The sequence below is a fragment of the Halobacillus sp. 12SKB genome (genome assembly GCF_052941655.1).
Genome location: NZ_JBRFWR010000001.1, coordinates 1,459,117 through 1,574,459 on the forward strand (window position 1 = coordinate 1,459,117; position 115,343 = coordinate 1,574,459).

97 protein-coding genes, 2 pseudogenes and 1 riboswitch (1 of these 100 running past the window's edge) are annotated in these 115,343 nt (G+C 44.6%); of the genes and pseudogenes, 72 read left to right on the plus strand and 27 right to left on the minus strand.

The annotated features are described in order from the left end of the window. Positions 1-35: 35 nt before the first annotated feature. The 3 genes from ACQ4XT_RS07160 to ACQ4XT_RS07170 form a co-directional block, all read right to left on the minus strand. Entirely contained in the window at positions 36-758 is a 723-nt protein-coding gene (locus ACQ4XT_RS07160) for an ABC transporter ATP-binding protein (RefSeq protein ID WP_446853078.1), read from the minus strand. A 1-nt stretch (position 759) separates the two neighbouring features. Next, complete coding sequence (locus tag ACQ4XT_RS07165; RefSeq protein ID WP_446855612.1) at positions 760-2,370, minus strand: ABC transporter permease; 1,611 nt, start codon at positions 2,368-2,370, stop codon at positions 760-762. 191 nt (positions 2,371-2,561) lie between these two features. Further along, positions 2,562-3,677, minus strand: a complete 1,116-nt coding sequence (locus tag ACQ4XT_RS07170; RefSeq protein ID WP_446853079.1) for a Fe(3+) ABC transporter substrate-binding protein — start codon at positions 3,675-3,677, stop codon at positions 2,562-2,564. A gap of 1,119 nt (positions 3,678-4,796) precedes the next feature. Between ACQ4XT_RS07170 and ACQ4XT_RS07175 the strand changes: the two genes are divergently transcribed. From ACQ4XT_RS07175 to ACQ4XT_RS07190, 4 genes are all read left to right on the plus strand, one after another. After that, complete coding sequence (locus tag ACQ4XT_RS07175; protein ID WP_446853080.1) at positions 4,797-6,218, plus strand: alanine/glycine:cation symporter family protein; 1,422 nt, start codon at positions 4,797-4,799, stop codon at positions 6,216-6,218. A 74-nt stretch (positions 6,219-6,292) separates the two neighbouring features. Beyond that, positions 6,293-6,526, plus strand: a complete 234-nt coding sequence (locus ACQ4XT_RS07180) for a hypothetical protein (protein WP_446853081.1) — start codon at positions 6,293-6,295, stop codon at positions 6,524-6,526. Positions 6,527-6,540: 14 nt separating this feature from the next. After that, positions 6,541-8,436: an ABC-F family ATP-binding cassette domain-containing protein gene (locus tag ACQ4XT_RS07185; RefSeq protein WP_446853082.1), complete on the plus strand. Its 1,896-nt coding sequence runs from the start codon at positions 6,541-6,543 to the stop codon at positions 8,434-8,436. 132 nt (positions 8,437-8,568) lie between these two features. Beyond that, positions 8,569-9,816 carry an aminopeptidase gene (locus ACQ4XT_RS07190; protein WP_446853083.1) on the plus strand — a complete coding sequence of 416 codons (1,248 nt, stop codon included), beginning with the start codon at positions 8,569-8,571 and terminating at the stop codon, positions 9,814-9,816. A gap of 41 nt (positions 9,817-9,857) precedes the next feature. Here the strand turns inward: ACQ4XT_RS07190 and asnB are convergent, their stop codons facing one another. The 3 genes from asnB to ACQ4XT_RS07205 form a co-directional block, all read right to left on the minus strand. Then, complete coding sequence (asnB, locus tag ACQ4XT_RS07195) at positions 9,858-11,741, minus strand: asparagine synthase (glutamine-hydrolyzing) (protein ID WP_446853084.1); 1,884 nt, start codon at positions 11,739-11,741, stop codon at positions 9,858-9,860. A 106-nt stretch (positions 11,742-11,847) separates the two neighbouring features. Then, positions 11,848-12,996: a hypothetical protein gene (locus tag ACQ4XT_RS07200; RefSeq protein WP_446853085.1), complete on the minus strand. Its 1,149-nt coding sequence runs from the start codon at positions 12,994-12,996 to the stop codon at positions 11,848-11,850. Beyond that, the gene (locus ACQ4XT_RS07205) at positions 12,978-13,526 is read right to left on the minus strand and encodes a sigma-70 family RNA polymerase sigma factor (protein WP_446853086.1); all 549 of its coding nucleotides are present in this window, start codon (positions 13,524-13,526) and stop codon (positions 12,978-12,980) included. Before ACQ4XT_RS07205 ends, ACQ4XT_RS07200 begins: the two co-directional genes overlap by 19 nt. Before the next feature lie 808 nt (positions 13,527-14,334). Here ACQ4XT_RS07205 and ACQ4XT_RS07210 point away from each other — a divergent pair. The 3 genes from ACQ4XT_RS07210 (at position 14,335) to ACQ4XT_RS07220 (ending at position 17,737) form a co-directional block, all read left to right on the plus strand. Then, a complete protein-coding gene (locus ACQ4XT_RS07210; protein WP_446853087.1) occupies positions 14,335-15,813 on the plus strand; it encodes a phytoene desaturase family protein in 1,479 nt (492 codons plus the stop codon). A gap of 62 nt (positions 15,814-15,875) precedes the next feature. Further along, the gene (locus ACQ4XT_RS07215) at positions 15,876-16,049 is read left to right on the plus strand and encodes a hypothetical protein (protein WP_446853088.1); all 174 of its coding nucleotides are present in this window, start codon (positions 15,876-15,878) and stop codon (positions 16,047-16,049) included. Positions 16,050-16,207: 158 nt separating this feature from the next. After that, positions 16,208-17,737 carry a BCCT family transporter gene (locus ACQ4XT_RS07220; protein ID WP_446853089.1) on the plus strand — a complete coding sequence of 510 codons (1,530 nt, stop codon included), beginning with the start codon at positions 16,208-16,210 and terminating at the stop codon, positions 17,735-17,737. Between the two features lie 129 nt (positions 17,738-17,866). Here the strand turns inward: ACQ4XT_RS07220 and kynB are convergent, their stop codons facing one another. Genes kynB through recQ form a run of 3 tightly spaced genes read right to left on the minus strand, consistent with a single transcriptional unit; the run spans position 17,867 to position 21,949 of the window. Then, positions 17,867-18,496: an arylformamidase gene (kynB, locus tag ACQ4XT_RS07225; protein ID WP_446853090.1), complete on the minus strand. Its 630-nt coding sequence runs from the start codon at positions 18,494-18,496 to the stop codon at positions 17,867-17,869. Between the two features lie 14 nt (positions 18,497-18,510). Next, positions 18,511-19,788, minus strand: a complete 1,278-nt coding sequence (gene kynU / locus ACQ4XT_RS07230; RefSeq protein WP_446853091.1) for a kynureninase — start codon at positions 19,786-19,788, stop codon at positions 18,511-18,513. Positions 19,789-19,807: 19 nt separating this feature from the next. Continuing rightward, positions 19,808-21,949 carry a DNA helicase RecQ gene (gene recQ / locus ACQ4XT_RS07235; protein WP_446853092.1) on the minus strand — a complete coding sequence of 714 codons (2,142 nt, stop codon included), beginning with the start codon at positions 21,947-21,949 and terminating at the stop codon, positions 19,808-19,810. Between the two features lie 113 nt (positions 21,950-22,062). Between recQ and ACQ4XT_RS07240 the strand changes: the two genes are divergently transcribed. From ACQ4XT_RS07240 to ACQ4XT_RS07255, 4 genes are all read left to right on the plus strand, one after another. Next, entirely contained in the window at positions 22,063-22,998 is a 936-nt protein-coding gene (locus tag ACQ4XT_RS07240) for an NADP-dependent oxidoreductase (RefSeq protein WP_446853093.1), read from the plus strand. Between the two features lie 676 nt (positions 22,999-23,674). After that, on the plus strand, positions 23,675-25,135 hold the full coding sequence (locus ACQ4XT_RS07245) for a circularly permuted type 2 ATP-grasp protein (RefSeq protein WP_446853094.1): 1,461 nt from the start codon (positions 23,675-23,677) through the stop codon (positions 25,133-25,135). Then, positions 25,128-26,090: an alpha-E domain-containing protein gene (locus ACQ4XT_RS07250; protein WP_446853095.1), complete on the plus strand. Its 963-nt coding sequence runs from the start codon at positions 25,128-25,130 to the stop codon at positions 26,088-26,090. Before ACQ4XT_RS07245 ends, ACQ4XT_RS07250 begins: the two co-directional genes overlap by 8 nt. Positions 26,091-26,113: 23 nt before the next feature. Beyond that, the gene (locus tag ACQ4XT_RS07255; protein WP_446853096.1) at positions 26,114-26,965 is read left to right on the plus strand and encodes a transglutaminase family protein; all 852 of its coding nucleotides are present in this window, start codon (positions 26,114-26,116) and stop codon (positions 26,963-26,965) included. A gap of 38 nt (positions 26,966-27,003) precedes the next feature. Here the strand turns inward: ACQ4XT_RS07255 and brnQ are convergent, their stop codons facing one another. Beyond that, positions 27,004-28,323, minus strand: coding sequence for a branched-chain amino acid transport system II carrier protein (brnQ, locus tag ACQ4XT_RS07260; protein WP_446853097.1), 1,320 nt, complete (start codon positions 28,321-28,323; stop codon positions 27,004-27,006). A gap of 1,018 nt (positions 28,324-29,341) precedes the next feature. Here brnQ and ACQ4XT_RS07265 point away from each other — a divergent pair. Then, on the plus strand, positions 29,342-31,198 hold the full coding sequence (locus ACQ4XT_RS07265; protein ID WP_446853098.1) for a cation:proton antiporter: 1,857 nt from the start codon (positions 29,342-29,344) through the stop codon (positions 31,196-31,198). 40 nt (positions 31,199-31,238) lie between these two features. Here ACQ4XT_RS07265 and ACQ4XT_RS07270 read toward each other — a convergent pair whose 3' ends face one another. After that, positions 31,239-31,421 carry an SE1832 family protein gene (locus tag ACQ4XT_RS07270; RefSeq protein ID WP_446853099.1) on the minus strand — a complete coding sequence of 61 codons (183 nt, stop codon included), beginning with the start codon at positions 31,419-31,421 and terminating at the stop codon, positions 31,239-31,241. A 127-nt stretch (positions 31,422-31,548) separates the two neighbouring features. On the opposite strand from ACQ4XT_RS07270, the gene ACQ4XT_RS07275 reads away from it, so the two are divergent. From ACQ4XT_RS07275 to ACQ4XT_RS07290, 4 genes are all read left to right on the plus strand, one after another. Next, on the plus strand, positions 31,549-32,394 hold the full coding sequence (locus ACQ4XT_RS07275; protein WP_446853100.1) for a GNAT family N-acetyltransferase: 846 nt from the start codon (positions 31,549-31,551) through the stop codon (positions 32,392-32,394). Between the two features lie 219 nt (positions 32,395-32,613). Beyond that, on the plus strand, positions 32,614-33,168 hold the full coding sequence (locus ACQ4XT_RS07280) for a TRAP transporter small permease (protein ID WP_446853101.1): 555 nt from the start codon (positions 32,614-32,616) through the stop codon (positions 33,166-33,168). 29 nt (positions 33,169-33,197) lie between these two features. Further along, positions 33,198-34,463, plus strand: a complete 1,266-nt coding sequence (locus ACQ4XT_RS07285; protein ID WP_446853102.1) for a TRAP transporter large permease — start codon at positions 33,198-33,200, stop codon at positions 34,461-34,463. A 74-nt stretch (positions 34,464-34,537) separates the two neighbouring features. After that, entirely contained in the window at positions 34,538-35,572 is a 1,035-nt protein-coding gene (locus tag ACQ4XT_RS07290; RefSeq protein ID WP_446853103.1) for a DctP family TRAP transporter solute-binding subunit, read from the plus strand. 806 nt (positions 35,573-36,378) lie between these two features. Here the strand turns inward: ACQ4XT_RS07290 and ACQ4XT_RS07295 are convergent. Continuing rightward, on the minus strand, positions 36,379-37,563 hold the full coding sequence (locus tag ACQ4XT_RS07295) for an MFS transporter (protein WP_446853104.1): 1,185 nt from the start codon (positions 37,561-37,563) through the stop codon (positions 36,379-36,381). A 79-nt stretch (positions 37,564-37,642) separates the two neighbouring features. Next, positions 37,643-38,719 carry an AI-2E family transporter gene (locus tag ACQ4XT_RS07300; RefSeq protein WP_446853105.1) on the minus strand — a complete coding sequence of 359 codons (1,077 nt, stop codon included), beginning with the start codon at positions 38,717-38,719 and terminating at the stop codon, positions 37,643-37,645. 137 nt (positions 38,720-38,856) lie between these two features. Between ACQ4XT_RS07300 and pepT the strand changes: the two genes are divergently transcribed. The 5 genes from pepT (at position 38,857) to ACQ4XT_RS07325 (ending at position 42,402) form a co-directional block, all read left to right on the plus strand. Then, positions 38,857-40,089 carry a peptidase T gene (pepT, locus tag ACQ4XT_RS07305; RefSeq protein WP_446853106.1) on the plus strand — a complete coding sequence of 411 codons (1,233 nt, stop codon included), beginning with the start codon at positions 38,857-38,859 and terminating at the stop codon, positions 40,087-40,089. Between the two features lie 315 nt (positions 40,090-40,404). Beyond that, positions 40,405-41,181 (plus strand): MeeY/MeeF family manganese export membrane protein, encoded by a 777-nt coding sequence (locus ACQ4XT_RS07310; protein WP_446853107.1) that lies wholly within the window; start codon positions 40,405-40,407, stop codon positions 41,179-41,181. 107 nt (positions 41,182-41,288) lie between these two features. Beyond that, entirely contained in the window at positions 41,289-41,483 is a 195-nt protein-coding gene (locus ACQ4XT_RS07315; protein ID WP_446853108.1) for an SE1561 family protein, read from the plus strand. Next, positions 41,480-41,935 (plus strand): GNAT family N-acetyltransferase, encoded by a 456-nt coding sequence (locus ACQ4XT_RS07320; protein WP_446853109.1) that lies wholly within the window; start codon positions 41,480-41,482, stop codon positions 41,933-41,935. The genes ACQ4XT_RS07315 and ACQ4XT_RS07320 overlap by 4 nt, the downstream gene beginning before the upstream one ends. Before the next feature lie 17 nt (positions 41,936-41,952). Beyond that, on the plus strand, positions 41,953-42,402 hold the full coding sequence (locus ACQ4XT_RS07325) for an OsmC family protein (protein WP_446853110.1): 450 nt from the start codon (positions 41,953-41,955) through the stop codon (positions 42,400-42,402). A gap of 71 nt (positions 42,403-42,473) precedes the next feature. On the opposite strand, the gene ACQ4XT_RS07330 is transcribed toward ACQ4XT_RS07325, so the two are convergent. After that, positions 42,474-44,135, minus strand: a complete 1,662-nt coding sequence (locus ACQ4XT_RS07330) for a glycoside hydrolase family 13 protein (RefSeq protein WP_446853111.1) — start codon at positions 44,133-44,135, stop codon at positions 42,474-42,476. 295 nt (positions 44,136-44,430) lie between these two features. Beyond that, positions 44,431-44,580, plus strand: a riboswitch (FMN riboswitch). A 171-nt stretch (positions 44,581-44,751) separates the two neighbouring features. Here ACQ4XT_RS07330 and ribD point away from each other — a divergent pair. The 9 genes from ribD (at position 44,752) to ACQ4XT_RS07375 (ending at position 53,856) form a co-directional block, all read left to right on the plus strand. Beyond that, a complete protein-coding gene (gene ribD / locus ACQ4XT_RS07335; RefSeq protein WP_446853112.1) occupies positions 44,752-45,828 on the plus strand; it encodes a bifunctional diaminohydroxyphosphoribosylaminopyrimidine deaminase/5-amino-6-(5-phosphoribosylamino)uracil reductase RibD in 1,077 nt (358 codons plus the stop codon). After that, positions 45,828-46,478, plus strand: coding sequence for a riboflavin synthase (ribE, locus tag ACQ4XT_RS07340; RefSeq protein WP_446853113.1), 651 nt, complete (start codon positions 45,828-45,830; stop codon positions 46,476-46,478). Before ribD ends, ribE begins: the two co-directional genes overlap by 1 nt. Positions 46,479-46,490: 12 nt before the next feature. Continuing rightward, positions 46,491-47,684: a bifunctional 3,4-dihydroxy-2-butanone-4-phosphate synthase/GTP cyclohydrolase II gene (locus ACQ4XT_RS07345; RefSeq protein WP_446853114.1), complete on the plus strand. Its 1,194-nt coding sequence runs from the start codon at positions 46,491-46,493 to the stop codon at positions 47,682-47,684. A 16-nt stretch (positions 47,685-47,700) separates the two neighbouring features. After that, positions 47,701-48,168, plus strand: a complete 468-nt coding sequence (ribH, locus tag ACQ4XT_RS07350) for a 6,7-dimethyl-8-ribityllumazine synthase (protein WP_146815208.1) — start codon at positions 47,701-47,703, stop codon at positions 48,166-48,168. A 172-nt stretch (positions 48,169-48,340) separates the two neighbouring features. Then, positions 48,341-49,765, plus strand: coding sequence for a cryptochrome/photolyase family protein (locus ACQ4XT_RS07355; protein ID WP_446853115.1), 1,425 nt, complete (start codon positions 48,341-48,343; stop codon positions 49,763-49,765). A 74-nt stretch (positions 49,766-49,839) separates the two neighbouring features. After that, positions 49,840-51,081 carry an aminopeptidase gene (locus ACQ4XT_RS07360; RefSeq protein ID WP_446853116.1) on the plus strand — a complete coding sequence of 414 codons (1,242 nt, stop codon included), beginning with the start codon at positions 49,840-49,842 and terminating at the stop codon, positions 51,079-51,081. Between the two features lie 170 nt (positions 51,082-51,251). Beyond that, a complete protein-coding gene (locus tag ACQ4XT_RS07365) occupies positions 51,252-52,268 on the plus strand; it encodes an acyltransferase family protein (RefSeq protein ID WP_446853117.1) in 1,017 nt (338 codons plus the stop codon). Between the two features lie 55 nt (positions 52,269-52,323). After that, complete coding sequence (locus ACQ4XT_RS07370; RefSeq protein WP_446853118.1) at positions 52,324-53,133, plus strand: GNAT family N-acetyltransferase; 810 nt, start codon at positions 52,324-52,326, stop codon at positions 53,131-53,133. Positions 53,134-53,190: 57 nt separating this feature from the next. Further along, positions 53,191-53,856: a type 1 glutamine amidotransferase domain-containing protein gene (locus ACQ4XT_RS07375; protein WP_446853119.1), complete on the plus strand. Its 666-nt coding sequence runs from the start codon at positions 53,191-53,193 to the stop codon at positions 53,854-53,856. A gap of 659 nt (positions 53,857-54,515) precedes the next feature. On the opposite strand, the gene ACQ4XT_RS07380 is transcribed toward ACQ4XT_RS07375, so the two are convergent. Further along, the gene (locus ACQ4XT_RS07380) at positions 54,516-55,868 is read right to left on the minus strand and encodes a YjiH family protein (protein ID WP_446853120.1); all 1,353 of its coding nucleotides are present in this window, start codon (positions 55,866-55,868) and stop codon (positions 54,516-54,518) included. Positions 55,869-56,064: 196 nt separating this feature from the next. Here ACQ4XT_RS07380 and ACQ4XT_RS07385 point away from each other — a divergent pair, with 196 nt between their 5' ends. After that, positions 56,065-57,033 (plus strand): YbgA family protein, encoded by a 969-nt coding sequence (locus tag ACQ4XT_RS07385; RefSeq protein ID WP_446853121.1) that lies wholly within the window; start codon positions 56,065-56,067, stop codon positions 57,031-57,033. A 1-nt stretch (position 57,034) separates the two neighbouring features. On the opposite strand, the gene ACQ4XT_RS07390 is transcribed toward ACQ4XT_RS07385, so the two are convergent. Further along, positions 57,035-57,901, minus strand: coding sequence for a fructosamine kinase family protein (locus ACQ4XT_RS07390; protein WP_446853122.1), 867 nt, complete (start codon positions 57,899-57,901; stop codon positions 57,035-57,037). 13 nt (positions 57,902-57,914) lie between these two features. Continuing rightward, positions 57,915-58,814, minus strand: coding sequence for a GNAT family N-acetyltransferase (locus ACQ4XT_RS07395; protein WP_446853123.1), 900 nt, complete (start codon positions 58,812-58,814; stop codon positions 57,915-57,917). Between the two features lie 259 nt (positions 58,815-59,073). Between ACQ4XT_RS07395 and ACQ4XT_RS07400 the strand changes: the two genes are divergently transcribed. Next, positions 59,074-60,738 (plus strand): ABC1 kinase family protein, encoded by a 1,665-nt coding sequence (locus ACQ4XT_RS07400; protein ID WP_446853124.1) that lies wholly within the window; start codon positions 59,074-59,076, stop codon positions 60,736-60,738. Further along, positions 60,735-61,043, plus strand: coding sequence for a phasin family protein (locus ACQ4XT_RS07405; RefSeq protein WP_089653560.1), 309 nt, complete (start codon positions 60,735-60,737; stop codon positions 61,041-61,043). The genes ACQ4XT_RS07400 and ACQ4XT_RS07405 overlap by 4 nt, the downstream gene beginning before the upstream one ends. Positions 61,044-61,719: 676 nt before the next feature. On the opposite strand, the gene ACQ4XT_RS07410 is transcribed toward ACQ4XT_RS07405, so the two are convergent. Next, entirely contained in the window at positions 61,720-62,436 is a 717-nt protein-coding gene (locus ACQ4XT_RS07410) for a YwaF family protein (protein WP_446853125.1), read from the minus strand. Positions 62,437-62,470: 34 nt separating this feature from the next. On the opposite strand from ACQ4XT_RS07410, the gene ACQ4XT_RS07415 reads away from it, so the two are divergent. The 5 genes from ACQ4XT_RS07415 to ACQ4XT_RS07435 all read left to right on the plus strand — a co-directional run bounded on the left by ACQ4XT_RS07415 (position 62,471) and on the right by ACQ4XT_RS07435 (position 67,543). After that, positions 62,471-62,728 carry a hypothetical protein gene (locus tag ACQ4XT_RS07415; RefSeq protein WP_446853126.1) on the plus strand — a complete coding sequence of 86 codons (258 nt, stop codon included), beginning with the start codon at positions 62,471-62,473 and terminating at the stop codon, positions 62,726-62,728. Positions 62,729-62,854: 126 nt separating this feature from the next. After that, a complete protein-coding gene (locus ACQ4XT_RS07420) occupies positions 62,855-64,198 on the plus strand; it encodes a sodium-dependent transporter (RefSeq protein WP_446853127.1) in 1,344 nt (447 codons plus the stop codon). An 802-nt stretch (positions 64,199-65,000) separates the two neighbouring features. Continuing rightward, the gene (locus tag ACQ4XT_RS07425) at positions 65,001-66,113 is read left to right on the plus strand and encodes an IS110 family RNA-guided transposase (protein WP_446852965.1); all 1,113 of its coding nucleotides are present in this window, start codon (positions 65,001-65,003) and stop codon (positions 66,111-66,113) included. Between the two features lie 746 nt (positions 66,114-66,859). Beyond that, entirely contained in the window at positions 66,860-67,162 is a 303-nt protein-coding gene (locus tag ACQ4XT_RS07430) for a YwdI family protein (RefSeq protein ID WP_446853128.1), read from the plus strand. Positions 67,163-67,174: 12 nt separating this feature from the next. Further along, positions 67,175-67,543: a DUF423 domain-containing protein gene (locus ACQ4XT_RS07435; protein WP_446853129.1), complete on the plus strand. Its 369-nt coding sequence runs from the start codon at positions 67,175-67,177 to the stop codon at positions 67,541-67,543. 2 nt (positions 67,544-67,545) lie between these two features. Here the strand turns inward: ACQ4XT_RS07435 and ACQ4XT_RS07440 are convergent, their stop codons facing one another. From ACQ4XT_RS07440 to hemQ, 5 genes and pseudogenes are all read right to left on the minus strand, one after another. After that, entirely contained in the window at positions 67,546-67,794 is a 249-nt protein-coding gene (locus tag ACQ4XT_RS07440) for a hypothetical protein (RefSeq protein WP_226592858.1), read from the minus strand. A gap of 89 nt (positions 67,795-67,883) precedes the next feature. Next, positions 67,884-68,390 (minus strand): spore coat protein GerQ, encoded by a 507-nt coding sequence (gene gerQ, locus ACQ4XT_RS07445; RefSeq protein WP_446853130.1) that lies wholly within the window; start codon positions 68,388-68,390, stop codon positions 67,884-67,886. A gap of 21 nt (positions 68,391-68,411) precedes the next feature. Beyond that, a pseudogene (locus ACQ4XT_RS07450) lies at positions 68,412-68,777 on the minus strand (cell wall hydrolase). 342 nt (positions 68,778-69,119) lie between these two features. Beyond that, a protein-coding gene (locus ACQ4XT_RS07455) for an IS3 family transposase (RefSeq protein WP_446853131.1) occupies positions 69,120-70,468 on the minus strand; the annotation gives its coding sequence in 2 pieces (ribosomal slippage) (positions 69,120-69,977 and positions 69,980-70,468; 1,347 coding nt in all). 592 nt (positions 70,469-71,060) lie between these two features. Further along, positions 71,061-71,798, minus strand: coding sequence for a hydrogen peroxide-dependent heme synthase (gene hemQ, locus ACQ4XT_RS07460; protein ID WP_446855615.1), 738 nt, complete (start codon positions 71,796-71,798; stop codon positions 71,061-71,063). A gap of 256 nt (positions 71,799-72,054) precedes the next feature. Between hemQ and pta the strand changes: the two genes are divergently transcribed. Then, positions 72,055-73,026, plus strand: coding sequence for a phosphate acetyltransferase (gene pta, locus ACQ4XT_RS07465; protein ID WP_446853132.1), 972 nt, complete (start codon positions 72,055-72,057; stop codon positions 73,024-73,026). Between the two features lie 104 nt (positions 73,027-73,130). On the opposite strand, the gene lipL is transcribed toward pta, so the two are convergent. Beyond that, positions 73,131-73,973, minus strand: a complete 843-nt coding sequence (gene lipL, locus ACQ4XT_RS07470) for an octanoyl-[GcvH]:protein N-octanoyltransferase (protein WP_446853133.1) — start codon at positions 73,971-73,973, stop codon at positions 73,131-73,133. A gap of 233 nt (positions 73,974-74,206) precedes the next feature. Here lipL and ACQ4XT_RS07475 point away from each other — a divergent pair, with 233 nt between their 5' ends. From ACQ4XT_RS07475 to ACQ4XT_RS07505, 7 genes are all read left to right on the plus strand, one after another. Further along, positions 74,207-75,502, plus strand: coding sequence for an HD domain-containing protein (locus tag ACQ4XT_RS07475; protein ID WP_446855617.1), 1,296 nt, complete (start codon positions 74,207-74,209; stop codon positions 75,500-75,502). A gap of 13 nt (positions 75,503-75,515) precedes the next feature. Further along, positions 75,516-76,016, plus strand: a complete 501-nt coding sequence (locus ACQ4XT_RS07480; RefSeq protein ID WP_446853134.1) for a YwgA family protein — start codon at positions 75,516-75,518, stop codon at positions 76,014-76,016. Positions 76,017-76,117: 101 nt separating this feature from the next. Next, complete coding sequence (locus ACQ4XT_RS07485; protein WP_446853135.1) at positions 76,118-78,142, plus strand: ABC transporter permease family protein; 2,025 nt, start codon at positions 76,118-76,120, stop codon at positions 78,140-78,142. Then, positions 78,139-78,723, plus strand: a complete 585-nt coding sequence (locus tag ACQ4XT_RS07490) for a GNAT family N-acetyltransferase (RefSeq protein WP_446853136.1) — start codon at positions 78,139-78,141, stop codon at positions 78,721-78,723. The genes ACQ4XT_RS07485 and ACQ4XT_RS07490 overlap by 4 nt, the downstream gene beginning before the upstream one ends. Before the next feature lie 65 nt (positions 78,724-78,788). Then, complete coding sequence (locus tag ACQ4XT_RS07495) at positions 78,789-79,331, plus strand: YwhD family protein (protein ID WP_446853137.1); 543 nt, start codon at positions 78,789-78,791, stop codon at positions 79,329-79,331. Between the two features lie 101 nt (positions 79,332-79,432). Further along, positions 79,433-79,660 carry a hypothetical protein gene (locus tag ACQ4XT_RS07500; protein ID WP_446853138.1) on the plus strand — a complete coding sequence of 76 codons (228 nt, stop codon included), beginning with the start codon at positions 79,433-79,435 and terminating at the stop codon, positions 79,658-79,660. 137 nt (positions 79,661-79,797) lie between these two features. Then, complete coding sequence (locus tag ACQ4XT_RS07505) at positions 79,798-80,142, plus strand: YolD-like family protein (protein ID WP_446853139.1); 345 nt, start codon at positions 79,798-79,800, stop codon at positions 80,140-80,142. Between the two features lie 372 nt (positions 80,143-80,514). Here ACQ4XT_RS07505 and ACQ4XT_RS07510 read toward each other — a convergent pair whose 3' ends face one another. Next, the gene (locus ACQ4XT_RS07510) at positions 80,515-82,566 is read right to left on the minus strand and encodes a transglycosylase domain-containing protein (RefSeq protein ID WP_446853140.1); all 2,052 of its coding nucleotides are present in this window, start codon (positions 82,564-82,566) and stop codon (positions 80,515-80,517) included. A 139-nt stretch (positions 82,567-82,705) separates the two neighbouring features. Between ACQ4XT_RS07510 and speE the strand changes: the two genes are divergently transcribed. The 6 genes from speE to ACQ4XT_RS07540 all read left to right on the plus strand — a co-directional run bounded on the left by speE (position 82,706) and on the right by ACQ4XT_RS07540 (position 88,094). Beyond that, a complete protein-coding gene (gene speE / locus ACQ4XT_RS07515; RefSeq protein WP_446853141.1) occupies positions 82,706-83,536 on the plus strand; it encodes a spermidine synthase in 831 nt (276 codons plus the stop codon). Positions 83,537-83,541: 5 nt separating this feature from the next. Next, entirely contained in the window at positions 83,542-84,414 is an 873-nt protein-coding gene (gene speB / locus ACQ4XT_RS07520; protein WP_446853142.1) for an agmatinase, read from the plus strand. A gap of 98 nt (positions 84,415-84,512) precedes the next feature. Beyond that, complete coding sequence (locus tag ACQ4XT_RS07525; protein ID WP_446853143.1) at positions 84,513-84,959, plus strand: hypothetical protein; 447 nt, start codon at positions 84,513-84,515, stop codon at positions 84,957-84,959. Between the two features lie 84 nt (positions 84,960-85,043). Next, positions 85,044-85,484, plus strand: a complete 441-nt coding sequence (locus ACQ4XT_RS07530; RefSeq protein WP_446853144.1) for a YwiB family protein — start codon at positions 85,044-85,046, stop codon at positions 85,482-85,484. Beyond that, positions 85,481-87,148 (plus strand): arginine--tRNA ligase, encoded by a 1,668-nt coding sequence (gene argS / locus ACQ4XT_RS07535; protein ID WP_446853145.1) that lies wholly within the window; start codon positions 85,481-85,483, stop codon positions 87,146-87,148. Before ACQ4XT_RS07530 ends, argS begins: the two co-directional genes overlap by 4 nt. A 766-nt stretch (positions 87,149-87,914) precedes the next feature. Further along, positions 87,915-88,094, plus strand: coding sequence for a XapX domain-containing protein (locus ACQ4XT_RS07540; RefSeq protein WP_089654841.1), 180 nt, complete (start codon positions 87,915-87,917; stop codon positions 88,092-88,094). 6 nt (positions 88,095-88,100) lie between these two features. Here the strand turns inward: ACQ4XT_RS07540 and cls are convergent, their stop codons facing one another. Beyond that, positions 88,101-89,285, minus strand: a complete 1,185-nt coding sequence (cls, locus tag ACQ4XT_RS07545; protein WP_446853146.1) for a cardiolipin synthase — start codon at positions 89,283-89,285, stop codon at positions 88,101-88,103. A 212-nt stretch (positions 89,286-89,497) separates the two neighbouring features. On the opposite strand from cls, the gene ACQ4XT_RS07550 reads away from it, so the two are divergent. From ACQ4XT_RS07550 to icmF, 8 genes are all read left to right on the plus strand, one after another. Further along, positions 89,498-91,630: a heterodisulfide reductase-related iron-sulfur binding cluster gene (locus ACQ4XT_RS07550; RefSeq protein ID WP_446853147.1), complete on the plus strand. Its 2,133-nt coding sequence runs from the start codon at positions 89,498-89,500 to the stop codon at positions 91,628-91,630. A gap of 171 nt (positions 91,631-91,801) precedes the next feature. Then, the gene (gene mmgA / locus ACQ4XT_RS07555) at positions 91,802-92,989 is read left to right on the plus strand and encodes an acetyl-CoA C-acetyltransferase (RefSeq protein WP_446853148.1); all 1,188 of its coding nucleotides are present in this window, start codon (positions 91,802-91,804) and stop codon (positions 92,987-92,989) included. Between the two features lie 13 nt (positions 92,990-93,002). After that, positions 93,003-93,854 (plus strand): 3-hydroxybutyryl-CoA dehydrogenase, encoded by an 852-nt coding sequence (locus ACQ4XT_RS07560; RefSeq protein WP_446853149.1) that lies wholly within the window; start codon positions 93,003-93,005, stop codon positions 93,852-93,854. A gap of 21 nt (positions 93,855-93,875) precedes the next feature. Then, positions 93,876-95,021 carry an acyl-CoA dehydrogenase gene (locus ACQ4XT_RS07565; protein ID WP_446853150.1) on the plus strand — a complete coding sequence of 382 codons (1,146 nt, stop codon included), beginning with the start codon at positions 93,876-93,878 and terminating at the stop codon, positions 95,019-95,021. A 12-nt stretch (positions 95,022-95,033) separates the two neighbouring features. Then, positions 95,034-96,173 (plus strand): acyl-CoA dehydrogenase, encoded by a 1,140-nt coding sequence (locus ACQ4XT_RS07570; protein WP_446853151.1) that lies wholly within the window; start codon positions 95,034-95,036, stop codon positions 96,171-96,173. A gap of 12 nt (positions 96,174-96,185) precedes the next feature. Further along, on the plus strand, positions 96,186-97,124 hold the full coding sequence (gene meaB, locus ACQ4XT_RS07575) for a methylmalonyl Co-A mutase-associated GTPase MeaB (protein WP_446853152.1): 939 nt from the start codon (positions 96,186-96,188) through the stop codon (positions 97,122-97,124). Positions 97,125-97,126: 2 nt separating this feature from the next. Continuing rightward, positions 97,127-97,753, plus strand: coding sequence for a TetR/AcrR family transcriptional regulator (locus ACQ4XT_RS07580; protein WP_446853153.1), 627 nt, complete (start codon positions 97,127-97,129; stop codon positions 97,751-97,753). A 15-nt stretch (positions 97,754-97,768) separates the two neighbouring features. Beyond that, complete coding sequence (gene icmF / locus ACQ4XT_RS07585; protein ID WP_446853154.1) at positions 97,769-101,014, plus strand: fused isobutyryl-CoA mutase/GTPase IcmF; 3,246 nt, start codon at positions 97,769-97,771, stop codon at positions 101,012-101,014. Positions 101,015-101,169: 155 nt separating this feature from the next. Here the strand turns inward: icmF and ACQ4XT_RS07590 are convergent, their stop codons facing one another. Beyond that, positions 101,170-101,484, minus strand: a complete 315-nt coding sequence (locus tag ACQ4XT_RS07590; protein WP_446853155.1) for a hypothetical protein — start codon at positions 101,482-101,484, stop codon at positions 101,170-101,172. Between the two features lie 251 nt (positions 101,485-101,735). On the opposite strand from ACQ4XT_RS07590, the gene rpoE reads away from it, so the two are divergent. The 12 genes and pseudogenes from rpoE to ACQ4XT_RS07650 form a co-directional block, all read left to right on the plus strand. Further along, entirely contained in the window at positions 101,736-102,278 is a 543-nt protein-coding gene (rpoE, locus tag ACQ4XT_RS07595; protein ID WP_446853156.1) for a DNA-directed RNA polymerase subunit delta, read from the plus strand. A gap of 311 nt (positions 102,279-102,589) precedes the next feature. Further along, positions 102,590-104,194 (plus strand): CTP synthase, encoded by a 1,605-nt coding sequence (gene pyrG / locus ACQ4XT_RS07600; protein WP_446853157.1) that lies wholly within the window; start codon positions 102,590-102,592, stop codon positions 104,192-104,194. 633 nt (positions 104,195-104,827) lie between these two features. After that, positions 104,828-105,940: an IS110 family RNA-guided transposase gene (locus ACQ4XT_RS07605; RefSeq protein ID WP_446852965.1), complete on the plus strand. Its 1,113-nt coding sequence runs from the start codon at positions 104,828-104,830 to the stop codon at positions 105,938-105,940. 740 nt (positions 105,941-106,680) lie between these two features. After that, positions 106,681-107,052, plus strand: coding sequence for a response regulator (locus ACQ4XT_RS07610; protein ID WP_446853158.1), 372 nt, complete (start codon positions 106,681-106,683; stop codon positions 107,050-107,052). A gap of 158 nt (positions 107,053-107,210) precedes the next feature. Beyond that, entirely contained in the window at positions 107,211-108,074 is an 864-nt protein-coding gene (fba, locus tag ACQ4XT_RS07615) for a class II fructose-1,6-bisphosphate aldolase (protein WP_146817642.1), read from the plus strand. A gap of 121 nt (positions 108,075-108,195) precedes the next feature. Then, a complete protein-coding gene (fsa, locus tag ACQ4XT_RS07620) occupies positions 108,196-108,837 on the plus strand; it encodes a fructose-6-phosphate aldolase (RefSeq protein WP_446853159.1) in 642 nt (213 codons plus the stop codon). A gap of 67 nt (positions 108,838-108,904) precedes the next feature. Continuing rightward, the gene (gene murA / locus ACQ4XT_RS07625) at positions 108,905-110,191 is read left to right on the plus strand and encodes a UDP-N-acetylglucosamine 1-carboxyvinyltransferase (RefSeq protein WP_446853160.1); all 1,287 of its coding nucleotides are present in this window, start codon (positions 108,905-108,907) and stop codon (positions 110,189-110,191) included. Positions 110,192-110,248: 57 nt separating this feature from the next. Next, positions 110,249-111,217: a class II fructose-bisphosphatase gene (gene glpX / locus ACQ4XT_RS07630; protein ID WP_089654857.1), complete on the plus strand. Its 969-nt coding sequence runs from the start codon at positions 110,249-110,251 to the stop codon at positions 111,215-111,217. A gap of 462 nt (positions 111,218-111,679) precedes the next feature. Then, positions 111,680-112,965: pseudogene (gene rho, locus ACQ4XT_RS07635) on the plus strand (transcription termination factor Rho). Positions 112,966-113,126: 161 nt separating this feature from the next. Beyond that, positions 113,127-113,372 carry a type B 50S ribosomal protein L31 gene (locus ACQ4XT_RS07640; protein ID WP_008632303.1) on the plus strand — a complete coding sequence of 82 codons (246 nt, stop codon included), beginning with the start codon at positions 113,127-113,129 and terminating at the stop codon, positions 113,370-113,372. Positions 113,373-113,664: 292 nt separating this feature from the next. Next, complete coding sequence (locus ACQ4XT_RS07645; RefSeq protein ID WP_446855618.1) at positions 113,665-114,288, plus strand: thymidine kinase; 624 nt, start codon at positions 113,665-113,667, stop codon at positions 114,286-114,288. A gap of 723 nt (positions 114,289-115,011) precedes the next feature. Further along, a protein-coding gene (locus ACQ4XT_RS07650; protein WP_446853161.1) for a Na-translocating system protein MpsC family protein crosses the window boundary here: on the plus strand, positions 115,012-115,343 show its 5' end (the start). Its footprint extends 355 nt past the window's final position; 332 of the gene's 687 nt are visible here — the first part of the coding sequence; its start codon is at positions 115,012-115,014; its stop codon lies beyond the right edge, outside the window.

Consider the following 115,343-nt stretch of genomic DNA (forward strand, 5'->3'; position numbering starts at 1 on the left):
AGCTTGGCTGCCGTTATAGGCAGCCAAGCTTTTCTTTATTTGAGCCGAACGAGCTCAGGTTGGCGCATCTCTTCTTCAGCACGCGTCGTCGTACAGAGGGAGTCCCAATCGTGGGCTGCTCCGTCTCTCATTGTAATGATACGATCAGCAATGGCTCTAGAGTCTTCACGGTCGTGAGTGACGAAAATAGAGGTCGTACCTGTTTGTTTAATGATTTCTTTCAATTCACTTCTAATTTTGATTTGAAGGTCTGCATCCAAATTACTGAACGGTTCATCCAAAAGCAGAAGGGAAGGCTCAGGTGCAAGGGAACGGGCAAGAGCGATTCGCTGCTGCTGGCCGCCACTTAATTCGTGAGGGTATCTCTTGGCATAGCTGCTCATGTTCACCAATTCAAGCACTTCGTGTACGCGGTTCTTTCTATCTTTTCTCTTCCAATGCTTTAATCCAAATTGAACATTTTCGTAAACCGTCATGTGGGGGAACAGGGCATAATCTTGAAAGACCATGCCAATCCCTCTTTTTTCAGGAAGGACAAAAGTCCGTTCATCAGTCATGGTCTCGCTTCCGATTTTTATGGTTCCCTTGGAGGGCGTCTCAAGACCACACAAAAGGCGAAGCACGGTACTTTTTCCACTGCCACTTTCACCAAGAATGGAGATGATTTCTCCTTGTTCAATATCCAGGTTGAAATGGTGGATCGTCAAATTTTTAGCGTTTTTATAACCGAAACAGAGATCTTTGATTTGAACGTACATATCAATTCGACTCCTTTTCTAAAACTTGATGAAAAACAAAAACGGCAATGGCGCTGATGACAACGATAATGATGGAGGCGAGAGCAGCCTCATGAATTTGTTCATCACTCGCGTATTTAAAGGCATTCGTGGAAAGTGTTCCAAAGTTAAAAGGCCTTAATATTAAGGTGAGCGGCAATTCTTTAATGATTTCAATAAAAGCGAGCAGAAACCCGCTGATGAGCGGGGCTTTGATCATTTTTAAATCGACTTTGAAAAAGGTACGCGTCATGTTCATGCCGAGCATCCTTGAAGCTTCCGTGTACTTATTTCCGATTTTATCAAAACCTGATTCGATGGAATTGTACCCGATCGCAAGGAAGCGGATGATGTAGGCAGATATTAAGATGACCAAACTCGTACTCAGGAATAGGCGGCTTTCCAAACCAGTAGATTCGTAAAAGCTTGAAAGACCACTATCCAAACCAATAAAGACGGTACTGATTCCGACCGCGATAACCGCTCCCGGAATGGAATATCCTAAGATCGTCACTTTTGCTGCCGACTTTGATAAAGCGCTCTGATGCATCCTGGAAAAGTTAGCGATGATCACAGCAAACAAGACAATCAGTAAGGCACCAACGAAAGAGACAAGAAGTGAATTCCATATGAGTGTTGTAAATTCGGGTGATGCGATTTTTTCAAAAGTCAATAACATCCAGTCGACGAGTTGCACGAATGGAATGAGGAATCCTAATAAGAAAATAAACAAACAGTATCCAAAAGCTCCCCATGCCTTCCAACCTCGTAGCTGGGTAGGGTGGAGGGGGCGGGCTTTAGCCGTTGTCGATGCATATTTTTTACGTCCACGGAGCACCTTTTCCAAAGTAAGAATGGCAAACACAATAAACATAAGCGTCGCCGATAGTTTGATGGCTGAATTGAGATCATTCATCCCGAACCATGTTTGAAAGATCGCTGTACTGAACGTCGGTACACCGAAATATTGAACCACTCCATAGTCATTTAACACTTCCAAAAGCACAAGACTCACACCTCCGACAATCGCTCCACGCGATATAGGGAGGACCACTCTGAAAAAGATATCTACCGGAGAGCGGCCGAGGAGCCTGGCATTTTCAATGAGTGATGCGGACTGGTTAGCTAGAAATGCTCTTGTAATCGTGTATACATAGGGAAAGAGAAAGAGCGTGAATATAAAGACGGCCCCCGGCAAGTTGAGAATATTGAAATAGACTTGATCCACCTCAATGTCCCAGTTGTTCCTTAATGTCGTTTGAATGACGCCTGTATAGTTCAAAATCCCATTGTATGTGTATCCCGCAATATAAGGGGGGATGGCCAGTGGCAGAATCAGCCCCCATTTAAAGAACTTTTTCATAGGAAACTCATAGGCTGACACGATCCATGCTAAACTCGTACCGATGATGATGGTTAAAAATCCTGTGAAAACAATAAGCAATCCGGTATTTTTTAATAAATCCGGCAAGATGTATTCCTGGATGTGATTCCAGTTTTCAGCCTTTTGTGTAAAGAAGTTGAAGAGGATCGTCATGTTAGGAATGAGAATCAAAATGACAATCGCCAGGCTGAGGATCGACCAAATATTCATGTACCCAGGAAGCTTACGTAACAAATTCAAGCGTGACACGTCCTTTATCCTACCAATCGCTCAGCCTTGAATGAAAAAAGCCGGAAAACTTTCTTCATTCAAGGTTGAGTCCGCTTTAATGATAACAGTTCTCAACTGTTTTGTATAGAAAAAACCGCATCATGGAAGGCATGATGCGGTGAGAGGGCTTATTATTTCCAGCCGACTTCATTCATGATTTGAATCGCACGATCGTTGTTCTCGCCAAGTTCATTCAGACGAATGTCCTGCTCTTTGAACTCACCCCAGCTTTGCAGAAGCTCAGAAGGCTCTACATTAGGGTTGACCGGGTATTCATAGTTTGCTTCAGCAAATTGTTTTTGTGCTTCCTCTTTAGAAAGGAACTCAATGAACTTCTTCGCGTTTTCCGTGTTTTGGCTACTTGCTGTCACACCAACACCACTGATGTTTACGTGAGTACCTGTTGTATCCTGGTTCGGGAACATGATTTCTAGCTGTTCCGCAACTTTAACTTCTTCTTCATCTTCAGAATTCAACATTTTACCCATGTAGTAGGTATTCATAACGGCTACATCACCTTCACCGGCAGCTACAGCTTTTGCCTGGTCGCGGTCTCCGCCTTGGGGGTCACGGGCCATGTTGTCCACAATGCCTTGTGCCCATTCTTTCGCAGCTTCTTCACCTTCAGTAGCAATCATAGAAGCGACAAGGGACTGGTTGTAAATGTTGGAAGATGAACGGATCAAGACTTTGTCCTGGAACTCATCTTTTGTTAGATCCATATAAGTTTGAACGTCTTCTTCATTTACACGTTCTTTGTGATAAGCAATGACACGAGCGCGTTTCGTCAAACCGAACCAGTTATTGTCTTCATCACGGAATTTCTCCGGAATGTTTTCACTTAGTACATCACTTTCAATCGGCTGCAGAAGCTCTTGGGATTTCGCACGGTGCAGACGACCAGCATCCGCTGTAATCAGAAGGTCAGCTTCAGAAGCTTCGCCCTCACGGTCAAGACGTGCAATCAACTCATCGTCTTTTCCTTCAATGACGTTGACTTTGATTCCTGTTTCTTCCTCGAACTTGTCGTAAAGCTCTTGGTCAGTGTCATAGTGACGGCCTGTGTAAAGGTTAACCTCTCCACCCGTTTCTTCTGACGCGTTTTCTTCGCTGTTTTCTTCTGTGTTCGTTGTTTCTTCTTCATTTGATTCCGTTGTTTCTTCCTGATCGTCTCCGCCGCAAGCTGCGAGAACGAACATAGAAAGGATAAGGATGAAGCTCATTAAAAACCATTTGTTGTTTCTCATGTTCTTTCCACCTCTTATGTATAATTTTATCAACCATTGATAATGATTTTCATTCCAGATTCAATTTTAATAGATTCAGCATAGAAGTCAAGTGAATATTGAGAATTTTTTTCATTTAGGTTATTAAGTGGTTCTAATTCTCTATTACACTATATGGCAGGATTGTTGCAGACTCAGTTTCGAGATATTTGCGGGGTTCGTTGCTGTGTTGAGCGTCGGGGGTGGCTGGGAAGCTACTCGCTTTCCTGTGGGGGAGTGCCGAGCTTCCTCGGGCTACGCCCTTCGGGATCTCGCCGATTTCCTTTCTCCCACGGGAGTCTCGCAGCTTCCCAACCACCCCATTCGATGAAGGGGATAACGAACTCCTTTGCCAAGTTGGATGACCTTACACTATTTCACTGTTAGAGTTAAAGCGCTCTGGATCAAGCTTTTACGTGCTGTGGAGGTGTTCTAATTATCCACTTTCCATAATCATACGACCTAACCTTTTAAGCGTGGTTTCGAGAATCTTCGATGGCAAAGGGGCGGAGGGAAACGGTGAGACTCCTATTTTTAAGTGTGGAGGCGCCTTGGTTAGCGGCGTATGGACTGGACTGAGCTGGCGGAGATAAAGGAAACACGGAGAGCGTAGCGATTCGATGTTGACTTATCGTACAGAAGCGAGGGAAGTCTCACTAGCCGCTAGGCGTCGGAACCGGATAACTAAAAGGACGTGTGGGACAGGTGAGACCCCGGAAGGCGTAGCCTGAGGAGGCTCACCGCCCGCCCCATGGAAAGTGTTCAAATGCGGAATCGTCCTGGTAGACACGACTGGCATAAGCAGAGCAGCAACGGAATGTGTTTTTCATTCCTTTGCTGTTCTGCTTATGACGCGAGTGTCTGGACGATAGAGCAAGACGAACCTTTTCCCGCAGCCCCTAAGCTCCCACGAACTTCTCGAAACTGAGGCTTCAACTAAAGGGAGCGTTAGCGAAGTAGGGGATTGCATGATATAGGAAGTAGAGGGCAGAGGAGCACATGTGGTAAAATAGTCGAGTTCTTGTAGTTGTGTGTTTGTTTGTAAACAATTATGGGAAGATGTCTTAAAATGGAAAATATTACTTAAAAGAGGTGAAGGTTATGGTAGAAGATCTACTTACTTTTCTGAACGATTGGATGTGGGGAACCATTCTCGTTGCCGCCCTGCTCGGCTTAGGGTTATGGTTTTCGATTAAACTGAATTTTGCCCAGTTCACGTACATACCAGAAATGTTCCGCGTTCTTTTTGATAAGCGCTCGATTTCTGCAGAGGGCAAAAAGGGAACCTCTCCCTTCCAGGCTTTTGCCATCAGTACCGCATCCCGTGTCGGTACGGGAAACTTGGCAGGGGTAGCCGCTGCCATTACGGTCGGTGGTCCAGGCGCTGTTTTCTGGATGTGGATTGTAGCTATTCTCGGCGGAGCCTCAAGCTTTATCGAAAGTACGCTTGCACAAATCTACAAAGTTCCTGAAGAAAATCAATATCGAGGCGGCCCGGCCTATTATATTGAAAAAGGGTTGAAGAACAGAGGACTGGGAATTGTTTTTGCAATAACCATTACATTTACGTATGGGTTGGTTTTCAGCTCCGTGCAATCCAATACCATCCGTCTAGCTTTTGAAAATTCCTTTAATATGGATAAGTGGTTGCTTGGTGGAATTCTCACTTTTATTGTAGCTCTTATTATTTTTGGTGGGTTAAAACGAATTGCCCAAGTAACCCAGTTTATCATTCCGATCATGGCTATTTTCTATATCATCCTTGCAGCCTACGTATTGGTTGTGAATATCGGACAGGTGCCAACGATGTTTGGACAAATCTTCGCTGGTGCTTTCGGTTTTCGTGAAGTTGCTGGAGGTACTTTCGGTGGCATGATTCTAATTGGAATTAAACGTGGGTTGTTTTCCAATGAAGCAGGTATGGGTAGTGCACCAAACGCAGCCGCTACATCTGAAGTCACTCACCCGGTTAAACAAGGTTTGATTCAGACATTGGGTGTATTCACGGATACGTTGCTTATTTGTAGTGCGACTGCCGTCATTATTCTCTTTGCCGGCGATTATGTAGGCACAGACCTTAATGGGATCCAACTGACTCAGGAAGCCTTTGAATCCGAACTTGGCGCATGGGCGGCCGTTTTCATTGCGGTAGCGATCTTTCTTTTCGCATTCAGTTCGATCGTTGGGAACTATTACTATGGAGAGACGAACATCGAATTCATCAAAACAAGCAAACCAGCGATCTTTATTTACCGAATAGCTGTGTTGTTTATGGTTATGTTCGGTGCGATTGCTGAGTTTGGTCTTGTATGGTCACTGGCCGATTTGACAATGGGAATCATGGCATTGATCAACTTATATGCAATTTTCCGGTTGTCATCCGTAGCTTATGCGGCGTTGCAAGACTATCGTAAGCAGAAAAAAGCAGGAAAAGATCCCGTATTTTATCAGGATCATCTCCCGGGTGTCGACGGGATGGAATACTGGAGAAGAGATCAATCCTCAGAAAAAGAACAAGGATAACAAACATAAGCAGCCTCTGGATTTCGTTCCAGAGGCTGTTTTTATTATTGAGCGAACAGGCATCCATTTATAGGATGCCTGTTCGCGCCAAACGAGGTACGGAACGCGCCAAACGAGGTACGGAACGCGCCAAACGAGGTACGGAACGCGCCAAACGAGGTACGGAACGCGCCAAACGAGGTACGGAACGCGCCAAACGAGGTACGGAACGCGCCAAACGAGGTACGGAACGCGCCAAACGAGGACCGGAATGCTACATCGCTCTACACACGCTCAGGTGTGATATGATGGAAAGAGATATTCAGTAAAAGGAATGAGCGGAATGAGTTTACTATCAGTCAATCAATTGAGTAAAAGTTATGGAGATAAAGATCTTTTTGATGATCTTACTTTCACGATATCCAATCAACAGCGAATCGGTCTTATTGGAGTGAATGGTACGGGCAAATCCACACTTATGAAGATTCTCGCAGGCTTAGAGAGTGGAGATTCAGGAGAAATGGATCATGCGAAGGACTTTACCGTGGAATATTTGCCCCAGGAACCGGAATTAGACGAGAACAATACTGTTCTTGAACAAATCTATCATGGGGATGCAGAGATTATGGTCGTCATGAGAGCCTATGAAAAAGTTCTACTGGAGTTAGCCGCTCATCCCGAGGATCCGCTTGTCCAAGAACGTATGCTGGACCTTCAGCAAAAGATGGATGAGAAGGGGGCCTGGGAAGCCAACACGGTGGCCAAAACGGTTCTGTCCAAGTTGGGGATCGAGTTTTTTGATAAGAAGGTCAGCGAACTTTCCGGGGGGCAGAAAAAAAGGGTCGCTATTGCGAAAGCTCTAATTCAACCAGCTGATTTGCTTTTGCTCGATGAGCCTACAAACCATCTTGATAATGAAACCATCGAGTGGCTGGAAGAGTATCTGGCTTCCTATAGAGGATCACTCGTCATCGTCACCCACGACAGGTACTTCCTGAATCGTGTGACGAACTTGATCTATGAGCTGGATAAAAGCGGCTTGTATATTTATGAAGGAAACTATGAAACATTCCTTGAGAAAAAAGCGGAAAGAGAAGAGTGGGAGCGTCAGGCAGAACAAAAACACCAAAATACACTCCGTAGAGAGCTTGCCTGGTTGAAAGCTGGTGTGAAAGCGAGAACCACAAAGCAAAAGGCCCGTAAACAACGCGTGGAGGCCATGAAGGAAGAAACCTTTGATACGAAGAAGGAAAACGTGGATATGGCGATTGGTTCCACGAGATTAGGAAATCAGGTCATAGAGTTAGAGGGAATCACCCACAGCTTTGGGAGTAAACCGCTCATCGATAATCTGGATTACCTTGTCGTACCGGGAGAAAGACTTGGAATCATCGGTCCTAATGGGTCTGGGAAAACGACATTGCTTAATATCATGGCTGAGCGAATCCAACCGGATACCGGGAGTGTCCATATTGGTTCGACCGTGAAAATAGGCTATTATACACAGGATCACGGAGAGCTTGATGAAAGTCTGAAAGTCATTGAATATATCAAAGAAGTAGCGGAAGTCATCACGACAGCCGATGGGGATGAAATTACAGCAGAACAGATGCTTGAGCGTTTCTTATTCCCACGCCCGCAGCAGTGGACGTATATTAAGCGTCTTTCTGGAGGAGAGCGACGTCGTTTGTATTTGCTTAGAGTTCTGATGAGCGAACCGAATGTTCTGTTCTTAGACGAACCGACCAACGACCTCGACACGGAAACGCTGAGTGTGTTGGAAGACTATTTGGAACAGTTCCCTGGTGTTGTCATTACGGTTTCACACGACCGTTATTTCCTGGATCGTGTCGTTGACCGCCTTTTAGCTTTTGAAGTAGATGGCGGCGTCCGGAAGTTTTACGGCAATTACACGGAATATCTTGAACAGAGAAAAGATGAGAAGAAGGTGGCACAGGTAAACAAAAAGCCTTCTACACAGGAAGATACACGCCGAGCGAATCGAAAGCGTAAGTTATCCTATCGAGAAAAACAGGAATGGGAAACGATTGAAGACGAAATCGCTGCTTTGGAGGAGAAGGTTGAGCTTCTTGATGAAAAGCTCGCGGCAGAATCGACGAACTATGATCGTGTCCAGGAACTTTCAAAGGAAAAAGATGAAACTGAATCTGAATTGGAAGCGAAAATGCAACGGTGGGAAGAGCTTTCCTTGATTGTTGAAGGAGTAGAGGATGAATGACTGAATGGAGAGTGGAGAACCTTTGTCCTCCGCTCTCTCTTTTTTATCATGATGTTGGGCTTATTTTTGTAGTTCTGTGCGTTTTATGGAATAATGAATACGGATACAAGCATTGACAGGAGGAGTGTAATCATGAAAATGCCAAGCAAAGAAAACTTGGAAAAATATGCGGAGTTAGCCTTGCGCACAGGTGTCAATTTGCAAAAGGATCAATTGCTTATGATTAATTCTACGATTGCAGGAGCGGACTTCACACGCATCGTCGCACGCAAAGCTTTCGAAATGGGAGCGAAAGATGTACATATTAACTGGGGTGACGATGAACTGACGCGTATGAAATATGAACATGCCGACAAGGAGACGTTGTCAGACGTTCCAGAATGGCAGAAGCAGCAATACACGTACTTTGCGGAGCAGGGAGCGGCCATACTTTCCATTCGCTCTACAGACCCTGATCTCCTTAAAGGGATTGACGCGAGCAAAGTGGCAGCTGCTACAAAAGCGAGATCAGAAGCGATGTCCAAGTTCCGTGACTATACGATGAATGACCGTATTCAATGGTCGATCGTCAGTATTCCAATTCCTAAGTGGGCACAGAAGATTTTCCCTGGAGAAGACGAAGATACAGCTGTGGAGAAGCTTTGGGAGCAAATCTTCAGCATTGTTCGTGTCGACCGTGAAGATCCGGTAGCTGCATGGGAAGAGCATAACCAAACCTTGATTAAGGCTCGTGAATACTTGAATAAAAAACAGTACCAGAAGTTGATTTACAAAGCACCCGGTACGGATCTTGAAGTAGCTCTGCCTGAAGGACACATCTGGAAGGGTGGACCTTCGAAGACGGTGGAAGGCAAAGTCCAATTCAATCCGAACATGCCGACAGAAGAAGTATTTACAGCTCCTCATAAGTATGGAGTAGATGGGAAAGTTTCCAGTACGAAACCTCTGAACTATGGTGGTAACGTCATCGACAACTTCACTCTGACGTTCAAAGAGGGGAAAGTCGTGGACTTCACAGCGGAAGAAGGCGAAGAAACACTCAAGCACCTTCTGGAAACCGATGAAGGTTCACGCAGACTTGGAGAACTGGCGCTTGTGCCGCATGAATCACCGATTTCTCAATCTGGTCTGATTTTCTATAACACCCTTTATGATGAGAATGCTTCTTGTCACCTTGCCCTCGGAAAAGCTTATCCGAACAACATGACAGGCGGATCAGATATGGGTGCAGAAGAACTTGATCAGAATGGTGTGAATGATAGTTTATCTCACGTTGATTTTATGATGGGATCCGGCGAGCTTGACATTGATGGTGTACGAGCAGACGGAACGACAGAACCCGTCATGCGAAAAGGAAGCTGGGCCATTTCATTTGAATAATACAACGGAAACCGGCAGCGTATGAGAAGCTGCCGGTTTTGTTATGCATAAGCGAGGTGGGTTTCTTCTTCTTGAAGGTGTACCTCTTCTCCAAAGTAGACCTCATACCATTGAATGAACACATAGACGGTCCAAATATAACGATGGTGATTTCCTTTCCCTTCATAATGTTCGTCCAAATACTGGACCAAAGCAGGTGTGTGGAAAAATTCCTGAGCGGTTTCAGACGTTAAAGAAGTTTTCACTAATTCATAGTATTCTTTTTGTCTCAGCCAATCACGGATAGGGACTGGGAAGCCGACTTTTTTACGGTTCGCCCATTCTTCAGGGAGCACAGCCTTAGCCGCTTCACGTAAGGCATACTTTGTGTCCTTGCCATTCGCTCTTAAGGAAGGAGCGAGAGAAGAAGCGACTTCCATTACTTTTGGATCTAAAAAAGGAACGCGTAACTCAAGAGAGTGTGCGGAGCTCATTTTATCTGCCTTTTGTAGAATATCACCAGGGAGCCAATGATGAAGGTCGGCATATTGCATTTTCGTAGAATCATTCGCACCGGAAACTCTGGCATAGGTCTTTGATAGAAGATCGGATGGTTTGCGATTCTGTCGATATGCGGGTTTAAGGACTTTGTGAGCGTCCTCTGGCCGGAATACTTTCGCATGTCCGATGAATTTGTCTTCAATCTTCTCTCCACCACTCGTCAAAAATGAGGTGACCTTATTCTGCGGAAGTTTAGAAGAAAATGTGGCAATAGATTTGCGAATCGCAAACGGCACTTTTTCATAGATCTTCTGTTCTGGACTAATTTTATACCAATCATATCCCCCGAAAAGTTCATCAGCTCCTTCTCCTGAGAGAACGACCGTCACATGTTCTTTAGCCAATTCACTTAAGAAGAAAAGAGGGACGGAAGAAAGATTCGCGTGAGGTTCATCCATATGATACTGAATGGTAGGAACAGCCTCGAAAAAATCATCGGCTGATATTAACCGTTTATGGTTTTCGACTTCTATTTTTTGTGATAACTCCTCTGCGAGTGCGGTTTCATTAAACATGCCTTGATAATCTTCAAAGCCGATCGAAAACGTTTTATTCGGTTTCAATAAACTCGTTACATAGCTTGAGTCAATACCTCCGGAAAGGAAGGACCCTACTTCGACATCACTGATTTTGTGATGCCGGACTGAATCATCCATCGCCTCCTGGATTTTCTCAATGGCTTCGTTTAAATCCGCTGTCTGCTCAGAATAAGAAGGTTCCCAGTATGTTTGAATGTCAAAATCCTTCCCATCATGAATCATATAATGGCCTGGGGGGAGTTTGTACACGCCTTCGAAAAATGTTTCCTCCATAGCCGAATATTGAAAGGTAAGATAGGGCTGTAGGGCTTCAGGATTGAAAGATTTGCGAAAGCCCGGGTGAGGGAGAAACGATTTGATTTCCGATCCAAACAAGAAGGAACCATCTGTCGTTTCCTGTGTATAGTAAAGCGGTTTGATTCCGAAAGGGTCCCTGGCAAGAAAGAGGCGTTCTTCTACTTTGTCCCAAACGGCAAAAGCAAACATGCCCCGTAACTTTTTTAGGATCTCAGGGCCGTATTCTTCATACCCATGCAGGACAACTTCACTATCCGCCTGACTTTGAAACGTATGCCCCTTTAAAAGTAAATCCTTTTTTAAGCTCTGAAAATTATAAATCTCCCCGTTGAAAACCATCACATAACGGTCATGTTCACTGAACATCGGTTGATTTCCATTTTCAGAAACGTCGATAATCGTCAGTCTCTGAAATCCTAAACTGATTTTTTTGTTTGTATATGAACCTTGATTGTCTGGTCCACGGTGGTGAATTTTGTCCATCATGCCCTGTATGAGTACATGTTTTGCAACGCCTTTTTTATTGAAAACTCCAACAATTCCACACATAGAAAAGCCTCCTTTTTAAAATCCTATACCTAGTAATAAGTAGGGGAGAATGAAGCTCGCCTCCGGAAGGAAGCGAGGCCCCGTACTCTTTTATGTTTTTTGTTTATTACCACCGAACGTCCATTCCTTCAAATTGTAAATCTTCGTAATTAGGAACGACGGTCGGATCGACCCTGACGATGTTCAAAGATTTCAGTTCAAGAATGTCTTCAGCCGTACCTCTAAAGGAGGAATTAATCAAATTCAAGTACGTAATGGTCTGCAGGCCTTCTTTGACTCGACTCAAATCGTCGACGGTAGGACCGATGAAAGTCGCCTGATCCAAGTAAGGAACTTCTTTTAATAACTCGCCTGGGATGATGGCTTGATTCAGCTTAAGCACGAAAAGGGACTGCATGGCTTTAAAATATTCAATGTCTTCGTCCACTTCATAGATGCCACTCAAATGAGACGCGTTAATCGTCAACTCTTCTAAATATAATAGATCGCGTTTCGTGATCGAATCAGGCTCCTTATCCACGGACCTTGCAATGGAGCGAAGGATTAAGTCGTCCATGACGACGGGTTCATTCGGATTTTTAACCTTGATGAAATTTCGTTCGCGCTGGTATGCTTTGTAGTTTTCTTCGATCAGATCTCCTTTTTCTGATAGGTAAAGGATTGTCGCTTCATTTAGTAAAACCCGCTCTCCCCCCTCTACCCAGTTAAGTTTCATAGATATTTCTATCTCACCATTTTCAAAGGCCTCTTTTGGGGGAGGCAGAGGGCCGTCATAAGCAGTTTGATTTCCTGATTCAAATGCATAATAATTCTCAAATAATTTATACTCGTTTCCATTTGCATTCTCTGTATCTGCTAGTTTGGATTCAACTTCGGTTCCTTCAAATTGGTCAATGGCGACTTTCATCTTACTTTTGCTCGGTATGGAAGTAATGACTTCCTTGAGCTTTTCAACCTTCACATGGGTGGGTTCTTCTGGATTCGGATCGGGAGCAGGTGGCGTTTCTTCCATTGGATCTGATTCCTCTTCCGTAGGTGAAGAAGATTGATCGAACAAGTCTGTACTTACAAAGGTATAAAAGGATCCGCTCAAAACAATGAAAGCAAGAAGGACCGTAACAATTTTCGGAGCAGCAGGGAAACGTGGCCGTCGTTTCGGCTTGTTTTTATAAAAGCGTTCTTTATCTTTATCTGTGAATAAAGGATCCTCCCCAATTTGACGGTTGATGGCTTCTTTTATTCGTTGATGATCCACGGGTCTATCCCTCCTTCATCTGCTTTTTCTCTAAGCAGTTGACGTGCACGCTGCATCCTTGTTTTGATCGTGCTCAAAGGTGTGCCGGTCGCTTGAGCAATCTGTTTCTGTGTCATATCTTGCTGGAAAGTCAGGATCATAACTTCCCGGTATTTGACAGGAAGATGAAGGATGGCTTCCGCTATTTCATCCCACTGTTCCTTTTGGACGACTTTTTGCTCCGTATAGTTCGGGTCTTTTTGTTCGCGCCATTTATCTGTAGCGATTTTAATGCGGTGAATAGGGGAACGCAAATAATCTTTGCACCGGTTGATGGCGATTCTCATCGCCCATGTCTTCAATTGGGAATGTCCGTTGAACCTGTCCCACTTCCGATAAATCTGCAGGAGAACATCCTGAAAAATATCATCTGTGGTATGGTGATTCTTCACATATGTAAAAATGGTTCTTTTCAACGATTCTCCGTATTGGTCCATAATGTACTCAACCGCTTCTTCGCGTGTGTAATGAGTTTGTGTATGTACGGACACCAGGCTTTCCTCTCCTTTCCTTTTCATTAGACGAGTTTCTCATCCAAAAGGTCTGCAAAAATACAAATTTCTTCAATAAATTCATGAATCTCCTCCACTAAAGCTCCCGTTTGTGGAAGACTCAGTTCCGAGACTTTTGTTGAGTGGATGGGGGCTACGGGGAATAGCTCGCTTTCCGCGGGAGCGCGGTGAGCCTCCTCGGACTGCGTCCTGTGGGGTCTCACCCTGCACTTTTTTGCTCTACGATATCCGGTTCCGGCGCCTAGCGGCTAGTGAGACTTCCCTCGCTTCTGTACGATAAGTCAACATCGAATCACTCCGTTCTTCGTGTTTCCTTTATCTCCGCCAGCTCAGTCCAGTCCATACGCCGCTGATCAAGGCGCCTGCACACTTAAGTTAGGAGTCTCGCCATTCCCCTCCGTCCACTTGCCGGAAGAAATTCTCGAAACTACCTTTCAGCAATAGAAGCTTTTATGGTTGAGAAGCCTATGTCAACGCGGTTTATGCAGGATTTAAAAGAGTTTTAGGCAGGGTACTATAAGAGGGATTTCGAGAACCTCATATGGTAAAGGGGCGGAGGGAAACGGTGAGACTCCTGTGGGAAGTGCGTGGTAGATGAGACCCCGCAGAGCGTTAGCTCGAGGAGGCTCATCACTCGCCCACGGAAAGCGAACCTTTTCCCGGAGCCCCTAAATCCACACAAACATCTCGAAATCAAGTCTTCCACAATCCTGCCATTTACTTCAAGAACATTCGTGACGCCTAAAAAGGGGGAGATGGGGGAAAAGAAGGGGAGGGAGGTGTGCGGATGATTTATGATGTTGGAGTTGTTGGTGCGGGTTTTGGTGGGCTCGCAGCTGCTGCTTCTCTCGCCAAAAGAGGAATGAAGGTTGCCGTCTTTGAAGCCTCCAACGAACTTGGAGGTAGTGCGGGCAAATTTGAACGATATGGATACCGTTTTCAGTCAGGGGCTACCCTCGGAATGGGATTTGAAGAAGGAGGAGTTCTACGTCGACTCTTTGATCAGTTGGAAATCCACCCTCCTTCTATGACTTTGCTGGATACCATCATGGATATCCACATGCCGGATCGGACCATCCATTATTTTCGTGAGCGAAGCCGCTGGTATGAAGAAATTCAACGAGTCTTTCCGACACAATCCGCTGCTATACAATCGTTCTATGATGAAGTGTATCGAGTGGGGGCGATTGTAGATGGTTTAACGGAAGAACTTCCTGTATTTCCTCCACGAACCGTAAAAGATTTCATGGATGTCGCCCCTTTAGTGAACAAAGATGCTTTGAAGCTTTTCCCTTTCATGAACCAGACGGTAGAAGACCGGCTGAAAAAGTTTGGCCTTCACAACGATCGTCTTTTCCGCGTGTTTTTGAATGGCGAGTTAATGGATAGTGTACAGACCAGTGTTGAATATTGCCCTGCGTTCCTAGGGTATGCGGCGTTACAAACATTCCATAAAGGCGCCTACGCTGTACATGGGGGTCTTGCAGCGGTTGCCGAACGTTTGGCATCTTTCATTAAGGATTCAGGAAGTGACCTTTATATGCGGCATCCTATTCATAAAGTAGAGAAAAGCGGCCGGCATTTCGAGTTTCATACGAAACGGGATCGAGTCTTTCGAGCTCAAAAGGTTCTGCTGAACAATTCTGTTCACAACTTCCATGATACGGTATCAAAAGATATGGGTAAACAATCCTATATTAAAGCGTTAAAAGAAGAAAAAAGAGATTCATGGGGAGCGTTTATCATTCATGGAGGAGTAGACGCGGCAGTTTTTGAGGGGGAATCCGCTGTGTATCATCAGTTTATTGACCCGAAAAAACCGGATGACCTCCATGATGGGGGGCAGTTTTTACTGTCATTATCTGACCCTCATGATGCGACGATGGCGCCAGCGGGAAAGCGTTCATTGACGATTTCTACCCACACATCCATTTCAAAGTGGTGGGATGCGGAAGAATATGAAGCGGATAAGGAACATATGAAGAACCGACTTCTGAATACAGTGGACTTTTACTTCCCAAGCTTTAAAGAAAGTTTAGACATCGTTCTTCCCGGAACGCCGATTACTTTTCAAAAATGGTTGAGAAGGCAAAAGGGAAAAGTGGGTGGCTATACTCCAACGGGAAAATACAGCTGGCTCAACAGTTACTCCATTCGGACAGGGATTCCGGACGTTTATCAGTGTGGGGATACGGTTTTTCCTGGAGCTGGAACACTTGGGGTAACATTGTCAGGAATGACCGCCGCAAAGGAAATCATGCGATGATTAACGAAAAGCGAATAGGGAATAAGAAAAGAAAAGGTGAAACACAAAGGAGCTGAACTTGTATGTATAACGATGGAAGTAATGAAATGCCAGGGTTCCAAGCAAATCCGAATAACTATGATGAATGCCAGCGTTGTGGCAAACCGCTTCAGATAAAAGAAGAGAGAGAAATCAACCTCTGTAAGGAATGTCAAAACAGGCAGGAAGATCATAAGGTTGAGTCCACAGAAGATTAATGAGAAGCGATCTCTAGCAGGGGATCGCCTTTTTCATGCTATTCTGTATAAAAATCACTCCTCATTAGGATAAAGGATATAGCTTTACACCATAATAATAAGAGTGATAAAGTTGTACATTGTGCATTCCAACACATTATGAATTAAAGGAGACAACTATGGAAAATAAGAACACAGGCCGTATTGACTGGCCGGTATTTGTAATAAGTGGAGGATTATTAGTCCTTTTCGTTATTCTTGCACTCATTAATATTGATTTGGTTGAAATGATCGTTAGCGATAGTTTCGCATGGTCAGCTAAGTACTTCGGTGCTTTTTGGCAAGTGCTTATGCTTGCTACATTCTTTGTTGGGTTATATTTAGCTTTTTCACGATATGGAAAAATCAGAATGGGAGATATGGAGAAGCCTGAAATAGGATTATACAAATGGTTATCCATTATTATGGCAACCCTATTGGCCGGCGGAGGTGTTTTCTGGGCAGCCGCTGAACCAATGTGGCATTTCTTGACTGTGCCTCCATCACAGTCTGGTGGAATTGAAGCTGGAACAGAAGCAGCGATTAATCCGGCATTGGCACAGAGCTTTATGCACTGGGGATTCCTAGCATGGGCCATTCTTGGTACGATCAGTGCGGTCGTTATGATGTATGGTCACTATCATAAAGGGATGCCAATGAAACCTAGAACGTTGCTTTATCCGATTTTTGGTGAAAAATTACGCCACAGCTGGTTAGGTACGATTATTGATGCCTTCTCCGTCATTGCTGTAGCGGCAGGAACAATCGGTCCAATCGGTTTCCTAGGTCTGCAGGCGAGTTACGGTCTTCAGGAAATCTTCGGTATTCCTAATCAGTTCAGCACACAGTTTTCCATTATATTTGCCGTTGTTATCATTTCGACGATTTCAGCAGTTACTGGCTTATATAAAGGTATCCAGTTTTTAAGTAGCTTCAACGTCCGTATGGCCATTGCTTTAATGGCATTCATCGTCATTTTTGGACCAGGTGGTTTTATCATTGATCACTTCTTAGCAGGCTTCGGGTATTATGTGGATCAATTCATTCCGATGAGTACGTATCGAGGAGATGAAGGTTGGCTGTCTCTATGGACCGTATTCTTCTGGGGATGGTTCATCGGGTATGGACCAATGATGGCAATCCTCGTCAGCCGTATTTCAAGGGGCCGGACAATCAGGGAGATCATCATTGCTGTATCTGTCTTTGCTCCTGTTATTTCTACGTTTTGGTTTACGGTGCTTGGAGGATCAGGAATCTTCTTTGAATTGAACAATCCTGGATCTGTGTCCAACGCACTGAATGAAGCGGGGAACCCGGCAGCCATGTTCGCTATAACTGAACAGTTCCCGTTAGCAAGCATCATTTCTCCGTTGTTCTTGTTATTGACGATTCTCTTCGTCGTAACTACGAGTGACTCCATGTCCTACACGATTGCCATGGCGGTTACAGGAGAAGGAAATCCACAAAGCTGGGTTAGAGTATTCTGGGCCGTATTGATGGGCGCGATCGCGGTAATCCTGTTAATCACAGGAGACAGCGGGATTACTCAGTTGCAAAACTTTATTGTTGTCACAGCCGTTCCAGTATCCATCCTTCTGCTGCCAATGATTTGGCTGGCACCGAAAGTAGCGAAGAAGATGGCTATTGACCAACGAATCACAAAAAAATAAAAAACTCATAAAAATGCCCAGGATAGCCTCCTGGGCATTTTTTTTATATTATCCTGTCACTTTCCTGATAACTACGTCGTTATCAGTAGTTTCAACCATACATTAGGGAAACGATTTGGCTGAAGCTGGCTAGGATATTTCATTGCTGCGTAAGACGGCACGGACGGGGCTGCCGTCGGCTTGTTCCATTTTTAGTGGAAATGCAAAAAGCTCATAAATTCCTTGAGGTACTTGAGAGAGATCAATTCCTTCAAGAATTAAGATATCATTCTGATACAAGGTGTGGTGTCCTTTTAACTCTTTGCTCGTTTCAGGATCAACAGAAGGAGTATCGATGCCGATGAGGTCGATGCCCTGCTGTTTTAAAAATGGACCTACGTCATCACCGATGACCGTGTATGGATCAGGGAAGCGGGTACGGTCTTTCCAACTGTCCGTATGGAATAAAATTTTACTTACCTTACTCAAATCTACGTCTTCCAAAAGCTTTTTAGTGATGACCGGTTCATCTTTTACGGACACGATTAGAGCCTGGCCGGAAAATCGATCGACGGGAAGGTCTGCGATTTTTAATCCGGCGGAATCATAGTGGTAAGGGGCATCTACGTGGGTCCCGATGTGATTGCTCCCTTTGAATTGGCCGACATTGACTGATCCCGTATCCTCCATGGACCACGTCAGTTTGTATTCAAATGGCTCGTCTCCCGGCCAGGGAGGCGTATCATTGTTCAGTTTCATCGTAATATCAATGAATTTCATCATTATAGACCTCCTTAAGCGATGGTGTCTCTTTCATTTGTGAACTGCTTTTGTTTTTCATTCTCCATGATGTCTTTCAAGCGTAATACGACGTCATACACATCTTCATAAGACGTATAAAAAGCGATCGGGGCAAGGCGGATGACGTTCGGTGAACGGAAGTCGGGAATGATGTCTTCTTGTTTTAGAGCTTTACAGATGCTTGCGGCCTCGTCATGGATAAGACAGACATGGCCTCCGCGGCGTTCATCATTCAAAGGGTTGCCGATTTTGAATCCGTACCCAGATAATTCCTGGTGGATGAGATCCATCAGTAAACGAGTGAGCTTCAATGATTTGCTTCTAATTCGTTGAATGCCTGCTTCTTCAAAAAGTTCGAGTGACCCTATGAGAGGCGCTGAACTGAGCACATGAGGGGTTCCGATTTGAAAAGCTCCTGCGGATTCTGCAGGAGTTAGTTCGTGACTCATGTCGAACTGCTTGTCTTTATCTGAACTGAACCAACCCGCAAGTCCCGGGCTTTTCCCGAGGTGCTTTTCATTCACATACAGTCCTCCAACCCCGCCAGGCCCACTGTTCAAATACTTATACGTACACCAGACAGCAAAGTCGACGCGCCATTCGTTCAAGTGGTGGGGGAGGGCTCCGATCGAGTGGGCAAGATCAAAGCCGACGATGATTCCACATTCATGAGCTGCCTTTGTTATTTTTTCAATATCGAGCAGTTGACCACTACGATACAAAACGGAAGGCAGGAGAAGAACAGCAATGTCTTCGTCCATTTCTTTTATAATGGTATCTTCAGATAACGTATAGCCATCCTCACTTTGGACACGAATCAAGTGTTCTTCCGGAGCTAACCCGTGCCATTTGATTTGGCTCTTCATGGCGTGTATGTCAGACGGAAAGTTCAGTTCATCAGCCAGGATTTTTGTCCGTTTTCCTTCCGGCTTATAAAAGGTCGCCAGTAACTGATGAATATTCGATGTAATGGAACCTGTATTGATGACTTCTTCCGGTTTTGCACCGATAAGAGGCGCGGTCAGGGCCCCGATCTTCTCTGACATGTAAAACCATGGTTCTTCACCTTCCGTCCATCCCCCGATGGCATGTTTCTTCCAATCATTTAGTGAGGTGGAGAGAGTTACTTCAGAACGGTTCGAAAGCAAACCAAGGGAATTCCCATCCATATAACAAAAACCTTCCTGGTAAAATTCACGTTTAAATGATTTTAGCGGGTCCTGTTGGTCCCATGCTTTTACATCTTCTCTTGAAATGACAGGTTTAGTCATGAACCTTCCTCCTCAACGATCATTCATCAATCAAGTTATGCTTCACAAGGACAGCCTTGATCATAGAGTAGGAATACCCCTCAGGCAGAGACTCTTTCAAGGGCTTTAATTTTCGATCCTCCATTTGATCATAGGCTTGCAAAATGTGACGTTCTTGTTCCTCATCAAACCATCGGTCCCAATCAATCTCATGACCTTCTTTTCCTGCTCGGAAAATATGGTTCTCAATCGTTTGTTTGCCTATACCTCTTTCTTTTGCGATCTCTTTCACATCATTTCCCTGTTCCCAAAGCTCGTATGAAATGATGTGACTGGGACGATCATCAAACGGATCTTTCTTTTGAACAGAAGGTTCCGTCGAGCGAGTCGGGGTGGATTTCGTCTCTGTCGCTTCACCCCACGGGCGCGTTTTCTCTAGGAACTGCTCTCCATACTTCTCGAACTTTTGCTCCCCGATTCCTTTGATGTTCATCATCTCTTCTTTGCTTTCCGGGAGATAGATGCTCAAGTCTTTAAGGGTGGCATCAGAGAAGATGACGTAAGGAGGGAGGTTGCTTTCATCTGCAATCGACTTACGTAACTGTCGCAACTCTTCGAAGTATTCTTCATTGTATTCTGTTTTCTGTTTCTTTGTTGTGGATTCAACAAGCATAAGGACAGGTTGATTTCCTTTGATGACAGAGACAGCTTCATTTGTCAGTTTCAATGAAGGGTAACGTCCTTCACCGGTTGATAGATAGCCTTCCGCCGTTAAAAACTGAATGAATCGAGTCAGTTCTTTTTCTGTGTAATTCGGCATGATGCCATAGGTCGATAACTGTTGGAAGCGGAACTGCTTTACTTTTTGGTCGGAAGAACCTTTGAGAACTTTTGCTGTCAGGCCTGCTCCGAACCTTTCGCCCATGCGCTTCACACAGGAAAGTACCATTTGCGCTTCTTTGGTCATATCCTGTTCTTCACCATCGTGGGTGCAATTCGTACACTTACCACACGGCTCAGAGTCTGTCGGATCATCAAAGTAGTCGAGAATGTATTGCTGTAAGCAGGAATGGGTATGACAGTAATTCACCATGGCCTGAAGTTTCGTGTACTCGTCCTTTTTCTTTTCTTCATTGGGTGACTGGTCGATCAAAAAACGCTGCAGGTTGATATCCTGGCTGGAGAAAAGCAATACACAATCCCCAGGCTCACCATCACGTCCGGCACGGCCGGCTTCCTGATAATAAGATTCAATATTCATCGGCATGGAATAATGAATGACATACCGGACGTTTGATTTATCGATACCCATCCCGAAAGCATTGGTTGCAATCATTGTGGTCACTTCATCTTGAACGAAATCCATCTGTGCTTGCTTTCTTTGATGTTCTGTCATCCCGGCGTGATATTTTCCAGCGGCAAATCCTTTTTTCGTTAAAAGGTAATGTAGCTGGTCCGCATCTTTTCGTGTGGCCGTATAGATGATACCGGATTCATTAGGAATCTGAGTCAGGTACTCGCTGATGAATTCACGTTTGTCACGGCCTTTGATAATACGGAAGGATAAGTTGTCCCTGGCGAACCCTGTATTGATTACATTCGTATCCTCGACATCAATTAACTCTTTGATGTCTTTGATTACTTCCTGTGTTGCTGTAGCTGTTAGTGCCATAAGGACAGGAAGGTTTGCGACCTTTTTCAAAGTAGGGACAATGGATCGGTAGCTTGGGCGGAAGTCGTGTCCCCATTGGGAAATACAGTGCGCTTCATCAAAGGCAATCAATGAAAGGGAAATGCTGTTGATAGCATCCAAAAAGTTGGGGGAGTCAAACCGCTCAGGAGCGACGTACACAAAGGAGTAGCGGCCTTTTTCCATATCCCTGAGCCTCTGCTGCTGTTCTGTATGAGAAAGGGAACTGTTTATGTAAGTAGCAGCTACCCCATAAGAATGGAGAGCATCCACTTGGTCTTTCATCAAAGAGATCAATGGAGATATGATGATCGCAGTTCCTTGCAAAGTGAGTCCGGGGATTTGATAGCAGAGGGATTTCCCGCCTCCTGTCGGCATGACGGCCAAAGTGTTTTTTTGATTTAAAACATGAGTGATGGCCTCTTTTTGTCCAGGGCGGAACGAGGAATAACCGTAGTATTGGTGGAGAATTTTCTCGGCCTGTTGAATCATCGTGATCATCCTTTTATACATAATCTTCTTTCTCCCACATCTTATCATGTTTCACGTGAAAACTGTGGGGAAAACTATAGAAGTCATACCTCGAAAAAGGAGCGATTGTAAATATGAAGGCCATTGTCATTGAGCAATATGGAGATAAAGAGCAATTAAAGGAAAAAGACGTGGAGCGCCCGGTTCCAAGTGAAAACCAGGTTATCGTGGAATTGCACGCCACATCCATCAACCCGATTGACTGGAAGCTTCGTGAAGGTTACTTGAAAGAGATGCTGGACTTTAAATTTCCTATCATTTTAGGTTGGGATGCTGCAGGGATCGTTGCGGAGGTTGGTTCCTCCGTAGATAACTTTAAGGTAGGCGATCGTGTTTTCGCTCGTCCGGATACAACGCGAAACGGAACGTATGCAGAATATACAGCAGTGGATGAACATCTTCTAGCCCATCTTCCTGAGAATGTCTCTTTTGAAGAAGCGGCAGCGGTGCCATTGGCCGGTCTTACCGCTTGGCAATGCTTAGTGGATTTTGGTGAGATTCAAGAGGGAGACCATGTACTTATTCACGCAGGATCAGGAGGCGTCGGCCACTATGCCATTCAAATTGCGAAGCAAAAAGGGGCTTATGTAGCAGCGACAGCAAGCGGAAAAAATCAGGAGTGGGTAGAAAAATTAGGTGTGGATCGTTTTATTAATTATAAAGAAGAGGACTTCTCAGAATTATTGAGTGATTACGATATCGTCCTCGATACCCTCGGTGGAGAAATTCAGGAAAAAAGCTTTTCTGTCCTGAAAGAAGGAGGCCGGCTCCCATCCATTGTCCAGCCGCCTGATGAAGACCTCGCTTCTAAACATGGAGTGAAAGCAGGATTTGTCTGGCTTGAGCCGAGCGGAGAAAAATTGGCCAAGCTTGCTTCCATGATGGAAGAGGGAAATTTAGTATCCGTCATCGGCCACCGCTTTGACCTTAGTGAGGAAGGGTTGAAAGAAGCTCATAGCGTCAGCGAAACTCACCATGCCAAAGGTAAAATTGTCATCAACATTAAATAGGGTCTACCCCTTCACACCGGACCAGGTCATCCCAAACACGGATGACCTGGTCCGGTTTTTCATTCAAATAAGAACTTCGCATAAGCTCCCGATTGTGGAAGACTCAGTTTCGAGACTTTTGTTGAGTGGATGGGGCTGCGGGGAATAACTCGCTTTCCGCGGGAGCGCGGTGAGCCTCCTCGGACTGCGTCCTGTGGGGTCTCACCATGCACTTTTTTCCCGCAGGAGTCTCCCCATTCCCCTCCGCCCACTTGCCGGAAGAAATTCTCGAAACTACCTTCCAGCAATAGGAGCTTTTATGGTTGAGAATCCTATATCAACGCGGTTTAAGCAGGATTTATAACAGTTTTAAGCAAGGTAATATAAGAGGGATTTCGAGAACCTCATATGGTCAAGGGGCGGAGGGAAACGGTGAGACTCCTGTGGGAAGTGCGTGGTAGATGAGACCCCGCAGAGCGTTAGCTCGAGGAGGCTCATCACTCGCCCACGGAAAGCGAACCTTTTCCCGGAGCCCCTAAATCCACACAAACATCTCGAAATCAAGTCTTCCACAATCCTGCCATTTACTTTAAGAACTCGAAACGACAATTGTTGTGTAAATTTTCTTACAATTTACGAGTGAGTAGAGTAAACTAAGGGTAAAGGATTTGTAGTAAGTAGAAATGGAGGAGATGTCGTGCTCACTAATTATCAAACGGGAGTTTATTTTGATGAAATGATGAAACAGGATGGTGCACCAAAAAAGCATTACCAATGGTTTTATCAACTGGTCAATCAATTTACAGAACGCGATTTGATGAACAAGCATGAAACAGCTCAGCTTAACTTTCTTAGACAAGGCATTACATTTACCGTGTATAACCACACGGGAGGCACAGAAAGAACGATGCCGTTCGACTTTGTTCCGATTATCATTCCGAGACAAGATTGGGAAGAGATTGAAAAAGGGATGAAGCAGCGGATGACCGCGCTCAATCATTTTTTGGAAGATATTTATCATGATCAGGAAATTATAGAAGCGGGAGTCATTCCGAGAGAGTTGATTGAGAACAATCCATATTACTACAACAAGCAAGTCAGTGGCATAGATATCCCTTTAAGGAACCATATATTCCTTGCTGGAGTAGATTTAATTAGAGATGAGAAGGGGCAGTACCGGGTATTGGAAGATAATTTGCGGAACCCTTCAGGGATGTCTTATGTTTTCCAAAATCGTTATGTCATGAGACAAGTCTACCCTGAATTGTTCTTTCAACATTCCATTGAAACATTGGAGCATCAGTTATCAGAACTACACCAGGCGGTAACAAGCCATTTACCTGCCAATGCGAATCCTAATAAAGCGCCGACTGCCGTTTTATTAACGCCGGGCATATACAATTCTGCATACTATGATCATGTCTTTCTTGCTCAACAGATGGGAATTGAACTGGTAGAAGGTAGAGATATGATTGTCAAAGATGATGTTGTCTACATGAAAACCATCAAAGGTTTGAAACGTGTGGATATTATTTATAGAAGAATCGACGATGATTTCCTTGATCCGGAAGCGTTCCGGCCTGACTCTGCTCTCGGAGTTTCAGGATTGCTCAGAGCTTATCAAAAAGGGAATGTATCGATACTTAACGGGATAGGTAATGGCGTTGCGGATGATAAAGCGATGTATGTTTATGTTCCGGATATGATTCGCTTCTACCTCGGGGAAGATCCGATTATCCCCAATGTGGAAACTTACTTCCTCAGTGATCCTGAACGCCTGGATTATGTTCTGGACCACATCCATGAACTGGTTGTGAAAAATGTAGGGGCTTCAGGCGGGTATGACATGTTGATTGGTCCACAGTCGGAAGAAAGTGAACGTGAAGAATTCAAGAAGAAAATTATTGAAAATCCTCATCAGTACATCGCCCAACCGACCATTAAATTATCAAGGGCTCCTGCGTATCAGGAAGGTAGGTTTTATCCATGTCATGTAGATTTACGCGTGTTTGTCATGAATGGGGAAAAGACGAATGTACTTCCTGGAGGGTTATCACGAGTAGCTCTCAAAGAAGGATCTCTCGTTGTGAACTCCTCTCAAGGTGGGGGAGGAAAAGATACGTGGATTTTGACAGAAAGTGGTGATCAACATGCTTAGTCGTGTAGCCGATTCTCTATACTGGATGTCGCGAAACATCGAACGATCTGAAAACAATGCCAGGGTACTCAGTGTACAGCTCATTCATATGCTGGAGGCACAAAATCAGGAGGCCTCAGATCGGGACTGGGAAGAAATTGTGGAAGTCTGTGCTTCCGCGAAAGATTATTACAGTCTGTATGATCGTTTAGACAGGGAAACGTTGATCCAGTACTTGACCATCAGTCCATTTAACGTCAATTCTCTTATGAATAGTATGAATTATGCCCGGGAGAATGCTCGTTCAACAAGGGATATCCTTCCTGAAGAGCTTTGGGAAGTTTTAAACGCCTTCCATTTAGACCAAAAAGATTGGCAGGAGCTCCCGAATACGAGACAGCATACCCAGGATTATCTGGATCGTGTGATTAAAACTTCCATGACATCACAAGGTGTTATTGAGTCCAGTATGAGCCGTGGCACTCCTTATACTTTTATTAAAGTAGGGAAATGGCTGGAGCGCGCAGAAAAAACGGCAAGAATATTGAATGTGACCTGTGAAAAGAACAGAAAAGAAGCCGATGTTCCGACGGACCACTACTATTACTGGCTGACAGCTCTGCAGTTTTTGAATGGTTATGATGCGTATATTAAAGAACATCCACCGACAATGGAGTCGAAGCACGTCCTTAGTTTTTTAATTAAAGAAGGGACGTTCCCAAGATCGATCCGCTACTGTATGGATCATGTCCTCGAAGCGGTTAATAAGCTTGAAGGCGGGAAAATCTCTCATTATTCAGAGGACCTTTTTCAAATGCTCGAGCTCATTCAAGATGAGATTACCAGGACAGACATAGAGGAAATGGATATGAATGAGCTGATGTCATTTCTTGATCATTTCCAGGATCGGTGCATGACGCTCAGTCGAATGTTCTCACAAACCTATTATTTAATTGAACCCGTTCACGTCAAGTAAAGGCTATCCAGGAGGAATACACAGTGAAGTTCCAAATTGAGCATACGAACACCTTTTATTATGATAATTTTGTCGATCAGAGCATGAATCATATCCGCTTGAAGCCAAGGACGGATGAATGTCAGAGGCTTTTGGCTTACCGGACTGAAATCACTCCAGGTTCGATGACGAAGGAACATATTGACCTCTGGGGGAACCACGTGGAAACATTCTTTATTCCCGAGAAGCATGAACACTTAACGTTGAAGACGACATCAACGGTCAGTATCCAAAAAAGCCCGTTCATCCGAATGATTGAATGTTCGAATGAGATGCAGACTATTTTTCATTCAGAGCTTTTTCGTCATCACTATCTGGCTTACTTAAACGAAACACCTTATACTTTCCTGTATAAAGAACAACACGAAGAGATTATCAATGAAGTCGGAGACGCAAAGGATCCTATACGCTTTTCTCTGCGGTTGATGGAGTATATCAATCAATTGATCCGATATGATACAACAACGACCCAGGTTAATACCAAGGCCTATGAATCATGGCCATTAAGGTCTGGGGTGTGCCAGGATTTTGCTCACATTATGATTGGTGTCTTAAGGGCCCAGGGTGTACCTGCCCGTTATGTAAGTGGGTATCTGTATGTTGGAGAAGATTCAGCACTCGTGGGTGATGCGGCTACACATGCTTGGGTAGAAGTAATGGTTCCAGGAATCGGCTGGGTGGGTCTTGACCCTACCAATAACGTCGAAGCATTAGAACAGCATATTAGAATTGGTACCGGAAGAGATTATGCTGACGTCAGTCCACTTCAGGGAGTATATCGTGGAGGCGGACAAAATCTTGATGTGAAAGTCAGCGTAACGCTTCTCGATCAATAAAAAAATCCCTCTCCATCATGGAGAGGGATTTTCATACGTCATCCGTTCTGAAAGCTTTCTTTATGGCGTGGTTGTCCTTTGAAGTAATCGATCATTAATCCGATGATTCCACCAACAATCGCCGGGAAGATCCAACTCAGGTTTAATTCAAACAATGGCAGTTGACTGATCAATGGTTCGATGGCTGATACATCTGCGCCAAAAGCTACGAGCCCATCGTAAACCCCAATGACCGCAGTCAATAGAATGGCTCCTCTGTACACATAAGGTGAGTGATGGAAGAGGGGGCTCATGAATGTTAGGGCGACCAGAACGATGGTAATCGGATAGACGAACACAAGAACTGGAACAGAATAAGCGATGATTTGGTTTAATCCGATATTCGATATCGCTAAACTAATCAAAGTTACTCCGATAATCACATGGTGATAAGTCAGTCCAGGAACACGCTTTGAAAAGAACTGGCCACAGGCAACCGTTAGACCGATGCATGTTGTCAAACAGGCTAGTCCTACAATGACACCAAGCAATAGTGTCCCTACATCGCCATACATGATTTGTGCAGCACCAGCAAGGATGGCACTTCCATTATCAAAGGAGCCTTCTGTAGCCATTCTAGCTCCAATCCAACCAATGGCCACATAGACAGTGGTTAGTCCGATGGCTGTTACTAAACCAGCTTTCAATGTCCGGCGGGTTAATACTTTCGGATCGGTAACTCCGCGATCACGGAAGGAAGAAACAACGATAATACCAAAAGCAAGAGAAGCGATCGCATCCATGGTCAAATAACCTTCAATAAAGCCAGTGAAGAAAGGTTGGGCCTGATATTTCTCACCCGCTGGTTGGATCTGTCCATCCAACATGAAAAAGCTTCCAATGACGAGGCCGAGGATAGCTAAAAATAATGTAGGAGTTAAGATTTGTCCCACGCGATCCACTAGTTTAGATGGATTGCGACTGAGCCAATAAACAATGACAAAGAATAAGACCGTAAAAATGAATAACGTCAACGATTTACCGTTAGTAAAGGGAACGATACCTGTTTCGAATGCGACGTTTGCAGCCCTTGGAATGGCAAAGAAAGGTCCAATCACAAGATAGACCATCGCCGTAAATAATAACCCGAACAACGGGTGTACACGTCCAGCTAATTGTACCGCGCCGTTACGTACAAGCGATATAGCCGCTACCGTTATAATAGGTAATCCTACACCCGTAATGACAAAACCGAAAATAGCCGGAAAATAGGATGTCCCTGATTCAATACCGAGGGAAACAGGATAGATCAAGTTTCCAGCACCGAAAAACAAAGCGAACAACGTAAACCCAATAAAAATTGTGTCTCTTGCTTTCATACTGGCTCCTCCTCATAGATGTCTGTATATTTTGCGTAAAAAAAGCGCTCTTATCCAAAAGATGAGCGGCAATAATCAAGGCTTCTACATGATTTTCATTATTAAAAAAGTGAATGAGATTAACGCACCGCCGTAATACTATCAATGTCACACCTTTCTGTCAATTATTTTTTTAGAAAATTTAAAAGGTTATGATTACCATACCAATTTTTGTGTGATACCCTTACAAATTAAGGGTTTATTCAACAATATGGCAGGATTGTGGAAGACTTGATTTCGAGATGTTTGTGTGGATTTAGGGGCTCCGGGAAAAGGTTCGCTTTCCGTGGGCGAGTGATGAGCCTCCTCGAGCTAACGCTCTGCGGGGTCTCATCTACCACGCACTTCCCACAGGAGTCTCACCGTTTCCCTCCGCCCCTTTGCCATATGAGGTTCTCGAAATCCCTCTTATATCTCCTTGCCTAAAACTGTTATAAATCCTGCTTAAACCGCGTTGACATAGGCTTCTCAACCATAAAAGCTCCTATTGCTGGAAGGTAGTTTCGAGAATTTCTTCCGGCAAGTGGGCGGAGGGGAATGGCGAGACTCCTAATATAAGTGTGCAGGCGCCTCGATCAGCGGCGTATGGACTGGACTGAGCTGGCGGAGATAAAGGAAACACGGAGAACGAAGTGATTCGATGTTGACTTATCGTACAGAAGCGAGGGAAGTCTCACTAGCCGCTAGGCGCCGGAACCGGATATCGTAGAGGAAAAAATGCAGGGTGAGACCCCACAGGACGCAGTCCGAGGAGGCTCACCGCGTTCCCGCGGAAAGCGAGTTATTCCCCGCAGCCCCATCCACTCAACAAAAGTCTCGAAACTGAGTCTTCCACAATCGGGAGCTATATCGGAAGAAGGTTTGATGGGAAAGGGAAGTTTTTTACAGACAATTTAGTTTACAGATGAGGGAGAGGCATATAGAATATGTCTATATTACTTGAGGGTCGTACATACACCTTACAGAAGGAGACTGTTTAATGATAGATTCGTTACTATTACAACTGATGTTAGTGGGGTTTCTCGGCGTAGGTTCACAATGGGTGGCCTGGCGGTTTCGGTTGCCTGCTATTGTAGTCATGTCCATCGCCGGTCTCTTAGCCGGTCCTGTACTAGGCCTCATGAACCCTGAGCAGGACTTCGGAGAACTTTATAAACCAATCATATCCTTGGCTGTCGCCGTTATCCTTTTCGAAGGAAGCTTGAACCTTGATATGAAGGAAGTGAAAGGTTTAGGTCGCCCTGTGTTCAGGATCGTAACATTCGGTGCGTTTCTAAGCTGGATATTAGGTTCATTAGCAGCTCATTATGTGGCTGGTTTGTCCTGGGCGGTCGCCTTTACGATCGGAGGCTTATTCATTGTTACGGGACCGACTGTAATCCTTCCTTTATTACGTCAGGCAAAGTTAAAGCCTCGGCCAGCTAAAATCCTGAAATGGGAAGGTATCATCGTTGATCCAATCGGCGCTTTATTAGCAGTATTTGCGTTCGAAATTATTCTGTTTCTGACCAACAATGATCCTTCTGCGTTACTGATGTTCTTTGCTGCTTCCGCCTTTGCAGTCTTTCTTGGCTGGGTTTGCGGGAAAGGTGTCGGCTGGATGTTCGAAACAGGGTATATCCCTGAATTTCTTAAATCCCCGGCCGTCTTTGCAGTCGTTATTGCTTGTTTTACGATTGCTGATGAAATCATGCATGAAACGGGTCTATTGTCTGTAACAGCTATGGGGATGACTCTTGCGAATATGCACATCTCCTCAATCGCAGATATGCGACACTTTAAAGAAAATATATCCTTATTATTAATCTCTACCATCTTCGTCATGCTGACCGCTTCCCTGACGGTCGATACTTTGGTGGAAATCTTCAACATACAAATTATCGGGTTCGTAGCATTAATGTTGTTTATCGTCCGTCCGCTGTCGATTTTTATATCCACTATGGGGACGGATTTATCTAAATCAGAGAAGCTTCTGGTCGGCTGGATTGCACCGAGAGGGATTGTCGCCCTGACTGTTGCCAGTTATTTTGCGAGTGTGCTTTTGGAGGAAGGATTTGAGGATGCTTCGATTCTCATCTCACTGACCTTCGCGCTCGTATTCACCACCGTTGTAGCTCATGGTTTCTCTATTGGCTGGCTGGCGAAAAAGTTAGGACTATCCATGGAGGGGCCGCCGGGAGTACTCATCGCAGGAGGAAGTGCATTTACGACAGGTCTTGCCAAGACGTTGGAGGATCTTAAAATCCCCGTTCTTCTTACGGACTCTTCTTGGGAAAGACTTTCCCGTGCACGTTCGCGAGGGATTGAATCCTATCATGGAGAAATTTTATCTGAGCAGACTGAGTATTATTTAGATATGACACCATATGAGTATCTCGTGGCCGCTACAGAATTGGATTCTTACAATGCCCTCGTTTGTACGACCTTCGTACCAGAGTTCGGTCGTAACAACTCTTTCCAACTTAGTTTAAGTAATAAGGAGGGGGATGATTTAGAAGATCTTGTGCATACGATCGGAGGGAGAGTCCTGTTTGAAGAAGGGGCTTCCTGGGAAGAATTGAATGCTCGAGTGGAGAACGGCTACGTATTCCGCAAAACGACGATCACAGAACAATATACATTCAAAGACTATATGAAGAACATGGATCAGCACGCCATGCTTCTATTTGCGAAAAGAGCCTCAGGAAAAGTTGAGTTCTTTACCCCGGATATGGAGTATAAGGCAGAGAACGGTGATGTCATCGTTTCCTTAATGCCTCCGAGTAAAGAGTTTGAAAAAATCCAGGAAAAACTTGAGGGGCAGCGAAAAGATAAAGAAAATCAAAAGAAATCCTAAACATGAAAAGACGGAGGGAATCAGTTTCCTCCGTCTTTTATTATTGCTCCGTCTTAGCTAACTGCTTATTTAGTTCTTTTAACTCTTCTTCCATCCGTGCCAGTTGCTTTTCGGCATTTTGAATATTACCTCCGGCGGCTTCAAGCTTATCTAAATCCCCTTGAATACGAATATAATCAGCTTTTAAGAAAGTAATTTGATCCTGGATCTCTTTTTTTGTCATGGTTTATTCTTCCTTTCTTAATATTGTTCTCCATGTCATTGAGACGTATAATGGAAAGAAAAATTCATCTTATTCAGAATTTTATCAAAAAAATGGTTTGAAGCAAAAAGAAAAGGGGTACTCCTAGATGACTATAATTTATGAGCGTGATCCAATCAAGTTCTATGAACGAGTAGAACCATTGCTGCTGGATAAGGAAGCGGAAAATAATCTGCCTTTGGGTATTTTAGAACGTCTGAAGAATTCTCAAAGTAAAGAAGCTTGTCATTTAATAAGCTTCCAGGAAAATGGGGAAGCTGCGTTCATGGCAATGAGAACACCCCCTCATTTATGGATTGTTCCTTCGTTTGATCATTGGGATGCCGATCATATTCGTGCATTTATCCAATATTTGATTAAGGAAGGTTTTGATGTTCCCGGGGTACTTGGGGAACGGAAAGTGGTGGAATTTTTCTTGGAAGAATGGATAAACCATACAGGGCAGAAAGCAGAGGTGCATATGGAGCAAGGAATATTCAGACTGAATCAATTGAAAACGATTCGAAACCAAAAAGGGCAGTTAATTGAAGCGGATGCTTCCCATCAATTCCTGGTCGAGAATTGGTTGGAACAGTATGGAAAGGAAACAGGAGAGGATCATGTAGCTGGACGTTCAAAGGAATTGGCTGAAAGTCTGATTAAGGATCAGCGCCTTCATTTATGGATCGTGGAAGGAACTGCCGTTTCCATGGCAAGTCGGGCACGAACAACGAAAAATGGAGCGACAATCAATGCTGTGTACACACCGGATCAATATAAAAGAAAAGGATATGCCACTCAAGCGGTTTGGCATTTAACAGATAAATTGCTCAAGAGTGGTTACTCTTTCTGCTCTCTATACACAGACCTTGCCAATCCTACATCGAACGCGATCTATAAAAAAATTGGATATGAAAGAATTGGTGATTCAATCGTTTACTATTTTACAAAATAAGGAATTCGTAATGGTGAAATTGGAGCATTTAGCATCTATGATGAGCAATGTGGAAGATATAAGCATCCAACAATTACAAGTTCCTTATAAGGTAAAATTTACATAAAATAGACGAAAAATTCTGTTTAAACTGATTTGAGTGAAAGACCACTATTTCGGTATTATGTTTAGTAATTGACCCAAAAACTACTACACCAATCATTTAGGGGGATTACATAGTTGAATGTATTAAAGGTAGTAGACAAAATCATTCTGAAGATCGAAGAATTCATATTAAGTTATGCTGTTATCATTATTGCTTTGATGGTGGTAGGTAAGGCGCTAAGCAGGGCGCTGTTCAGCTATTCGCCGCCCTTTGCAGACGAAGTGAGTCAAATAGCGATTGTTGTAGCCACATTCATGGGGATTAGTTACGCAGCAAGGAAAGGGCGACATATAAGCATGTCTGCCTTTTATGACCTGGCTCCTTTCAAAGTAAGGAAGGTATTATCTGTAGTCATTCCTATAGGGACCGCTGCTGTATTATTTGTCCTTGCCTATTATTCAGGGTTTTACGTCCTCGATGTCTATGAATCTGGAAGAGTGACATCCGCATTGGAGATGCCTGCGTATTATTTGTATCTTTTCATCCCCATCGGATTTTTACTTGGGGGCATTCAGTTTCTGAGAAATGCATGGATCAATATTAAGCACCGGGACGAAGTGTACTTAGGAACGGATGCAAAGGATTATAACGATGAAAAAACAAATGAACTAGAAGGAACGCACTTGTAAAAAAATTATGATGAAGAAAGGGTAACGATATGATAGCGACAATGCTCATAATTATGGTGATCCTTCTTTTATTGAACTTCCCAATGATGATTCCATTGATGGTGGCACCATTGGTCATAATGTTCATACACTTTCCGAATTTGGATCCTATGATTTTAATGCAACAGTTTTCTACAGGTATAGAACCTTATGTACTTCTTGCTGTACCGTTGTTCATTTTTGCAGCGGATATTATGACGACAGGAAAAACATCAAATCGATTGTTAGATTTTATCGGATCTTTTATTGGCCATATACGAGGAGGTTATGCAGTTACAACTGCAGCTGCATGTACCCTGTTCGGTGCAATATCCGGATCTACGCAGGCGACTGTCGTAGCCATCGGTAAACCGATGAGAGAGCGTTTGTTGAAGATCGGCTACAAAGACCCGACAGCGATGGCCTTGATCATCAATTCCAGTGATGTAGCTTTACTAGTCCCGCCAAGTATAGGGATGATCATATACGGGTTGGTATCTGGAACATCCGTAGGTGATTTGTTTATCGCAGGAATTATTCCAGGCGTTATTGTCTTCCTGTGCTTTTCCATCTACAGCGTCATCTACGCAAAAATGGCGGACATTCCATTAGCCAATAAAGCGTCATGGAAAGAAAGACTGCAGATGACTAAAAAAGCCCTGCTACCATTGGGATTCCCGGTTTTAATTATTGGGGGAATTTACACTGGGCTGTTTAGTCCTACGGAGGCAGCAGGTATGTCTGTGCTTTATGCATTTGTTCTGGAAGTGCTGGTTTACCGGTCTGTACATATTAAAGAACTTCCGAAAATTGCACGGTCTACAGGGTTAGTGACATCTGCCGTCTTCGTTCTTGTGGCTGGTGGACAAGCATTCACATGGGTCATATCATTCGCTCGAATACCGCAGATGATTACAGAAACCGTTCTTGGCTCAGACCCTAGTGCCGTTTATGTGCTCTTGATGGTGACGATCTTTTTCTTCATTGGATGTATGTTTGTGGATCCAATCGTGGTTATCTTGATATTAACTCCGATTTTCTATCCTGCAGCGATGAGCGCAGGAGTAGACCCTATCCATTTAGGTGTTGTGATTACATTCCAAGCGGCCTTAGGCTCAGCTACGCCTCCATTCGGAGTCGATATCTTTACCGCCAGTGCGGTATTCAACAAGCCGTATCTAGAGGTCATCAAAGGAACACCGCCATATATTCTGATGATGTTTGCCATTTCAGTTTTACTAATATTCTTTGAGGAACTTTCACTCATTCTTCTTTGATCCAGAGTGGAAGCTGATATACAAAATATGGGGAGGTCATTGTTATCTTTAGAAAAAATAGTTTATTAACATTCATGTCGTTGGTCATGCTCAGCATGGTTCTTGCTGCCTGTGGGGGAAGTGACGACGGCGGCAATGCCAGTGGTGATGGTGGAGAAACCTACAATTGGAAGTTCGTAACGGAAGAAGTGGATGGACAGGTCCAATATGAATACGCAGAAGAATTCGCTAAACGGATGAACGAAAAATCTGATGGTGCTGTAAATATTGATGTATATGAATTTGGTGGACTCGGAAGTGAAACAGACCAAGTAGAGCAGCTTCAAAACGGAACTGTACAGATGGCAATCATGTCTCCTGGTTTTACGGGGAACATGGTAAAAGAGGGACAAATCTTTGCTTTGCATTTCCTTTTCCCTGATAGTGTAGAAAAGACACAACAAATCTTAAATGATAGTGAAGCATTGAATACAGATCTACGCGAATTGTATGAAGAACACAGTATTTCTCCATTAGCTTACTGGACAGAAGGTGCGATGCAGTGGACATCCAGCAAGCCTATTGAAAAACCTGCCGACTTTGAAAACTTTAAAATGCGTACACAGACGTCTCCATTGATTCTAAAATCATATGAGGCGTACGGAGCAGACCCTACTCCAATGAGTTGGTCAGAGCTTTATACAGCATTGGATAGAGGTACAGTGGAAGGGCAGGAGAATCCAATCTTCTTCATTGGAGACGCTTCTTTCAATGAAGTACAGGATTACATGACACTATCCAACCACAACAACTATGTAGCCATGACGACAGTCAACTCAGACTGGTATGCAGATCTTGACGATGAAATGAAGACAATGGTTGATGAAACCGTTAAAGAAATGCAGGACTGGGTATTCGAAGAGCAGAAGAAGCAGAATGAAGAGTATCTAGAAACGATTAAAAACGATACAGAAAACCCAACAGAAATTATCGAATTGACAGAGGAACAACGGAAAGCTTTCAAAGAAAAAGCGCTTCCTGTCCGTGATTTTTACCGTAGTGATGTATCTACCGTAGACGGACAAGTCCTCGATAAACTTCTTGAAGAAATTGAAGCATCAGGAGAATAAAGAACATAAAAAATGTCCAGAGCCTAGCGCTCTGGACATTTTTTATGCTCTTAATCACTCTACTCCAACTATAGCTCCCGTCTGTGGAAGACTCAGTTTCGAGATGTTTCAGGGTTCGTTGCTGGGGTTGAGCGTTAGGGGTGGCTGGGAAGCTACTCGCTTTCCTGTGGGGGAGTGGCGAGCTTCCTCGGCAAACGCCCTGCGGGATCTCGCCTATCTCCTTTCTCCCACGGGAGTCTCGCAGCTTCCCAACCACCCCATTCAATGTATGTGGGAAACGAACCCCTTTACCAAGTTGGATTGTCTTCCGCTATCTCGATTGTTAAAAGCATAGAACGCTCTGTATTAAGCTCTCAGAGTGCAAATACCTGGGCGCGGGGATTTTATCCTTATACTCCCATTAATCTGAATAGCTGATTATTCGGGGAGTGGTTTCGAGACACTGATATAGCAAAGGGGCGGAGGGGAATGGCGAGACTCCTATCTTAAGTGTGCAGGCGCCTCGATCAGCGGCGTATGGACTGGACTGAGCTGGCGGAGATAAAGGAAACACGAAGAACGGAGTGATTCGATGTTGACTTATCGTACAGAAGTGAGGGAAGTCTCACTAGCCGCTAGGCGCGGAACCGGATATCGAAGAGGAAAAGAGTGCTAGGTGAGACCCCGCAAGGCGTCAGCCTGAGGAGGCTCATCGCGCTCCCGCGGAAAGCGAGTTATTCCCCGCAGCCCCAATTCACTCAACAAAAGTATCGAAATCAAGTCTTCCACGATCCTGCCATATTGTTTAATAAACGTTGGGGAAAACGTTATTCAGGAGCAATCCAGGGTTCGGTTTGTTTTCTGTAGTCCAAAATCGTGAGCAGTAGGACGAGTAGGAAGAGGAAGCTGGACAGTTTGAATAGTGTAGCCGTTTCAACGAACTGATATATAAACCCAAGAATGAATGCACTTGATCCGATCCCTAGATCAATCGATGAATAGTACATCCCATTAGCAATCCCGCTTCGCTCTGTCGTCGTTTTAGAGATGACCCATGCTTGAAGAGCAGGCATCATGGACCCGAACCCAATCCCGAAAATAGCTCCCGCAATGATTAAGTGGACATTTGAACTAGCTAAAGCGAGCACCCACATGGCGCTAAACGAAAGAATGGAGCATATCATGATTAATTTCCACGGGCCGTTTTTATCAAAGTAGCGACCTGTGATTGGTCTCGTTATGGTCGCAAATACAGCATTAAAAAAATAAAAGAGAAAAGTCCCGGAAAGCCCTTGTTCATTGCCGAAAATCACGATATAGGTAACGACAGAGCCGTAGCCGAAGGTATTCAAAATTGTAACGAGTGCCGGATACCAGCTTCTTTTTTCAATGAGGGAGCCAGTAAAAGAAAAGCGTGGAGGATCTTCTTGATTCTTATATACCTGCTCGGGTGTTACAAATCCGGTAACAGAGAAAAGAACAATGGCAATGATACCTAAGGCAACAGCAATACCAACGAGTAGGTCGAAGGAATAATTCTGGTAAAGGTAGATACCCAGGCTCGGCGCCATGATCATCCCTACCGTTACGGAAAGGCCGAAATACCCCATGCCTTCTCCTACGCGCCTTCTTGGAACAAGATCGACAGCAGCGGTCCCGTTTACCGTTGTAGACCATCCCCAGGCGATCCCGTGAATGAAACGAATGATTAAAAGAATCACAACCACTTGAGTAATTGGGTAAAGGGCGGTCATGACTAGTAGGGAGATGGCTCCGATCAAAACAAGGATTTTACGTGGCCGCGTCATCAGCAGGTGTCCGATGAAAGGGCGAATGATGATTGCAGCAAAGGCGAACGTCGTTGTGATCAGTCCTACTTGTAAACTCGAGCCTCCAATGGATTCGATATAGGGAGGCAGATTTGGAAGAAGCATTTGAAAGCTCATGAATGTGAATAGGTTGGCTAAGATTAAAAATATGAACGGCCATGTCCAAAGTTTAGGTTGTGACATTTCTTTTCCTCGCTTTCCGTGATGTTCGTCTTGCTTGCAAAAAATGAAACCCACTATAAATAGCGGGCTTCAGCAGATATTATTCTGGATTCGTTGTTTCTCTTCTTTCCAGCCATTCTTCGTAAAAATGACTGATGATGGCTTTCAGTACCGCGTAGGTCGGGATTGCGAACAACAATCCCAGGAATCCGGCGAGACTTCCTGCTGCCAGAATCAAGGTAATGATGGTCAGTGGATGGATACTGAGCGCTTTCCCCATGACGTTCGGGGATACAAAGTTTCCTTCCAGCTGTTGGGCAATTATTGTAATAACGGCCACCCAGACAGCAAGAATCGGATCCTGGAAAAGTCCAACAAGTAAGGCTGGAATCACAGCTAAAAATGGACCGACAAAAGGAATGACATTCATAACCATGGCAAACAAGGCCAGAGTAAGGGCGTACCTTAAATCTATGATCATGTATCCGATTAAAAGCAGCAGGCCAACGACGATACTTACCGTCATTTGACCCAGGATGAAAGCATTCAGCGTGTAATCCACAGAACGGGCCAGTTTCTCGAAACTCTTAGCAGCACGATCACTTAAAAACTGCTTAATGAAGGGTACAAGCTTATCTCCATCTTTCAACATAAAGAATAGGAAGAAAGGGATAAGCACGAGGGCGAAGACAAATCCGATCAGCTGACTGACGACGTTGATAATGACCGTCGGTGCTCCCTGTAAATAGGTTTCTAAGTTATCGACTACATTATCAATGGTACTGTTGAATTCACTTGGTATAATATCCTGGTTTTGCTGCCAGTACGTAACGGTTTCACTTAGCATATCAGCCATATCAGGAATATTGTCCACAAGTTTTGTGAATTGCTCCTGGGCGATGGGAGCAATGAAACGGGTGATCAGGAATCCTATGAATATGTAGAAAAGAAAGATGATCAGAATCCCTAGTATACGTGGGACCCGGTATTTTTCTAATAGCTGCAGCATCGGACGGGAAATATAAAAAAGAATCCCTCCGCCAATAAGAGGAACAGCGATGGCTGCAATATAGGTTAGGATCGGTTCAAAGAAAAAATGGATTTGGTTTAATAATAAAACCAAGAGGGAGAGAAGGATAGCGGTAACAATGACTTGGAACCAACGTTTATGAATCAAAAGCGGACACACCTTTTTATAAGAGTTTAATCACTATGTTAAGAATACCAAAGTTTGCCGGTGAAGCAATACATTTACTTTTAATCTTAGTAAGAATAAACTGAAAAAAGAAGCATGAATTTGGAGGAGGAACTTGAATGAAGAATGAATTACTGGAACGCTTTACTTCTTACGTGAAAATTGACACACAATCGGATGAAAACAGCCCGACTACTCCTTCGACTGAAAAACAATGGGAGCTCGCCGATAAACTGGTGAATGAACTGAAGGAGATGGGGATGGAGGAGGTCACAGTAGATGACCACGCCTATGTGATGGCGACCCTTCCAGCCAATACGGAGAAAGAAGTTCCTGTGATCGGTTTTCTTGCACACATCGATACAGCGACAGACTTTACCGGGGCAGGGGTGAACCCGCAAGTGGTAGAGGATTATGACGGCAATGCTATTCCATTGAACAAGGATATTGTGCTGTCACCAGAAGAATTTCCGGAACTTCCTACATATAAAGGGCAGACATTGATTACGACAGATGGTACCACACTTCTCGGAGCAGACAACAAAGCGGGAATTACGGAAATTATGACAGCCCTCCATCATTTAATTAAGAACCCGGATATCAAACATGGAAAGATTCGGGTAGCTTTCACTCCGGATGAGGAGATTGGAAGAGGTCCGCATAAATTTGACGTGGAGCGGTTCGGTGCGTCTTATGCTTATACGGTCGACGGTGGCCCGCTGGGTGAACTCCAATATGAGAGCTTCAATGCGGCAACAGCTAAAGTGGTTTTCCATGGTCATAGTGTGCACCCCGGCACAGCCAAGAATAAAATGGTGAACGCGGCGAAGTTGGCGGTGATGTTTCAAGAATTGTTACCTGAACAGGAAGCTCCTGAGCATACAGAAGAGTATGAGGGCTTTTTTCACCTTCACTCGATTCAGGGAGACGTAGAGAAAGCCGAATTGACTTATTTGATTCGGGATCATGATAAGGCTGCGTTTCAACAGAAAAAAGAGAAGATGAAGCAAATGGCGGAAACCATCCGTGAAAACTACGGCATGAAACGAGTGGAACTAACGATAGAAGATCAATATTACAACATGGGAGATAAAATCGAACCTGTGAAACACATTGTAGATATCGCACATCAGGCCATGCTGAATGAAAAGGTAGAGCCGCTTGTGAAACCGATCAGGGGAGGAACGGACGGCTCTCAACTTTCCTACATGGGACTGCCAACTCCGAACCTATTCACAGGTGGAGAGAACTTCCACGGGAAGTACGAATACATTTCGCTTGAAAGTATGGAAAAAGCCACCCAGGTCATTGTCGAGATTGCCCGGTTATTCGAAGAAAAGTCAGAAAAGTAACAGAAGATGCGAATAGCTCAAACGTTCGTTCAATGTTGCATAAGGAAACCTTCCTGTCCCCATACTAGAATTATTCTATAATGTGGGCAGGAAGTCGTTGACAAAACATCGTTGCATGCTATGATGAAGGTTAGATGTAGCATTCCTAAAGGGGAGTAGCTGGGACAATAAAGTCGTCATTTCGGGAAACATTCCCCGGCTTTATTGGCAACGGAAGTTGTTAGCGAGACCTTTACCCACTGTGGTAAAGGTCTATTGTTTTGGTCCTTACCATAGTGGTGGGGACCATTTTTTATGGAAAAGGAGAGAATAGAATTGGATGCTCAATTATTGATTGAATACGGTTGGGTGTTGATCGTGCTTGTCGGCCTTGAAGGAATTCTTGCCGCAGACAACGCGCTTGTACTAGCCATCATGGTTAAACACCTGCCGGAAGAAAAAAGAAAAAAGGCGTTATTTTACGGTTTAGCGGGTGCATTTATACTTAGATTCGGATCTCTGTTTATCATTTCCTTCCTTGTAGACGTGTGGCAGGTTCAAGCATTGGGAGCCGCTTACTTACTATTCATTTCAGGAAAACACCTCTTTGACCGGTGGCGGACCAAAGGGGATGACTATGAAGAAGAAATGGAAGAAGATGCAGGGAATCAGAGAGGAAAAAGCTTTTGGGCTACTGTCCTTAAAGTAGAGCTTGCCGACTTGGCTTTCGCAGTGGATTCTATATTAGCTGCCGTTGCTCTTGCTGTCGCCTTGCCTGAAACAGATTTACCGGAAGTCGGAAGCTTGGATGGTGCACAATTCGCCGTCATTTTAGCCGGTGGTATGATCGGAATTATCATCATGCGTTTTGCTGCAGGTTATTTTGTTAAACTATTGAAATCCCGTCCAGGGTTAGAAGTAGCAGCCTTTGTCATTGTAGGCTGGGTCGGTGTGAAATTGGTTGTATCTACACTTGCGCATCCAAATGTACAAATCCTGGATGAGCACTTTGCTCATTCAGCCTTATGGAAAATCATCTTCTATTCGGTCCTTGTCCTTATCGCAGCACTAGGATGGTTTTTATCAGAGAAAAAAGAAATAGAAGAAGAATAACAAAAAAGCTGTGGCCTTTGCCACAGCTTTTCATATGGGCAAAATCTTTTACTTTCCTTATGAGGAAGTTAAGATAAAAGGAGAGGAAATTAAAGGAGGGCTTACAAATGGGCAAGGCAGCTCAACATCCTTCACAACAGTTTCATTATATAAAGAATAGAATTCAAATGCTCAATCAAGTCGTGTCCAGCATGGATGCAGAAGATGTGGATATCAAAGATTTCAATCGTGTTTTGGAAATGATTGAACAGCTGCAGGTGAAAATGTCCCGCTTTAAAAAAGATTGGGAGCAGGACTCTTGAAGATTCAATGGACACCAACGACTCAACAGGAAGCAGAAGTCATAGCAGGCTGGAAGTATCCTGCTCCCTATGATTTTTATGACATGACAGCTGACGAAGAAGATTTGGAGTTATTCATAAATCCAGAGAAACGGAGTCCCCATACGTACAGTGCACACCAAGATGGGGAGCTGATCGGCTTTTTGGCCGTGGGTGTGAAGGGTCAAAAAGCCGTGGATCTTGGGTTAGGGATGCACCCGGATGAAGCAGGTAAAGGGCAGGGGGAGAGTTTCGTACACTCGTGTCTCTGTTTTGTGAAAGAAAGGTACCAAGCAGATGCTTTTACGCTTTCCGTTGCTACTTTCAATAAGCGTGCAATTGCTGTTTACGAGCGTGCAGGCTTCAAAAAGAAGCACACGTTTTTACAGGCAACAAATGGGGGACATTATGAGTTCCTATCTATGGAAAAATAAAGAAGGAGAGTGACACCATGGCTTTGCATCATTTTCACTTAAAAGCCAACTGGCCAGGCGGAAGAAATGAAGTCGGCTACATTGAATCAGAAAAACTGAAAACAAAAATATCGATTCCGAAAGAGATGGATGGCCCGGACGTAGGGACCAATCCAGACGAAATGCTTCTTGGAGCGGCGGCCACCTGTTATATCATCAGCCTCGCAGCTATGGTTGAAAGGGCGGAATTGCCGTTGGAAGAAATGGACATGCAGTCAGAAGGAATGGTGGATGTTACCGATGGCGTCTTCACCTATCAAAAAATCATTCACAAACCGAGAGTAGTCCTACGCGCAGAAGCGGACGAAAAAGATTTATCCAAACTGAACCGGCTCATTGAAAAGGCGGAAAAGAGCTGTATGATCTCAAAAGCCATTCAGGGTAACGTTGAACTTGAAATGGAAGCAGACACAAGCATTGCTGAATGACAAAAAAAGGACGGCCCTCCTAAGGTGGCCGTCCTTTTTTAGTTCACAAATAGGTGGTAAAAAGGTGATGATTATTGGTTCAGCAAATAAACACGTGCTTCAAACGGTTTAAGTGTGAAACTTGTTTCATCCACATGTTTGTCTACAATGAGGTTTGACAGAATTAAATCCTTCGAGTTCAGATCATAAGAGGACTCGAATGCAGCTGTATTTTTCGTCAAGTTTGCCATCACTAAAGCGGTTTTACCATCAAGTGTTCTTGTATAAGCATAAATCTGATTGTCGTCCGGAAGAATTAACTCATACGTCCCATATGTGAACAGATCATGCTGCTTCTTCAACCGAATCATTTCTTTATAATGATTCAGAATCGAATGAGGATCATCCTGCTGATCTGCGACATTGATGGCCTTGTAGTTCGGGTTGATTTTCATCCATGGCGTACCGCTTGTGAATCCGGCGTTTTCTTCGTGGCTCCATTGCATAGGTGTACGGCTGTTATCCCTGGAAGTATTCCAAAGAATCTCCATGATTTTCTCATGGGACATGCCTTGTTCTTTTTTCGTCTTATATAAATTCTTCGCCGCGACATCATCATAATCTTCAATAGAAGGGAAAGCCACATTTGTCATGCCGATTTCCTGTCCCTGATAGATGTATGGAGTTCCCTGCATGAAGAAATACATCGTGGCAATGGATGTTGCACTTTCGCGCCAGTAGACATCGTCGTCGCCCCACGTAGATACAACACGGGCTTTATCGTGGTTTTCTACGAATAGAGCATTCCATCCGTCACCTTCCAAAGCTTTCTGCCAGCGTGTGAGGACTTTTTTCAATCCTGGGATATCCAGTTGCTGCTCTGCATCTTGATCCCAGAGATCCAGGTGCTCAAATTGGAAAATCATGTCCATTTTTCCGTTATCGCCGACCCAGAGGTCCGCCTCATCTGCACTGACACCATTGGCTTCGCCGACGGTCATGACGTCATAATTGCTGTACGTTTCGTCTTTGAATTCTTGTAAAAATTTATGGATGCCTTCCTGATTCATATGCATATCGAAGGAAGAAACGTATTTCTCTTTCTTCGGATTTGGCATATCAGGGAAGTCCGGACGTTTTTTTATGTGACTGATGGCATCAATGCGGAAGCCATCAATCCCTTTTTCCAACCACCAGTTGACCGTATCATATAACGCTTCACGAACTTCAGGGTTTTCCCAGTTCAGATCCGGCTGTTTGGTGGAGAACACGTGCAAATAATATTGCTCTGTTTTTTCATCGTACTGCCAGGCAGAGCCATCAAAGATACTTTCCCAGTTGTTTGGCTCGGCCCCATTTTTCCCGTCCCGCCAAATATACCAGTCACGCTTCGGGTTGGTTTTAGAGCTTCTTGATTCAATGAACCATGGGTGTTCATCACTTGTATGGTTGAGAACTAGGTCAATGATCAGTTTCATGCCACGATTGTGTACCTCTTGAAGCAATCGATCGAAATCTTCCATCGTTCCGAATTCTTCTAAAATGTCCTGGTAATCGGAAATATCATAGCCATTGTCGTCTTTAGGAGACTTGTACATTGGACAGATCCAAATAAAGTCAATGCCCATTTCTTTTAGATAATCAAGTCTGTCGATCATTCCTTGCAAATCCCCGATTCCGTCACCGTTCGAATCTTGAAAACTGCGAGGATAGACTTGATATCCAACCGCTTCCTTCCACCATACACGTTCCATAGTATTCCCCTCATTTCATTACAGTTATAGTTACCTAGTCCAGTTATATGCAACCGATTGCGCATTTTGTGAAAAAATAAAAACCTGATTAAATTCCAAGCTTTTATTAAATAGATGTTTTTATAAATTCTTCTAAGTTCTGTGCAAACGTTTTCCTGATGTAATCTATCTTAGCCGATTTTATCTGGTTTTACAATAGGGGTTGGGGTGAAAAGTGAAAATAGAGGAGTTCATTTGAATTGCACTTCCTAAACAAATCCGATATGATTTATAGTGTAACGAACAACTGAATAACGTAAACCTTCGGGGTCGGGTGAAAATCCCAGCCGGCGGTAATGAGCATGTGCTCCGAGCCCGCGACGGAGAATCAGTGTTAGGCACGGTTCTCCCTGATTTGGTGAAACTCCAAAGCCGACAGTTAAAGTCTGGATGGGAGAAGGTTGTAGAAACGTAAAGGTACAAAAATTAGAGCATTACGTGTACCCTTTTTTAAGTGTATGCGATTTACGTTCAATGACCCTGGGGAAGTCTGTCTTCTTCAGGGTTTTTTTATTTTTTTAGCCATGCATGCTAATTGGAAAAGGTGGTGAAGGTCTTGGATCGGGATGAAAGATACATGAGAATTGCTATAGACATGGCGCGGGAAACGGTAGGCCAAACAAGCCCCAATCCTTCAGTCGCTGCCATTGTCGTTAACCATAATCAGATCGTGGGAGTAGGGGTTCACGTCAAGGCAGGCGAACCTCATGCCGAAGTCCATGCGCTTCGTATGGCAGGGGAGAAGGCGAAAGGGGCAGAGATTTATGTCACGCTCGAACCGTGCAGTCACCATGGGCAGACCCCCCCATGTGCAGAAGCCGTCATTGAAGCTGGCATTCAAAGAGTAGTAATTGCATCCAATGACCCTAACCCTAAAGTGTCGGGCAGAGGAATTCGAATGATGAGAGAACGTGGTCTTGATGTGAGGACAGAGGTGCTGAAGAAAGAAGCAGACGAAATCAACCCTTCCTTTTTTCACTTCATCCAAAAGAAAGAACCGTATGTCCGATTGAAGTCAGCTATGAGCCTGGATGGGAAAATTGCCACTTCTACAGGGGAAAGTCAGTGGATAACGGGTGAAGAAGCGCGCCTGGATGGTCACTATTATAGACATCTTTCCGATGCGATCTTAGTCGGAATCAATACAGTACTGATGGATAACCCTAAGCTGACAACACGAATAGAGGGGGGAGGACGGCACCCGATCAGGGTGGTCCTCGATACACACCTCAGAATACCGCGTTCCTCTCAGTTAATTCAGGATGACTCGGCACCAACATGGATTTTCGCAGGGAATCATGTGAAGAAAGAACATATGGACCGATATGAAAACCATGAGCATGTCACCATCATCCCGCTTCAAGGGGAACAGGTTTCCATAGAAGAAGTTCTCCGATATTTAGGAGAACAAAAAGTCACTTCTTTGCTTGTTGAAGGAGGAGCGACGATTGCCGATGCTTTTGTACGCGCTGGAAAAGTGGATGAAACGATAACGTATATGGCGCCGAAGTTAATCGGAGGAAAAGAAGCTTTGACGCCTGTGGGCGGTAAAGGAATAGAGCAATTAAAGAATGTAAGCTCCTTTGAAATCGTCTCGACTGAAAAAATAGGGGAAGACATTAAAATTGTTTCCGTTAGAAAAGGAGAATCTTAATGTTTACTGGGATTGTAGAAGAAATAGGAACATTAAAGTCTGTGAAAAATAAAACAGAAGCACTCGAAGTGAATATTTCAGCCAAAGAAATAGTAACAGACGTTAAATTAGGAGACAGTATTTCCGTTAATGGCGTGTGTTTGACTGTAACAGACTTTACGGAGCAGACCGTCTCTTTTGACGTTATGCCTGAAACTTACAGAGCTACGAACATTCATGAACTGCAGCAAGGGGATCCGGTTAACTTAGAACGTGCGATGGCTGCAGGCGGGCGTTTCGGCGGGCATTTAGTTTCCGGCCATATTGATGGAACAGGAAAAATTGTTTCAAAAAAGCCTGAATCCAATGCTGTTTATTATGAAATTGAACTATCTGAAGAACTTATCCATTATTTCGTTTATAAAGGATCCATTGCTGTGGACGGCACATCCTTGACGGTGTTTGGTGTCGATGACTCCAGAGTGACGATTTCTCTTATTCCTCATACGATGGAGCACACGGTGCTCGGCGGAAAAGGACCTGGAGACAGTGTTAATATTGAGTGCGACATGATCGGGAAATACGTAGCTCACTTTTTGAGCGGACAAAATAAAGAAGAGCCGAAGGCAAGACTGTCTAAACAGTTTCTTTCTGACAACGGCTTTGCATAAGAGGGTGAAATGATGTTTGATTCAGTTGAAAAAGCGATTGAAGATTTAAAGCAGGGGAAACTTGTCATTGTTTGTGATGACGAAGATCGTGAAAATGAAGGAGATTTAATAGGGATTGCGGAGTATGCTTCTTCTGAAATGATCAATTTCATGATTAAACATGGTCGTGGACTTGTCTGTGCACCAATTACCAATGACCTCGCTCAGGACTTAGAATTAGTACCTATGGTCGATAACAATTCAGACCCCAACCAGACGGCCTTTACTGTAAGTATCGATCATAAAGAAACAACGACGGGAATTTCTGCAGATGAACGCGCTTTGACGATCAAGGAGATGTTGAATCCAGAAACAACGGCAGCGGACTTCCAGAAGCCTGGACATATCTTTCCTTTAATTGCGAAAGAAGGCGGTGTCCTGCGTCGAGCGGGGCATACGGAAGCGTCTGTAGACCTTGCCAAGCTTGCTGGCGCACGTCCGGCCGGGGTCATTTGTGAGATCATTAAAGACGATGGAACTATGGCACGTGTGCCTGACCTTAGAAAAATGGCGGATGAGTTTGATCTTCCAATGATCACGATTGCAGATCTTATCCAATACCGTCATAAAAAAGAGAACCATGTCAAACGCGAAGTGGAAGTGAAAATGCCGACAGAATACGGGGATTTCCGTGCCATCGGTTTTTCCAACGATATTGATTTCAAAGATCACATCGCGCTGGTTAAAGGCGAAATCAATCCGGAAGAGCCAACGCTTGTCCGTGTCCACTCTGAATGTTTGACAGGAGACGTGTTCGGTTCCTACCGCTGTGACTGTGGTCCACAGCTGCACAATGCACTCAGGCAGATCTCAGAAAACGGAAGCGGCGTCCTTTTATATATGAGACAGGAAGGACGCGGTATTGGACTAATGAATAAACTCCAGGCTTATAAACTTCAAGAAGAAGGTTTGGATACGGTAGAAGCGAATGAGAAGCTGGGGTTCGGCCCGGATTTAAGAGATTATGGTGTCGGTGCACAAATTCTCAAAGATCTCGGAATTACAAAGCTTCGACTTCTTACGAACAATCCGAAAAAGATTTCAGGCCTCGGAGGTTTCGGATTGGAAGTTGTGGACCGCGTTCCCATCCAAATGGAATCCAGGGAAGAAAATGAAAGATATCTAAAAACGAAGCAATCGAAAATGGGACACTTATTTCACTATTAGAAGGGATGAAGGAAATATGGTAAAAACGATAGAAGGTAACCTCGTAGGCACAGGATTAAAAGTTGGGATCGTTGTCGGTCGTTTCAACGATTTCATTACAGGAAAGTTATATGAAGGCGCGGTTGATGCGTTCAAGCGGCATGGGGTTGAATTGAATGATGTGGAAGTTGCTTATGTACCAGGCGCTTTCGAAATCCCACTGGTAGCAAGCAAAATGGCGAACTCAGGAAAATACGATGCTGTCGTTACACTTGGAGCGGTGATCCGTGGCTCTACCCCGCACTTCGATTATGTATGTAATGAAGCGGCTAAAGGTGTATCCCAGGCCTCACAGCAAAGTGGCATTCCGGTCATCTTCGGAGTCATCACGACAGATACCATCGAGCAAGCGATCGAGCGCGCGGGTACGAAGGCAGGAAATAAGGGCTGGGAAGCTGCTACTGCAGCTATTGAAATGGCAACCCTGCTCAAAAACTTCGAATAATGATAAGGAGCTGACCAGAGGCAGGTCAGCTCTTTTTTTATTAGTGGACGATGAAAATTCCTTGATTAAAGGAAAAACTAGTATTAAAAACTGTCCACATGTGGATAAGTGGCTTTCCTTAGTTTATATCCACAAGTAAAAAGGAAGGGTAAAGAAGGAAGGAGGGGGAAGGATGACAAGAAGAGCTGTATGGTTTAGACGAGATTTAAGGTTGAACGACCACACCGCTTTAGCCAAAGCGTTAGAACATACAAAAGACGACGATCAAATTGTTCTGTTTTTTCATATCCATCCATCATTAAATGAATCATTTACTCCAAGGCATGATTACTTTTTCCAAACTTTGAAGAATGTCGTAGACAGGGCCGATGAACAAAAGGCTCCGTTTCATTTCATTTACGGGGAAACGGAAAAAGCGTTCCAACACCTCATCAAGGATTTGAATGTGGAGATGGTTTATTTCAATAGGGATGAAGTCGGATTTGGGAGAGAGCGCGATGAGTCAATTACCCAATACTTAAGTGAGAATGATGTGGAAGTCTATGCTTACAATGATCATCATCTTCACGGAGCCGATGAAGTGAAGAAAAACGATGGAGGTTTTTACAAAGTTTTCTCTCCTTATCTTAAAAAGTGGAAGCAGCTTCAGAAGCCTGCCATCCAAAAAGTTGATCTGGATCAGTTATCTTCTTCCGCTCTGGATGAGAGGGAGGCATTTTCTGAAGGCCGGCGTGCATATGATGATTTGATCAAAAAAACAGGGGGCGCGTATGAGGGCGTCGGAGAAGAAGATGCGCTGGAACGACTCGAACATTTTCTGGAGGAGGACATTTACGACTATGATGAGCGGCGGGACTTTCCTGCTCTCGATGGGACGAGTCTAATGTCTCGTTTTCTTCGTACCGGGGCGATATCCATCAGGACCATCTACCATAAAATCGAAGAGGATGTAGATTTCAGAAAAAACACATCCGGGGTCGATACGTACATTTCCGAGCTTGCCTGGCGGGATTTTTATAACATGATCTACCATTCCTATCCTGATGCTAATTCTAAAGAAATGGTGGAAAAATACAGAGGGATACCGTGGAATAATGATGATGAACTGCTTGAAAAATGGAAAGAAGGTCAGACAGGATTTCCGCTTATTGATGCAGCGATGCGTCAATTGAATGAAATAGGCTGGATGCATAACCGTTTGCGTATGGCTGTCGCTTCATTTTTGACGAAAGACCTTCTCATGGATTGGCGTGAAGGGGAGCGATACTTTTCTGAGCGTCTGGTCGATTATGATCCTGCTTCGAATATAGGGGGATGGCAATGGGCTGCCTCTACAGGCACAGATCCTGTACCGTACTTTCGTGTCTTCAATCCCACACGGCAATCCGAGCGATTCGATCCTCATGGCCGCTTCATAAAAGAGTGGCTGCCTGAACTTGAAAACGTGAAAAAGAAACAGATCCATCAACCATCTAAAATGACAAAAGAAGAGCAGAAGGAAGCGGGATGTATCATTGGGGAAGACTATCCAGCACCGATCGTCGACCATAAAACGATGAGAGAACGAGCGATAGAAATGTTCAAAGATAAAACATAAAGGCGTTCGTTCTAGGAAACAAGGCAGGGATATGAAATAATAGACAGAGAATGAAGAAGTTGGAGGGTTAGATATTGAGTAATCATCAGAAACAATTAGAAAAGTATGCAGATCTTGCTTTGAAAAAAGGTGTGAACCTACAAAGAGGACAAGGATTGATCATCAATGCTCCAATCGAAGCTGCTGAGCTCGTCCGTACGATTTCAGCGAAAGCTTATGGCAGGGGCGCGAAGAATGTTCACTTGGAATGGAATGATGAAGTTCTCAGTTACATGAAGATGAAGAATGCCCCGATGGATGTGCTCGAGAATTTCCCTAAATGGAAAGCGGAAGGCTTGGAAGAGATGGTTAAGGACGGATATGCGCTTTTATCCATTTACGGACCTAATCCTGATTTATTCAAGGGCATCGATTCGGAAAGGATCGCCAAGGCGAATAAAGCAAGCGGCGAAGCTCTCACCAAATATAGAGACTATATAATGAATGATAAAACCACATGGTCGATTATTGCCTATCCTCAGGAAGCCTGGGCTCAAAAGGTATTCCCGGACGATTCCCCTGAGAAAGCACAGGACAAGTTGTGGGAACAAATTTTCCAAATTACACGAATCGATCAGGAAGATCCGATTCAAGCATGGGAAGAGCATAACGAAAAGCTTCGTCAGGCTCGTGAGTATTTGAATCAAAAGCAATACAAAAAGCTTCACTACAAGGGACCTGGCACTGAGTTGTCCATCGAGCTCGTCCAGAACCACATTTGGCATGGCGGTTCAACGACTTCAGAGAAAGGGACGGAATTCAACCCGAACATTCCTACAGAAGAAGTGTTCACTATGCCTCACAAAACAGGGGTGCAAGGCAAAGTCACAAGTACGAAACCTCTCAATTATGGAGGGAATCTGATTGAAAACTTTACGCTGACGTTCGAGAATGGAAAAGTTGTCGACTATAAAGCGGAATCTGGAGAAGAAACATTAAAACATCTGCTTGAGAGTGATGATGGAGCCAAACGTCTTGGCGAGGTTGCTCTTGTTCCGAACGAATCTCCAATTTCTAAGTCAGGTCACATTTTCTACAACACGCTTTATGATGAAAATGCTTCCTGTCATCTGGCTTTAGGAAAAGCTTACCCGACCAATATCCGCGGAGGGTCATCTTTCAATAAAGAACAAATGGATTCGCATGGGGTGAATGATAGTTTGATTCATGAAGATTTCATGATGGGTTCTGACGATTTGGACATTGACGGTGAAACCAAAGAAGGTGAATTTGAAGCGATTTTCCGTAAAGGTTCATGGGCCATCGATTTCGAATGATTCCAGTGAGGCATCCGTAGAGGGTGTCTCTTTTTTAGACGTAACAATTCATAACAGAAGATAACAATTGGTTTACATATGGTTTAAAAATGAATAAAAGTGCCTTAAAAAGCACAGGAATGTGGTAAACAAGAGGTAGAGGATTAATCGATAATGAAGGGTGAGACAACATGAAACGTGATGCCTTTTTTGATAACGCCAAACTCGTTCTAATTTTTCTCGTCGTCTTTGGTCATATCATTCAGCCGTTTACAGACGGATCAAGGCCGATGTACACATTATATACATGGATTTATACGTTCCACATGCCTGCATTCATTTTTCTTGCCGGGTTCTTTGCCAAAGGATCAGGGGAAAAAGACTACATCTTACAATTAGCTAAAAAATTGATCTTGCCTTATCTCATTTTCCAACTTGTGTACACAGGATACTATTTCTTCATTGGAAAAGGAGCGACCTTAAGTGGGATCTTCTATCCTCACTGGTCTCTATGGTTCCTGTTCAGTTTGTTCTGCTGGCACATCCTGCTTTATTGGTTCAAAAAGATTCCTCCATTTCTTGGAGTGGCCATTGCTGTGCAAATCGGGGTGCTTGTTGGGTACTTCAGTGACATCGGGCATCATTTCAGCTTGTCCCGGACGTTCGTTTTCTTCCCTTTCTTCCTTGTAGGGTATTGGATGACGAAAGAACATGTCCACAAATGGAGAACTCGCCGGGTAAAAGAAGTAAGCCTAGTCGTGATGGGCGTTGTTGCCTCCGTCATCGCATTATTTCCGGAATTCAGCTCAGGCTGGCTGCTCGGCTCTAAATCGTATGAAGTGCTGGGAAGCCCCGAAATGGGTGGCTTATTCCGCTTAGGTGTCTATGTGCTTGCTGCTGTCATGACTATCAGTGTCTTTGCGTGGGTCCCAAATACGCAGTACCGTCTGACTTACCTCGGTGGAAGGACGTTATACGTTTACCTGCTGCATGGATTCTTCATTCAATTTTTCCGTCAGGCCGATTGGTTCAAAGTTGACCACGTGTTTGACGTCTTAGGTCTTGCGATCGTAGCTGCTGCCATTGTGTACGTGTTATCAAGTGGAATTATCCGCACGCTGACACAGCCATTTATAGAAGGCCGCATACAGCTCTTGAAAAAATGGTGGCACAGGGTCAATCATAAAGATTCTTCCTTCCAGTCCTAAGAAGGGATTTCCCCCTTTGTAGAGAATGTTATGAAAGATAAGGGAGGGAATGGTAATGAAAATTGTGCCCATGAAGGACTGTTCGTTCAAGGATGCCTTAACATCTTTAAACGAAGGTTTTCAAGATTATCAAGTCCAGATGCAGTTTGATTTGGATGGTTTGATTCAGATGATGAGTTCAAAACGGTTATCTCCTGCTTTTTCATTTCTCGCTTATGATGGGGAGAAACCTGTAGGGATCGTTTTAAATGGTATTCAAGAAATAGACGGAATAAAAACAGCCTATAACGGAGGGACGGCTGTACACCCTTCGTATCGAAAAAGAGGAGTGGGACGCTTGCTGGTCCACTCCTCTTTATCTATGTATGAAAAAGAAAAGGCCTCTGTAGCTACATTGGAAGCGATCTCCACAAACCAGGCCGCGATTGCCTTATATGAAGCCTATGGATATCAAATCGTTGATCGATTACATATTATGAAATCTACAAAAAAGGAAAAGACAGAAAAAGTCCAAGGGCGTTTAGAATTCGTAGATGAGGTTACTTGGACAGAACAGTCCTTCAGAGAGGAATATCCATGGCAGAACCAGTCCTTTTCAAATGACAAAGCGGAGCGGTTTAAAGTCATGGACGACGAAGTGATCGGTTGGCTAATGTTCAACCGGAATCAAAAAGGGGGCTTGACGATTTTCCAGATACAATCGGAAAACCGATGGCGAGAAACGGTGGCCACCCTCCTTACAAACTACCCGGATACCCTCATCACCGCTTTTAATATACCTGAGAAACATCGTGTCTACCAAACATTAAAGCAAGAAGAATTCGAAACCCAATTGCAGCAGGTTTGGATGAAAAAAGTATTGTGATTGAAATGATTTCATTTGTAAATAATAGGAGGGATATGGACAAGGAGGTTGCTGATCATGGATCAAAAGATATTAATGATTGTGACGAATGCGGACCAATTGGACGGTAAACATGAAACAGGATTGTGGCTTCAGGAATTTGTCGAGCCTGCAACGGAATTTCAGGAAGCGGGGTATGAAGTCGTAGCAGCCAGCCCCAAGGGAGGGCGTCCTCCCATCGATCCGAACAGCTACAGCAATAGACTGCCTAAGGTTTGGGATGGCGTCATGGAACCGATCAATAAAACAGTTCCACTAGCAGAAGTAGACCCAACAGAATTTGCAGGAATTTTTCTTTGCGGAGGACACGGGACGATGATCGACTTCCCGGAAAATGATGAGCTTGAAGAATTGCTCCGGCACTTTTTAACGGAAGATAAAGTCATTGGTGCTGTATGTCACGGACCTGCCGGCTTTGTAGGTGTTGAAGACCATAATGGCCAGCCGCTCGTTGAAGGGAAAAAGATCACCGGATTTACGAATGAGGAAGAAAAAGATACCGGTCTCGATTCTGTTGTCCCCTTTATGCTGGAAGATCGTTTGAAGGAAGCTGGGGCAGAGTTTGATCCTGGTGAAGCCTACTCTGATCATGTCGTCAGTGACGATCCCTTCGTCACTGGACAAAACCCACAGTCCAGTCTCTCAACCGCACAAAAAATGCTCGAACTCCTAAAAAACCGCTAAGCCCCCAAAAGCTTAGCGGTTTTTTCCATATAAGCTACCGTTTGTTGAAGACTCAGTTTCGAGACGTTTCCGTGGTTCGTTGCCATAATGAGCGTAAGGGGTGGTTGGGAAGCCGCTCGCTTTCCTGCGGGGATGACGGCAAGCCTCCTCGAGCTCCGCTCTGTGGGGTCTCGCCAGCCAATCCATTCCCGCGGGAGTCTCCCAGCTTCCCAACCACCCCATTCGATGAATGTGAGAAACGAACCCCTTTACCAATTTGAATTGTCTTCCACTATACTACTGTTATAAGCATAAAGTGCCCTGTATCAAGCTCCCAGGTTTCAAATATCTGGGCGTGGGATTTTTATCCTTATACTCCCATCAAGCTGAATAACTGCATATTCTAGAAGTGGTTTCGAGATACTCATATGGCCAAGGGGCGGAGGGAAACGGTGAGACTCCTGTGGGAAGTGCGTGGTAGATGAGACCCCGCAGAGCGTTAGCTCGAGGAGGCTCATCACTCGCCCACGGAAAGCGAACCTTTTCCCGGAGCCCCTAAATCCACACAAACATCTCGAAATCGAGTCTTCCACAATCCTGCCATTTACTTAAGTAAGGAATGGGTTTTATGGAGTAGGATATAAAAAAAGCACTTCCTCGTTGGAGGAAGTGCTTTTGCTTTAGAACAATAGATGTGCGATTAGAGTGATGATCGGCAGTGTAATGATTGTTCTTAGAAGGAAGATGATGAATAGGTCCTTAATATTAACCGGAACTTTAGAGCCCAGCAATAGCCCGCCAACTTCAGACATATAAATCAACTGCGTGACAGATAGTGATGCAATGATGAAACGGGTCATTTCACTTTCGATGGAAGAACCGATGATCGCAGGAAGGAACATGTCGGCGAAACCAACAAGGATGGTTTCAGATGCTTCCTGTGCATAAGGAACCTGCATCAGTTCAAGAAGTGGAATGAACGGCATTCCGATCCATGTGAAAAATGGAGTGAATTCAGCAATTACGAGCGCGATGGTACCCAGCGCCATTACAATCGGTGCTACACCCATCCACATATCCAGGATATTCTGGGTCCCTTGTTTCAGGAAGTTCCCGATTCCACTTGCCTTGCTGCCTCGTTCTACAGCTTTAGTATAGCCATAGGTGATCAAGTTGTGGTGTTCTGGAACTTCTTCTTTTTGATCGCTTGGTTCTTCGGTTACATACGTATCTGCTTTTCTAGAAAGAGGTGGAATTCTCGGCATGATCAAAGCGGCGATGAAGCCTGCGATCGCTACAGTTAAGTAAAACTGACCGAACATATCGCCAAGACCGACCTCTTGAATGACTACAAGGCTGAAGGTGATGGATACGACGGAGAAGGTTGTCCCGATGACAGCCGCTTCCCGCTTCGTATAATAACCTTCTTCGTATTGTTTACTTGTAAGAAGGACACCGATCGTTCCATCTCCTAACCAGGAGGCTAAGGAATCGATGGAAGAACGTCCAGGTAATCGGAAAAGGGGACGCATGATTTTTGTTAAGACGACCCCGAACAGTTCAAGCAGTCCGTAGTTCAGAAGCAGCGGTAAAAACAGTCCTGCAAATAGAAAAACGGCAAAGAGAACGTGTAGTAGGGAGTCAAGAAGCAAGCCACCTGTGTTTGGACTTGTGATGGCTTCAGGTCCGATTTGGAAGTAAACCATGATGGCAAAAATCATACCTAAAAGGCGAGTAATCATCCATACCCGTGGCACATTAAATAAAGACTGGAAAAATGGTGATCCATTGAGGGCTTCTTTGCCTGCTGCCTTAGCTATAACCGTCCCTATAGCTGTAATGGTGATAATGATCGTCATGATCAAGGATAAATAGTCGGCAAGCCACGTTTCCACCCAACCAGCAAGAATAGCTATTGGAATGGTGACGGCCCCGTCATCTCCAAAGATCGGAAACATGAATAGGAAAATTCCGATCAAGGATGGAATTATGAACTTTAAGTGTGATGATGCATTGAAGTCTTTCGCTCTCATCCAAAATCTCTCCTGACGTTGTCTGATTTTTTTATTTATAAATGCTTGAGAATAATTATGCAACACTATTTATTCTATTACGTTTTTCGTCAAAAACCAATAGGAAATTTGTAGATGATATGCGGTTTGTGTTTATAGAAGTAGAAATTGAGGAACGTTTGCTAGTACTTGTATTTGTCAGAAAGGGGAGAAGGAAATGCGGCATTTCCCTACACCAAAAGTCGTGGTCAGCCGTTGTTTGGAATTTGCAGAAGTCCGCTTTAATGGAGCTAAGATTCCAGATAAGGCTGTTCAGCGTATGCAGAATCATGTGGAGTTCATACCCGTATGTCCAGAGGTTGAAATCGGACTTGGTGTACCACGTGAAGTCATTCGTATTGTGGATGGTGAAGAAGAACAACTCGTGCAGCCTAAAACAGGGGAGAACCTTACGGATACAATGAGAGAGTTCTCTCAAGGGTTCCTTGATCATTTGGAAGATGTGGATGGTTTTTTATTGAAAAACCGCTCACCTACGTGCGGGATGCATGATGTGAAAGTTTATCATAGTGAAGGGAACTCTCAAGTGGTAGGGAAGACATCGGGATTTTTTGCTAAAGAAATCCTTCATCGCCATGGAGGGCTTGCCATCGAAGAAGAAGGAAGACTGAAGAACTTTACATTGAGACACCACTTTTTAACGAAGCTGTTTACTTTAGCTGACTTCCGCGAGGTAAAGAAGGAACAGGGAATGAAGGGATTGCAGCAATTTCATGCCCGCAACAAATATCTATTCATGGCTTATCATCCTGGTACGCTCAAGAAAATGGGGCAGACAGTCGCAAATCATAATCATCTTGATTTCCAACAAGTCATAGAAAGCTATGAACCCTTGCTTCATGAACTTATGGAAAGACCAGCAAAACCGAGTGCCCATGTGAATGTATGTCAGCATATTGCAGGATACTTCAAAAAGGATTTGTCTAAAGAGGAGAAGGAAAGCTTCCAAACCCTCATGGAACAATACAAAGAGGAGAAAGTTCCTTTGAGTGCTGTGCTGAGTGTGTTGAATTGCTGGATCGCCCGTTTTCAAAGTGATTACCTCAAGCAGCAGAACTATTTTGAACCCTATCCGTTGGAGCTTATAGAAATATCGGATTCAGGAAAGGGGAGGGCCTATTCCTGAATCATCCGACATATTTCTTCAAAATACGGTCCACCTGTGAACCATACATTTCACCAAAGATATTAAGGTGCACGAGCAAATAGAAAAGCTGATAGATGGGTTTGGTATCCTGATAGTCATCGGGAAGCTCGAAATATGTGTTGTATTGATTGATGAAGTTTGGTGGGAAACCTCCAAACAGTTCGGTGAAGGCAAGTTCAAACGCATGGTCTCCGTAAAGGATGGAAGGATCGATTAAAACAGGTTCACCGTCATGGGTGCTCATCCAATTTCCACCCCATAAATCACCGTGCAGAAGAGAGGCTTTTGGTTTTCGTGGAATAAATTCTTCGACCCGGTCCATCAGTCTTTTCAACCGTTCCTCCCGGAGACCTGAAATCGTACCTTCTGCCATCCCAATTTCCAACTGTCCTCCTAAACGGTAACGACGGTAATACTCTGTCCAAGCTGTGCACCACTCATTTATTTGATCCAGCTCACCCACAAAGGTCGGCTTTCCATAACCGTACTTTTCCGATGTGTGATGATGCATGTGAGCTAAACTCTTTCCGAGAGATTGGGAGGCATCTAATGAACCTTTTTCAATCCATTCCATGACAAGCGAGGCTTTTTCATTTCCATCAGGGCAGTCGTAATGATAGACGTCAGGCACTCGTATAGCTCCCGTTTCCCTGATTAGGCGTAAGCCCTCTGCTTCTGCCTGGAAAAAGTGGCTCGCAACATTTTCGTTGATTTTTATGAAATAAGGACGTTGGCCAGTTTCTACATAAAACGATTGATTGATGTCCCCTCCGCTTACGGGGGTGATGGAGCGTACAGTCGAGGTGTCATTGATTTTTTCTAATGCCTCCCGTATGAAAAGTTCCATGGAATCCCTCCTTTTAATGGATGGTTGTGGAAAGCGGCGGTTCTGGTTTCATTTCTTTTTGATACGCATAGATGGTATGGATTTCTTTAAACCCGAATTGTTTGTATAGGGATTCAGCCTGCTGGTTTTCTGTTCTGACCGAGATCGTGACAACATCCAATTCAAGGGCAAAGAAAGCGTACTGTAACGCATGATGGATGAGCTCTGAACCGATGCCGCTACTTCGATAATCAGCGTCTACATTCACAAAGCAAATTTCCCCTTCATGCCCGGGAATGATGGTTTCGAAGTAAATGTATCCGATAAGCTCTCCGTTTTGCTGGCAGCCCCACAGGTAATTGCCCTCATCCCCGGATAGATGCAGCATTTCCTTTGTCGTGTAGTAAGCGGCTGAAGGGTGGATGTTATCTAAAGCCTCAAAGTCTTCCTGGCTAAGCCCGACGATTGATGTATTCTTGGTTTCATTGGCTTCGTATGACGATTTATGGACAGCTAACGTCCGTTCTACATTGTACATTTGAAACTGGTGTCTCTCTGTAAAGGAAACGAGTGCTTGATTTGCAGAAAAACAGGCAACCTTCACAACATCAAAGTGCAGCTGTGCCGTTAAAGAAGCTTTGTCCCATAAACGCTCGATGACCCCTTCTTTGTCCTTGGTAGCGAACGGCCCTAACAGGCGGCATAGTTTCTGCTCAAAGAAAGGCAGAATCCCAAGGAATCCGACGATCTTTTCTCCTTCCCAGGCCACATAGGCAAGAGGTTCTTTGAACTGGGTCAACGTCCAGATCTGTTCAAATATTTCATTTTGTTCTGAAGCCATCCAGGCCACGTAATGGTGATCTTGTTCGTTCACTTTGAACAACCATTCGGCAACGGTATGTAACTCTTTTACTTCCAATTCACGAATATGCATCAGCAACACTCCTTTGTAATAAATTTTCACACAGTTGGTATAGAAGGCGCAACTGTTAGGGGGAGAGGACTTACTTATTATTTTCTGGACCTTTTTCTTTGTAATCCAAGTTCTTTTGTATTGAATTTCGCAGCCTGAAACAAATCTGATGAGAATAAAGTTTTTATGTTTATATACCCCTTAAGGTGTGAGAATTTTCATGATTGATGAGAATAAGAGAAGGGAAGAATGAAGTACAGAAGTACAGAGGGGGAGGAAAATGGGAAAACGTTTGAAATACATATCCATATACAGAATTACCATCATCGTCTGGATGGCGTTGAAATTTCTTATACAAATCTTCTGGTTTGAAAAAAGACACCGGATCTGGGACCAGGATACAAAACGGAAATGGGAGGAAATGCTGGCAAAGCAAGCAGAAGAATACCGGCGCAAGGCTGTGTTGTTAGGTGGTCTGCTCATTAAATTCGGCCAGTTCTTAAGCTCCAGGGGAGATTTATTACCCCAGTCATTCATTAAAGAATTAGAGGGGCTCGTCGACAGAGTCGAACCGGTTCCATTTAAGTATTCGAAACAGACCATTGAAGAAGATTGGAATGCGCCTCTGGATGAATACCTTTCAAACATCAAGGAAGATCCCATTGCATCAGCTTCAATCGGTGAGGTTTACAAAGCTCATTTGAAAGACGGTACACCTGTTGCGGTTAAGGTCCAACGATACCGGGTCAGGGACACGTTCAGGATGGACTTTAAAGCATTGAAAATCGTTTTCTGGATGCTCAATAAATTTACCGTTTACGGGAAGAAAGCGGATCTGCCGGCTTTGTATCGAGAAGTCGTCCGGGTGATCAGCAACGAATTGGATTTCACCATGGAACTTCAGAACGGTAATCATTTCAAAAAGAGATTTGCAGATTTTGAAGATGTCTATATCCCTGATTATTATTCAGATCTATCGACGAAGCGTGTACTTGTCATGGAATGGATTGAAGGAACAAAAATTACGGACTTATCTTATATTAAGAAAAATAATATCGACAGGGAAAAAATTGCCCGTACGCTGTTCGACTTATGTGTGGAACAATTTCTGTATGCGGGGATGTTCCACTCCGACCCTCACCCCGGCAACTTGATGTTAAGAGAAGATGGTACAGTGGTGGTCATCGACTTCGGAATGGTCGGGGAGATCAGAAATGAAGATGCCAATTCGATCCGTAAAATGATTCAAGGTTTCATATTAGACGACTACGACAGAGTCATTGAATCACTGCAGGAAATGGATTTTCTATTGCCCGATGCGGATACAGAAAAAGTAAAGAAACTCTTGAAGCAGACGACAGACATGTACTTGGATGGGAACTTTGACAAGTTGGATGCGCATATGATGAATGATATGCTGGGCGATTTACAAGAGTTTGTGAAAGAGCAGCCGATTCAGCTTCCCGCCGATTATGCCTTTTTGGGCCGTGCGACTTCCATTATCGTAGGGGTTCTCACAAGCGTTTACCCTCAAATTGATTTAATCAAGTGGGGCAGACCGGTAATTAAGGAATGGATGTCAGGAGAAGCTTCAAGTTTTTCTCTCTACAAAGAAATCGCGAAAGAGACAGCCAGACCGCTTCTTTCCTTGCCGCGGGCTCTGGTGGAGTATCTCGAAGACGGGGATAAAGAAAGAGAATGGAAAAGTTATCATCAAAAAAATCATTTATTCCATCAATACTATTTATTCTATACATTCTTTTCGCTCGTCATCGCAGGAATCGGTGCTGCCGCTTTATATTACACATTCATTGTTCCTGTGCTCCCGACTGTTTGGATCGGGGGAATCCTATCAGGAGTAGGTGTACTCGGGTTTCTCGTAAGTTCGTTCAATCATTTGAGGATGTTAAAACGCATCCATCACAATAGGAGGAATGAAGGATGAGTGATTTATTGAAGAAAGGATTCCATCTTGGTTTAGGCGCTGCCATCAGTGGCAAGGAACGCTTTGAAAAAATGGTCAATGAAATGGTGAAGCGTGGAGAAATCAGCCCATCACAAGCAAAGACAATGGTCAATAATTGGATGAACCAATGGATTTCAAAGGGGCAAAGCAAAGATAAAGAATGGAATGAACAAGCGAAAGCCAGATTCCAGGATCAAATGAAGGAACTGGGCTTCGTTTCAAAAGAGGAGTACGAAAAATTAGAAGCCCGCATCGAAAGGCTTGAAAATCTACATGGAAGATAACGAATAAGCTCCCGTATCTGTCTCTCATCAGAAACGGGGGCTTTTTTCTATTCTATATAAAGAAAAAGTGTACAGACAGGGTTGCTGAAGGACTGTTGTGAGATGTTTGCGCTGTTCCAGGGTTCTGGAAAAAGCATCGGTTTGCTTATGCCACTCGTGTCTACCAGGACGATTCCGCATTTGAACACGGGCGGTGAGCCTCCTCAGGCTACGCCTCCCGGGACCTCACCTACCCCACACGTCCCATGGGAGTCTCACCGTTTCCCTCTGCCTCTTTACCATGGACGATTCTCGAAACCACTTTTGGAAAAAGAAGCTTTCAAGCTTAATGGAAGTGTAGGCGTTAAACATTTAACCTATGTGTAATTGGATTCTGAAAGATTGTTAAAGAAGGCTTTATGCTCATAAAAGCGGGAAAGTGGAAGGCGGTCCCTTTGAGAGACGGGGGTCGTTTCTCCGTTATATCAAATGGGGTGGTTGGGAAGCTGCGAGACTCCCGCGGGAATGGATGGGCTGGCGAGACCCCACAGTGCGTAGCACGAGGAGGCTTGCCGTCATCCCCGCAGGAAAGCGAGTAGCTTCCCGACCACCCCTAACGCCCAACAAGGCAACGAACCCCGGGAAGTCTCGAAGTCAAGTCTTCCACAATCCTGCCATTATATTGAATAGTGGGGGGCTATCTGGTTTTTTTGATGAGCTTGTAAAGAAAGTACATAAGGGAAAAAACAAAGAATGCTGTTAAAACTAGACTGATATAATACATGACCCCTTCTCCCATCCAATCAAGAGGAGTTCCGGCAATGGGAGGACCATTCAAATATAAATAATTGGTCTGAAAGAATACGTTGAATATGTAGATAAACACACTGTAAATAATTAAATAGAAGAAGGTTTCCAACATGTCTTTTCCCCTAATCAATACTTTTGTCGATACAACCAAAAAAAGACTGGTCCAGGAGATGGCCATGTGATGCACAAAAAACTTCCAAAAGCGGAAGTGCTCATATCCATGTGGGATGTCAGGAGTGATCAAGGCAATGGCAGCTGGCATAATACCTATGAAAAAAGTGATCTTAATCAGCTTCGGATTGTAGGTAAGGAGTGCAACGACACCTAATAAGGAAGCAACTCCGCATAAGTGGAGGGGAAGATGGCTCCCTTCCATCCAGAGACCGTGCATGATTGTCCAGGTTTGATAGCTGATTTCAGATAGAATTAACAAAAATAATAGAATAAAACGCACCATGTTATGTAATACGCTCGAATTTCTTAAAGTCCGATGCATCCCAAGGATTCCTAAAGAGACAACCAAGTAAATGAAGAGCATCCAAGTATGGCTGCTACCGAATGTTGTAAAGGTTTGGTCAATTTGTTCACTGAACCATGCTTCCATAATAGCCTCCTAGAGAATGGGCTTTAGCTGTGCTATGATTCTACCATATCATTTGGCTGAAGAGAGGGTCGATATGAAAAAGATCAACTGCTTTCGTTGCAGACATTTTCGTACCACATGGAACCCGGCTTTTCCGAGAGCGTGCGAGGCCTATGGGTTTAAAACGAAAGAAATGCCTTCCTCATACGTTTTGAAATCGACAGGCACAGAATGCTTGCAATTTGCTGAAAAGAATCAAAAAAAGAAGAATGAGCAAGGTGGAAACCCTTCCATGATCGATTACCGACTGTAAATTAAATGAAATTTCAGAATATGTATGTACACTCGCTCATTCTATGGTATGCTGATGAATATTTCACTTAGCCGAAAAATAGAGAGCGGCTGAAAAAGGTGAATGAGTGAGAGGAGTGTAGTGAGTATGGCGAGAGAACAGTGGGGGACGAAGCTGGGCTTTATGCTTGCCGCAATGGGTTCAGCTGTCGGACTAGGAAATATATGGAGATTCTCCTTCGTAGCCGGTAATAACGGTGGAGGCGCCTTTTTGATCTTGTATTTATTATTCGTACTTTTAATCGGTGTGCCCCTATTATTGACTGAAGTAAGTATTGGGAGAAAAGCGGAAAGCGACGTTGTCGGGTCATTCCAGAAGCTTGCTCCTAAGACCCCTTGGTATTTGACAGGTTTCTTTGGTATTGCCAGTGCTTTCTTGATTTTAGGGTTTTATGCAGTAGTAGCCGGATGGGCGATCTTTTATTTCTGGAATTATATCAATGGATCATTCTTTACTTCCCCTGAAGTCGGCTATGATGGTGCATTTGGACAATTTATCAGCCACTCCTGGCATCCGATTGCCTGGACGGCATTATTCATGATCCTTACTATTGTCATTGTATTGAGCGGAGTTAAGAAAGGGATCGAAGCGGCAAACAAAATTTTCATGCCATTGCTGGCCATCATTTTAATTGGTCTTGCGTTCTTTAGCCTTTCATTAGATGGTGCTTCAGAAGGTTTGAAATTCTTGTTCCAGCCAGACTGGACGGCGTTTAGCAATCCTTCCATATATATAGCAGCTTTGGGACAAGCCTTTTTCTCCTTGAGCCTTGGAATGGGTGCCATGCTGACGTACGGCAGTTACTTGAAAAAAGAAAACAAGTTACCGAGTGCAACACTTGGTATCGGGATCATGGATACATTTTTCGCCGTCATCTCAGGTGTTGTCATCTTCCCAGCTGTGTTTGCATTTGGCATTGATCCAAGTTCAGGCCCGCCTCTTGTATTTATTACACTTCCAAGTATTTTTGAGCAGATGCCATTTGGCGGAATTATTGGATTGGTGTTCTTCTTCGCCTTAATTCTGGCATCCTTATCATCATCTGTATCTATACTGGAAGTACCGACCGCTTACTTCATGAGAGCTTTCGGTTGGACCCGTTTTGCTACGAGTGTATTGGTAGGCTCCATTATGTTTGTACTTGGAATTGGCGTTTCCCTTGGCTTTGGCTTGTGGTCCGGTATCACCCCGATCGGAGACTTGAATATCCTTGATTCAATGGACTATATAGCCTCCAATATCTTGCTTCCTCTTGGAGGTCTATCCATGGCGCTTCTTGTAGGCTGGTACTTCAAGAAGTCCGAAGCATTGGAAGCTACCGATATGAAAAATGGGATCCTTGGCAACATATGGTTTACGATCGTCAAGTTCATTGCGCCAGTCATGATCATTGTAATCTTCTTAAACCAAATCGGAGTCATCTCCCTATAAAACCAAAACCCAAGAACCTCGACTATTCCGTCGAGGTTCTTTTTATATGTTGGAAACTTGGGAGTTATTTATTAACAATAGGGCAGGATTGTGTAAGACTCAGTTTCGAGACTTTCCAGGGTTCGTTACTTGGATTGTGCGCCAGGGGTGGCTGGGAAGCTACTCGCTTTCCTGTGGGGGAGTGGCGAGCTTCCTCGGACTTCGTCCTGCGGGATCTCGCCTATCTCCTTTCTCCCACGGGAGTCTCGCAGCTTCCCAACCACCCCATTTGATGAAGGGGATAACGAACCCCTATACCAAGTTGCAAGGTCTCCCGCTATCCCGATTGTTGTAGGCATAAAACGCTCTGTATCAAGCTTTCAGGGTTCAAGTACCTCGGCTTGGGAGTATCCTTATACTCCCATTACACTGAATAGCTGATTATTCGGGTAGTGGTTTCGAGACCCATATATAGCAAAGGGGCGGAGGGGAATGGCGAGACTCCTAACTTAAGTGTGCAGGCGTCTCGATCAGCGGCGTATGGACTGGACTGAGCTGGCGGAGATAAAGGAAACACGAAGAACGGAGTGATTCGATGTTGACTTATCGTACAGAAGCGAGGGAAGTCTCACTAGCCGCTAGGCGCCGGAACCGGATATCGTAGAGGAAAAAAGTGCAGGGTGAGACCCCACAGGACGCAGTCCGAGTTATCATGAACGAAACTAGCCCCTTACTCGTAAAATCGTAGGTTGAGTTGGGTAGACTGTTTACTGTTAAAAACACTACCTAAATCAGAGCTACATTACGGAAGGAGCTAGTTACTATGAAGGATACCATTAAATACGTAGGTTTAGACGTATCAAAAGAAAAAATTGCTGTTGCTATTGCGGAGGAAGGTAGAGAGAATCCGAGGTATTTTGGAGTTATTCCTCACACCCCAGTAGGAATAAGAAACTTAGTGAAAAAACTCGGAGATCCCTCCACCTTGCGTTTCTGCTATGAGGCTGGACCTACTGGATACCCATTGTACAGGCAGTTTCTTGCCTTAGGACTTCATTGTGAGGTTATTGCTCCGTCTCTAATACCCCAAAGGCCAGGGGAACGTATTAAAACCGATCGACGAGATTCCATCCGCCTCGCTCAATTATACCGAGCTGGTGAGTTAACTTCGATTTATGTTCCTACCCACGAAGACGAAGCTCTTCGTGATCTTGTGAGAGCTCGCGAAGATGCGAAAGAAGACGAGTTAAGGGCTAAACACCGTTTGACCAAGTTCTTACTTCGCCATTCCATTCAACCACCTAGCGGAGTAAACGCATGGACAAAGAAATATCGGGAATGGCTAAATGCGCTTAAGCTTGAAAATTCTTTATTACGTTGCGTCTTTCAAGAATATTACCACCATCTTCAAGAAATTGAACAGCGTATTAAACGCTTTGAAGAAGAAATTCATATCCAAGCGGCGGAAGGCATTCATGCACCTACGATTCAAGCTCTCCAATCCTTAAGGGGAATAGCTCAGATTACGGCTGTAAGTCTTGTCGCTGAGATTGGTTCCTTTAAACGCTTTTCAACCGCTAAACATTTCATGGGGTATGTAGGGTTGATTCCGAGCGAATCGTCGAGTGGGGAAAGTCGTAAACAAGGAAGTATCACGAAAACAGGAAATCGTCATGTGAGGCGTTTATTGATTGAGTCTTCTTGGAGTTATCGACACCAACCGGCTGTAAAAGGAGATTTGAAAAAACGACAAAAAGGACAGCCGGCCAATATTCTGTCGATCTCTTGGAAAGCCCAACACAGACTTCACAATAAATACTTTCGTTTATTATCTAGAGGAAAAGAACAGGGGAAAACAATCACCGCCGTAGCCAGAGAATTGGCAGGATTTATTTGGGCTGTGACTCAAGAATTAGATGAAGAAATCTGCCATTAAGCACTGAGATATAAAAAGATGAAACGTAAGTCTCTTACCCATAGATTTATGAGATTAGGGCTCGAAGGCAAAGAAGAACACCGGAAAGGAAAACCCACGTGCCTCCTTTGTGCTATATCTACTCAGATTAACGCACGTTCCGAGTTAGTGGAAACGTCCTTTATACGGAAAGATAAAATGTGAAAACCCACGAATATCAGAATGCTAACCGCAGCTGAGTTTTTGCCTTCGTGCCGTGCCCTCATCGTCTAACGAAAAGGAGGAAAGTATCTTCTTAAGCTTGAAAATAGAGTCTCATCCCTTGGAGTGACAGTCAAGGAAAGCACTTGACAGCCACTCCAAGGGATGAGAAGGAATCAGTAAGCTAAAGAAGGACCCACTGTGTCTTATCAAGACAAAAATCCACCATTGATAAAGAAGCTAAAAACAGCTTCTCTTCTTTAAAGCGTCTTATTTTAATCCAACGATAAATGTAGTAGGGGTATCTTGACAGTTTCGTTCATATCAGGAGGCTCACCGCGCTCCCGCGGAAAGCGAGCTATTCCCCGCAGCCCCATCCACTCAACAAAAGACTCGTAACTGAGTCTTCAAGTAAAAGGAGCTTATCTGGAATATTGGTTAGAGGGATTTTGCATGGTAACTTTTTAACATTTGATGAAACTGCTGGAGAGAAAAGGACAGGGGGGAGGGGAACATGTTAAACTACGACAGAGAACCATCTTTTATGGAAAAGGAGAAAATGATTTATGACAATCACCAACAAAACGGTCTTGAAAAAGATGTCCAGTGAGATACAGGAAGCTATGCTGCAGCATGGAGATGAGCAAAAAGTGAGGGAGCATGTGCGTTCAGTTAAATTGCTTGCTGACTTACTGTTGGAAGACGAGACAAGCACGCAAAGTTCACCGGGTGCGGTTCAAGAACCAACAGTAGAAGAAATCCGCAAGATGATGGGAGCAGGCAGCCGTCCTGAGCCCGTCCAGAAAGAGAATAAAGAAACAAAAGTCGATCATGATGAGGCCAATGGGTCTTCCATTTTTGATTTTTAAGGGGGAGAAGTAATGAAGCTCTTTTTGATATTAGCCGTAATAAATGGGTTTTTAGCCGTCGCTTTAGGTGCCTTCGGGGCTCATGGACTCGAAGGCAAAGTCTCCGAAAAAGGATTGGATCAATGGGGGAAAGCCGTGGACTATCAAATGTTCCATACGATGGCTTTGTTCGTCACAGCTTTATTGATGAGCAAAATCCAGGCCGGTACCATGACAGGTGCTGGGTGGTTTTTCTTAATTGGAATCCTGCTGTTTTCCGGAAGTCTTTACGTCTATGCGACGTCTGGAATTAAAGTATTTGCTATGATAACTCCGTTTGGTGGTTTGTCATTTTTGATCGGCTGGATTTTGCTGGGCTACGCAATCATTAAGAATCTTTAATCTTAGAAGTAGAGGATGGTTGTAAAAAACAGCAGGATGACCGCTCTCAAAAGTTGAATGATGGCATTTACTTTTTGCTGCCTTTTCATTTCGAGCATCCCTTCCAGAGCAAAGCTCGCCGCTAACACATAGAACATGAGTAAGATGATCCATTGGTGTTCGAGCTGGAATAAACCGACCACGGCGAGAATTACAGCTAACAAAAGGGCACCTAACTGGGCTCTTTGGTAACTTTCATATGGAGGTCGCATGTGTACACCCTTTTCTTTTGGCGTTTAGCCAGTACTTTTGAATATGGAAATGAAAAACTCGCTACCGAAATAGCGAGTTTTTTGCTTCATTAACGAGGTTGCATTCCCTGGCCGGTGCCAAAGGGGTAATTGTAGTTGATTTCTTCGTCGAATGTAATGTAATCAAGATAAACCATCAAGAGTAAATAACGTTTCCCTGTTTGAGGGTCGCTGAGTATGATGTGGTCTCTTCCTGCGGCTTCAATGATGCCTTTGAAAACCTTAGCGTTCCACTGATCGTTGTTTTCAAAAGTCATATACACGGTGGCGGGCTTTCCGGAATTCAGTCGTAAAATGTTTTCGATGTATGATTCTTCGGAAGGTAGCATATTCGGAGGGTTGACGCCTCCTTTATATTGTCCTTGCTGCATTTGCGGAACTTGAAAGCCGCCTTGTTGACTCGGAGGCTGGGTTCCCTGGCCTTGCATGGGTGAAACTGGATAGTAATTCATATACGGGTTTTGGCCGAAATATGGGGAGGATTGGCCGCCATACATCGGCTGTCCCTGACCTTGCCCCTGACCCTGTCCGCCCATTTGCGGTTTCTTTTGTGCCAAATCAATCACTCCTTATTGGAATTAATAAACACTAGGACGGTCAGACCGAGTCGGAGAATAGAAGCAGTGGGATTTGAATCTGCCTGTATTCCATTGGCCGAACCACTGAGCTGGACAGTTCTCCAGAAGATTTGAAAAACCAAAGTAAGTTCGTGGGAGGGTGGAGCTGCTCATCGTTTTTCGTCATCCTTGCAGTCCGTCTGTCTTTTCCCGTGCCCTTTGGTAGAACTATCCCTTTTGAGTAGCCTCAAAGCTTGCGTGACTATGGAACACCATCTTATGAACGATGTCCGAACAATCGATGCCATCCCCTCGCACATGGTTGACTCCTCTATTTCCGACCATAAGCATGCCTCGTTTACCTTCGCATTCAGCCTCTGTTCTCATAAGTATTGTTGATCGTTAATGTGACATTAACCTGATCGAAGGGGACAACAGCCATGCGGTCACCTCACTTGAATAAAGGCATGATTGCATGTTCTTTAACACTATATGTTGGACGCCCATGGAGATATGATTAAAAATATTTTCTGATGGACAACAAAAAAGGACCTCCCAAGAAGGGATGGTCCTTTTGCTGTTCTTCAACAATATGGCAGGATTGTGGAAGACTCAGTTTCGAGACTTTTATTGAGTGGGTGGGGCTGCGGGGAATAGCTCGCTTTCCGCGGGAGCGCGGTGAGCCTCCTCGGACTGTGAACTGACCCCCTATTCTTGGACACTATGTAATTAAGCAGTTTTCTCAAATTTTTCACGGTATTGAACTGGACTCATCCGAAGTTTTGACTTGATCCGTTCGTGGTTGTAATCATCCATAAAGACGGTCAATTCTTTCTTGAAGTGATTGATGCTCTCAAATTCTTTGTAATACAGGAGCTCTGATTTCATGATCCCAAAAAAGTTTTCAATCACCGCATTGTCGTGACAGTTGCCCTTCCGGGACATACTCTGCGTAACCCCAGCTTCCTTGAGTCGTTGACGGTATTGTGGCATTTGGTAATGCCAGCCCTGATCGGAATGCATCAGTAGGTTGTGATTCTCATCCAATTGTTTGAGGCCCTTTTCTAACATTTCTTCGACAAGGGCATAGGTAGGACGGGTGCCAAGCGTAAAAGAAATGATCTCACCATTAAAAAGATCAAGGATAGGAGACAGGTATAGTTTTTCACCAAAGAGCTTGAATTCCGTGATGTCTGTGACCCATTTCTGATTTGGTTTATCAGCCTTGAATTCCCGGTTCAACAAGTTTTCAGCGACTTTCCCAACCTTACCTTTGTAGGAATTATATTTCTTCATCCTTACAAGACTTTGAAGACCCAATTCTCTCATAAGGCGATACACTTTCTTATGGTTTACATGAGTACCCTTGTTTTCCAACTCATTTTGAATACGACGGTATCCATACTTACCGTCATTTTTATAATAGATTGTCTTGATTTTTTCCTTTAAGGCATGGTCGGGGTCTGGTTTATTCATTCGCTTGATCTGGTCATAATACGTGCTGCGGGAGATCCCAGCTACTTTCACTAGTTTTTTCACAGGGAAGGTATGCCTTAGTTCGAAGACCGCTTGGACTTTTTGCCTTTCGATTGACGGTTGTCTTCTTCTTCGACCAAGGCTCTCAACTTTTTTAAATAGGCGTTCTCCATCCGTAGGTATTCCAGTTCTTCCTCCATGGATTTGAATTTGGAAGGTTTTTCGTTTTTATTACCTTTACGGTGTGGCATAGGTTGATTCCCCTTTCGTTTAGACTCAAGGGCTTCCATGCCACCGGCTTCCCACTTGCGTTTCCACCTTCGGACCATGGAAAAGTCGGGAATGTGAAAGATAGCGGAGGCCTCACGAATGGAATACCCTTTTTCCTCGATAAACTGAATTACCCTCAGTTTAAAGGCCGAGGAATAGTTTGTATAGGGGAAGGAAAATGCTTGGTCTCCATGGTGTTCCACTAATTTCACCCAATACCTTAAGGAAGAAGTATCCACGTTGAGTTGCCTCGCAAGTTGACCATAGCCGGCCGAACCATGTAAGTATTGACGCACAGCTTGATGTTTCTCGTCATTCGTAAATCTTTTCAAAACAAGTCCCCCTTTTGGTTGGATAAGTGTCCAACTATTGGGGTTCACTTCAACTGCGTCCTGTGGGGTCTCACCCTGCACTTTTTTCCCGCAGGAGTCTCGCCATTCCCCTCCGCCCCTTAACCAAGTAAGGTTCTCGAAACCACTACTTAAAAAATCACTTGTATGGTTATGAGTAGTGAATGATATAAACTCTATCCCATTGACGTTTAGGATACGCGAATGCTTGATACAACACACTATATGCCCGCCCGGGGGAGAAGGATTGGAACCTTACTTATGAATACATGTGTTCTAATCATCCACTTCCTTCAACCATACTAGCTGTCCCTTTTAGAAGTGGTTTCGAGACACTTATAAAGTAAAGGGGCGGAGGGAAACGGTGAGACTCCTATGGGACGTGTGGGACAGGTGAGACCCCGGAAGGCGTAGCCTGAGGAGGCTCACCGCCCGCCCCATGGAAAGCGAACCTTTTCCAGGAGCCCCCAGAACCACACAAACATCTCGAAACTGAGTCTTCAAGAATAGGGAGCGTTAGTGGAGGATATTGGGTATAAAAAAAAGCTGCCAGATGGGCTGGCAGCTTTCTTCTTTATACTTGTAAAAATTGTTCGACAGCGTCTGGCTTGAGGAGGTTTCCTATATAGAAAGATCCGAAATCACCATAACGTGAAGTTACTTCATCAAAGCGCATTTCATATACGAGCTTTTTGAATTGAAGCACATCATGAGCAAATAACGTAACGCCCCATTCCCAGTCATCAAAACCGATGGATCCGGTAATGATCTGACGGATTTTTCCGGCATACTGACGTCCTGTCATTCCATGGGCATACATAAGTTTGGCACGTTCATCTTTTTCAAGGACATACCAGTTGTCATCGCCTTGACGACGCTTGTCCATCGGGTAGAAGCAAATATGGTTCCACTTTGGAAGGGTAGGGCGTAGACGTGCCTGAATTTCAGGATCATCCTCATTCGCACTCCCCATATAATTGGAAAGCTCTACGACAGAGACATACGAATAAGAAGGCTTTGTGAATTCGGCCAGTTTGGATTTATTGAAGGTCGTTTCGATTTCGTTCAGCTCTTCCATTGTCGGGCGTAGAATCATCATCATGAAATCTGCTTTTTGACCGACAATTGTATATAAAGCATGACTACCTTCTTTGTTGCGTTCTGTTTCTTCCCATTGACCGATCAATTCTTTGAATTCATTGATCGCTTCTTCACGGTCTTCGTTTGATGCATACTTCCATGCTGTCCAGTCGACAGAACGAAAATCATGCAAACAATACCAACCGTCCATGGTAACTACTGCTTCTGGCATGGGATCGATCGCTCCTTTTACATTGAAGTATTGTACTAATAAAATATCCTCCATAAATATAACACATTTATAATTGGATAGATAACGATGCGGGTATGACAAAAGAGTGAACAGTTGGACAAGTATCATCTTTAGAGAAATAGGGTAAAGTTATAAAATGAAATCGCTTCAAACGGAAAACTTGATTCGAACCACTTTCATTTGAACACAAAAGGTCTTATCATGTATAACAGAATGAAAAAATGGAGGGTTAATCATGAGTAACCTATTTGATACTTTGAAGTCTAAGATTGATGGAAAAGGCAAGAAAGTCGTATTTCCTGAAGCATTAGATGAAAGAATCCTGACAGCAGTGAGTCAATTGGGTGCTGACGGATTGTTGACACCTGTATTAGTCGGTAATAAAGAAAAAGTAGAACAGAAAGCATCTGAATTGAATGTGGATATTTCTGCTGCGGAAATTCTTGATCCTGCCAACTACGATGAATTTGATGAGATGGTCGCAAGCTTTGTTGAGCGTCGTAAAGGAAAAGCGACAGAAGAAAAAGCACGTGAAATCCTCCAAGGTGGAAACTACTTTGGTACCATGCTTGTCTACATGGGCAAAGCAGACGGACTTGTGAGTGGTGCTGCTCACTCCACAGCTGATACTGTACGTCCAGCTCTTCAAATCATTAAAACGAAGCCTGGCATTAAGAAAACTTCCGGTGTATTCATCATGGTCCGTGAGGAAGAGAAGTATGTCTTCGCTGATTGTGCAATCAACATCAACCCGGACAGTCAGGATTTAGCAGAAATCGCTTTGGCAAGTGCAGAAACAGCTCAGCTATTCGACATCCATCCAAAAGTTGCCATGTTGAGCTTCTCAACGAAAGGATCTGCTCAGTCCCCTGAAACGGAGAAGGTGACACAAGCGCTTGAGATCGCCAAAGAACAAAACAATGATCTATTAATTGATGGTGAATTCCAATTTGATGCGGCGTTCGTTCCATCTGTAGCCGAGAAAAAAGCTCCGGATTCTCCACTAATGGGTGAAGCGAACACGTTTGTATTCCCAAGCCTTGAAGCAGGGAATATCGGTTACAAAATTGCTCAGCGCCTGGGTAACTTTGATGCCGTTGGTCCAATTCTACAAGGCTTGAACCAGCCGGTAAACGATCTATCCCGCGGCTGTAATTCTGATGACGTGTACAAGCTCGCGATCATTACTGCTGCTCAAGCTCTATAAGGAAGAGAAAAAGCTCGCGGACAACGTCCAGCGAGCTTTTTTGTTCAAACCGGGAGAAGAATCGCTCAAACCCGGGCGAAGAAATAGAAAAGCGCTCGACATCCTTATTCCAGGTTGTCGAGCGCTTTTTCGTTTCGTTTGATCATTTGCTCAAACCGCTTATGAAACCAGTCGATTTCGTCTCCTTCTAAAGCATGGGTGACAAGATGACCTGAGAGTTCGTGTAATTTCATCAAGATGCGGTCACGTACGTCGGCAACTGTGAGATTCGTGCCCAATAACTCATTTAAAGACGCCATAACATTTGGATCGATATCAGGGTAGCTGAAGCGGGTTTCTTCGTTGTGTTTGCCCAGTTCATAAAACCGCTTCAAAAGAGCTGCCCGTTCTGCACCGCTGCCACTTACGTCAAGATAAATCTGGACAGCGGAACCGTTTTTTACCCTGCGCTGGGAAATGCCTGCGAATTTTTTACCATCAATACTCAAATCATAGGTTCCAGGACAATAGGATTGCGTGATTTCATAAGCTTCAATCCCGTCCGTCAAATCGGAAAATAGTTGGCGTATAAACGATACCATCGCTTCATAGCCGTCATGGATGTTTACCTGTTTAGAATCTGGGAAGATGAGGGAAAGGTTCAAAACACCGTCATCCAAAACAACGGCAAGCCCACCGGAATTACGGACGATCACATCATAACCGTTCGACTTCAAATGTTGGATGGCTTCTTTTATATAAGGAAGGCGGGCATCGGGAATTCCGAGTACGATTGTATCGTGGTGGACCCAGAGCCTTGCTGTTGTCGGGCTTATGCGTTCACCGACACTGATCGACAACGCATCGTCCATTGCAAAAGACTGTAAAGCCGAAAATCCGGGGCCTAAATTGCTTTGGTCGATAAAGCGATACGTATCTGGTTTTAATAATGGATGTAGTTCACTCATAGCATTCGTTCTCCTTTTTATTAGCAACGTCCATTATACCAAAAGTCGCCTCTTGCATGAATGGAAGATCGGTTGTAAAATTCTTTGTTGGATAAAAAATTCATATCAAATGTTAGAGCGCTTATAGACAGGTTTCAAGGTGACTACCTGTCAATTTCTGTCTGTCAAGATGTTTTTTTGTCGGAATTTAAGGTATATAATAGATAAAAATGTCGTGTAGAAAGGACAAAATGATGGCCTATCGTGATGAGAAGTTAAGTGAAGAAAAGGTTTTTAAAGACCCCGTACATCGTTATGTCCACGTTCGAGAACGGGTGATTTGGGATTTGATCGGAACGGCTGAATTTCAGCGGCTCCGCAGAATCAAACAGCTCGGCACCTCTTATTTGACGTTCCATGGAGCTGAACACAGCCGTTTCAACCACTCCTTAGGTGTTTATGAAATCGTAAGAAGAATCATTGAGAACTTCAAAGACCGTCCGAACTGGAATCAGGAGGAGCGGTTGCTTTGTCTTTGTGCTGCTCTTCTGCATGACCTTGGTCATGGACCTTTTTCACATTCCTTTGAAAAAGTGTACAAGCTGGATCATGAAGATTTCACCCAGGCGATTTTACTTGGAGATACCGAAGTGAATAAGGTCCTCAGTAAAGTGGAAAAAGGCTTTCCTAAAAAAGTAGCCGACGTCATCAATAAGACATACGAAAACAAGCTCGTCGTAAGCTTAATATCTAGTCAAATTGATGCGGACCGGATGGATTATTTGCAGCGCGATGCTTATTTTACAGGGGTCAGCTATGGTCATTTCGACATGGAGCGGATTCTTCGAGTCATGAGGCCGATGGAAGATCAGGTCGTCGTTAAAGAGAGCGGCATGCATGCAGTTGAAGATTATATTATGAGTCGCTATCAAATGTACTGGCAGGTGTATTTCCACCCTGTAACGAGAAGTGCGGAAGTCATTTTAACTAAAATTCTTCACCGTGCGAAGGAATTGTACGAAGAAGGATACAGTTTCAAATTAGAACCGGTGCATTTCCTGTCCTTCTTTTCTGGTGAGCCTTCACTAGAAGAATATCTGGCGCTGGATGAGGCGGTCGTCCTTTATTATTTTCAGACGTGGATGAAAGAAGAAGATGCGGTATTGAGTGATTTATGCCATCGATTCGTGAACCGTAAACTTTTTAAGTATATAGAGTTCAATCCGAATTCCCAGATGAACGAATGGATGGAACTATATAAACTGTTCACAAAAGCCGGTCTGAATCCTGACTATTATTTAGTCGTGGACTCAAGTTCAGACCTTCCGTATGACTTTTACCGCCCGGGTGAAGAAGGGGAGAGGCTGCCCATTCACCTTCTGCAGCCAAATGACGAGTTGAAGGAACTGTCCAGGCTTTCAGATATTGTCGAATCGATTTCGGGTAAAAAACGGACGGACCATAAATTATATATTCCTCTCGATCGTCTTGAGGAAATGTCGAATCGAAGTAAAACGAAGAAGCGGATTATGGAAATATTGTTTGGATAAGGAGTGAACCTCCATGTTGGAGAATCATGCGAAGTTGATGCAGTTTTTCTCAAGCACTCATGAAATTGTAGGTCGAAAAAAGTTGCAGAAGATGATTTACATACTGAAAAAGTGTGAAATCCCTTTTGAAGAGCGCTATCAGTTCCATTTTTACGGCCCTTATTCGGAGGAACTGACACTAAGAGTTGAAGAAATGTGTAATCTTGGTTTTATTAGTGAGACGAAAGAAGAAAAGAAGAATTATTATCAATACCGTTATCAACTGACCGATAGCGGGAGAGATTTTCTGACCCACTATGAGATGGATCTACCGCCATTGAATGAGCATATCGAAGAAATGAATGGACGCAGTTCCCGTTTCCTTGAGCTTGTTTCCACCATGCTTTTCTTCGAGCACTTACCGAAAGAAGAAATTGCTGAAAAAGTATTCACAGTGAAAAGTGCTCAAAATTACACACAAGAAGATATTGATGAAGGATGGAAATTTATTGAACATTTGCGTTCCATTCATTAAGATAAAATGTAGGTGTACGATGAAGTACACCTTTTTTATTGGGTTGTAATGTCAGATAATTGAAAAAACATAATCCGAAAGTAGAGTGGAGGTCTACGGGCATGAGGGTCATTAAATTTGCTGGGTATTATATGTTCGGTATAGTCGGAATTCTATTGATCAGCACTTCCCCCGCGTTGTTCAGGGGAGGAGCGTTTTTAGATGTAGGAAATTACATAAAAGAGTTGAATCAGCTCGTTGGTTCTGTCGTGAACCCGGGAGATTGGAACTATTTATTCAAAGGACGTCCTGTACCGATTTTTGAACATTTGTGGGACCCTTACCAATACTCCATGACTGTTTTCTTCGGAGGCATTCTATTAGGCTTCGTTCTCGCATTCGCAGGCGCTTTCCTTACCGTATTTTTACCGAAATGGCTGCGTTCCGTCGTCGATCGCATCCTTGGCTTGCTTGAGAGTGTACCTGATTTATTGTTGGCTTTCTCTATACAGTTGTTCATTGTTTGGTTCTATAAACAAACAGAAATTCTGCTGATTTCCTTTGCTTCCCTTGGGCAGGGAGATCAAGTCTACCTGCTTCCGATGCTTGCAATTGCCGTCCTGCCTATGGTGACGATGTATAAAATCATCCTCGCATTGATCGAAGAAGAATGGACGAAATCTTATGTGCAGATGGCCAGGGGAAAAGGGTTGGAGAAAGCTGGCATTTTGTGTGTACATATCTTTCGGAACATCGGAAAAAGCACGTTCTACCACTCAAAAATCATTGTATGGGGGGCGTTGTCGAGTCTGTTGATCATTGAATATATTTTCAATATGAACGGGATTACGACCGCATTTCTCAATGATTTTCGACCGATTGTTTCAAGCTTTATCCTTCTTATGCTGTTTACACCTTTTTATATCATCTATCAAGGCACAGAACTGTTCCTGTTTAAGGATGAGAAGGAGTCGGAAGAAATCGCTACCCGTATGAACAGTTTTCTAGGATCTATTTCCTTCAAAGGGGGCGGGGGTTGGCTTTCTCATGCGTTATCAGAGATCGGGGCCCATTTTAAAAACGTAAAGTTTCTCTTAGGATTTACGGTCATTGCGGGCGCTCTCATCGTAAGTATCGTTTATACCATGACCGCAGAGCCGCTGATCGATCAGTTTCGACTGATTTATGATGATGAAGGGAAACTAGTCAGTTCGATGCCACACACACCGGAGTATGTATTTTTAGGTACCGATGCTCTCGGTTTCAGCGTACTCGACCAAATTCTGGTCGGCGCGAAATACACGATCATTTTCGGTCTTGTAATTGCTTTCCTGCGAATGGCCATTGGATTCCTTTTAGCTATTCCATTTGCTTTCTTTCTCCCAAAAAAGATACAGCTCGTTTTTGAAAAACTTGTGGATAGCATGCACTTCTTACCGATGACGATCATCGCCTTTTTACTATTGAAGCCGGTGTTATGGATGCCTCCGGGCGGGTTTACGACGACAGAAACAGAGAGGATCCTTTATCAGGGAATCATTTTGACACTTTTAGCTGTTCCGCTTGTTATAACATTGTTCGGTAATGAGATGAAATTGATTATGAAAGAGGAGTTCGTAACAAGTACAAAGGTGCTTGGCGGCAGTTCTGTTCATTTGTTGTGGAAGCACTTAATGCCGCATTTGAGCGCACGCATGGGAATTATTTTTGGGCAGCAGTTTATCCAGACACTGCTTATTTTCATCCACCTGGGCGTGTTTGATATTTATTTTGGAGGGACAAAAGTAAGTTATGATTTTGTAGCAGACCCACCAACAAGTACCACCTATGAATGGTCCGGAATGATTGGAGCAGCCAAGGATTCGTTGATGACCGGGCGCTGGTGGCTCATTATTCCTACACTCCTTTGTTTCATGGCGATGATTGTTGCGATGCAGTTGATTGTACAGGGAATCAAGGAAGTGCAGCAGCGTCGTGTCGGCGTACCTGTAGAACAGAACACATGGCTCAAGAAAATTTTTCGTAGAAAAGAAACGCGCGGAAGAAAAGCTGATTCCCTGAAGGAAGCGGATTTTGAGTTTGTGCCAGAACAGAAAAGGACTGATGAATCTCGGGATGACCATGGATATAGGAGAAAGTCGATATGAATCATATTCCTGTCTTTGAAATGGAAAAGATGAAGCTGCGAGGACTAAAAGTAACCGATGCTCCTTCTTTGTTCAAGTTCATGAGCCGTCCGGATACGATGAAGTACATCACTCCCCATCCTGTCCGGTCTTTGGAGGAGATGGAAGCTTATGTAGAAGAAAGACTGGTTGGATTTCATAAACAAAAAGAAATTCCGTGGGTGATTGAGGATGGAAGAGGGAGATGCATCGGCCTGTTCCGTTTTCACAAATTGAATCTGTGGCATAGAAAAACAGAAATGGGTGCGGTCATTCACCCGGATTACCAAAAGACTGGGGTTATGACAGAAGTACTTCTTACTGTTCTGCCTTATGGATTTGAGATATTGAATCTGAATCGGATTGTCGGAGACATTTTTGCTGGAAATGAGGGGTCACGAAAGCTCTTGAATAAATTTGGCTTCCGCGAAGAGGGAGTATTGAGGGAAACAGATTTTGATGGAGAGAGATTTCAGGATACTGTGGTGTTTTCGATGCTGAAAAAGGAATATGGGGAGATTAAACAAACGTTTGACCAATCATTCATGAAGCATCTCTTCTAACAAGAACTGTTTTGTATGTTAAAATGGGACAAAATAAGAGGACGATTGAAGAGGAGGATCGCTTTATGAAAGAGTTTGATCAATTTAAAAACAATGGTGAAAACAACGATAAAAAGAAGAACCAATTCACAATCATTAAAGATGATTCCACGGATGGACATGGAGGTTATGGTGTCGGTTCCATCAGTTTGGAGAATATGACCCCGGTTATTGTGGACCCTAATGAAGACGAAGCCTATGTTGATATGGGTGCTCTTCACGCGCGTAGTAAAGTAGAAAAACGCATCAAGTTCATTACCGATCGTGAAGTCGTTAAAAACGGACTAAAATATTGGATCGCTTGGGTCACGGTCGATCACCAGGAAGGAAAACCGTGTTATCATGGCGTAGCCGCCAGTGAGATTGTCGTGGACCGGTCCATCAAGCGCGGATACAAATTGATGCCTGAACATGTAAATCATATGGATAAATCCTTGAAGGGGCGGTTTGTCGTCGATCACCTTGATGAGAAGTCGAAGAAGCTGCTCGGCGGATATTTGCGTGACTTTAAACCGGAATTATGGGAGAACACGGCGCAGGAACTAAAAGATTCCCTAGGTGTACAATAATTCATAACTGTAAGGTCATAGCATCGTTACGTAGAGAGGGAAATCTGTAGGGTTTCCCTCTTTCTCATTAGATTTTGTTGTGAAAGAAAGGAGTGTTTTTTTTGAAAAAGATTTTAGAAGATGATGTAGTGTTTCATTTTGTGATTGCTCTTGTGGGATTGATCTCAGGAATCCTTCATTTCCTGTTTAAATGGTCTTTTTACGCAGATCATGAGTATTTAACATCAGGATTATGGTTTATTTCAGGCGCTTTCGTGATCTATGTGAGTTGCATATTCGTGTTCGGCTATCAGAAAAAGGCGAACGCAGGAAACAAAGAATTGGATTAGGACGAGGCAAGTCTCTATTCCCATTTTTAAAAAGAGGCACAGGGACATAGGACTGTGTGGCTAAGTATGAAAATTCCAGTTTACGATTCCCTCTTTTATGATAGAATAAGAACAAACGTTCGTGGTGGAGGGAGCCAATGATGGATAACCGGAATCGTGATCGCGGGACGATCAAGTGGACATCGCTCATGCTACCGGAGCATGTAGAGATGGTGAAAAAACTTTGGAAAGAAGATCAGCGTGTAGAAAAAGGAATCATGGATGAACAGAAAGCTGTCGAAATTGACTTTCTTTTGCAGCGGGCACTAACGGACAATCTGTCTGTCCAGGTCAGAGTCCACAATGGTTTCGAGTATGAAGATATAAGGATGAAGGTGACCCATGTAAACCGTAACAACCACACAGTAGTAGGGGTGGATGGACAGACGAAAGAGAAGGTCCGCATCTCTCTGAATGATATTGCTGACCTCGCTATTTTGTAAGGTGTTCACGATTTGTTCACAAAATGTTCATGAAAAAAGTGTAAGAATTCAGACGCCCAATCTTGACGAATCAGCGATAAGGGTAATATATTAAGTAACACATGGGTTATACATGTTTACTAGGACAGAGAAAGCGACCGGTTCCCCCGGTCGTTTTCTCTGTCTTTTTTTATTTTGTGATGAACGTTGATTCATTGTTTTTTTAAAAAAAGCGAAAGGTCATCCGTTGTGAGGATGACCTTTCGCGCCAAAGGGAACGAGAGTCGCGCCAAAGGGAACGAGAGTCGCGCCAAAGGGAACGAGAGTCGCGCCAAAGGAGGCGAGGATCGCGCCAAAGGAGGCATGGATCGCTCCAAAGCGACCGAGAACGCTTTAAAAGAACCAGTCCACCACATCTTTGAACCATGGATCATCTTTAAATTCATCATCCACATCTTTACTTTCGTCCCCGCCACAAACATCCTTAGGAATATCGGACTCTTCCATGTACACTAACCTTTCCTGAGGACAGTTGGGACCTGCAACATAGCCGGTTTCAGGATCAATGTAGACTCCTTTTACCCCTGGTGGTGGAATGAAGGCAGCTGTAGGCTCATTCTCATGTATTTTCTCCATCGTATCCGCCCAGATGGCTTTGGCATATCGGTGGTCGTTGAAGTCTTCGAGCGGCTTACTGCCTTCGTCATAACCGACCCATACACCGGAGACGTATTGAGGGCTGAAGCCAATCATCCAGCTGTCGTTGTCGGTGGTTCCGGATTTCCCTCCATACATGCGTGAAAGCTTCCCTTTGATTGGAGTACCTGTGACAGATGCATAATCGGCATCTAAGACAGGATCGAACATTCCTGTCATCATGTGGGAGACAGTGAACGCCCGTACTCGATCGACAGCATCGTCTTTATTGTAAGATGGTTTGTATTCATAAAGAACATTCCCGTGCCGGTCCGTAATTTTAGCGATCGTATGACCTTCAATGGACTCCGTTCCCTTCACCATTTTTCCATAGGCACTGACCATATCAAAAAGGGAGATGGAGGAGTATCCTAAGGCAAGGGAAGGATGTGGTTTGAATGTTTCCTCGACCCCGAATGTCTTCATCGTTTTTCCTAGTTTTTCTGGTCCGATATCCATGTGGGTTTTCACTGCATAAATATTATCGGAAACGGCCAGGGCTTGAGCCATGGAAATTGGTTCTTCTGCATATTGGTCGTTGAAGTTGGATGGAATATAAGGATCGGTTTTACCTTCTACTTCAATCTCAACAGGCTGCGTCTCTTTCATCGTGACAGGGGAGTACCCTTCCGCAAGCGCTGCATAATAGAGAAAAGGTTTGATAGTAGAACCAACGGACCGTTTCGCCTGGGTGGCTCTGTTGAACGGACTCTCTCCATAATCTTTACCACCGACAAGGGCCGTGATCGCTCCAGAATGGCCATCCATCACAGCAGATGCGACTTGGATTTCTTCACTTCCTGGAATGTTTCTTTTCACCTGCTCTTCCAGAATTCGCTGATGAGCTTCAATTAAAGTGGTGTATATATGATAGCCGCCTGTCTGCACACTTTCTCTGTCTACATCAAGTAGATGAGCCGCTTCTGTAACGACCTGGTCCTGGAAATAGGGAGCAATCTCCTGGATCTCTTCTTTTTCATCGTCCGCATAGGAGATGCTCGCTTCTACAGCTGCTCTTTTTTCAGAGGATGTGATATAGCCGTTCTCTTCCATTTCAGCTAAGATTTGCTGCTGTCTTGCTTCTGCTCGTTCCGCGTTTGCGAGTGGCGAGTAATAGGTCGGACCTTTAGGGATTCCAGCTAACATGGAGGCTTCAGTCAAAGTAAGGTCCTCTGCATGTTTATTGAAATACTGCCGGCTCGCAGCTTCAATCCCATAAGCCCCATGTCCGTAATAGATCGTGTTCAAGTAACCTTCCAATATTTCATCTTTGTTATAAAAAATTTCTAATCGTAGAGCGTAAAGAGCCTCGTTCAGTTTCCGCTTCCACGTTTTATCATGGGACAGGTATAGGTTTCTTGCGTATTGCTGGGTGATGGTGCTGGCCCCCTCGGCCATTCTCATTTGCTTAAGGTCCGTAAGCGCAGCTGCCGCAATACGCTTCAAGTCGAAACCGAAGTGGTTATAGAAACGCCGGTCTTCAATCGCAAGTGTCGCGTCTTTGATAGATTCGGGCATTTCCTCTATATTGATCCAGTAACGTTCTTCTGCGCCCTGCTCTTCTCCTATGATTTCCCCGTCCGTCCCATAGAAGACGGTATTCTGTTCAGTCATCAATGATGGAGGCCCCTGGGTGATGGCGTAGATCAGTACGCCGATGATTCCGACAATCCCTATGATTGTGCCAAAGACGGTGAGTTTCACTCCTCGGATCGCCCATCTATAAGTGGTTCTGAAAAATGATCGCATTCTTTTATACTCCTAACTGTTACGAATGTATAAAGACTGCTATTATTATGTGAGAATACGTAGTAAAATAAACTTCTTGAGTGAAACAAACGTATAAACGATGAAAGATATTTCATAGATGAAAAAGGAGAAATGCAACATGGGTACATGGTTTACTGAGAAACAGACCGATCATTTCGGGATTACAGCGAAGGTCAATCGCTCCCTGCACAGTGAGAAGACAAACTTTCAAGATTTAGAGATGCTGGAAACAGCGGAGTGGGGGAATATGCTCGTTCTTGATGACATGGTCATGACGACAGAAAAGGATGAATTTGTCTATCACGAAATGGTTGCCCATGTTCCATTGTTTACCCACCCGAACCCAAAAAACGTTCTTGTCGTGGGTGGCGGAGATGGTGGCGTCATCCGTGAAGTTTTGAAACATGAGAGTGTAGAAAAAGCAACTCTTGTTGAAATTGATGGGAAAGTCATCGAGTATTCGAAAAAGTATCTGCCTTCCATTGCCGGGGCACTTGAAGATGAACGGGTAGAAGTGAAAGTGGATGATGGCTTCATGCACATCGCCAAAAGTGAAAACGAGTATGATGTCATCATGGTTGATTCCACCGAACCTGTTGGTCCAGCGGTTAATCTTTTTTCCAAAGGGTTCTATGAGGGAATTGCCAAAGCATTGAAAGAAGATGGCATTTTCGTAGCCCAAACGGATAACCCATGGTTTAAAGCGGATCTGATCCGCCAGGTGTATAGCGACGTGAAAGAAACATTCCCGATTACAAAAGTATATACAGCGAACATCCCGACTTATCCAAGTGGACTGTGGACATTTACGATGGGAAGTAAAGTTCATGACCCTCTACAAGTCAAAGAGGAACGTTTTGAAGATATCGATACGAAATATTACACAGACGAAATCCACCGCGCATGCTTTGCACTGCCGAAGTTCGTCAAAGATCTTACGAAGGAGTGACTTCCATGCGTTTTGATGAATCCTACTCTGGAAAAGTATTTATCATGAGCCGGGCGACGGAGGAAGAAGCGGACGCTGTCATATACGGCATGCCGATGGACTGGACTGTCAGCTTCCGTCCTGGTTCACGCTTCGGACCGAATCGTATACGTGAGGCTTCCATTGGGCTGGAAGAATACAGCCCGTACCTTGATCGTCACCTGGAAGAAGTGGACTATCATGATGCCGGCGATTTGATGCTGCCTTTCGGGAATGCTGCGCGGAGTCTGGATATTATTGAAGGGTATATCGATGAATTGCTTGAAAAAGGAAAATTCCCCCTCGGTCTAGGGGGAGAGCATCTCGTCACATGGCCTGTCATTCAAGCGATGTATAAAAAACATCCGGACCTCGCCATTATTCATATCGATGCCCACGCGGACCTTCGTGAAGAGTATGAAGGGGAAGTGTTGTCCCACTCAACCCCGATTCGCAAATCTTGTGAGCTGATGGGGGCAGAGAATGTCTATTCATTCGGCATCCGTTCCGGCATGCGTGAAGAGTTTCAATACGCCGAAGAATCTGGTATGCATATGGCTAAGTTTGAAGTGTTGGAACCTTTGAAAAAAGTGCTGCCTGAACTTGCCGGCCGTCCGGTATATGTCACAATTGATATCGACGTGCTCGATCCTGCCTTTGCCCCTGGAACAGGGACGGCAGAAGCGGGCGGGATCTCGTCGAAAGAACTGCTTGCAAGCATCCATGCGATAGCCGACAGCGATTTGAACATTGTGGGAGCGGACCTCGTTGAAGTCGCTCCCGCGTATGATCCGACAGAGAAGACGCAGATTGCTGCGGGCAAGTTCATCCGCGAAATGCTTTTAGGGTTCGTCAAATAAATGATAGAATGGAACAAGCCACTGTGAGAGGTCTTCATGGTGGCTTTTCTATATGGATTGACCTATTTGAAAAGACACGATATAAAGGAGCATTTGTTTTGGATAAAAAGACGATAGGAGTGGCAGGGATTTATGTATTGATTATGCTCCCTTTGCTGTTTCTCACTTACGGAGCAAATTGGAACCCATCCAATATCTCGTATGAGTTGAATGGAGATACACTCGTAATCCTTGAAGGAATAGGGAAAGAAGAGGTGGCAGAAGTGAACGTAGAGGATCGCATGAACGACCTTTTGCAGTTCACATTGGCTGTTTCTGTGGAAAATAAACAATGGAGTACAGATGTATGGGTGATCGGTCTCTTGCTTCCATTTTTACTTTTCGTCATTGTTCCGGACCGCCGTCCGTTCAAAAAAAATCTATCATTCAAGTGGTACTTGACGATTGTTTTGGCTATCCTAGTTCTATATGCGGCATATTCCATTCCGAATCATGTCGCCCAGGTCAAGGAAGTCAATGAGTACGTCAACCTTCTGTTACAATGATGCTTGCGTTTTTCTGTTCGAATTCTTATAATATATTAGTTATATCATGTACGTAAAAAAGGCGATAGAAAAGGTGGAGGGAAGATGCCAAGTAACGCAAAAGATGTCCAGGTGCAGCTTGTAACGGAGATACAGGATGGGGATCGTAAAGAAACGATGAAGATCCAGGAATCTGGGCAGTTTTTCAAACGAGGCGATACGCAAGTGCTCACCTTTACTGAGCACCCGGAAGACGGAGAAGCGGTCAGTACGATGGTGACGGTCAAACCAGAACATGTCAGCATCAAACGGAGCGGTGGCGTGGAGATGCGCCAGGTTTTCCAGACATCCACGGAGACGGAAAATTTGTATCATCATACCTATGGTGATTTTCATATGAAGACCTATACAGATAAAGTGGAATTCCAATCATTAGGAGAATCCGCACAAGGACGACTGTATTTAAGCTATACCATGACTTTAAACCATGAAGTGACTCAAGCCCACCGCTTGACGTTGACGTTTGAGGAGGAGAGCGATTCATGAATATCGTTGAACAAATGGAACAAAAACTGAAGGATGAAATCGTACGCTCAGTCCTTGCTGCTGAATTGGCTTCAGAGGAAGAGATGCCTGAAGTAATCCTAGAGCAGCCAAAAGACAAAGCGCACGGAGATTATGCTACAAACATGGCGATGCAGCTCGCGCGCGTAGCTAAAAAGAATCCGCGTGCCATCGCGACTGATCTTGTGGAGCAGTTCGACAAGTCTAAAGCATCGATTGAAAAAATTGAAATTGCCGGACCCGGGTTCATTAACTTTTACATGAACAATCAATATTTGACGGAATTAGTACCTACCATATTAAATGCTGATGAGGAATATGGCCGCAGCAATAGTGGCGAAGGGCATAAAATCCAGGTGGAGTTTGTTTCTGCCAACCCGACAGGGACGCTTCACTTAGGTCATGCCCGTGGAGCGGCAGTCGGTGATTCCCTATGCAACGTATTGGATGCAGCAGGATACGATGTCTCCCGTGAGTACTACATTAATGATGCAGGAAACCAAATGGCTAACCTGGCAAAATCTCTGGAAGCCCGCTATATGCAGAATCTCGGAAAAGAGTGGAGCATGCCGGAAGATGGCTACCATGGTCAGGATATCGTCGGTTTAGCTGAAAAGCTCGTCAGTGAAGATGGCGAGAAATGGGTCGATGTTGCGGAAGAAGAGCGCCTTCAGTTCTTCCGTGAGTATGGATTGAAATTCCTTTTGGATAAAATCAAAACAGACTTGGAAGAATTCCGCGTTCCATTCGATGAATGGTTCTCTGAAACTTCTCTGTACAACGACGATCAGATCACAGATGCCCTTGCCGTATTAAAAGATCAAGGGTATGTGTTCGAAAAAGATGATGCGACATGGTTTGAAACGACGAAGTTCGGGGATGACAAGAATCGCGTACTCATTAAGAATGACGGAACGTACACGTACTTGACGCCGGATATTGCCTATCATAAAAACAAATTGGATCGTGGTTTTGATACACTGATCAATATTTGGGGAGCCGATCACCATGGATACATTCCACGTATGAAAGCGGCGATCCAGGCGCTAGGTTATGAAAAAGATACGCTGGAAGTAGAAATTATTCAAATGGTGAACCTTTTCCAAGACGGAGAAAAGGTGAAAATGAGTAAGCGTACAGGAAAAGCGGTCACTCTTCGTGAACTGATGGAAGAAGTAGGAATAGACGCCATGCGTTATTTCTTCTCCATGCGTTCCAGTGATTCTCACCTCGACTTTGACATGGACCTTGCCCGTTCAGAGTCGAACGAAAACCCTGTGTATTACGTACAATATGCACATGCCCGCATTTGCACGATGCTGAAACAGGCAGAAGAAAAGGGTCTAGTGAAAGATTCTTATGACGGAAGCTACCTGACAGCGGAGAAAGAAGAAGACCTTCTCAAACGTCTAGGAGAATTCCCGCAAGTGGTGGCGGATGCAGCAGAAAAACGCACGCCACACCGCGTGACTCAATATGCGTTCGATCTCGCATCGAACCTGCACAGCTTTTACAATGCCGTCAAAGTGCTCGACGATGAAAATCCAGAGCTGACAGCAGCAAGAATCGCGTTGATGAAAGCCGTACGTACAACGCTGAACAATGCACTTCGATTAATCGGAGTTTCTGCACCAAACCAAATGTAATTCCATATACTAGGAAAAGGGCGTCTTTGCTAATAGAGCAGGGGCGCTCTTTTTCTATATTTACACAAAAGGGTATTATATTATTGAAGTATATGGCAGGGTTGTTTAAGACACGATTTCGAGAGTTTTGGGGGTCGTTTGCTTTATTAGGAGTCAGGGGTTGGCTGGGAAGCTACTCGCTTTCCTGCGGGGATGACGGCAAGCCTCCTCGGACTTCGTCCTGTGGGGTCTTGCAAGCCAATCCATTCCCGCGGGAGTCTCGCAGCTTCCCAACCACCCCATTCGTAAAGGGAATAAACGAACCCCCTTGCTTAGAAGAGGTGCCTCCCTACACCCTGGTCTTATGAGCACAAAACGCTCTATACCAAGGTTTAAAATGCAGAATAGCGGACTGGAGAGTCAATGATCAAGTGCATAAAAGTGGTTTATTACAGATGTAGTTTCGAGATACTTATAGGGCAAAGGGGCGGAGGGGAACGGCGAGACTCCTGCGGGAAAAAAGTGCAGGGTGAGACCCCACAGGACGCAGTCCGAGGAGGCTCACCGCGCTCCCGCGGAAAGCGAGTCATTCCCCGCAGCCCCCATCCACTCCACAAAAGTCTCGCAACTGAGTTTTCGTGAATAGGGAGCTTATATAGGAATCCGTTGGCTTTTTTGGTGAATCAATAGAGGAGGGGTTTCGTAACATAAAAAGAAGCTTGCATGACAAGACGCATGCAAGCAAAAACTATTTCCGTATCTTACATATCGAAAGGTTGTGGAAAAGGTGAAAGAAGTCATTCTCGCGTTAATTACAGGATTTATCGTAGGACTCGTTTTTGCAGGATTCAAATTACCAATCCCAGCACCGCCTGCCTTTGCTGGAGTTGCAGGAATCATTGGGATCTACCTCGGCTTTAAGGTTATGGCATGGGCAGGACCAATGTTTGCTGAATTTTTCAAGTGAAAGAAATTACAAGAAAGGCCTCAACAATACGGCGATTCTCTGGTTCAGGCGGGTGGTGAATGAACGGCGCTTGAGCCAGTGTTCATCAAATGGGATGGCATCAGCGGCATCCTCGAAGTAAGCAGCTCTCAAGTCACTGATGAAGTCTTCATCATACACATAGGTGTTGACTTCCTTGTTCAAGAAGAAGCTCCGTCGGTCGAAGTTGGCCGTTCCAATATCGGCGAATGTTCCATCTACCATGACGACTTTCGAATGGTAAAAACCCGCATCAAACAAGCGGATCGAAGCTCCCTCGTCGTATAACTCTTTCAAATAAGGGATAGCTGCCGGTTTTACAAAGGGGTGGTCGGCCTTCATCGGTATCATAATGTGAAGCTCGACCCCTCTGGATATCGCCTGTTTTAAGCCTGTTTGCAATTTTTCTGTCGGGATGAAATAAGGCGTTCCGATCAAAATTTCTTTTTGTGCAGAATCAATCATCTTTGCAAATTCTTTTTCGAGCTCCACCCCGTCGGTCGCTAAAATATTCATTTTGTGATGCCCGTCATCAGAAGGCTCACAAGGCGACACTTTTTCCCCTGCAGCCAGGTACCAATCATCCAGCATAACCTTATGGATTTCGGAAACGACGGGGCCTGTTAAGCGTAGGTGATAGTCTCTCCAGTCTCCAAATTTCGCAGATTCCCCTATATAATTCTTTCCAATGTTAAATCCACCCAAATATCCTATTTTTCCGTCAATCACCGTTATTTTTCTATGATTTCTCCTATTTAATCGATAAAAAAAGAAGGGAAACCTGGGGGTTTCGGCGAAGTAAAAGGCAACGCCTGCGTCTTTTAGTTTTTTTCTAGCTGACTTATTGATTTTGTATCCTCCAAGCCTGTCGACAAGTAGACGGACAGTGACACCGTTTCGAGCCTTGTTTTTCAGAACTCCTAAGAAATTCTCACTAATATAATCGTTATCGATCAAGTAGAAGTAGACGTCGACTTGTTTTTTAGCTTCGGAAATTTCCTGGAACATCTGTTCATAAAGAACCGAACCGTTTTTATAAAGTTTATAGTTCCCGCGGGTTTCAGGAAGCGGGAGGGGCCGTGGGTTTTTTCTATGTTCTGCCCGTCCCATTTTGAAGTCAATGAATAGTAACAAAACAAATAAAATGATGAATAGAATAATTGTGACGAGCATCTTTCGTCCCTCCTTAATAAATACCTTCCTGATAGTTTCCCCGATTTTAAAGGTTTCAAAAGGAAAAACGAGAAAATATGTTGACTGAATGCTCATTCATAATTTATAGTAAAGCTATAAGATTCAGAAAATTATAAGATTAATTGTCGATTTTCTGATCGGAGAAAAGGGAAGTCGCCATCGCGCGACAACAACAAAGAGGGGGAGAACCAATGAATCCGTTGTTGGTGGCAAACTGGATTTTATTCCTTGGCGTCCTTGTCTACGGCCTGTACTTGTTCGTCCGTGTCGTTCAGACCCGCGTCGCTTACATTAAACTGGGGAAAAAATTCGAGTATGACAGACAGCTGAAGAGGCGTTTGCAGAAGATTTGGATTTACGTATTCGGACAAAAGAAGCTATTGAAAGATAAAAAGTCGGGCATCATCCATGTCATGATGTTTTATGGATTTATCCTCGTCCAGTTCGGGGCGATCGACTTTATTTGGAAGGGACTGGCTCCAGATTCTCACCTGCCTTTAGGCCCTTTCTATCCAGGTTTTACATTCTTCCAGGAAATCGTGACACTGACGATCCTTGTCGCTGTCATTTGGGCGTTCTACCGCCGTTATATTGAAAAATTGGTTCGCTTGAAGCGGGGCTTTAAAGCAGGTCTTGTCCTTATTTTTATCGGGACGTTGATGGTAACCGTTCTAGTAGGAAATGGTATGGGACTCATCTGGCATGGCCATGAAGGTGCATGGACAGAACCAGTTGCGTCCGGAATTGCAAGCGCTTTCGGTTGGCTGCCTCCGGTTGCAGCTGCGACTGTGTTCTTCATCATGTGGTGGATTCACTTGCTCATCCTGCTTACGTTCATGGTTTACGTGCCTCAATCCAAACACGCACACTTAATTGCAGCACCCGTGAACGTGTTTTTGAGTCGTGAAGAACCACCAGGAAAATTGAAGTCGATTGATTTTGAGATTGACGAAGATGCCGATGAAGAAGACGTGTCCTTCGGGGTTGGAAAAATCGAAGACTTCAATCAGCTGCAGATGATCGATTTTTATGCGTGTGTGGAATGTGGACGCTGTACCAATGTTTGTCCAGCTTCAGGGTCCGGGAAAATGCTTTCTCCGATGGATCTGATCGTGAAACTGAGAGATCACCTGACAGAAAAAGGAGCGGCTGTTACCGGCCAGTCACCATGGGTTCCTGCTTATGCGTTTTCCGGAACAGAAGGAAATACGCTCGCACAAATGTCCCGCTCTCAAGGATCAGATGAAGCAGCAGCTACGCTTGATGCAGTGAATAATAAGAGCTTGATTGGAGATGTCATCACAGAAGAAGAGCTATGGGCTTGTACGACTTGCCGAAACTGTGAAGATGCCTGCCCGGTCATGAACGAACACGTCGATAAAATCATCGACCTTCGCCGTTACTTAGTTTTGACAGAAGGAAAAATGGATGCCGATGGACAGCGTGCGATGATGAACATCGAACGTCAAGGAAATCCGTGGGGACTTTCTAAGAAAGAACGTGAAGACTGGAGACAGTTGGATGAGGATGTTCAAATCCCTACTGTAAAAGAATTGAAAAAGTCAGGAGAAGAATTCGAATACTTATTCTGGGTCAGCTCGATGGGCTCTTACGATAACCGCAGCCAAAAAATCGCGATGGCTTTTGCCAAACTGATGAATGCAGCGGATATCAAGTTCGCAATTCTTGGTAACAAAGAACAAAACTCCGGAGATACGGCCCGTCGTATGGGGAATGAATTCCTTTTCCAGGAGCTTGCTGAAAAGAACATGAAAGAATTCGAAAAACATAACGTGAAGAAAATCATTACGATCGATCCGCACGCCTACAACATTTTCAAAAATGAGTATCCGGACTTCGGACTTGAAGCTGAAGTTTATCACCATACGGAAATGCTTGCCGAATGGTTGAAAGAGGGTCGCTTGAAACCGGAAGGGGTCGTGAAAGAGAAGATTACGTATCACGACAGCTGTTACCTCGGCCGCTACAACGAAGTGTATCAGCCACCGCGTGAAGTGTTAGAAATGATTCCTGGAGTCGAAGTGGTGGAAATGAAGCGTAACCGTTCCAACGGCATGTGCTGTGGAGCCGGAGGCGGGATGATGTGGATGGAAGAGAAATCCGGAAACCGCGTCAACGTCGCCCGTACCGAGCAGGCGCTTGAAGTAGAACCGACAATGATCTCCAGTGGATGTCCGTTCTGTCTGACGATGCTTTCCGATGGAACGAAAGCGAAAGAAGTGGAAGAGGAAGTCAGCACGATGGATATTGCCGAAATCCTCGCAAAATCCATGTTTGATAAAACAGAAGAGAAGACCGCTTAATCAAACGTTTGACCAATATTTTAACCGTCGAACGAGCTCGTTAAAAGAAAAAATAGTATGAAAATTGTGGAAAGTGTACAGCATTTTATGTACACTTTCCTTATGGGACGATTTTGAGCGAGCGTTCAATCGTCATTTTTGAAAGCGTTATCAATAAGAGGAGGAATAAACATGCGTAAAACTGTAATTGTTGCTGGAGCCCGTACCCCTTTTGGAAAATTAGGAGGATCCCTTGCACCTTTGACAGCTGCACAGCTTGGGGGAATCGCCATTAAGGCAGCTTTGGAACGTGCGAACGTGAAAGCAGAAGATGTGGATGAGGTCATTATGGGGACTGTCCTTCAGGGCGGTCAGGGTCAGCTGCCTTCCCGCCAGGCTTCAAGAGAAGCGGGCATTCCTTGGGATGTAAAAACAGAAACCGTAAACAAAGTTTGTGCCTCTGGTATGCGAAGTGTGACGATGGGCGATCAGTTCATCCGTTTAGGGGAAGAGGAAATCATCGTTGCTGGTGGTATGGAGAGCATGAGCAATGCGCCTTACTTTATGCCGAAAGCACGCTTTGGATTCCGTATGGGCGACGGTGCCGTTAAAGATATGATGGTGCATGATGGATTGACATGTTCGTTCGAGAATGTCCATATGGGCAACTACGGAAACCGGACGGCTGAAGAATTCGAATTAACAAGAGAAGCGCAGGATGAATGGGCGTATCGCAGCCATCAAAGAGCTGTGAAAGCGATAGAAGAAGGTACGATGGGTGAAGAAATCACAGCTGTTGAAGTTCCTCAAAGAAAAAGCGATCCGAAAGTTGTCGATACAGATGAGGCGCCAAGAAAAGATACGACGGTCGAAGCTCTGGCTAAACTTCGTCCTGTTTTTGATAAAACGGGAACGATCACGGCAGGAAATGCCCCCGGGGTCAACGACGGAGCCTGCGCTATGCTGCTCATGTCTGATGAAAAAGCGGAAGAATTGGGTGCGGAGACACTGGCTACGATTCTCGCACATGATGAAATTGCTGTTGAAGCTCAGGATTTCCCACAGACGCCAGGGCTTGTCATTAATAAATTGTTGAAAAAAGCCGGAAAATCCATTGAAGAGATCGATCTGTTTGAAGTGAACGAAGCTTTTGCTGCTGTTTCTTTAGCGAGTGGTAAGATCGCAGGACTGGATCACGAGAAAGTGAACGTCAACGGCGGGGCCGTTGCGCTTGGACACCCGATTGGAGCCAGTGGTGCGCGTATTCTTCTCACGCTTGCTCACGAATTGAAGCGTCGCGGCGGTGGACTTGGAATCGCCGCGATTTGTTCAGGTGGAGGTCAAGGAGACGCCGTATTGATCGAGGTACCGAAACAATAAGGAGGAATGCAGGATGACAATCAATCAAGTCATGGTCATAGGAGCAGGCCAGATGGGTGCGGGGATTGCCCAGGTCTTTGCTCAGGCCGGATTGAACGTAAAGATGAATGACATGAGCCAGGATGCCTTGGATCAAGGCCTTGCAGGCATTGAAAAGCGCCTGAAGCGAGCGGTTGAAAAAGGGAAAATGACTGAAGAAAATCAAAAAGCGACATATGGCCGCTTACAGACAACAACCGACTTGAAGGACGCCTCGGACTGTGACCTTGTTGTAGAGGCTGTCGTTGAAAACATGGATGTGAAGGTGAGCGTTTTTCAACAGCTCGACGAAATCACTCCTTCACATGCCATTTTAGCAACGAATACTTCTTCCTTACCGATTACGGAAATTGCTGCTGCGACCAAACGTCCAGAGCAGGTGATCGGCATGCACTTCATGAACCCTGTACCGGTTATGAAGTTAGTGGAAATCATACGTGCTATCCAAACAAGTGATGAAACGTATCAGGCGATTGAGGATATGACGAAACAATTGGAAAAAACACCTGTAGAAGTCGAGGACTTTCCAGGGTTCGTCTCCAATCGCATTTTAATGCCGATGATCAACGAAGCGATTTATACGGTTCACGAAGGAGTAGCATCTCCTGAAGATGTGGATGCCGTCATGAAACTCGGGATGAATCACCCGATGGGACCACTTACGCTTGCTGACTTTATCGGTCTTGATACGTGTCTATATATTATGGAAGTCCTTCATGAAGGATTTGGAGACAGCAAATACCGTCCCTGTCCGCTTCTGCGTAAATACGTGAAAGCAGGATGGCTCGGGAAGAAGTCTGGACGCGGTTTTTACACCTACGAATAACGTGTGAAGGGGAGAGCGAGAATGAATTTGCAGTTCACGGATGAACAGGAAATGATGAGAAAAATGGTCCGCGATTTTGCGGAAAAAGAGGTGGCACCTGCCGTGGAGCGGATGGAACGGGAGGATCGGTTCCCTTCCGAGCTGCTTCCGAAAATGGGGGAACTAGGATTGATGGGCGTGCCGATTCCAGAGAAATATGGCGGTGCCGAGATGGATTACATCTCCTATATCATCGCGATTCAAGAAATTTCAAAGGTGAGTGCGACGCTCGGAGTCATTCTATCTGTCCACACCTCGGTTGGAACAAATCCCATTCTGTATTTCGGTACAGAAGAACAGAAGAACAAATACATTCCGAAACTGGCATCAGGTGAATACTTAGGAGCATTCGCCCTGACAGAACCGAGTGCGGGTTCTGATGCGAGCAGTCTGAAAACACGAGCAGTAAAGCAAGGGAACCATTACATTCTCAACGGTTCTAAAGTGTTCATCACCAACGGAGGAAATGCAGATACATTCATCGTTTTCGCCCGTACGAATCCGGATGTGGAAACAAAGAGAGGATTGAGTGCGTTTATTGTAGAGCGGGACACCCCTGGCTTTTCCATCGGAAAGGCAGAGAAAAAGATGGGGCTGCACGGTTCCAGTACCGTTTCGTTGAACTTTGACCAATGCGAGGTTCCCGTTTCTCAACGACTCGGAGAAGAAGGGGAAGGGTATAAAATTGCGCTTGCCAATTTGAACATCGGGCGAATCGGCATTGCCGCCCAGTCCCTTGGAATTGCGGAAGCGGCACTTGAGCATGCCGTCTCTTATGCCAAAGAACGAGAGCAGTTCGGGCGTCCAATCGCACATTTGCAGGGCGTATCGTTCAAACTCGCCGATATGGCGACAGAAGTGGAAGCGTCGAAGCTTCTCGTCTATAACGCGGCTTCTCTGCAGGCGGCCGGTAAAAAGTGTGGAAAAGAAGTGTCAATGGCCAAACTGATGGCTTCCAAAACAGCGGTGAAAGCGTCGATTGAAGCTGTGCAGGTCCATGGTGGATATGGATACACGGAAGATTATGAGGTCGAGCGCTTTTTCAGGGACGCCAAAGTTTGTGAAATATATGAAGGTACAAGTGAAATCCAAAAAATCGTCATAGGCAATCATCTGATCAGAGACTAGGAGGATCACAGAATGAATTTTACTTTAACAGAAGAACAAGAAATGCTTAGAAAAATGGTTCGCGATTTTGCCAAGAATGAAGTGGAACCAACAGCTGCTGAAAGGGATGAAGAGGAACGCTTCGATCGTGAAATCTTCAATAAAATGGCTGAGCTTGGTTTGACGGGGATTCCATGGCCGGAGGAATATGGCGGCATCGGATCTGATTTCGTCAGCTATGTGATCGCAGTTGAAGAACTTTCCCGCGTCTGTGCTTCGACAGGGGTCACCCTTTCGGCACATATTTCTTTAGCGAGCTGGCCGATCTATAAATTCGGTACAGAAGAACAGAAGCAAAAGTATTTGACTCAGCTCGCTTCAGGTGAAGCGCTGGGAGCTTACGCTTTGTCTGAACCAGGAGCAGGTAGTGACGTGTCTTCCATGCGTACGCAGGCGAAACTTGATGGAGACCATTATGTGTTGAATGGAAGCAAGGTATGGATCACAAATGGCGGCGTCGCGGACATCTACGTCGTCTTTGCGAAAACAGATCCGAATGAGGGTAATCGTGGCATCAGCGCGTTTATCGTGGAGAAAGATACACCAGGATTCACGACCGGCAAGAAAGAGAAAAAGCTCGGCATTCGTTCGTCTCCAACGACAGAACTGATTTTCGAAGATTGCAAGATTCCTAAAGAAAACCTGCTCGGCGAGGAAGGCAAAGGATTTAAAGTGGCGATGATGACCCTTGATGGTGGTCGTAACGGAATTGCCGCCCAGGCTGTTGGAATTGCACAGGGAGCCCTCGATGAATCGGTCAACTATGCCAAAGAGCGTGAACAGTTCGGCAAGCCGATCGCTCATCTGCAGGGAATTTCTTTCAAGCTCGCCGATATGGCGACAGAAATTGAAGCCTCTCGTCTGCTTACTTACCAGGCCGCTTATTTAGAGTCGGAGGGACTGCCGTATTCCAAGGCTTCTGCCATGGCTAAATTGTTTGCAGGAGACACGGCGATGAAAGTGACAACAGAAGCGGTCCAGGTACACGGAGGTTATGGCTACACGAAAGATTATCCTGTCGAGCGTTACATGCGTGATGCGAAAATCACTCAAATTTATGAAGGAACACAAGAAATCCAAAGACTCGTTGTCGGCCGTATGGTCACCCAATAGAAGGTCTGCGTGATGCATCCACTGGCTGAACGAATTCAAAAGCAGGATATGAGGGCGTTGGCCCGAGCCATTACGTTGATCGAGAATGATGATAGAGAGAAACTCACGCTGATGAGCGATGTATTTTCTATACAAAAACAGGCGCATTACATTGGCATTACAGGTTCACCGGGAGCGGGGAAAAGCTCGCTCATCAATCAACTGCTCACTTATTTAAGACAGCAGGACCTTACAGTCGCTGTCATAGCGGTCGATCCTACCAGTCCATTCAGTGGAGGCGCACTGCTTGGTGATCGTACGAGGATGAACCAGCATTTTCTCGACCCCGGGATCTTTATCAGAAGTATGGCGACAAGAGGAAGCCTTGGTGGTTTAGCACGGGCGACGAAAGACAGTATCCGTGTGTGTGATGCTTACGGATTCGATGTGGTTCTCGTTGAAACGGTCGGTGTCGGTCAGTCCGAACTCGATATTATGAAGGTCGTTGACACGACAGGACTTGTGCTGACACCGAATAGTGGAGACGTCCTGCAAATTTTTAAAGCAGGGATTATGGAAATTGCCGATCTGTTCATCATCAACAAAGCAGACTTACCGGGAGTAAGAAAACTAAAATCCACACTTGAAGAATACATGATGATCGTGCAGCCGGAAGGATGGGAACCGCCGATTGTTCAAACGATTTCAACCGAAGCGAAAGGGATGGCGGAACTCTACAAAAGTATGAAAAGCCACCGTGAGTTTTTGTATGAGACGAACAAAGGGGCGGAGCGTCGAAAACAGCAGCTCCAGCTGGAAGTGTACGATTTGATCCGGGAAGAAATTTGGCGGGAAGTCAAAGGTGAGATTGAAAAAGATACACAGAAGCTTGAAGCTTTTCAAAACCCGGATGCGGATCCTTATGAACTGGCCAGATCCTGGTTTCGTGAATGGGGAAGAAAGGGGGAGTGAGTTTGGCTGAAAAACAAGTACCTTCAACCATTAAAGATGAAGCGCTCGTTTCCAAGCGTAGGAATCAGATGATCAAGGGAGCGGTCACTCTTTTTATAGAAAAAGGGTTCCATAAGACGACGACCCGTGAAATTGCCAAGGCTTCCGGGTTCAGTATCGGAACTCTCTATGAATACATTCGAAAGAAAGAGGATGTTCTGTTTCTCGTCTGTGACTCCATTTACCAGCGAGTCAAAGAGCGGATGGAAGAAGCGATCGATCCTCATCAGACGAGTGTACAAAGTTTGATCCACGCGATTCGCTCCTACTTTCAATTGATGGATGATATGCAGGATGAAGTCCTTGTCATGTATCAGGAAGTCAAATCCCTGCCGCGCGATGCTCAGGATTACGTGTTGCAAAAGGAGCGCGATATGGTGGCGATGCTCGAACAAGTCATCGTCAACAGTCTTCCTGGAGAGCACCCGGATGAAGAGATCAAGCTGATCGCCAACAATATTTTTGTCCAGGGACAGATGTGGGGATTCCGCCGCTGGATTCTTCAGCGCACGTTCACGATCGAAAGCTACACCAATACGCAAATTCAGTTGTTGTTGAAAGGTCTCGATAAAGAAGAAACACTTCAATAGAAAGGATGATCGGATATGGAACAACCGACAGTCTATAAGCCGAAAAACCCTGTCCGTTTCGTGACGGCCTCGAGTCTTTTTGACGGCCATGATGCATCAATCAATATTATGAGACGGATTCTACAGGCAACAGGGGCGGAGGTCATTCACCTCGGCCATAACCGTTCCGTAGAGGAAGTGGTCAATGCGGCGATCCAGGAAGATGCTCAAGGGATCGCGATTTCATCGTACCAGGGAGGACATGTGGAATACTTTAAGTACATGGTCGATCTGCTGGAACAGAAGGGCGCCGGCCACATCCGCGTTTACGGTGGAGGGGGAGGAGTCATCATCCCTCGTGAAATTAAAGAGCTTCATGAGTACGGCGTAGCCCGCGTGTTTTCACCTGAAGATGGTCGTACACTAGGCCTGCAGGGCATGATCAATTTAATGATAGAAGAATGCGATTTCCTGCCACCTCTTGATGTAGAAAAAGGTGTCGAGGGCCTTTCATCTGGAGATCATCAGTCCATCGCGCGTTTCATTACTTATGTTGAGAATACGCCGAAGAAAGAAAGGGAAGCCGTTGCAGCATTTGAGAGCGCTGTTGAAAAAATACAGAAAAAAACGATTCCCGTTCTTGGAATCACAGGTACAGGGGGAGCGGGAAAGAGCTCGCTTACGGATGAATTGATCCGCCGCTTCGTCAATGAAATTCCTGATAAAAAAATCGCCATCTTATCTGTCGATCCTACCAAAAAGAAAACAGGCGGGGCCTTACTTGGCGACCGCATCCGTATGAACGCCATTTTCAACCCGCGTGTATATATGCGCTCTTTGGCAACCAGAGATGCCCGTTCCGAACTTTCAACAGCGGTTGAAGAAGCGATCCAAGTCGTTAAAGCGGCTGGTGTCGATTTCATCATCGTTGAAACGAGTGGAATCGGCCAGGGGGATGCGGCAATCACTGACATCACTGATTTATCGATGTATGTCATGACAGCAGAATTCGGTGCACCATCACAGCTTGAAAAGATCGATATGATCGACTTTGCAGACTTTATTGTTATTAATAAATTTGAACAAAAAGGATCAGAAGACGCTTTTAATCAGGTGAAAAAGCAGTACCAGCGCAGCCATATGCTTTTCCATGAAGATGAAAGCAAGTTTCCGGTTTATGGGACGATCGCAAGTCAGTTCAATGACCCTGGAACCAATACGCTGTTTGCGGCAATTGTCGATCAGCTGAACGAAAGATTCTCGTGGCAGGATGAAACCTCTTTCTCTGGTCTTGAAAAAGTAGAAAAACAAAACGTGATCATCCCAAATGAGCGTAAGCAGTATTTGCGTGATCTTGCACTAGCGGTCCGCAATTACCATAACGAAACAGAAGACCAGGCAGAAAAAGCGCGCAAACTCTATCAGCTGAAAGGTACGGTTGAGCTCGTAGAGGATGAAGCAACAAAAGAAAGCCTTCAGCGCTTGATCGAAGATTATGAACGTCATCTTGCTCCTGATGCAAAAGAGAAGCTGGAGGACTGGGATGCGCTTCATGAACGATATAGCGGAGATACGTACACATTTAAAGTGCGCGATAAGGAAATCACAATGGATATTGCGACAGAGAGCCTGAGCGGGACGAAGGTTCCAAAAGTTGCGCTTCCGAAGTACACTGACTGGGGCGACCGTCTGTCATGGCTGCTTCGTGAAAATGTTCCGGGTGCTTTTCCTTTTACAGCAGGAGTATTTCCGTTCAAGCGGAAAGGAGAAGATCCAAAGCGTCAGTTCGCAGGAGAAGGAACGCCTGAACGGACCAACCGCCGCTTCCACTATTTATCAGAAGGTGACGAAGCGAAACGTCTAAGTACAGCTTTCGACTCTGTTACTTTATATGGAGAAGACCCGGATGAACGCCCGGATATTTACGGGAAAGTCGGAGAAAGCGGCGTCAACATTTGTACACTGGAAGATATGAAAAAACTGTACGACGGTTTTGACCTTGTCGACCCGTCTACATCCGTTTCTATGACGATCAATGGCCCGGCGCCGATCATTCTTGCCATGTTCTTTAATACCGCAATCGACCAGCAGCTTGAAAAGTTCAAGGAAGAAAACGGCCGGGAGCCGAATGCCGATGAAGCGGCGTCCATTAAAGCGCAGACAATCAATGTTGTCCGAGGCACGGTCCAGGCTGATATTCTAAAAGAAGATCAAGGGCAGAACACATGCATCTTCTCTACGGAATTCGCGCTTCGTATGATGGGAGATATTCAGCAGTACTTCATCGAAAACGAAGTGCGCAATTATTATTCCGTGTCCATTTCCGGCTACCATATCGCAGAAGCAGGGGCGAACCCTATTACACAGCTTGCCTTCACACTGGCCAACGGATTCACGTATGTCGAGTATTACTTGAGCAGAGGAATGGACATCAACAAGTTCGCACCAAACCTGTCGTTCTTCTTCTCCAACGGTCTGGATCCGGAATATACCGTCCTCGGCCGTGTGGCCCGACGGATTTGGGCGATCGTCATGCGTGATAAATACGGAGCGAACGAACGAAGCCAGAAGTTGAAGTATCACATTCAAACGTCCGGCCGCTCCCTGCACGCACAGGAGATTGACTTCAACGACATCCGTACAACATTGCAGGCGCTGATCGCCATCCAGGATAACTGTAATTCCCTGCATACGAATTCCTATGATGAAGCGATCACGACACCGACAGAGGAATCGGTTCGAAGAGCGATGGCCATTCAGATGATCATCAGCAAAGAGTTCGGCCTGACGAAAAACGAAAACTCCCTGCAAGGATCCTATATCATTAGAGAGCTGACCGACCTTGTAGAAGAAGCTGTGCTGCAGGAGTTTGAACGCATCAATGACCGCGGCGGAGTTCTCGGTGCGATGGAGCGCCAGTATCAACGCGGAAAGATCCAGGAAGAGTCCCTTTATTATGAAGGGAAAAAGCACTCTGGTGAACTTCCGATCATCGGTGTGAACACGTACTTGAATCCGAATCCGCCTTCCGAAGAGGAAATCGACTCCATGGAACTTGCACGTGCGTCCAAAGAAGAAAAAGAGCACCAGATTACAGAATTACGCAACTTCCAATCGTCCCATGAGAGCGAAGCCGGGGAAGCATTGAATCGTTTGAAACAAGCGGCCTCAGGTGGAGGAAACATTTTTGAAGAATTAATGGAAACCGTCAAAGTCGCGAGCCTCGGTCAAATTACGAACGCGCTTTATGAAGTTGGCGGTCAGTACAGAAGGAATATGTAGCGGTTGCTAATATATTGGGACGAATCGCTAATATATGGAGGGAAATCACTAAAATAATGGTGAAACCTGCTAATATATAGTAGAAAGTCGCAAATATATTGTCTAAACCTGCGAATAAAAAAACAGCCCTCGCTAACTTAGCGAGGGCCATTCTATTAGTGACCGCCGACCTGATCATCGTCATGGGCCTGATTCACTTCGGTTACATAAGGTTTTTTCATTCCATACCATTCATAAGTAAGGTTATACGTTTCGCCTTCTTTTAAAAGCATCCATGTACTCGTATCTTTGACGTGGATTTTCTTGTCATCCACTTCTACAAAATAACCTTCATCATTATGAGTTTTCGAAGTGATTTCTGCTTCTTCTTTATGTTCCTCATGGATCATGCCGAAGTTTGTAAATAACCATATGCCTAGGACTAAGGCGGCGATAATGGAGGCCACCCAGTTAAAAGGATGATTTTGCACAGTTCGTCTCTCCTTCTTTCGATCAATTCTATCTTTATTTTAAAATAAAACTGCTGGAACACCAACCTATATGTCTAACCTCTATTTTATATCGAAAGTTTAAATTCATGTAGGTTTGTCTAGAAAAGGTAAGGAAGACTCTATTTGATTTTTGTAAGGCCAACTCATATAATGGATGGTATGATTAAATGTGATTCGTATGCCCATGAGGTCACTTATTCTATTTTGTTTATATAAAGGAGTGCTGGACCGTGAGCTTAAAACAAATGAGCCGAGAGCAAATTGAAGAAACTTCCATGATTGTACTGGCTACTAAAATCCTAGAAGAAGAACGAGAAGCGATTGACTTTAATGAAATCTTCAAGCGCATCGCAGACATGAAAGGTTTTACTGATGCACAGAGAGAACAATACATCGCCCAGTTCTATACGGACATGAATATCGACGGTCAATTCATGACAATCGGAACAAACCGTTGGGGATTGAAGAAGTGGTACCCGGTAGAGCAAATGGAAGAGGAGATTGCCAACCTTCCACAAAAACGTAAAAAGAAAAAGAAGAAGAAGAAGCCTTCCAAACTGCTTGAAGATGAGTTGGGTGTATCCGAATTCGATGATGCAGAAGAGGACGAGCTTGAAGATGATCTTGAGCTGACAGATGAAGATTTAGATCTGGATGACGACGATGACTTCGAAGGTGATTATGAAGATGATGACCTGGATGAAGAAGAGGAAGAAATCGTAGAAGATGACATCAGCTTCATTGGAGATGACGACGAAGAAGAAGATAAATAAGGTGGTTGACTTTTAAAAGTCAAATCAGTAGAATCTTATTTGGGCTCTTTAATTTCCTTAAACGAAATTTCCAAACGCTCCCCGAGAGAGGGGAGCGTTTTTTGTTTTTTATATACGATCACGATAGGCGCCTTGGTTATGGCTAAGGCGCCTGTGCTTTTGTATCATTCAGCGTCCAAGCTCTTTTACGGGCATGAAGTTCCGCCATGGAGGTCTTCCTGGACGCTTGTGCATTTATGTAATTGCCCCTTATCAAATCGCAAGGATTAGTGAATAACTAAATAAGACAAATAGAGAAAGAGGGATTCAACGTGGCAACAAAATACATTTTCGTAACTGGCGGTGTCGTATCATCTTTAGGAAAAGGAATTACGGCAGCATCTTTAGGTCGTTTGTTAAAAAATCGAGGCATGAAAGTGACGATCCAAAAATTCGATCCTTACATTAACGTAGACCCGGGGACAATGAGCCCTTATCAACATGGGGAAGTTTTCGTAACCGATGATGGTGCAGAGACAGACCTTGACCTTGGTCACTATGAGCGTTTCATTGATATCAACCTGAATAAATTCAGCAACGTGACGACAGGAAAAGTTTATTCCAACGTCATCAAAAAAGAGCGTCGTGGTGATTATTTGGGAGGGACGGTCCAAGTCATCCCTCACATTACGAATGAAATCAAAGAACGTGTCTTCCGTGCTGGTCACGAAACGAATGCAGATGTCGTCATCACGGAAATCGGTGGTACAGTCGGGGACATCGAATCCCTTCCATTCCTTGAAGCGATTCGTCAAATCAAGAGTGACATCGGTCGTGAGCATGTGATGTACCTACACTGTACGCTTGTTCCTTATTTGAATGCAGCAGGTGAAATGAAGACAAAGCCGACACAGCACAGTGTCAAGGAACTTCGCTCACTGGGTATCCAGCCTGATGTCATCGTCCTTCGTACAGAAATGGCGATTTCTGAAGATATGAAAGAAAAAATCGCTCTGTTCTGTGACATTAATAAAGACGCGGTTATTGAAGCACGTGATGCCGACACCCTATACAATGTACCGATCACTTTGCAGGAACAAAAGTTGGATGAGCTGACTTGTCAGCACTTCGGTTTAGATTTGCCACCGGCTGACATGACAGAGTGGAACAAGTTGATTGACCAAGTGAAAAACCTTCAGCATAAAACAACGATTGCGCTTGTCGGTAAGTATGTAGAGCTTCCGGATGCTTACATTTCCGTAGTAGAAGCATTGAAGCACGCCGGCTACAGCTATGATTCTGATGTAGACGTTAAATGGGTGAACTCTGAAAACTTGAACGCCGAGAATGTTGCAGATGAACTGCAGGGTGTAGACGGAATTCTTGTTCCTGGAGGTTTTGGTGACCGAGGAATCGAAGGTAAAATCGATGCGATTCGCTATGCCCGTGAAAACCATGTGCCTTTCCTTGGAATCTGCCTTGGTATGCAGCTGGCAACCGTCGAATTTGCCCGAAACGTCCTTGGTCTAAAAGGAGCGCACTCAGCAGAAATCGATCCGTCCACAGAGCACCCGATCATCGACCTTCTTCCGGAACAAAAAGAAGTGTCTGATCTTGGCGGTACTCTTCGTCTTGGTATCTATCCATCCCGCCTGCAACCAGGCACGAAAGCGATGGAAGCTTACGGCGAAGAAGTTGTATATGAGCGTCACCGTCACCGCTTCGAATTTAACAACCATTACCGTGAACAAATGGAAGCGGCTGGATTCAAATTCTCCGGTACAAGCCCGGATGGCCGCCTTGTTGAAATCGTCGAGGTGGAAGATCATCCATGGTTCGTAGCCAGCCAGTTCCACCCAGAATTCAAATCACGCCCGACCCGCCCACAGGAACTATTCCACGGCTTCGTCGGCGCAGCAATGAAAACAAATCAATAATAAATAAAAAAAGAGCCAATGTCCCTGAAAGGGACATTGGCTCTTTTTAGAGTTCTTTAAGTATATGGAAGAGTTGTGGGAAATCCAGTTCCTAGATGTTTCCGGGGTTCGTTGCCTCGAGGGAGCGCCAAGGGTGGCTGGGAAGCTACTCGCTTTCCTGTGGGGGAGTGGCGAGCTTCCTCGGGCTAACGCCCTGCGGGATCTCGCCTATCTCCTTTCTCCCACGGGAGTCTCGCAGCTTCCCAACCACCCCATTCGATGTAGGGGAAAAACGAACCTCTTCAATGTGGGAGGGTGCTTTCCGCTAGCGTGTTATAAGTATAAAGCTCTTATTACCTGGATTTTCGCATGCAGAATAGCGTCCTTGGGAGTTGATTCTCCTCCAATATCTATGTGCATAACAGCAGATTATTCCGTAAGTGGTTTCGAGATACTTATATGACAAAGGGCGGAGGGGAATGGCGAGACTCCTGCGGGAAAAAAGTGCAGGGTGAGACCCCACAGGACGCAGTCCGAGTTATCATGAACGAAACTAGCCCCTTACTCGTAAAATCGTAGGTTGAGTTGGGTAGACTGTTTACTGTTAAAAACACTACCTAAATCAGAGCTACATTACGGAAGGAGCTAGTTACTATGAAGGATACCATTAAATACGTAGGTTTAGACGTATCAAAAGAAAAAATTGCTGTTGCTATTGCGGAGGAAGGTAGAGAGAATCCGAGGTATTTTGGAGTTATTCCTCACACCCCAGTAGGAATAAGAAACTTAGTGAAAAAACTCGGAGATCCCTCCACCTTGCGTTTCTGCTATGAGGCTGGACCTACTGGATACCCATTGTACAGGCAGTTTCTTGCCTTAGGACTTCATTGTGAGGTTATTGCTCCGTCTCTAATACCCCAAAGGCCAGGGGAACGTATTAAAACCGATCGACGAGATTCCATCCGCCTCGCTCAATTATACCGAGCTGGTGAGTTAACTTCGATTTATGTTCCTACCCACGAAGACGAAGCTCTTCGTGATCTTGTGAGAGCTCGCGAAGATGCGAAAGAAGACGAGTTAAGGGCTAAACACCGTTTGACCAAGTTCTTACTTCGCCATTCCATTCAACCACCTAGCGGAGTAAACGCATGGACAAAGAAATATCGGGAATGGCTAAATGCGCTTAAGCTTGAAAATTCTTTATTACGTTGCGTCTTTCAAGAATATTACCACCATCTTCAAGAAATTGAACAGCGTATTAAACGCTTTGAAGAAGAAATTCATATCCAAGCGGCGGAAGGCATTCATGCACCTACGATTCAAGCTCTCCAATCCTTAAGGGGAATAGCTCAGATTACGGCTGTAAGTCTTGTCGCTGAGATTGGTTCCTTTAAACGCTTTTCAACCGCTAAACATTTCATGGGGTATGTAGGGTTGATTCCGAGCGAATCGTCGAGTGGGGAAAGTCGTAAACAAGGAAGTATCACGAAAACAGGAAATCGTCATGTGAGGCGTTTATTGATTGAGTCTTCTTGGAGTTATCGACACCAACCGGCTGTAAAAGGAGATTTGAAAAAACGACAAAAAGGACAGCCGGCCAATATTCTGTCGATCTCTTGGAAAGCCCAACACAGACTTCACAATAAATACTTTCGTTTATTATCTAGAGGAAAAGAACAGGGGAAAACAATCACCGCCGTAGCCAGAGAATTGGCAGGATTTATTTGGGCTGTGACTCAAGAATTAGATGAAGAAATCTGCCATTAAGCACTGAGATATAAAAAGATGAAACGTAAGTCTCTTACCCATAGATTTATGAGATTAGGGCTCGAAGGCAAAGAAGAACACCGGAAAGGAAAACCCACGTGCCTCCTTTGTGCTATATCTACTCAGATTAACGCACGTTCCGAGTTAGTGGAAACGTCCTTTATACGGAAAGATAAAATGTGAAAACCCACGAATATCAGAATGCTAACCGCAGCTGAGTTTTTGCCTTCGTGCCGTGCCCTCATCGTCTAACGAAAAGGAGGAAAGTATCTTCTTAAGCTTGAAAATAGAGTCTCATCCCTTGGAGTGACAGTCAAGGAAAGCACTTGACAGCCACTCCAAGGGATGAGAAGGAATCAGTAAGCTAAAGAAGGACCCACTGTGTCTTATCAAGACAAAAATCCACCATTGATAAAGAAGCTAAAAACAGCTTCTCTTCTTTAAAGCGTCTTATTTTAATCCAACGATAAATGTAGTAGGGGTATCTTGACAGTTTCGTTCATATCAGGAGGCTCACCGCGCTCCCGCGGAAAGCGAGCTATTCCCCGCAGCCCCCATACTCTCAACAAAAGTCTCGAAACGGAGTCTTCCCCATAGTGGAAAGAGAAATTTTTACAGAAATTTTGACAAACAGAACGTACGTGCGCAGGAATACGTCATTCCTATATAGAAAATACATGGATAGAGAGATAGTGAGAGGAATTTATACTAAAAAGATGATAGAAGGGAAGGTAGAAAGCATGGCAAATCGAATCCTTATCGTGGACGACCAGCCAGGAATACGACTCCTGTTAGAGGAAATCCTCAAAACAGAGGGATACGAAACCGTTAGCGCAAAAACTGGCCGTGAAGCATGTGACCTTGTGGAAGAACAGGACATGGATCTTATTATTATGGATTATAATCTTCCTGTCATGCACGGCAGAGAAGTGTTGCTCTACTTAGAAGAAATGCACTTTGGTTCACCCGTCATCATCATTACAGGGGCATCCAAGGAGTCAATTGAGAAGGAAGTGGATTTTCCTTTTGTAACCGATATCATAACTAAGCCATTCGACATCCATAAATTGAAAGAAATGGTTAATGGAACCCTTGTTCACAGCCGTTCATGACTTTTTTCTTGATGTAAGCGCTATATAATCCTCCTGCTGTTGCACCATAGAAAGGGTATTGGTATTCTATTACTGTAACCAAACTTACATGGTGTGTTTTCGTATGGAAACAGACTTGTAAATACAATGCAGTACGCTAACTAAAGGAGGATTCTTTCATGCCACTAGTATCAATGAAAGAAATGCTAGAAAAAGCTAAGGAAGAACGCTACGGCGTAGGTCAGTTCAACCTTAATAACTTAGAATATGCTCAAGCGATTCTTCAGGCTGCTGAAGAAGAGCAGTCTCCAGTAATCCTGGGTGTATCTGAAGGTGCAGCACGTTACATGGGCGGCTTCAACGTTGTTGTCGACATGGTAAAAGCACTGATGAAGTCTTACGGTACAACGGTACCTGTTGCGATTCACTTGGACCATGGTTCAAGCTTTGAAAAATGTGCAGAAGCGATCCACGCTGGATTCACTTCTGTAATGATTGATGCTTCCCACGATCCACTTGAAGAGAACATTGCAGTTACTCGTAAGGTTGTTGAGCTTGCACACATCCACGGGGTATCTGTTGAAGCAGAGCTTGGCCGTGTAGGTGGACAAGAAGATGACATCATCGTTGACGATGCTGAAGCAGCATATGCAATCCCTTCTGAGTGTAAGCAATTGGTTGACGAAACAAACGTTGACGTATTTGCACCAGCGCTTGGTTCTGTACACGGACCTTACAAAGGTGAGCCGAACCTTGGCTTTGACCGCATGGAAGAAATCATGGGACTTGTTGACAAGCCACTTGTTCTTCACGGTGGTACAGGTATCCCGACAGCTGATATCAAGAAAGCTATTTCTTTCGGTACAGCTAAGATTAACGTAAACACTGAGAACCAAATGGCTCAAGGTAAAGCCGTTCGTCAGATTCTTGCTGAACAGCCTGAACAGTACGATCCACGTAAATATCTTGGACCTGGTCGTGATGCGATCAAGGAAACAGTTATTGGCAAGATGCGTGAATTCGGATCTTCTCAAAAAGCGTAAAAATAGTTTGGAGGAAGCCGCTACATTGTAGCGGTTTCCTTTTCATCATGTATGAAAACGCCATCATTCGACCTTTTTCATCAATTTGGAGCAAAAAAATGAAGCGAAGAGGAGTGGGGATATGAAATTTTTCATCGATACGGCTAACATAGAAGATATTCGGGAAGCGAATGCATTAGGGCTCTTAGCGGGTGTAACGACAAATCCGAGCCTTGTCGCGAAAGAAGGAGTTTCTTTTCATGACCGTCTGAAAGAAATCACCGATGAAGTGGATGGTTCTGTCAGTGCAGAGGTTATCTCTGAAGATTCAGAAGGGATGATTCAAGAAGGGAAGGAACTTGCTGCGATTGCGCCGAACATTACAGTGAAAGTCCCGATGACGCTGGAAGGCCTGAAAGCAGTGAAAGCTTTCAGTGATTTGAATATCAAAACAAATGTAACCTTGGTTTTCTCAGCCAATCAGGCTTTGATGGCAGCCCGTGCCGGTGCCTCCTACGTATCACCATTCCTTGGAAGACTGGATGATATCGGTCATAACGGAATGGAACTCGTGGCGCAGATTTCAGAAATCTTTGACCGTCATGCCATTGATACAGAAATCATTGCAGCATCTGTCCGCCACCCTGTTCACGTAACAGAAGCTGCTATACACGGGGCGCACATTGCTACGATTCCTTTCAAAGTTCTGAGTCAGATTGTTAAACACCCATTGACGGATCAGGGGATTGAAAAATTCTTGAATGACTGGAATAATCAAAAATAGTCGTGTGCTTTGGAAAATATTGCACATACTAAAATCATAATCTTCACCTTAAAGCGAGGAGTTTCACATGCATAAACTATTAGTGGAAGGCGGAAGACCATTACGTGGACAGGTCCGGGTGAGCGGTGCAAAAAACAGTGCTGTAGCCTTGCTGCCAGCAGCAATTTTGGCAGAAACCCCTGTGACCATCGAAGGTCTTCCGGACATTTCTGATGTCGGGATCTTGTCGGACTTGTTGGAAGAGATCGGTGGCTCGGTGCGTAAAGATGGAAGAACCGTACATATCGATCCCTCTGAAATGGTCGACATGCCCTTGCCGAATGGGAAAGTTAAAAAGCTGAGAGCTTCCTATTATTTTATGGGAGCGATGCTTGGTCGTTTTAATAAGGCTGTCATCGGCCTGCCTGGTGGTTGTCATTTAGGGCCAAGACCGATTGATCAGCACATTAAAGGGTTTGAAGCTCTTGGTGCTAAAGTGACAAATGAACAAGGAGCGATTTATCTTCGTGCGAGAGAACTGAAAGGTGCCCGTATTTATTTAGATGTCGTCAGTGTGGGGGCTACGATCAATATCATGCTGGCTGCCGTCCGTGCAAAAGGGAAGACGGTCATCGAAAATGCAGCGAAGGAACCTGAAATCATTGATGTGGCCACCCTGTTGACAAGTATGGGGGCAAAAATCAAAGGTGCAGGAACAGACGTCATCCGTATAGAAGGTGTGGATACACTGAAAGGATGTCTTCATACGATCATCCCCGACCGGATTGAAGCAGGCACGTACACGATTATGGCTGCTGCACAAGGCGAGGAGATGATCATTGATAACGTCATTCCGCAGCACTTGGAGTCGCTATTGGCGAAGTTGAGAGAGATGGGAGTCACCATCGAAGAAAATGATGAGCAGCTGTACGTCAAACCAGGGAAAGACTTGCGGAGCGTTGACATTAAAACACTCGTGTATCCAGGCTTTCCGACAGATTTGCAGCAGCCGTTTACTTCCTTGCTCACACAGACCCAGGGCACAGGTGTCGTTACAGATACCATCTATCAGGCCCGTTTCAAGCATGTTGATGAATTGAGGCGTATGAATGCTTCCATCAAAGTCGAAGGTGGTTCTGCTATTGTGACAGGCCCTTCCAAGTTGCAGGGGGCGAAAGTGAAAGCGACAGACCTCCGTGCAGGTGCAGCTCTGGTCATAGCTGGACTGATGGCTGAAGGTGTCACCGAAATCACAGGTGTGGACCACATTGAACGAGGATATGAAAACATTACGAACAAGCTGATCGACTTAGGTGCAAAAGTCTGGTATGAGGAAATGTCAGACGAAGAAATCGAGCAATTCCAAAATTCATAGGTTCATGATTTCCATGGGGAGATGAGGAAAAATCTTTGATTGATTGGGGAGATCACCATGGAAAGAAGTCTATCGATGGAATTAGTAAGAGTCACAGAAGCAGCAGCATTGTCATCGGCGCGTTGGATGGGAAGAGGTAAGAAAGAGGAAGCTGATGATGCGGCAACCTCAGCCATGCGCGATGTGTTTGATACGATCCCGATGAAAGGGACAGTCGTGATCGGAGAAGGGGAAATGGATGAAGCGCCTATGCTTTATATCGGTGAAAAACTTGGCAATGGCTACGGAGCGAGAGTGGATGTGGCTGTCGATCCACTCGAAGGGACGAATATCGTGGCCCAAGGTACATGGAATGCCCTTGCTGTCATTGCTATCGCTGATCATAAGCAGCTGTTACATGCCCCTGACATGTATATGAATAAAATAGCCGTAGGTCCGGAGGCTGTGGGAAAAGTGGATATCAATGCTTCCATTGCTGAAAATCTGCAAGCCGTCGCTGAGGCTAAAAAGAAAGATGTGGAAGATGTCGTTGCCGTCGTCTTGAATCGAGAACGCCACCAGGGGATCATTGAGGAGATCCGTGAGGCTGGCGCAAGAATCAAGCTGATCCCTGACGGTGATGTCGCCGCAGCCATCAATACAGCCTTTGATCATACAGGGGTGGATATTCTATTTGGAATAGGCGGCGCGCCTGAGGGAGTGCTCGCAGCTGTCGGGCTGAAATGTCTTGGAGGCGAAATCCAGGGCAAGCTCCTTCCTGCCAATGACGAGGAACGTTTACGTTGTGAACAGATGGGGATTGAAGATGTCGATAAAGTCCTTTACATGGAAGACTTCTGTGGAGGGGATGATGCGATCTTTGCAGCTACCGGTGTCACCGATGGAGAACTCCTCAAAGGCGTGCAGTTTAAAGGACAGAAAGCCACGACTCAAACGTTAGTGATGAGAGCTAAATCAGGTACGGTCCGCTTCATTGACGGCGACCACAGCCTGAAGAAAAAGCCAAACTTAGTCATGAAACCATAACGAAAACATCCTTCAACAAAGAGAGAGGAAGCTGTAGCACAACCAGCTTCCTCTTCATCTCAAATAGCCCACCTTCTTAAACATTTCAGAAATTAACATTGAAACTGTAGAAAGACAGGAGTACAATAAAGATTGTTTGATTAGGATAGAAGGTAGTGACACACGTCCCCTTATGCTTCTATTTATTGACTTCACTTAAACTTCTTCTCATTCTTCTAACAAAAAAAGTTCTGCTGAAGGAATGTTATCCTCTGTATGGGAAGCAGATCTTCTATTAAAGCAGGACCATTCAATAAATCCTTTAGAGAAGTTTTTAATTCAATATGTAAAAAGACGTCATGTCTGAGGGTTTTTAGCCTTTCCTTCTTTAGGGATGTGAAAAACTTCATGTCTGACAAAGGTTTTTATGCGTTCGTCTGCATGACTTCAAAATAAAGAAAACTAATAAAAAGTGGTGATTACGTGGCGGATTTAACAATCTCCAATTTAGAAACAATGACATTGAAAGGGCTTTATGCCAAAGCTAGGCAATATAAAGTCTCTTATTATGCAAAACTAACAAAGCGCGAATTGATTTTTGCGATTTTAAAAGCACAGGCTGAAAAAGATGGTTTTCTTTTCATGGACGGTATTCTTGAGATTATACCTTCAGAAGGATTCGGATTTTTACGACCGATCAATTATTCTCCAAGCGCAGAGGATATCTACATTTCTGCATCACAAATCCGTCGTTTTGATCTAAGAAACGGGGACAAGGTATCCGGTAAGGTGCGTCCACCGAAAGAGAACGAACGTTATTATGGTCTTTTACATGTGGACGCGGTAAATGGTGAGGATCCAGACTCTGCAAAGGAAAGAGTACACTTCCCTGCATTGACTCCATTGTATCCGGATCGTCAAATGAAGCTTGAAACGGAGACGAAAAAGCTTTCCACACGAATCATGGATTTGATGTCGCCTGTTGGTTACGGCCAGCGTGGTCTGATTGTCGCTCCACCAAAAGCAGGAAAGACGATGCTTTTAAAGCAGATGGCCAACAGCATCTCTACGAACCACCCCGACGCGAAGCTTATCATTCTGCTTGTTGATGAACGTCCGGAAGAGGTAACCGATATTGAACGCTCGGTCGCGCCTGATGTGGATGTTGTCAGCTCTACGTTCGATGAAGTTCCTGAGAACCACATTAAGGTTTCTGAACTGGTGCTGGAAAGAGCCATGCGTCTTGTTGAGCATAAGCGTGATGTTATTGTTCTCATGGACAGCATCACTCGTCTAGCTCGTGCGTATAACCTGGTTATCCCACCAAGCGGACGTACATTGTCAGGAGGAATCGACCCGGCTGCCTTCCATCGTCCGAAACGGTTCTTCGGTGCTGCGCGTAACATTGAAGAGGGCGGGAGCTTGACGATTCTTGCCACCGCGCTTGTGGATACAGGCTCGCGCATGGATGACGTCATTTATGAGGAATTCAAAGGGACAGGAAATATGGAACTGCATCTTGACCGCAGCCTTGCCGAGCGCCGGATCTCCCTGCCATTGATATTCTTCGTTCAGGAACAAGAAAAGAAGAGTTGCTTCTGCCGCAAACTCACCTTGATAAAATCTGGGCCATTCGGAAATCCATGTCTGATTCTCAGGACTTCACGGACAGGTTCCTGCGCCGCTTGAGAGCATCGAAAAATAATGAAGAGTTTTTCGACCTTATGGATAAAGATATGAAAGGTAAAGCAACAACCGCCCGTCGTTAAAAAGGTTTCACGGTTTCTTGAAACTGGATGTTGCATCAGGGGGGAGCCCCTGTTATAATCATTCTATGTGAGTTTCAGTACAAGGTGTTATCACGAACCTTCGACGGCTCTTACAATAACTCTGTTTCCAAAGGATTCAGGGCAAAAAGGAGTGGAAGAACATGAAAGCAGGAATTCATCCAGAATACCGTAAAGTCGTATTCCTAGACACAAGTTCTAATTTCAAGTTTCTAACAGGGTCTACTAAGACTTCTGAAGAAACGATCGAGTGGGAAGATGGAAACACGTATCCATTGATCCGCGTAGAGATTAGTTCTGCGTCTCACCCGTTCTACACAGGTAAGCAGAAAGCTGACAAAGCTGGCGGCCGTGTGGATCGCTTCAAGAAGAAATATAACCTTTCATAATTATGATACCCCCTCTTTTGAGGGGGGCTTCATCATTTTGAACAAAAACAGGCAAATTGTCTCAGATGTTTGCCTGTTTTTTTGTCAAAAAATAGGGGTATAAAAGTCTTTGTGAGAAAGACGCTATACTCTGCAAAGGACTTATCAATAAGGGGAGCTGTCCTTGGTGATCAAAGCCGCCTTTAAATCGGCGTCATCAAGGGAGCTCTTTTTTGTTGAAATAAAGGGGAGGATACCGGATGATCCCCCCATATTTGAAGCTTGATTGAGTGAGAAGGGAGCGACAGTAGACGTGTATGTAATGAAACAAAGCGGATGGGTCGAACTCATCTGCGGAAGTATGTTCAGCGGGAAATCAGAGGAGTTGATCCGCCGTGTCAGGCGTGCGACTTTCGGTAATTTGACAGTCCGTGTCTATAAACCTGCGATTGATGACCGGTACAAAGAAGATGCAGTTGTATCTCATAATGGCACTTCTGTGATGGCTCGTCCTGTGAAAAGCTCGTTGGACATCCTTCAACATGTGACGGATGAAGTGGATGTCGTAGGAATCGATGAATTGCAGTTTTTTGACGAGCATATCGTAGAGGTCGTAGAGTGTTTGGCAGACAAAGGCATACGCGTCATCGTCGCTGGACTGGATACAGACTTCAGAGGTGAACCTTTTGGCAAAATGCCTGAAATGATGGCACTGAGTGAAAGTGTCACAAAATTAAATGCCATCTGCCCTATTTGTGGTTCACCGGCCAGCCGTACTCAACGCTTGATCGATGGAGCGCCCGCTTCCTATGACGACCCAATCATCCTGGTTGGTGCCTCAGAATCATACGAACCGCGTTGCCGCCATCATCACGCAGTACCTAACAAGCCCAGGCAACAGGAAGTGAAAAAGGTTTACGCTGAAAAAACAACATAAACCACTACTCAGACAGCTGATCTCCAGCTGTCTTTTTCTTTTTCCCTATTTTTAAATAGAAGCTCCCTATAATGGAAGACTTAGTTTCGAGACTTATGTTGAGTGGATGGGGGCGGAGGAGAATAGCTCGCTTTCCGCGGGAGCGCGTTGAGCCTCCTCGGACTGCGTCCTGTGGGGTCTCACCCTGCACTTTCTTCCCGCAGGAGTCTCGCCATTCTCCTTCGCCCCTTTGCGATATAAGTGTCTCGAAACCCCTTCCGGAATTAGCTTCTTTTATGGACCTGGTAATTGGAGGGGATGAACTCCTAAGGACGAAATTCTGCATGAGAAAAGCTTGTTATAGAGCGCTTTATTCTTATAAAAGCAGGATAGTGGAAGGCATCCTCCCACAATAATGGGGGTCGTTGATCACCTTCATAGAATGGGGTGGTTGGGAAGCTGCGAGACTCCCGTGGGAGAAAGGAGATCGGCGAGATCCCGCAGGGCGGTAGCCCGAGGAAGCTCGGCACTCCCCCACAGGAAAGCGAGTAGCTTCCCAGCCGCCCCTGACGCCCAACCCGGGTAACGAACCCCCAGAACATCTCGAAAGTGAGTCTTCCATAATCCTGCCAGTTAGTGGAATGAATGTGCTGTCTTATTTACTCGATGTGCTCGGTTCCGTTTAAAAAACGGTGTTATGTGATACTTTAAATGTAGATAAACGTTTGGTCTGGGGGGATAGGAATGGAGAAAAGATCTATTCAATCAGAAATGTCGAGCTATATTGGTAAGTTGCTGCGTGACCACTTCGGAAAAGGACCCTCCTCTGTATTCGTCTCTATGGAAGGGAAATTCCTTACCATTTATTTGAAAGATTTTCTTGCGCCAATGGAACGGGTTTTAGTTGGGCAGAAAAATGATAAAAAAGTGGAAGAAACACGAGACCTCATGATGAGAGAGTTGATTCCTGATATAAAAGCAACGTTTCGCGCCAGTGCGGGAATATATGTCGACAATCTATATTATGACTGGTCTTTATCTAGACAAACCGGTGTACTCATCGGAGTGATTACTAC

Coding starts and splice junctions, on each gene's coding strand:
- ACQ4XT_RS07505 (WP_446853139.1), top strand. CDS start 79,798: ATGATGGATAACCGGAATCGTGATCGCGGGACGATCAAGTGGACATCG.
- brnQ (WP_446853097.1), bottom strand. CDS start 28,323: ATGAAAGCAAGAGACACAATTTTTATTGGGTTTACGTTGTTCGCTTTG.
- ACQ4XT_RS07400 (WP_446853124.1), top strand. CDS start 59,074: ATGGGAAAACGTTTGAAATACATATCCATATACAGAATTACCATCATC.
- kynB (WP_446853090.1), bottom strand. CDS start 18,496: ATGAAATTCATTGATATTACGATGAAACTGAACAATGATACGCCTCCC.
- ribH (WP_146815208.1), top strand. CDS start 47,701: ATGGTAAAAACGATAGAAGGTAACCTCGTAGGCACAGGATTAAAAGTT.
- ACQ4XT_RS07185 (WP_446853082.1), top strand. CDS start 6,541: ATGAGTTTACTATCAGTCAATCAATTGAGTAAAAGTTATGGAGATAAA.
- lipL (WP_446853133.1), bottom strand. CDS start 73,973: ATGAGTGAACTACATCCATTATTAAAACCAGATACGTATCGCTTTATC.
- speE (WP_446853141.1), top strand. CDS start 82,706: ATGGGTACATGGTTTACTGAGAAACAGACCGATCATTTCGGGATTACA.
- ACQ4XT_RS07495 (WP_446853137.1), top strand. CDS start 78,789: ATGAAAGAGTTTGATCAATTTAAAAACAATGGTGAAAACAACGATAAA.
- ACQ4XT_RS07640 (WP_008632303.1), top strand. CDS start 113,127: ATGAAAGCAGGAATTCATCCAGAATACCGTAAAGTCGTATTCCTAGAC.
- ACQ4XT_RS07355 (WP_446853115.1), top strand. CDS start 48,341: ATGACAAGAAGAGCTGTATGGTTTAGACGAGATTTAAGGTTGAACGAC.
- ACQ4XT_RS07530 (WP_446853144.1), top strand. CDS start 85,044: ATGCCAAGTAACGCAAAAGATGTCCAGGTGCAGCTTGTAACGGAGATA.
- ACQ4XT_RS07325 (WP_446853110.1), top strand. CDS start 41,953: ATGGCTTTGCATCATTTTCACTTAAAAGCCAACTGGCCAGGCGGAAGA.
- ACQ4XT_RS07560 (WP_446853149.1), top strand. CDS start 93,003: ATGACAATCAATCAAGTCATGGTCATAGGAGCAGGCCAGATGGGTGCG.
- ACQ4XT_RS07420 (WP_446853127.1), top strand. CDS start 62,855: ATGGCGAGAGAACAGTGGGGGACGAAGCTGGGCTTTATGCTTGCCGCA.
- fsa (WP_446853159.1), top strand. CDS start 108,196: ATGAAATTTTTCATCGATACGGCTAACATAGAAGATATTCGGGAAGCG.
- ACQ4XT_RS07415 (WP_446853126.1), top strand. CDS start 62,471: ATGATTCTACCATATCATTTGGCTGAAGAGAGGGTCGATATGAAAAAG.
- murA (WP_446853160.1), top strand. CDS start 108,905: ATGCATAAACTATTAGTGGAAGGCGGAAGACCATTACGTGGACAGGTC.
- ACQ4XT_RS07250 (WP_446853095.1), top strand. CDS start 25,128: ATGCTTAGTCGTGTAGCCGATTCTCTATACTGGATGTCGCGAAACATC.
- ACQ4XT_RS07240 (WP_446853093.1), top strand. CDS start 22,063: ATGAAGGCCATTGTCATTGAGCAATATGGAGATAAAGAGCAATTAAAG.
- ACQ4XT_RS07395 (WP_446853123.1), bottom strand. CDS start 58,814: ATGCATATTCGTGAATTGGAAGTAAAAGAGTTACATACCGTTGCCGAA.
- ACQ4XT_RS07425 (WP_446852965.1), top strand. CDS start 65,001: ATGAAGGATACCATTAAATACGTAGGTTTAGACGTATCAAAAGAAAAA.
- glpX (WP_089654857.1), top strand. CDS start 110,249: ATGGAAAGAAGTCTATCGATGGAATTAGTAAGAGTCACAGAAGCAGCA.
- ACQ4XT_RS07410 (WP_446853125.1), bottom strand. CDS start 62,436: ATGGAAGCATGGTTCAGTGAACAAATTGACCAAACCTTTACAACATTC.
- kynU (WP_446853091.1), bottom strand. CDS start 19,788: ATGACTAAACCTGTCATTTCAAGAGAAGATGTAAAAGCATGGGACCAA.
- meaB (WP_446853152.1), top strand. CDS start 96,186: ATGCATCCACTGGCTGAACGAATTCAAAAGCAGGATATGAGGGCGTTG.
- ACQ4XT_RS07265 (WP_446853098.1), top strand. CDS start 29,342: ATGATAGATTCGTTACTATTACAACTGATGTTAGTGGGGTTTCTCGGC.
- mmgA (WP_446853148.1), top strand. CDS start 91,802: ATGCGTAAAACTGTAATTGTTGCTGGAGCCCGTACCCCTTTTGGAAAA.
- ACQ4XT_RS07480 (WP_446853134.1), top strand. CDS start 75,516: ATGTTGGAGAATCATGCGAAGTTGATGCAGTTTTTCTCAAGCACTCAT.
- ACQ4XT_RS07330 (WP_446853111.1), bottom strand. CDS start 44,135: ATGGAACGTGTATGGTGGAAGGAAGCGGTTGGATATCAAGTCTATCCT.
- fba (WP_146817642.1), top strand. CDS start 107,211: ATGCCACTAGTATCAATGAAAGAAATGCTAGAAAAAGCTAAGGAAGAA.
- ACQ4XT_RS07605 (WP_446852965.1), top strand. CDS start 104,828: ATGAAGGATACCATTAAATACGTAGGTTTAGACGTATCAAAAGAAAAA.
- ACQ4XT_RS07430 (WP_446853128.1), top strand. CDS start 66,860: ATGACAATCACCAACAAAACGGTCTTGAAAAAGATGTCCAGTGAGATA.
- icmF (WP_446853154.1), top strand. CDS start 97,769: ATGGAACAACCGACAGTCTATAAGCCGAAAAACCCTGTCCGTTTCGTG.
- ACQ4XT_RS07375 (WP_446853119.1), top strand. CDS start 53,191: ATGGATCAAAAGATATTAATGATTGTGACGAATGCGGACCAATTGGAC.
- ACQ4XT_RS07510 (WP_446853140.1), bottom strand. CDS start 82,566: ATGCGATCATTTTTCAGAACCACTTATAGATGGGCGATCCGAGGAGTG.
- ACQ4XT_RS07180 (WP_446853081.1), top strand. CDS start 6,293: ATGCCTGTTCGCGCCAAACGAGGTACGGAACGCGCCAAACGAGGTACG.
- recQ (WP_446853092.1), bottom strand. CDS start 21,949: ATGATTCAACAGGCCGAGAAAATTCTCCACCAATACTACGGTTATTCC.
- ACQ4XT_RS07210 (WP_446853087.1), top strand. CDS start 14,335: ATGATTTATGATGTTGGAGTTGTTGGTGCGGGTTTTGGTGGGCTCGCA.
- ACQ4XT_RS07440 (WP_226592858.1), bottom strand. CDS start 67,794: ATGCGACCTCCATATGAAAGTTACCAAAGAGCCCAGTTAGGTGCCCTT.
- ACQ4XT_RS07295 (WP_446853104.1), bottom strand. CDS start 37,563: ATGTCACAACCTAAACTTTGGACATGGCCGTTCATATTTTTAATCTTA.
- ACQ4XT_RS07490 (WP_446853136.1), top strand. CDS start 78,139: ATGAATCATATTCCTGTCTTTGAAATGGAAAAGATGAAGCTGCGAGGA.
- ribE (WP_446853113.1), top strand. CDS start 45,828: ATGTTTACTGGGATTGTAGAAGAAATAGGAACATTAAAGTCTGTGAAA.
- ACQ4XT_RS07285 (WP_446853102.1), top strand. CDS start 33,198: ATGATAGCGACAATGCTCATAATTATGGTGATCCTTCTTTTATTGAAC.
- ACQ4XT_RS07270 (WP_446853099.1), bottom strand. CDS start 31,421: ATGACAAAAAAAGAGATCCAGGATCAAATTACTTTCTTAAAAGCTGAT.
- ACQ4XT_RS07275 (WP_446853100.1), top strand. CDS start 31,549: ATGACTATAATTTATGAGCGTGATCCAATCAAGTTCTATGAACGAGTA.
- ACQ4XT_RS07220 (WP_446853089.1), top strand. CDS start 16,208: ATGGAAAATAAGAACACAGGCCGTATTGACTGGCCGGTATTTGTAATA.
- ACQ4XT_RS07610 (WP_446853158.1), top strand. CDS start 106,681: ATGGCAAATCGAATCCTTATCGTGGACGACCAGCCAGGAATACGACTC.
- argS (WP_446853145.1), top strand. CDS start 85,481: ATGAATATCGTTGAACAAATGGAACAAAAACTGAAGGATGAAATCGTA.
- ACQ4XT_RS07370 (WP_446853118.1), top strand. CDS start 52,324: ATGAAAATTGTGCCCATGAAGGACTGTTCGTTCAAGGATGCCTTAACA.
- ACQ4XT_RS07435 (WP_446853129.1), top strand. CDS start 67,175: ATGAAGCTCTTTTTGATATTAGCCGTAATAAATGGGTTTTTAGCCGTC.
- ACQ4XT_RS07175 (WP_446853080.1), top strand. CDS start 4,797: ATGGTAGAAGATCTACTTACTTTTCTGAACGATTGGATGTGGGGAACC.
- ACQ4XT_RS07190 (WP_446853083.1), top strand. CDS start 8,569: ATGAAAATGCCAAGCAAAGAAAACTTGGAAAAATATGCGGAGTTAGCC.
- ACQ4XT_RS07570 (WP_446853151.1), top strand. CDS start 95,034: ATGAATTTTACTTTAACAGAAGAACAAGAAATGCTTAGAAAAATGGTT.
- ACQ4XT_RS07550 (WP_446853147.1), top strand. CDS start 89,498: ATGAATCCGTTGTTGGTGGCAAACTGGATTTTATTCCTTGGCGTCCTT.
- cls (WP_446853146.1), bottom strand. CDS start 89,285: ATGCTCGTCACAATTATTCTATTCATCATTTTATTTGTTTTGTTACTA.
- ACQ4XT_RS07290 (WP_446853103.1), top strand. CDS start 34,538: ATGTCGTTGGTCATGCTCAGCATGGTTCTTGCTGCCTGTGGGGGAAGT.
- pta (WP_446853132.1), top strand. CDS start 72,055: ATGAGTAACCTATTTGATACTTTGAAGTCTAAGATTGATGGAAAAGGC.
- ACQ4XT_RS07565 (WP_446853150.1), top strand. CDS start 93,876: ATGAATTTGCAGTTCACGGATGAACAGGAAATGATGAGAAAAATGGTC.
- ribD (WP_446853112.1), top strand. CDS start 44,752: ATGAGAATTGCTATAGACATGGCGCGGGAAACGGTAGGCCAAACAAGC.
- ACQ4XT_RS07160 (WP_446853078.1), bottom strand. CDS start 758: ATGTACGTTCAAATCAAAGATCTCTGTTTCGGTTATAAAAACGCTAAA.
- ACQ4XT_RS07385 (WP_446853121.1), top strand. CDS start 56,065: ATGCGGCATTTCCCTACACCAAAAGTCGTGGTCAGCCGTTGTTTGGAA.
- ACQ4XT_RS07390 (WP_446853122.1), bottom strand. CDS start 57,901: ATGGAACTTTTCATACGGGAGGCATTAGAAAAAATCAATGACACCTCG.
- pepT (WP_446853106.1), top strand. CDS start 38,857: ATGAAGAATGAATTACTGGAACGCTTTACTTCTTACGTGAAAATTGAC.
- ACQ4XT_RS07165 (WP_446855612.1), bottom strand. CDS start 2,370: ATGAATATTTGGTCGATCCTCAGCCTGGCGATTGTCATTTTGATTCTC.
- ACQ4XT_RS07405 (WP_089653560.1), top strand. CDS start 60,735: ATGAGTGATTTATTGAAGAAAGGATTCCATCTTGGTTTAGGCGCTGCC.
- ACQ4XT_RS07215 (WP_446853088.1), top strand. CDS start 15,876: ATGTATAACGATGGAAGTAATGAAATGCCAGGGTTCCAAGCAAATCCG.
- asnB (WP_446853084.1), bottom strand. CDS start 11,741: ATGTGTGGAATTGTTGGAGTTTTCAATAAAAAAGGCGTTGCAAAACAT.
- ACQ4XT_RS07380 (WP_446853120.1), bottom strand. CDS start 55,868: ATGAGAGCGAAAGACTTCAATGCATCATCACACTTAAAGTTCATAATT.
- hemQ (WP_446855615.1), bottom strand. CDS start 71,798: ATGCCAGAAGCAGTAGTTACCATGGACGGTTGGTATTGTTTGCATGAT.
- ACQ4XT_RS07485 (WP_446853135.1), top strand. CDS start 76,118: ATGAGGGTCATTAAATTTGCTGGGTATTATATGTTCGGTATAGTCGGA.
- ACQ4XT_RS07170 (WP_446853079.1), bottom strand. CDS start 3,677: ATGAGAAACAACAAATGGTTTTTAATGAGCTTCATCCTTATCCTTTCT.
- ACQ4XT_RS07475 (WP_446855617.1), top strand. CDS start 74,207: ATGGCCTATCGTGATGAGAAGTTAAGTGAAGAAAAGGTTTTTAAAGAC.
- ACQ4XT_RS07345 (WP_446853114.1), top strand. CDS start 46,491: ATGTTTGATTCAGTTGAAAAAGCGATTGAAGATTTAAAGCAGGGGAAA.
- speB (WP_446853142.1), top strand. CDS start 83,542: ATGCGTTTTGATGAATCCTACTCTGGAAAAGTATTTATCATGAGCCGG.
- ACQ4XT_RS07315 (WP_446853108.1), top strand. CDS start 41,289: ATGGGCAAGGCAGCTCAACATCCTTCACAACAGTTTCATTATATAAAG.
- ACQ4XT_RS07365 (WP_446853117.1), top strand. CDS start 51,252: ATGAAACGTGATGCCTTTTTTGATAACGCCAAACTCGTTCTAATTTTT.